Source organism: Pseudomonas entomophila, from assembly GCF_018417595.1.
In the GTDB taxonomy this organism is placed as follows: Bacteria; Pseudomonadota; Gammaproteobacteria; order Pseudomonadales; family Pseudomonadaceae; genus Aquipseudomonas; species Aquipseudomonas entomophila_C.
Window position 1 is genome coordinate 1,108,750 of the sequence record NZ_CP070982.1, and the last position, 113,059, is coordinate 1,221,808.

Annotated in this window: 108 protein-coding genes and 1 pseudogene (2 of these 109 running past the window's edge); 53 read left to right on the top strand and 56 right to left on the bottom strand. The window is 63.9% G+C overall.

All coding sequences use genetic code 11. The annotated features are described in order from the left end of the window. The 3 genes from JYG34_RS04855 to JYG34_RS04865 form a co-directional block, all read left to right on the top strand. Positions 1–134 carry the 3' portion of a hypothetical protein gene (locus JYG34_RS04855; RefSeq protein ID WP_213659703.1) on the top strand. Its footprint begins 397 nt before the window's first position, so the window shows 134 of its 531 coding nt (coding positions 398–531); the start codon falls outside the window, past its left edge; its stop codon occupies positions 132–134. A 91-nt stretch (positions 135–225) separates the two neighbouring features. Further along, the gene (locus JYG34_RS04860; protein WP_213659704.1) at positions 226–747 is read left to right on the top strand and encodes a hypothetical protein; all 522 of its coding nucleotides are present in this window, start codon (positions 226–228) and stop codon (positions 745–747) included. A 314-nt stretch (positions 748–1,061) separates the two neighbouring features. Continuing rightward, on the top strand, positions 1,062–1,601 hold the full coding sequence (locus JYG34_RS04865) for a hypothetical protein (protein WP_213659705.1): 540 nt from the start codon (positions 1,062–1,064) through the stop codon (positions 1,599–1,601). 88 nt (positions 1,602–1,689) lie between these two features. Here the strand turns inward: JYG34_RS04865 and JYG34_RS04870 are convergent, their stop codons facing one another. Next, complete coding sequence (locus JYG34_RS04870) at positions 1,690–2,853, bottom strand: type III PLP-dependent enzyme (protein ID WP_054887581.1); 1,164 nt, start codon at positions 2,851–2,853, stop codon at positions 1,690–1,692. Positions 2,854–3,455: 602 nt separating this feature from the next. Here JYG34_RS04870 and JYG34_RS04875 point away from each other — a divergent pair. From JYG34_RS04875 to JYG34_RS04885, 3 genes are all read left to right on the top strand, one after another. After that, complete coding sequence (locus JYG34_RS04875) at positions 3,456–3,956, top strand: sigma-70 family RNA polymerase sigma factor (RefSeq protein ID WP_213659706.1); 501 nt, start codon at positions 3,456–3,458, stop codon at positions 3,954–3,956. Positions 3,957–3,973: 17 nt separating this feature from the next. Then, positions 3,974–4,924 carry a FecR family protein gene (locus JYG34_RS04880; protein ID WP_213659707.1) on the top strand — a complete coding sequence of 317 codons (951 nt, stop codon included), beginning with the start codon at positions 3,974–3,976 and terminating at the stop codon, positions 4,922–4,924. Positions 4,925–5,032: 108 nt separating this feature from the next. Next, complete coding sequence (locus tag JYG34_RS04885; RefSeq protein WP_213659708.1) at positions 5,033–7,450, top strand: TonB-dependent siderophore receptor; 2,418 nt, start codon at positions 5,033–5,035, stop codon at positions 7,448–7,450. An 88-nt stretch (positions 7,451–7,538) separates the two neighbouring features. On the opposite strand, the gene JYG34_RS04890 is transcribed toward JYG34_RS04885, so the two are convergent. The 4 genes from JYG34_RS04890 to JYG34_RS04905 are packed head-to-tail and all read right to left on the bottom strand — an operon-like array spanning position 7,539 to position 10,981. Continuing rightward, positions 7,539–8,696 carry an osmoprotectant ABC transporter ATP-binding protein OsmV gene (locus tag JYG34_RS04890; protein ID WP_213659709.1) on the bottom strand — a complete coding sequence of 386 codons (1,158 nt, stop codon included), beginning with the start codon at positions 8,694–8,696 and terminating at the stop codon, positions 7,539–7,541. Further along, entirely contained in the window at positions 8,693–9,346 is a 654-nt protein-coding gene (locus JYG34_RS04895) for an ABC transporter permease (protein ID WP_213659710.1), read from the bottom strand. Before JYG34_RS04895 ends, JYG34_RS04890 begins: the two co-directional genes overlap by 4 nt. After that, a complete protein-coding gene (locus JYG34_RS04900; RefSeq protein ID WP_213659711.1) occupies positions 9,343–10,254 on the bottom strand; it encodes a glycine betaine ABC transporter substrate-binding protein in 912 nt (303 codons plus the stop codon). Before JYG34_RS04900 ends, JYG34_RS04895 begins: the two co-directional genes overlap by 4 nt. Before the next feature lie 13 nt (positions 10,255–10,267). After that, a complete protein-coding gene (locus JYG34_RS04905) occupies positions 10,268–10,981 on the bottom strand; it encodes an ABC transporter permease (RefSeq protein WP_213659712.1) in 714 nt (237 codons plus the stop codon). 516 nt (positions 10,982–11,497) lie between these two features. Here JYG34_RS04905 and JYG34_RS04910 point away from each other — a divergent pair. Next, on the top strand, positions 11,498–13,081 hold the full coding sequence (locus JYG34_RS04910) for a peptide chain release factor 3 (protein ID WP_011532371.1): 1,584 nt from the start codon (positions 11,498–11,500) through the stop codon (positions 13,079–13,081). Positions 13,082–13,155: 74 nt separating this feature from the next. On the opposite strand, the gene JYG34_RS04915 is transcribed toward JYG34_RS04910, so the two are convergent. From JYG34_RS04915 to JYG34_RS04975, 13 genes are all read right to left on the bottom strand, one after another. Then, complete coding sequence (locus tag JYG34_RS04915; protein ID WP_213659713.1) at positions 13,156–14,235, bottom strand: polyamine ABC transporter substrate-binding protein; 1,080 nt, start codon at positions 14,233–14,235, stop codon at positions 13,156–13,158. A gap of 52 nt (positions 14,236–14,287) precedes the next feature. Then, positions 14,288–14,629, bottom strand: a complete 342-nt coding sequence (locus tag JYG34_RS04920; RefSeq protein ID WP_213659714.1) for a cupin domain-containing protein — start codon at positions 14,627–14,629, stop codon at positions 14,288–14,290. A gap of 32 nt (positions 14,630–14,661) precedes the next feature. After that, a complete protein-coding gene (locus JYG34_RS04925; protein ID WP_213659715.1) occupies positions 14,662–16,068 on the bottom strand; it encodes an NAD(P)/FAD-dependent oxidoreductase in 1,407 nt (468 codons plus the stop codon). 65 nt (positions 16,069–16,133) lie between these two features. Next, complete coding sequence (locus JYG34_RS04930) at positions 16,134–16,943, bottom strand: helix-turn-helix domain-containing protein (protein WP_213659716.1); 810 nt, start codon at positions 16,941–16,943, stop codon at positions 16,134–16,136. A 372-nt stretch (positions 16,944–17,315) separates the two neighbouring features. Beyond that, positions 17,316–18,284, bottom strand: coding sequence for a peptide ABC transporter ATP-binding protein (locus JYG34_RS04935; protein WP_213659717.1), 969 nt, complete (start codon positions 18,282–18,284; stop codon positions 17,316–17,318). Further along, positions 18,284–19,252, bottom strand: a complete 969-nt coding sequence (locus JYG34_RS04940; RefSeq protein ID WP_213659718.1) for an ABC transporter ATP-binding protein — start codon at positions 19,250–19,252, stop codon at positions 18,284–18,286. The genes JYG34_RS04935 and JYG34_RS04940 overlap by 1 nt, the downstream gene beginning before the upstream one ends. Before the next feature lie 10 nt (positions 19,253–19,262). After that, positions 19,263–20,189, bottom strand: coding sequence for an ABC transporter permease subunit (locus JYG34_RS04945; RefSeq protein WP_011532378.1), 927 nt, complete (start codon positions 20,187–20,189; stop codon positions 19,263–19,265). 10 nt (positions 20,190–20,199) lie between these two features. Then, positions 20,200–21,210 (bottom strand): ABC transporter permease subunit, encoded by a 1,011-nt coding sequence (locus tag JYG34_RS04950; RefSeq protein ID WP_011532379.1) that lies wholly within the window; start codon positions 21,208–21,210, stop codon positions 20,200–20,202. A 76-nt stretch (positions 21,211–21,286) separates the two neighbouring features. Further along, on the bottom strand, positions 21,287–22,882 hold the full coding sequence (locus tag JYG34_RS04955) for an ABC transporter substrate-binding protein (RefSeq protein ID WP_213659719.1): 1,596 nt from the start codon (positions 22,880–22,882) through the stop codon (positions 21,287–21,289). Positions 22,883–22,954: 72 nt separating this feature from the next. Beyond that, positions 22,955–24,334, bottom strand: a complete 1,380-nt coding sequence (locus tag JYG34_RS04960; protein WP_213659720.1) for an OprD family porin — start codon at positions 24,332–24,334, stop codon at positions 22,955–22,957. Between the two features lie 162 nt (positions 24,335–24,496). After that, entirely contained in the window at positions 24,497–26,089 is a 1,593-nt protein-coding gene (locus JYG34_RS04965) for an ABC transporter substrate-binding protein (RefSeq protein WP_213659721.1), read from the bottom strand. Positions 26,090–26,300: 211 nt separating this feature from the next. Next, positions 26,301–27,926 carry an ABC transporter substrate-binding protein gene (locus JYG34_RS04970; protein WP_213659722.1) on the bottom strand — a complete coding sequence of 542 codons (1,626 nt, stop codon included), beginning with the start codon at positions 27,924–27,926 and terminating at the stop codon, positions 26,301–26,303. A 312-nt stretch (positions 27,927–28,238) separates the two neighbouring features. Beyond that, positions 28,239–28,958 (bottom strand): SIMPL domain-containing protein, encoded by a 720-nt coding sequence (locus JYG34_RS04975; protein WP_213659723.1) that lies wholly within the window; start codon positions 28,956–28,958, stop codon positions 28,239–28,241. A gap of 201 nt (positions 28,959–29,159) precedes the next feature. Here JYG34_RS04975 and JYG34_RS04980 point away from each other — a divergent pair, with 201 nt between their 5' ends. Further along, entirely contained in the window at positions 29,160–30,416 is a 1,257-nt protein-coding gene (locus JYG34_RS04980; protein ID WP_011532385.1) for an ATP-binding protein, read from the top strand. Beyond that, complete coding sequence (locus JYG34_RS04985; RefSeq protein ID WP_194789012.1) at positions 30,416–30,976, top strand: response regulator transcription factor; 561 nt, start codon at positions 30,416–30,418, stop codon at positions 30,974–30,976. Before JYG34_RS04980 ends, JYG34_RS04985 begins: the two co-directional genes overlap by 1 nt. Before the next feature lie 75 nt (positions 30,977–31,051). Here JYG34_RS04985 and JYG34_RS04990 read toward each other — a convergent pair whose 3' ends face one another. Together JYG34_RS04990 and JYG34_RS04995 are read right to left on the bottom strand one after the other, a co-directional pair. Then, on the bottom strand, positions 31,052–31,240 hold the full coding sequence (locus tag JYG34_RS04990; RefSeq protein WP_213659724.1) for a hypothetical protein: 189 nt from the start codon (positions 31,238–31,240) through the stop codon (positions 31,052–31,054). A 14-nt stretch (positions 31,241–31,254) separates the two neighbouring features. Next, positions 31,255–32,886: a phospholipase gene (locus tag JYG34_RS04995; RefSeq protein WP_213659725.1), complete on the bottom strand. Its 1,632-nt coding sequence runs from the start codon at positions 32,884–32,886 to the stop codon at positions 31,255–31,257. A 188-nt stretch (positions 32,887–33,074) separates the two neighbouring features. Between JYG34_RS04995 and JYG34_RS05000 the strand changes: the two genes are divergently transcribed. Both JYG34_RS05000 and JYG34_RS05005 read left to right on the top strand, forming a co-directional pair. Then, positions 33,075–34,016, top strand: a complete 942-nt coding sequence (locus tag JYG34_RS05000; protein ID WP_011532389.1) for an AEC family transporter — start codon at positions 33,075–33,077, stop codon at positions 34,014–34,016. A 51-nt stretch (positions 34,017–34,067) separates the two neighbouring features. Continuing rightward, on the top strand, positions 34,068–35,426 hold the full coding sequence (locus JYG34_RS05005) for an amino acid permease (RefSeq protein ID WP_213659726.1): 1,359 nt from the start codon (positions 34,068–34,070) through the stop codon (positions 35,424–35,426). A 285-nt stretch (positions 35,427–35,711) separates the two neighbouring features. Here JYG34_RS05005 and JYG34_RS05010 read toward each other — a convergent pair whose 3' ends face one another. The 6 genes from JYG34_RS05010 to gatC all read right to left on the bottom strand — a co-directional run bounded on the left by JYG34_RS05010 (position 35,712) and on the right by gatC (position 40,915). Then, entirely contained in the window at positions 35,712–36,086 is a 375-nt protein-coding gene (locus tag JYG34_RS05010; protein WP_213659727.1) for a carboxymuconolactone decarboxylase family protein, read from the bottom strand. A 10-nt stretch (positions 36,087–36,096) separates the two neighbouring features. Further along, entirely contained in the window at positions 36,097–37,140 is a 1,044-nt protein-coding gene (locus tag JYG34_RS05015) for a calcium/sodium antiporter (protein WP_213661115.1), read from the bottom strand. Positions 37,141–37,201: 61 nt separating this feature from the next. Then, positions 37,202–37,576, bottom strand: a complete 375-nt coding sequence (locus tag JYG34_RS05020; RefSeq protein WP_213659728.1) for a septal ring lytic transglycosylase RlpA family protein — start codon at positions 37,574–37,576, stop codon at positions 37,202–37,204. A 127-nt stretch (positions 37,577–37,703) separates the two neighbouring features. Further along, entirely contained in the window at positions 37,704–39,149 is a 1,446-nt protein-coding gene (gatB, locus tag JYG34_RS05025; protein WP_213659729.1) for an Asp-tRNA(Asn)/Glu-tRNA(Gln) amidotransferase subunit GatB, read from the bottom strand. Between the two features lie 11 nt (positions 39,150–39,160). After that, positions 39,161–40,612, bottom strand: coding sequence for an Asp-tRNA(Asn)/Glu-tRNA(Gln) amidotransferase subunit GatA (gene gatA, locus JYG34_RS05030; RefSeq protein WP_213659730.1), 1,452 nt, complete (start codon positions 40,610–40,612; stop codon positions 39,161–39,163). Between the two features lie 15 nt (positions 40,613–40,627). After that, positions 40,628–40,915, bottom strand: a complete 288-nt coding sequence (gatC, locus tag JYG34_RS05035) for an Asp-tRNA(Asn)/Glu-tRNA(Gln) amidotransferase subunit GatC (RefSeq protein WP_213659731.1) — start codon at positions 40,913–40,915, stop codon at positions 40,628–40,630. A gap of 203 nt (positions 40,916–41,118) precedes the next feature. Between gatC and mreB the strand changes: the two genes are divergently transcribed. The 8 genes from mreB to tldD all read left to right on the top strand — a co-directional run bounded on the left by mreB (position 41,119) and on the right by tldD (position 52,183). Further along, entirely contained in the window at positions 41,119–42,156 is a 1,038-nt protein-coding gene (mreB, locus tag JYG34_RS05040) for a rod shape-determining protein MreB (protein WP_011532397.1), read from the top strand. 168 nt (positions 42,157–42,324) lie between these two features. Next, entirely contained in the window at positions 42,325–43,341 is a 1,017-nt protein-coding gene (gene mreC, locus JYG34_RS05045; protein ID WP_434011678.1) for a rod shape-determining protein MreC, read from the top strand. Continuing rightward, positions 43,342–43,830, top strand: coding sequence for a rod shape-determining protein MreD (gene mreD, locus JYG34_RS05050; protein ID WP_213659732.1), 489 nt, complete (start codon positions 43,342–43,344; stop codon positions 43,828–43,830). Positions 43,831–43,861: 31 nt separating this feature from the next. Then, positions 43,862–44,461, top strand: a complete 600-nt coding sequence (locus tag JYG34_RS05055; protein WP_213659733.1) for a Maf family protein — start codon at positions 43,862–43,864, stop codon at positions 44,459–44,461. A 55-nt stretch (positions 44,462–44,516) separates the two neighbouring features. Next, positions 44,517–45,974, top strand: a complete 1,458-nt coding sequence (gene rng / locus JYG34_RS05060) for a ribonuclease G (protein ID WP_011532401.1) — start codon at positions 44,517–44,519, stop codon at positions 45,972–45,974. 88 nt (positions 45,975–46,062) lie between these two features. Continuing rightward, complete coding sequence (locus JYG34_RS05065) at positions 46,063–49,875, top strand: YhdP family protein (protein ID WP_213659734.1); 3,813 nt, start codon at positions 46,063–46,065, stop codon at positions 49,873–49,875. A 14-nt stretch (positions 49,876–49,889) separates the two neighbouring features. Next, positions 49,890–50,741, top strand: coding sequence for a carbon-nitrogen hydrolase family protein (locus tag JYG34_RS05070; RefSeq protein WP_213659735.1), 852 nt, complete (start codon positions 49,890–49,892; stop codon positions 50,739–50,741). A 2-nt stretch (positions 50,742–50,743) separates the two neighbouring features. Then, positions 50,744–52,183 (top strand): metalloprotease TldD, encoded by a 1,440-nt coding sequence (tldD, locus tag JYG34_RS05075; protein ID WP_213659736.1) that lies wholly within the window; start codon positions 50,744–50,746, stop codon positions 52,181–52,183. Between the two features lie 113 nt (positions 52,184–52,296). Here tldD and yjgA read toward each other — a convergent pair whose 3' ends face one another. Beyond that, complete coding sequence (gene yjgA, locus JYG34_RS05080; RefSeq protein ID WP_011532405.1) at positions 52,297–52,818, bottom strand: ribosome biogenesis factor YjgA; 522 nt, start codon at positions 52,816–52,818, stop codon at positions 52,297–52,299. A gap of 109 nt (positions 52,819–52,927) precedes the next feature. Between yjgA and pmbA the strand changes: the two genes are divergently transcribed. From pmbA to JYG34_RS05110, 6 genes are all read left to right on the top strand, one after another. After that, on the top strand, positions 52,928–54,274 hold the full coding sequence (gene pmbA, locus JYG34_RS05085; RefSeq protein ID WP_213659737.1) for a metalloprotease PmbA: 1,347 nt from the start codon (positions 52,928–52,930) through the stop codon (positions 54,272–54,274). A 204-nt stretch (positions 54,275–54,478) separates the two neighbouring features. Then, positions 54,479–54,880 carry a FagA protein gene (locus JYG34_RS05090; protein ID WP_213659738.1) on the top strand — a complete coding sequence of 134 codons (402 nt, stop codon included), beginning with the start codon at positions 54,479–54,481 and terminating at the stop codon, positions 54,878–54,880. Further along, complete coding sequence (locus JYG34_RS05095) at positions 54,873–56,249, top strand: class II fumarate hydratase (RefSeq protein WP_213659739.1); 1,377 nt, start codon at positions 54,873–54,875, stop codon at positions 56,247–56,249. Before JYG34_RS05090 ends, JYG34_RS05095 begins: the two co-directional genes overlap by 8 nt. Before the next feature lie 16 nt (positions 56,250–56,265). Then, positions 56,266–56,727 (top strand): DUF2753 domain-containing protein, encoded by a 462-nt coding sequence (locus JYG34_RS05100; RefSeq protein ID WP_213659740.1) that lies wholly within the window; start codon positions 56,266–56,268, stop codon positions 56,725–56,727. Between the two features lies 1 nt (position 56,728). Then, positions 56,729–57,340, top strand: a complete 612-nt coding sequence (locus tag JYG34_RS05105) for a superoxide dismutase (protein WP_213659741.1) — start codon at positions 56,729–56,731, stop codon at positions 57,338–57,340. A gap of 11 nt (positions 57,341–57,351) precedes the next feature. After that, positions 57,352–58,245, top strand: coding sequence for a ZIP family metal transporter (locus tag JYG34_RS05110; protein WP_213659742.1), 894 nt, complete (start codon positions 57,352–57,354; stop codon positions 58,243–58,245). A gap of 130 nt (positions 58,246–58,375) precedes the next feature. On the opposite strand, the gene JYG34_RS05115 is transcribed toward JYG34_RS05110, so the two are convergent. The 10 genes from JYG34_RS05115 to JYG34_RS05160 form a co-directional block, all read right to left on the bottom strand. Beyond that, complete coding sequence (locus JYG34_RS05115) at positions 58,376–58,648, bottom strand: HPr family phosphocarrier protein (protein ID WP_011532412.1); 273 nt, start codon at positions 58,646–58,648, stop codon at positions 58,376–58,378. Positions 58,649–58,668: 20 nt separating this feature from the next. Next, entirely contained in the window at positions 58,669–59,523 is an 855-nt protein-coding gene (gene rapZ / locus JYG34_RS05120) for an RNase adapter RapZ (RefSeq protein ID WP_011532413.1), read from the bottom strand. A gap of 2 nt (positions 59,524–59,525) precedes the next feature. Beyond that, positions 59,526–59,990, bottom strand: coding sequence for a PTS IIA-like nitrogen regulatory protein PtsN (gene ptsN / locus JYG34_RS05125; RefSeq protein WP_011532414.1), 465 nt, complete (start codon positions 59,988–59,990; stop codon positions 59,526–59,528). Between the two features lie 12 nt (positions 59,991–60,002). Continuing rightward, positions 60,003–60,311, bottom strand: coding sequence for a ribosome hibernation-promoting factor, HPF/YfiA family (gene hpf / locus JYG34_RS05130; protein WP_011532415.1), 309 nt, complete (start codon positions 60,309–60,311; stop codon positions 60,003–60,005). 78 nt (positions 60,312–60,389) lie between these two features. Next, entirely contained in the window at positions 60,390–61,886 is a 1,497-nt protein-coding gene (locus tag JYG34_RS05135) for an RNA polymerase factor sigma-54 (protein ID WP_213659743.1), read from the bottom strand. A 172-nt stretch (positions 61,887–62,058) separates the two neighbouring features. Then, positions 62,059–62,784, bottom strand: a complete 726-nt coding sequence (lptB, locus tag JYG34_RS05140) for an LPS export ABC transporter ATP-binding protein (protein WP_011532417.1) — start codon at positions 62,782–62,784, stop codon at positions 62,059–62,061. Then, on the bottom strand, positions 62,785–63,309 hold the full coding sequence (gene lptA, locus JYG34_RS05145; protein ID WP_011532418.1) for a lipopolysaccharide transport periplasmic protein LptA: 525 nt from the start codon (positions 63,307–63,309) through the stop codon (positions 62,785–62,787). Further along, a complete protein-coding gene (gene lptC / locus JYG34_RS05150; RefSeq protein WP_213659744.1) occupies positions 63,296–63,868 on the bottom strand; it encodes an LPS export ABC transporter periplasmic protein LptC in 573 nt (190 codons plus the stop codon). Before lptC ends, lptA begins: the two co-directional genes overlap by 14 nt. 8 nt (positions 63,869–63,876) lie before the next feature. Then, entirely contained in the window at positions 63,877–64,401 is a 525-nt protein-coding gene (locus JYG34_RS05155; RefSeq protein WP_213659745.1) for a KdsC family phosphatase, read from the bottom strand. Beyond that, positions 64,402–65,376 carry a KpsF/GutQ family sugar-phosphate isomerase gene (locus tag JYG34_RS05160; RefSeq protein WP_011532421.1) on the bottom strand — a complete coding sequence of 325 codons (975 nt, stop codon included), beginning with the start codon at positions 65,374–65,376 and terminating at the stop codon, positions 64,402–64,404. Positions 65,377–65,611: 235 nt separating this feature from the next. Here JYG34_RS05160 and JYG34_RS05165 point away from each other — a divergent pair, with 235 nt between their 5' ends. The 10 genes from JYG34_RS05165 to hisC all read left to right on the top strand — a co-directional run bounded on the left by JYG34_RS05165 (position 65,612) and on the right by hisC (position 73,538). Further along, on the top strand, positions 65,612–66,421 hold the full coding sequence (locus tag JYG34_RS05165; RefSeq protein ID WP_011532422.1) for an ATP-binding cassette domain-containing protein: 810 nt from the start codon (positions 65,612–65,614) through the stop codon (positions 66,419–66,421). Further along, positions 66,421–67,218, top strand: coding sequence for a lipid asymmetry maintenance ABC transporter permease subunit MlaE (gene mlaE / locus JYG34_RS05170; protein ID WP_213659746.1), 798 nt, complete (start codon positions 66,421–66,423; stop codon positions 67,216–67,218). The genes JYG34_RS05165 and mlaE overlap by 1 nt, the downstream gene beginning before the upstream one ends. After that, positions 67,218–67,703: an outer membrane lipid asymmetry maintenance protein MlaD gene (gene mlaD, locus JYG34_RS05175; protein ID WP_011532424.1), complete on the top strand. Its 486-nt coding sequence runs from the start codon at positions 67,218–67,220 to the stop codon at positions 67,701–67,703. The genes mlaE and mlaD overlap by 1 nt, the downstream gene beginning before the upstream one ends. A gap of 9 nt (positions 67,704–67,712) precedes the next feature. Then, the gene (locus tag JYG34_RS05180; RefSeq protein ID WP_213659747.1) at positions 67,713–68,366 is read left to right on the top strand and encodes an MlaC/ttg2D family ABC transporter substrate-binding protein; all 654 of its coding nucleotides are present in this window, start codon (positions 67,713–67,715) and stop codon (positions 68,364–68,366) included. After that, positions 68,363–68,665: an STAS domain-containing protein gene (locus tag JYG34_RS05185; protein ID WP_213659748.1), complete on the top strand. Its 303-nt coding sequence runs from the start codon at positions 68,363–68,365 to the stop codon at positions 68,663–68,665. The genes JYG34_RS05180 and JYG34_RS05185 overlap by 4 nt, the downstream gene beginning before the upstream one ends. 118 nt (positions 68,666–68,783) lie before the next feature. Further along, positions 68,784–69,023 carry a BolA family protein gene (locus JYG34_RS05190; protein ID WP_213659749.1) on the top strand — a complete coding sequence of 80 codons (240 nt, stop codon included), beginning with the start codon at positions 68,784–68,786 and terminating at the stop codon, positions 69,021–69,023. A 23-nt stretch (positions 69,024–69,046) separates the two neighbouring features. After that, positions 69,047–70,312, top strand: coding sequence for a UDP-N-acetylglucosamine 1-carboxyvinyltransferase (murA, locus tag JYG34_RS05195; RefSeq protein ID WP_011532428.1), 1,266 nt, complete (start codon positions 69,047–69,049; stop codon positions 70,310–70,312). 92 nt (positions 70,313–70,404) lie between these two features. Then, positions 70,405–71,040 carry an ATP phosphoribosyltransferase gene (hisG, locus tag JYG34_RS05200; protein ID WP_011532429.1) on the top strand — a complete coding sequence of 212 codons (636 nt, stop codon included), beginning with the start codon at positions 70,405–70,407 and terminating at the stop codon, positions 71,038–71,040. A 126-nt stretch (positions 71,041–71,166) separates the two neighbouring features. Then, entirely contained in the window at positions 71,167–72,489 is a 1,323-nt protein-coding gene (hisD, locus tag JYG34_RS05205; RefSeq protein ID WP_213659750.1) for a histidinol dehydrogenase, read from the top strand. A 2-nt stretch (positions 72,490–72,491) separates the two neighbouring features. Further along, positions 72,492–73,538, top strand: coding sequence for a histidinol-phosphate transaminase (gene hisC, locus JYG34_RS05210; RefSeq protein ID WP_213659751.1), 1,047 nt, complete (start codon positions 72,492–72,494; stop codon positions 73,536–73,538). Positions 73,539–73,675: 137 nt separating this feature from the next. Here hisC and JYG34_RS05215 read toward each other — a convergent pair whose 3' ends face one another. The 10 genes from JYG34_RS05215 to JYG34_RS05260 form a co-directional block, all read right to left on the bottom strand. Continuing rightward, positions 73,676–74,923 (bottom strand): IS256 family transposase, encoded by a 1,248-nt coding sequence (locus tag JYG34_RS05215; protein WP_213659752.1) that lies wholly within the window; start codon positions 74,921–74,923, stop codon positions 73,676–73,678. Positions 74,924–75,159: 236 nt separating this feature from the next. Next, positions 75,160–78,195: a multidrug efflux RND transporter permease subunit gene (locus JYG34_RS05220; protein WP_213659753.1), complete on the bottom strand. Its 3,036-nt coding sequence runs from the start codon at positions 78,193–78,195 to the stop codon at positions 75,160–75,162. Between the two features lie 11 nt (positions 78,196–78,206). Beyond that, positions 78,207–79,340 carry an efflux RND transporter periplasmic adaptor subunit gene (locus tag JYG34_RS05225; RefSeq protein WP_213659754.1) on the bottom strand — a complete coding sequence of 378 codons (1,134 nt, stop codon included), beginning with the start codon at positions 79,338–79,340 and terminating at the stop codon, positions 78,207–78,209. A gap of 177 nt (positions 79,341–79,517) precedes the next feature. Next, a complete protein-coding gene (locus JYG34_RS05230; protein WP_213659755.1) occupies positions 79,518–80,615 on the bottom strand; it encodes a DUF1513 domain-containing protein in 1,098 nt (365 codons plus the stop codon). Positions 80,616–80,617: 2 nt separating this feature from the next. Continuing rightward, on the bottom strand, positions 80,618–81,682 hold the full coding sequence (locus JYG34_RS05235) for an imelysin family protein (RefSeq protein ID WP_213659756.1): 1,065 nt from the start codon (positions 81,680–81,682) through the stop codon (positions 80,618–80,620). An 18-nt stretch (positions 81,683–81,700) separates the two neighbouring features. Further along, the gene (locus JYG34_RS05240; protein ID WP_213659757.1) at positions 81,701–83,128 is read right to left on the bottom strand and encodes a di-heme oxidoredictase family protein; all 1,428 of its coding nucleotides are present in this window, start codon (positions 83,126–83,128) and stop codon (positions 81,701–81,703) included. 263 nt (positions 83,129–83,391) lie between these two features. Beyond that, on the bottom strand, positions 83,392–84,729 hold the full coding sequence (locus JYG34_RS05245) for an imelysin family protein (protein WP_213659758.1): 1,338 nt from the start codon (positions 84,727–84,729) through the stop codon (positions 83,392–83,394). A 148-nt stretch (positions 84,730–84,877) separates the two neighbouring features. Further along, positions 84,878–86,929, bottom strand: a complete 2,052-nt coding sequence (locus JYG34_RS05250; protein WP_213659759.1) for a putative bifunctional diguanylate cyclase/phosphodiesterase — start codon at positions 86,927–86,929, stop codon at positions 84,878–84,880. A gap of 365 nt (positions 86,930–87,294) precedes the next feature. Then, positions 87,295–87,891, bottom strand: coding sequence for a superoxide dismutase (locus JYG34_RS05255; protein ID WP_011532441.1), 597 nt, complete (start codon positions 87,889–87,891; stop codon positions 87,295–87,297). A 229-nt stretch (positions 87,892–88,120) separates the two neighbouring features. Further along, complete coding sequence (locus JYG34_RS05260; protein ID WP_213659760.1) at positions 88,121–88,720, bottom strand: LysE/ArgO family amino acid transporter; 600 nt, start codon at positions 88,718–88,720, stop codon at positions 88,121–88,123. A gap of 124 nt (positions 88,721–88,844) precedes the next feature. Here JYG34_RS05260 and JYG34_RS05265 point away from each other — a divergent pair, with 124 nt between their 5' ends. The 3 genes from JYG34_RS05265 (at position 88,845) to JYG34_RS05275 (ending at position 91,692) form a co-directional block, all read left to right on the top strand. Then, a complete protein-coding gene (locus JYG34_RS05265; protein ID WP_213659761.1) occupies positions 88,845–89,735 on the top strand; it encodes a LysR family transcriptional regulator ArgP in 891 nt (296 codons plus the stop codon). 49 nt (positions 89,736–89,784) lie between these two features. Continuing rightward, positions 89,785–90,780: an NAD-dependent epimerase/dehydratase family protein gene (locus JYG34_RS05270; protein ID WP_213659762.1), complete on the top strand. Its 996-nt coding sequence runs from the start codon at positions 89,785–89,787 to the stop codon at positions 90,778–90,780. 87 nt (positions 90,781–90,867) lie between these two features. After that, positions 90,868–91,692 (top strand): ATPase, encoded by an 825-nt coding sequence (locus JYG34_RS05275; protein WP_213659763.1) that lies wholly within the window; start codon positions 90,868–90,870, stop codon positions 91,690–91,692. A 74-nt stretch (positions 91,693–91,766) separates the two neighbouring features. On the opposite strand, the gene JYG34_RS05280 is transcribed toward JYG34_RS05275, so the two are convergent. Both JYG34_RS05280 and JYG34_RS05285 read right to left on the bottom strand, forming a co-directional pair. Further along, positions 91,767–92,816 carry an alkene reductase gene (locus tag JYG34_RS05280; RefSeq protein ID WP_011532446.1) on the bottom strand — a complete coding sequence of 350 codons (1,050 nt, stop codon included), beginning with the start codon at positions 92,814–92,816 and terminating at the stop codon, positions 91,767–91,769. 47 nt (positions 92,817–92,863) lie between these two features. Further along, positions 92,864–93,166: an ArsR/SmtB family transcription factor gene (locus tag JYG34_RS05285; protein ID WP_011532447.1), complete on the bottom strand. Its 303-nt coding sequence runs from the start codon at positions 93,164–93,166 to the stop codon at positions 92,864–92,866. Positions 93,167–93,319: 153 nt separating this feature from the next. Here JYG34_RS05285 and JYG34_RS05290 point away from each other — a divergent pair, with 153 nt between their 5' ends. Beyond that, positions 93,320–93,913 carry an ACP phosphodiesterase gene (locus tag JYG34_RS05290; RefSeq protein ID WP_213659764.1) on the top strand — a complete coding sequence of 198 codons (594 nt, stop codon included), beginning with the start codon at positions 93,320–93,322 and terminating at the stop codon, positions 93,911–93,913. Positions 93,914–94,145: 232 nt separating this feature from the next. On the opposite strand, the gene JYG34_RS05295 is transcribed toward JYG34_RS05290, so the two are convergent. Together JYG34_RS05295 and olsB are read right to left on the bottom strand one after the other, a co-directional pair. Further along, a complete protein-coding gene (locus JYG34_RS05295; protein WP_213659765.1) occupies positions 94,146–94,928 on the bottom strand; it encodes a lysophospholipid acyltransferase family protein in 783 nt (260 codons plus the stop codon). After that, on the bottom strand, positions 94,928–95,683 hold the full coding sequence (olsB, locus tag JYG34_RS05300) for an L-ornithine N(alpha)-acyltransferase (RefSeq protein ID WP_213659766.1): 756 nt from the start codon (positions 95,681–95,683) through the stop codon (positions 94,928–94,930). Before olsB ends, JYG34_RS05295 begins: the two co-directional genes overlap by 1 nt. Positions 95,684–95,827: 144 nt before the next feature. Between olsB and JYG34_RS05305 the strand changes: the two genes are divergently transcribed. From JYG34_RS05305 to JYG34_RS05335, 7 genes are all read left to right on the top strand, one after another. Then, the gene (locus JYG34_RS05305; RefSeq protein ID WP_213659767.1) at positions 95,828–96,715 is read left to right on the top strand and encodes an acyl-CoA dehydrogenase; all 888 of its coding nucleotides are present in this window, start codon (positions 95,828–95,830) and stop codon (positions 96,713–96,715) included. A 146-nt stretch (positions 96,716–96,861) separates the two neighbouring features. Next, positions 96,862–97,938 carry a serine hydrolase domain-containing protein gene (locus JYG34_RS05310; RefSeq protein WP_213659768.1) on the top strand — a complete coding sequence of 359 codons (1,077 nt, stop codon included), beginning with the start codon at positions 96,862–96,864 and terminating at the stop codon, positions 97,936–97,938. Continuing rightward, complete coding sequence (locus JYG34_RS05315) at positions 97,935–98,231, top strand: amidase (protein ID WP_213659769.1); 297 nt, start codon at positions 97,935–97,937, stop codon at positions 98,229–98,231. The genes JYG34_RS05310 and JYG34_RS05315 overlap by 4 nt, the downstream gene beginning before the upstream one ends. A gap of 44 nt (positions 98,232–98,275) precedes the next feature. Continuing rightward, positions 98,276–98,857 carry a YceI family protein gene (locus tag JYG34_RS05320; protein WP_213659770.1) on the top strand — a complete coding sequence of 194 codons (582 nt, stop codon included), beginning with the start codon at positions 98,276–98,278 and terminating at the stop codon, positions 98,855–98,857. Position 98,858: 1 nt separating this feature from the next. Next, positions 98,859–100,016, top strand: a complete 1,158-nt coding sequence (locus JYG34_RS05325; RefSeq protein ID WP_213659771.1) for a phospholipase D-like domain-containing protein — start codon at positions 98,859–98,861, stop codon at positions 100,014–100,016. Between the two features lie 81 nt (positions 100,017–100,097). Further along, complete coding sequence (locus JYG34_RS05330; RefSeq protein WP_213659772.1) at positions 100,098–100,676, top strand: DJ-1/PfpI family protein; 579 nt, start codon at positions 100,098–100,100, stop codon at positions 100,674–100,676. 169 nt (positions 100,677–100,845) lie between these two features. Next, positions 100,846–101,436, top strand: coding sequence for a GNAT family acetyltransferase (locus JYG34_RS05335; RefSeq protein WP_213659773.1), 591 nt, complete (start codon positions 100,846–100,848; stop codon positions 101,434–101,436). A gap of 76 nt (positions 101,437–101,512) precedes the next feature. Here the strand turns inward: JYG34_RS05335 and JYG34_RS05340 are convergent, their stop codons facing one another. Next, on the bottom strand, positions 101,513–103,036 hold the full coding sequence (locus tag JYG34_RS05340) for a fumarate hydratase (protein ID WP_011532463.1): 1,524 nt from the start codon (positions 103,034–103,036) through the stop codon (positions 101,513–101,515). Between the two features lie 289 nt (positions 103,037–103,325). On the opposite strand from JYG34_RS05340, the gene JYG34_RS05345 reads away from it, so the two are divergent. After that, a complete protein-coding gene (locus JYG34_RS05345; protein WP_213659774.1) occupies positions 103,326–104,246 on the top strand; it encodes an iron-sulfur-binding ferredoxin reductase in 921 nt (306 codons plus the stop codon). 108 nt (positions 104,247–104,354) lie between these two features. On the opposite strand, the gene pyk is transcribed toward JYG34_RS05345, so the two are convergent. Beyond that, complete coding sequence (pyk, locus tag JYG34_RS05350; RefSeq protein ID WP_011532465.1) at positions 104,355–105,809, bottom strand: pyruvate kinase; 1,455 nt, start codon at positions 105,807–105,809, stop codon at positions 104,355–104,357. Positions 105,810–105,989: 180 nt separating this feature from the next. Here pyk and JYG34_RS05355 point away from each other — a divergent pair, with 180 nt between their 5' ends. The 3 genes from JYG34_RS05355 to sbcB all read left to right on the top strand — a co-directional run bounded on the left by JYG34_RS05355 (position 105,990) and on the right by sbcB (position 108,353). Further along, positions 105,990–106,376 (top strand): hypothetical protein, encoded by a 387-nt coding sequence (locus JYG34_RS05355; RefSeq protein ID WP_011532466.1) that lies wholly within the window; start codon positions 105,990–105,992, stop codon positions 106,374–106,376. A 124-nt stretch (positions 106,377–106,500) separates the two neighbouring features. Further along, complete coding sequence (locus JYG34_RS05360; RefSeq protein ID WP_213659775.1) at positions 106,501–106,860, top strand: PilZ domain-containing protein; 360 nt, start codon at positions 106,501–106,503, stop codon at positions 106,858–106,860. 62 nt (positions 106,861–106,922) lie between these two features. Then, on the top strand, positions 106,923–108,353 hold the full coding sequence (gene sbcB, locus JYG34_RS05365; RefSeq protein WP_213659776.1) for an exodeoxyribonuclease I: 1,431 nt from the start codon (positions 106,923–106,925) through the stop codon (positions 108,351–108,353). 71 nt (positions 108,354–108,424) lie between these two features. Here sbcB and mvaT read toward each other — a convergent pair whose 3' ends face one another. Further along, complete coding sequence (gene mvaT, locus JYG34_RS05370) at positions 108,425–108,802, bottom strand: histone-like nucleoid-structuring protein MvaT (RefSeq protein WP_213659777.1); 378 nt, start codon at positions 108,800–108,802, stop codon at positions 108,425–108,427. 298 nt (positions 108,803–109,100) lie between these two features. Here mvaT and purU point away from each other — a divergent pair, with 298 nt between their 5' ends. Together purU and JYG34_RS05380 are read left to right on the top strand one after the other, a co-directional pair. Next, a complete protein-coding gene (gene purU / locus JYG34_RS05375; RefSeq protein WP_011532470.1) occupies positions 109,101–109,952 on the top strand; it encodes a formyltetrahydrofolate deformylase in 852 nt (283 codons plus the stop codon). Between the two features lie 15 nt (positions 109,953–109,967). Beyond that, complete coding sequence (locus JYG34_RS05380) at positions 109,968–110,159, top strand: hypothetical protein (RefSeq protein WP_213659778.1); 192 nt, start codon at positions 109,968–109,970, stop codon at positions 110,157–110,159. A gap of 141 nt (positions 110,160–110,300) precedes the next feature. On the opposite strand, the gene JYG34_RS26585 is transcribed toward JYG34_RS05380, so the two are convergent. Next, complete coding sequence (locus JYG34_RS26585) at positions 110,301–111,065, bottom strand: methyl-accepting chemotaxis protein (RefSeq protein ID WP_373694313.1); 765 nt, start codon at positions 111,063–111,065, stop codon at positions 110,301–110,303. Between the two features lie 93 nt (positions 111,066–111,158). After that, positions 111,159–112,175, bottom strand: a pseudogene (locus JYG34_RS26590) (HAMP domain-containing protein); the annotation flags it as partial. 172 nt (positions 112,176–112,347) lie between these two features. Here JYG34_RS26590 and JYG34_RS05390 point away from each other — a divergent pair. Further along, positions 112,348–113,059, top strand: partial view of a helicase HerA-like domain-containing protein gene (locus JYG34_RS05390; protein WP_213659780.1) — the start only. It continues 764 nt past the right edge of the window; only the first 712 of its 1,476 coding nucleotides appear in the window; the start codon lies at positions 112,348–112,350; the stop codon falls past the right edge of the window.

Genomic DNA, 113,059 nt, shown 5'->3' on the forward strand with positions numbered 1-113,059 from the left:
GTGTGGCGAACAGGCCGGCCTGGGACGACCATTATGTCGGGGTGAACAAGCCAAACCCGCTGATATTCAAGATGGATGTGCTGCAAGTGAATGTGGCGGTGTTCGATCATCCTGCGAAGTTCAGGCAACGTTAAGTGGGATATCGGTGTCATGAGGGGCGGATTACCCGCTTAGCACCCGTGGGCACGCAGAGCATGCTGCGGTGACTTTTCACGGAGACACCTCATGGTAACCACTTATCTTACCGAACAATCCTTTATCGCCCGTCTGAATGTGAGTAACACTCAGTATCCAGGGCCGGTGGGCTACTGGGAGTTCAGTGCCGGCTACAACCACAGGACGGCCTGGCACTCCAGCGATTGGCTCACGACTTCACGCCCGGACCGCAGAGGGGTGGCATTGTGGTTCGGTGCCGTGGCGCGTGCGGGGCAGCCACCCGCTTACGATATCCGGCTGTGCACGGGCAGTCTCGCATCCCCGAGTGCCAGCAAGCGCGTTGATATCAGTACCAACGGTTATCTCGGCTTCTATGGCCTGAGTTCGAGCGTCGGGCCGCTTTGGCGCCTTGAGCCTGCCAGTGCATCGCGCAAATACCTCAAGACACTTGATGGAAAAGGTGTCGGTATTCAAAGGGACGTGGCGTTCTGGACGTCCGGGCGCAAGGGACATTACCTCTGTGTCGGAGTGGCGCCGAGTGCTGAATTCGAAGTCGAGATTATTCGAATGGCCGTAGCACCGCCGCTCTAAATATTGAAGATGTGATGAAGACGGGGCCGTAAGGCCCCGTTTCTATTAGTGCCGCGAAACGCAACATGGCGTGGCAGATGGTTATCGAATAGATACGACCTATGACTCCACCTGGCATGAGGTGCAGGCCAGGTCTGTTGTTGCATCACGGATGTGCAGTGCTACAGGCTTTTCGAATTTGGGGCCGGTCGCGTAGGGAAATTCTTCAGCATTCAATGGGCGGCTCCACATTCGCATACTGTGTATGCACTTTTGCCTACATGCAATGATGATCAGGGTGTAGGTTTTATGAATTCAAGTTGTGGAGCGTGATGATGTTTGAAGAAAGTTTTTTGAAGTCCTTTGTTTCAGAGATTCATTGTGTTGATAAAGGGTTTAAACCGCTGAGAATAATTTCTTCTAGCCCGGCCTTTGCTTTCGGCGAAACGGGACGGTTCGTCCTGGAGGACGCGTTTTCTGTATCATGGAAAGTGAGGAGGATTAAAATGAAGTTCCACATTGCGCCTACCCTGACTACGAATCCGATCTTCCGTGTGAGCTGTGTCACTGACATTGATGGGCTTCTGTATGATGTGCTCCACGGCGATGTGGATGGCGATTTCTGGTTGGCCAATGACTTTTGGCGTAACCCAGAGGACTTCGGTCTCGACGCTGCTTGGGAGGGGTATGCAACAGGTGAGACTGTGCAGTTCAAAGGAAAGGAGCGTAGGGTATTTACAATGGAAAATATCATGTGGAGAAAATGGGTGGTGCTTGAGAAGCCAGGAAGTCATTATACTTACGCGCGTCTGAGCAAAGAAAAGAGCCCAGCTCGCTTTGTATTCGGCGACATCAGCGAGGTGGAATATCACTGATAATAACAGTTATGCAGTAGCCAGATCTGCCAGTTGCTGAACAGGTGGCCACCAGACGCAGGAGGGAACTCCCGCGCCTGGCTTCGTATTACAGATAATATGCTTTGAGCGGCGGGAAACCATTGAACTCCACCGCGCTATAGCTGGTGGTATAGGCACCGGTGGACAGCCAGTACAGGCGGTCGCCGATCGCCAGGTTCAGCGGCAGGCCGTACTTGTAGTTCTCGTACATGATGTCGGCGCTGTCGCAGGTGGGGCCGGCAATCACCACTTCTTCCGCTTCACCTTTCTTTTCAGTCCAGATCGGGAACTTGATGGCTTCATCCATGGTTTCGATCAGGCCGGAGAACTTGCCCACGTCGGTGTAGATCCAGCGCTCGACCGCGGTACGCGACTTGCGCGCCACCAGCACCACTTCACTGACCAGGATGCCGGCGTTGGCGATCAGCGAGCGGCCAGGCTCGAGGATGATTTCCGGCAGGTCGTCGCCGAAGTCTTCCTTGAGGAAACGAATGATCTCTTCGGCGTAGGTCTCGAGGCTGTTGGTACGGGTGATGTAGTTGGCTGGGAAGCCACCCCCCATGTTGATCAGCTTCAGCTCGATGCCGTCTTCTTCCTTCAGGCGCTCGAAGATCACCTTGACCTTGGCGATGGCCGCGTCCCACACGCTGATGTCGCGCTGTTGCGAACCCACGTGGAAGGAGATGCCGTAAGGCACCAGGCCCAGGTCGCGGGCGAGGATCAGCAGGTCCATGGCCATGTCGGTCTGGCAGCCGAACTTTCGCGACAACGGCCAGTCGGCAGTGGTGGAGCCTTCGGTGAGGATGCGCACATAGACTTTCGAGCCCGGCGCGGCCTTGGCGATGTTGCGCAGGTCGGCTTCGGAGTCGGTGGCGTACAGGCGCACGCCCTTCTCGTAGAAGTAGCGGATATCCTTGGATTTCTTGATGGTGTTGCCGTAGCTGATGCGGTCGGCGCTGACGCCACGGCCCATTACCTTGTCCAGCTCGTAGATCGAGGCGATGTCGAAGCTCGAGCCTTTCTCCTTCAGCAGGTCGATGATCTCGACCGCCGGGTTGGCCTTGACCGCGTAGTACACCTTGGCGAACTCGAAACCGGCGCGCAGGTCGTCATAGGCCTGGCTGATCATCTGGGTGTCGATGAGTACGAACGGGGTTTCCTGCTTGTCGGCGAACGCCTTCATTTTCTGGAAGGTGTCGCGTGCGAAATAGTCTTCGACCTGGATCGACATGCTCAAGGGCTCCATGGGCAAACTGAAAAGATAAGTGGCAGCAAACTGAACGCCCTCCGTATCCCCACTTTGGTTCGCCTACTTCCCAAGGCATGTCGCCGAAAGCAAAAAGGTCAACCGTGCCAGGGAAGGGCGGCGGGTGACCTTGCTGTCTCGTCGTCAGTACTTGAGCCGGATGGATCGTTTCCAGCATGGACGTTCGGCGCGCACTTTAGGGCGTGAAAACCGCAAGATCAACAGGCAAACCCGGTGGTTTCGCCGTGGATCGATGAGCTGTCACCTGAATAACCGACCCATATGACCGGCATATGTTCCCAGGCCTTGTGCAAGCGTAAAAAATAGTGGAATGGACCGTGTTGACCCCATCGCGGGTAAACCCGCTCCTACAGGGGGCCAGCGCTTTTCTGTAGGAGCGGGTTTACCCGCGATGGGGCCAGCAGTGTTCATATTTATGGCCACGAAACGCGCGCCTCCCTCGAGCATGAAATCAGCAAAAAAAATTGTCATCGCACTCGCCGCCAGCCCTTGGTCGGCCCGACCATGCAGTGATTGCCGTTGCTGATGAGAAACATTACTATTCGCGACCTCGCCCTGCCTCCCTGATGAACACACCCGTGTCCGGACACAAAGGCTTCCTCGACCACTACCAAGAGCTGATCGGCACCTGGACGCGCAAGCTGCGCAGTCGTCAGCAGGCCGAGGACCTCACCCATGACGCTTTCGTGCGGGTTCTGGAGAACCCGAACGAGCAGGTCGAGCAGCCGCGCGCTTACCTGCACCAGACCGCCCGCAACATCGCCGTCGATGGTTTCCGTCGCGAGGACCGTCGCCAGGCCCTTGAGCTGGAGGCATTCGACGGGGGATCGACGGGGCATGACGACCCGGAGGCCTATGTACATGCCTTGGAGCTGGCGGATTCTGTGGAGCGGGCCCTTTCAGAGCTGCCGCTAAACTGTCGCCGGGTGTTCGTCTGGCAGAAACTCGAGGGCCTGACCCAGGCCGAGATCGCCGAGCGCATGGGCTTGAGCAGGAACATGGTCGAAAAGTATATGATCCGCACGCTCCGACATCTGCGTGAGCACCTGGATGTGTCGGCCAGATGAGTCAGGAGACCCCATTGATGAAACAGCACGTGCGCGAGCAGGCGGCCGAATGGTTCGCCCGGCTTCAGGACGCGCCGCGCGACGGCGAGCTGCAGGCTGGTTTTGGCCAGTGGCTGGCACAGCATCCGCAGCACCGCGAGGAGTACGAGCGGCTGGCGCAACTGTGGCGCGCCACCGACTTCATCCCACGCCAGCGCCTCGAGGCACTTTGCGAGCCCGAGCCTGTACACCGTTTGCCGCGCCGTCGTGTGCTGCGCCAGGCATTGGCCGCCAGCGTGGCGGTCGCGGCCCTCGGTCTGGGCTGGGCGGGTTGGCAGTACCAGCAACTGAACCATCAGGACACCCTGCAAACCGCTTTGGGCGAGCGCCGCCAGGTCGAGCTGCCCGACGGTTCGCGGCTGGAGCTCAACAGCGCCACCCGGCTACAGGTCGACTTTTCTTCCGGCCGTCGTCACGTGCGGTTGAGCCAGGGCGAAGCGATGTTCTTCGTCGCCCATGACAGTGATCGGCCATTTGTGGTGAGCACCGCCCAGGGGGATGTGACCGTGACGGGCACGCGTTTCGATGTGCGTCAGGACCGGGACAGCACGCGTGTCGCGGTCGAGCAGGGGTCGGTACGGGTCCGGGGCGCGGGCGAGTCGCTGGCGCTGCTCGGGGCCGGCCAGGGTTCGCGCATCGACCCGCACGGCCAGGTCGCCGCGCCCTATGCCATCGATGCCAGTGCACTGACGGCCTGGCGCCAGGGCAAGCTGGTGTTCGACAACGCACCACTGAGCGAAGTGGTCGCCGAAGTCTCGCGTTATCGCGCCCACCCCCTGCGTGTCGCGCCAGGCAAAGTGGCGAACCTGCGCCTGTCCAGCACCTTCAGCAGCGACGACCCCGATGCGTTGCTGCGTGCCTTGCCGAACATCCTGCCGGTGGCGATCAAGCAGCACGCGGATGGTTCCAGCGAAATTATTTCGAGATAGATTCAGGTTTTTTTCCGCTCGTTCGTCTTCCCCGCCAGCTGCAACTGCCAAGCATTTCCATTTGCATGCGGTTGGCGTTTATCCCGACTTTCAGGACCCATCGAAGACGTGAACAACAATAAGCCCCTTCTCCAGCTGCGCCGCCTGGCGCTGGCCCTGGCGGTCAGCGCCGCCGCTGGCAACAGCTATGCCGACACTATCCAGATCCAGGCGCAGCCTTTGGGTGCCGCCCTCAAGCAACTCGGTCAACAGACCCAGCTGCAGCTGTTCTTCAGCCCCGAACTGGTGGCCGGCAAGCAGGCCCCGGCCGTGTCGGGCAACCTGGCGCCGGAGCAGGCGCTGGAGCAGCTGTTGCAGGGCAGTGGGCTGACCTATGAGCAGTCCGCCGACACTGTGGTGGTCAAGCCGGCCCAGGCAGTCGGCACCCTCACCACCGGCAGCCTCGAGCTGGCGCCCACCGACGTCAAGGTGGTCGGCGACTGGCTGGGCGATGCCCAGCAGAGTGTGGTGCAGAACCACCCCGGCGCGCGGACTGTGGTGCGTCGCGAGGCAATGGTGGAGCAGGGCGCGATGAACGTGCGCGATGTGCTGCGCGGTATCCCCGGCGTGCAGGTGCAAGACTCCAACGGTACCGGCGGCAGCGACCTGTCGCTCAACGTCGGTGTACGCGGCCTGACCTCGCGCCTGTCGCCACGCTCGACCGTGCTGATCGATGGCATTCCGGCCGCCTTCGCCCCCTACGGTCAACCGCAGCTGTCGATGGCGCCGATCTCCTCGGGCAACCTCGACAGCATCGATGTGGTGCGCGGCGCTGGTTCTGTGCGCTACGGCCCACAGAACGTCGGTGGGGTGATCAACTTCGTGACCCGGGCGATCCCCGAGAAAGCCTCGGCGGAACTCTCCACCACCCTGGAAACCTCCCAGCATGGCGGTTGGAAGCACACCGAGTCGGCGTTCGCAGGTGGCACCGCTGACAACGGCATGGGCGTGGCTCTGCTGTACACCGGGGTGAATGGCAATGGCTACCGCGAAAGCAACAACGGCAACGATATCGATGACGTCATGCTCAAGACCCACTGGGCACCCACCGACGTCGACGAGTTCTGGCTCAACTTCCACTACTACGACGGCCGCGCCGACATGCCCGGTGGCCTGACCCAGGCGCAGTACGACAGCAACCCGTACCAGTCGCTGCGTGATTACGACTACTTCGCCGGCCGGCGCAAGGACGTGTCGTTCAAATGGCAGCGCCAGCTCGACGACGCCACCCAGTTCGAAGTGCTGACCTACTACACCGACAGCTTCCGCGGCAGTGCCATCGCCGCGCGCGACATGAAGACCCTGTCGTCGTACCCGCGCAACTACCACACCTTCGCCATCGAGCCGCGGGTGTCGCGGATCTTCTTCGCCGGCCCGACCACCCAGGAAGTCAGTGTCGGTTACCGCTACCTGAAAGAAGCGATGCGTGAGCAATCGACGCGCCTGGCGCTGATCGACAACGTGCCGACCGTCACCCCGACCTCCGACGGCCATGTGTTCCAGGACCGCAGCGGCGGCACCGAGGCCAGCGCCTACTATATCGACGACAAGATCGATATCGGCAACTGGACCATCACGCCTGGCATTCGCTTCGAGCACATCAACACCGACTGGCGCGACCGCCCGGTGCTGGATGCCAACAACCGGCCGGTAGCGGAGAAGAACCGCAGCATCACCAGCAACGAGCCGCTGCCGGCGCTGAGCGTGATGTACCACCTCTCCGATGCCTGGAAAGTGTTCGCCAACTACGAGACGTCGTTCGGCAGCCTGCAGTACTTCCAGCTGGGCCAGGGCGGTACCGGCAACAACACGGCCAATGGCCTGGAGCCGGAGAAGGCCAAGACCTACGAAGTGGGCACGCGCTATGACAACGGCGGTTTCGCCGGCGAGTTGACTGCGTTCTACATCGACTTCGACGACGAACTGCAGTACATCAGCAACGACATCGGCTGGACCAACCTGGGGGCCACCAAACACCAGGGGATCGAGGCTTCGGTGCGCTATGACCTGGCGGGGCTCGATCCGCGCCTGGAAGGTTTGTCGGTCAACGGCGGCTACACCTACACCCGCGCCACCTACGAAGGCGAGATTCCTGGCTTCAAGGGCCGCGACCTGCCGTTCTACTCGCGCACGGTGGCCACCGCCGGCCTGCGCTACGAGGTCAACCACTGGACCTGGAACCTGGATGCCTACGCCCAGTCCAAGCAGCGCGCGCCGGGCACCGGCATGAATGCCGATGGCAGTTTCAATGGCAACTACATCACCGAGCCGAGTGCCGATGGGCAGTATGGCGACATCCCGGGTTACGTGACCTGGCATGCGCGCGGTGGTTATGCGTTCGGGCCGCAGCTGTCGAACCTGAAGCTGGCGGCGGGGGTGAAGAACCTCTTCGACAAGCAGTACTTCACCCGTTCCAGCGACAACAACGCCGGGCTCTATGTGGGTGAGCCGCGCACGTTCTACGTGCAGGCCAGTGTAGGGTTCTGATAGCGCGTCGCCTTTATCGCGGATGAATCCGCTCCTACAGGGCGTGCGCCAATCCTGCAGGAGCGGATTCATCCGCGATTAGGCCGGCTCAGGAAACCGCTGCCTCGGCCGGCGACACGATACTGGTCTTGCCGCCCCGTGACCTGCCCGAGCTCAGATAAGCCGCAATCGATTCCTGCGTCACCTCTCCCAAAAACATCTGCTCGGCATCCAACACCGGCAACCACGCCCGATTGAACTCGTACATCCGCGACAACAGGATGCGCAGGTGCTCGTCATGGGCCGCGGTGGCATTGAACGCTCTCAAAAAGTCCGCGCACGCCCCTTGCTGGCGATGCATGTCGCGCCTGCGCACATACCCCAGTGCCTTGTTCTGCCCGTCGGTGACCACCACATAACGCCGGTCATGCTCATCCAGCAGTTCCAGCGCATCGCTCACCGGTGTTTCCGGGCTCACCGATGGCGCGTTGTCCGCCGCATCTTCCGCCCGCACCAGCAGCAGGCGCTTGAGCGTGCTGTCCTGGCCGACGAAGTTGCTGACGAAATCATCCACCGGATGGGCCAGCAGCGTGTCCGGATGGTCCAGTTGCAACAGCTTGCCGGCGCGGAAGATGGCGATCTTGTCGCCCAGCTTGATCGCCTCGTCGATGTCATGGCTGACCATGATCACAGTCTTGTTCAGCGCCCGTTGCATCTCGAAGAACTCGTGCTGGATCAGCTCGCGGTTGATCGGGTCGACCGCGCCGAACGGCTCGTCCATCAGCAGTACCGGGGCCTCGGCGGCCAGGGCGCGGATCACGCCGATACGCTGCTGCTGGCCACCGGACAGCTCACGGGGGTAGCGCTGCAGGTACTGCTTGGGCTCGAGCTTGATCATGTGCATCAGCTCGCGGGCGCGGTCGTGGCATTTCTGCTTGTCCCAGCCGAGCAGACGCGGAACCACGGTGATGTTCTCCTCGATGGTCATGTTGGGGAACAGGCCGATCTGCTGGATCACGTAGCCGATATGGCGGCGCAGGGTGACTTCGTCCAGGGCGCTGGTGTCTTCGCCATTGATGAACACTTGGCCGGAGGTCGGGGTGATCAGGCGGTTGATCATCTTCAACGTGGTGCTCTTGCCGCAGCCCGAGGGGCCGAGGAACACGCAGATCTCGCCCTCGTTGACGGTGAGGCTTACCGCGTCGACGGCTTTGACGTCCTTGCCGTTGGCGTTGAAGGTCTTGCTGAGGTTGTTCAGTTCGATCATGGGCGCAGTCCTTCCGGAGTCAGGGCACGTTGCAGGGTTTGCAGGAGCAGGTCGGCGATGATCGCCAGCAGGCTGACGAGCACGGCGCCGACCAGCAGCATCGACATGTCGCTGCGGCTGATGGCGGTGAGGATGAGCACACCCAGGCCGCCGGCACCGATGGTGGCGGCGATGGTCATCACGCCGATGTTCATCACCACGGCGGTGCGCACGCCGGCGAGGATCACCGGCACGGCGATGGGCAGCTCGACCATGCGCAGGCGCTGGCCGAAGGTCATGCCGATGCCGCGCGCGGCTTCACGGATGCCGGGCTCGACGTTGGTCAGGGCCAGGTAGGTGTTGCGCAGGATCGGCAGCAGCGAATAGAGGAACACGGCGGTGATCGCCGGCAACGGGCCGAGGCCCTGGCCGAACTTCGAGTAGAACGGCAGCAGCAGGCCGAACAGGGCGATGGAGGGGATGGTCAGCAGCACCGTGGCGCTGGCTTGCAGCGGGCCGGCGAACGCTGGGAAGCGAGTCATCAGGATGCCCAACGGCACGCCGACGACGATGGCCAGCCCCACGGCGATGCCGACCAGGGTGACATGCTGCCCGGTCAGTTGCAGGACCTGGGCCCAGTCGAGGTGGGCAAAGGTATCGAGCAGGTTCATGGTTGTACCTCGCCGAGTGAATGCTCACGCAGGAATGCCGCAGCGACCACGGTCGGGCTCTGGTGCTCGACGTCGACCTGGGCGTTGAGCCGGCGCATGGTCTCGTCGTCCAGCTGCTCGGCCAGTGGCTTGAGCAGAGCGGCCAGTTGCGGGTGGGCGTCCAGCACTGCTTTGCGCAACACCGGCGCCGCCGTGTAGTCGGGGAAATAGTGCTTGTCGTCTGCCAGCAACTTGAGGTCGAAGGCGTTCAGGCGCCCGTCGGTGGTGTAGACCAGCCCGGCGAACACCTGGTTGTTGCGCATCGCGGTGTACACCAGGCCGCCATCCATCTGGCGGATGTTGCGGCGGTCCAGGGGCAGGTCGTACACCTCGCGCAGGCCGACCAGGCCATCGGGACGGTTGGCGAACTCGGTGTCCAGGGCTACCAGGTGGTTGCGGGTGCGCTCGGCGTGCAGCACCTGGTTGAGATCGCTGATGGTATTGACCTGTGGATAGGCTTCGGCCACCTGCTTGGGCAGGCCCAGGGCATAGGTGTTGCTGAATTTCGACGGGGTCAGCCAGACCAGGCCCTTGTTCGCATCGAGTGCCTTCACTCGGGTGTAGGTGGCTTCGGCGTTAGGCATGCGTTCGTCGATATGGTTGTAGGACACCAGCGAGACCCCGGTGTATTCCCACATCAGGTCGAGTTGCCCGGTTTCCTGGGCCTGGCGAGCGATGTTGCTGCCAAGGCCAGAGGTGACCCGCACATCGAAGCCGTTGGCGCGCAGGTACTGGGCGGTGATCTCGGCGAGCACGGTCTGTTCGGTGAACACCCGGGCGCCGATGCGGATCAGCGGTTTGTCCGCCGCCTGGGCAAAGCCTGCGCATAGCAGGGCCAGGCCCAGAAGCAAGGCGATTGTCTTCTTCATGGTTTTCCTCTTGTTATCGAGCCAGGCCAGGTTCCAGCCAGCGCTTGCTGGAGAAACTCACCAGCGCGTCGAGCACCAGGGCCAGCAGCGCCGTGCAGGCGGCGCCGAGCAACAGCTGCGGCTGGTTGTTCAGGGCGATGCCGGGGAAGATCAGGCTGCCCAGGCTGTTGGCGCCGATCAGGAACGCCAGCGGTGCGGTGCCCACGTTCAACGCCAGGGCCACACGCACCCCGCCGACGATGATCGGCACGGCGTTGGGCAGCTCCACCTGCCACAACTGCTGGCGCGGGGTCATGCCGATACCGGTGGCGGCTTCCTTGAGCGAGGCGGGGACGTTTTTCAGGCCCTCGTAGGTGTTGCGCACGATGGGCAGGAGGGACGCGAGGAACAGCGCGAAGATCGCAGGACCGGCGCCGATGCCCAGGAAACTAAGGGCAATGGCCAGGACGGCCAGGGGAGGGATGGTGTTGCCAACATTGAAAAACTGCATGAAGCGTTCGGCTTTGTCGACCCGCTGCGGTCGACTCAAGGCAATGCCGGCGGGGATGCCCACGGCCAGTGCCGCCGCCATCGAAGCCAGCACCAAGACCAGGTGCGCTTGCAGGTAGAACCCAAGATCGTCGCGGTAGCGGGCGATCGTGTCGATGCCGATCCAGTGGACCAGCAGGGCCAGGATGACGAGCACGGCGGCCCATCCCAACAGCCCTTTTCCGTAGCGTGCAGCCACAGGCGGACTCCTTTTTTGTAGTCGGCGATCACACCCCCGTGCGGCCGGCCATTCCTGGCGGCGGGCAGCGTGGTCGCGAGTAGCAGCCCGATGCGCGGCATCAGGCCATGAGCCGAACCCCGTCGGGCTCGTGAAGCGGGTGAAACCAGCCCTGAACCGAGGCGGGTTGCAGGGGAGTGGACGTCTCCGTGAAGGGAAAGGTTCCCATCCGAGGCGGCATTTGGCCAGTGTTAATCACTGGAAAGCTGGAAATTTATCGAGATTAAATTGCGGATTAATGCGCTCTAGACATTGAAAACACTGCTTTGTAGGCATTTGTCGTGACCGGGCTGATGCTTGAGCGATCACTGGCCCTTTCGCGGGTAAACCCGCTCCTACAGGATTCCCACAGTTGTAGGAGCGGGTTTACCCGCGAAGAGGCCGGAACGAGCGCCTCTGGTTCAGCAGATTTTGGCCAGAGCCCCGACTTCAGGTATGATATCGCCCCTTTTTGAATCCCCAGTCAGGCGATTTCCCATGACCAACCAGGCCGCCGAAGTCGCGAAGCGCCGCACTTTCGCCATCATTTCCCACCCCGACGCCGGTAAGACCACCATCACCGAGAAGCTCCTGCTGATGGGCAAGGCGATCTCCGTCGCGGGTACCGTGAAGTCGCGCAAGTCCGACCGCCATGCCACCTCCGACTGGATGGAAATGGAGAAGCAGCGCGGCATCTCCATCACCACCTCGGTGATGCAGTTCCCCTACCGCGAGCACATGATCAACCTGCTCGACACCCCCGGCCACGAGGACTTCTCGGAAGACACCTACCGCACCCTGACCGCGGTGGACTCGGCGCTGATGGTGCTCGACGGCGGTAAGGGCGTCGAGCCGCGCACCATTGCCCTGATGGACGTCTGCCGCCTGCGCGACACGCCCATCGTCAGCTTCATCAACAAACTCGACCGTGACATCCGCGACCCGATCGAACTGCTCGACGAAATCGAGGCGGTACTGAAGATCAAGGCCGCGCCGATCACCTGGCCGATCGGCTGCTATCGCGACTTCAAGGGCGTGTACCACCTCACCGGCGACTACATCATCGTCTACACCCCGGGCCACGGCCACGAGCGCACCGAGGCCAAGATCATCCAGAAGCTGGACTCGGACGAGGCCCGTGCCCACCTGGGTGACCAGTACGATTCGTTCGTCGACCAGCTGGAGCTGGTGCAGGGCGCCTGCCATGAGTTCAACCAGGACGAGTTCATCAACGGCCAGCTGACCCCGGTGTTCTTCGGTACCGCGCTGGGCAACTTCGGTGTCGACCATGTGCTCGACGCGGTCGTCGACTGGGCGCCACGCCCGCTGGGCCGTGTCGCCCACGAGCGTACCGTCGAGCCTGTCGAGGAGAAATTCACCGGCTTCGTGTTCAAGATCCAGGCGAACATGGACCCGAAACACCGCGACCGCATCGCCTTCATGCGCATCTGCTCGGGCAAGTACGAGAAGGGCATGAAGATGCGTCACGTGCGGCTGAACAAGGACCTGCGTATCGGCGATGCGCTGACCTTCTTCTCGTCCGAGCGTGAGCAACTGGAAGAGGCGTTTGCCGGCGACATCATCGGCCTGCACAACCACGGCACCATCCAGATCGGCGACACCTTCACCGAAGGCGAGGCGCTGGGCTTCACCGGTATCCCGCACTTCGCCCCGGAGCTGTTCCGCCGCGTGCGCCTGAAAGACCCGCTGAAATCCAAACAGCTGCGCCAGGGCCTGCAGCAACTGGCCGAAGAGGGCGCCACCCAGGTGTTCTTCCCCGAGCGCAGCAACGACATCATCCTCGGTGCGGTCGGTGTGCTGCAGTTCGACGTGGTCGCCAGCCGCCTGAAGGAAGAGTACAAGGTCGAGTGCGCCTACGAGCCGATCACCGTCTGGTCGGCGCGCTGGATCAGCTGCGATGACAAGAAGAAGCTGGAAGAATTCCAGAACAAGGCCATGGAGAACCTGGCCATCGACGGTGGCGGTCACCTCACTTATCTGGCCCCGACCCGGGTCAACCTGTCGCTGATGGAAGAGCGCTGGCCGGACATCAAGTTCCGCGCGACCCGCGAGCATCACTGATCGTACAGGTCTTCACCTGCCCCTGTAGGAGCGGCCTTGAGCCGCTCCTACAGGGGCAGGCGTAAACCCCGCAGTCAATTGCCTGCTTTTATGCTGGTCCAGATCCGCGTACGAATGCGGTCGATCTTCGCCGGCATCGCCTCCAGGGCATACAGCTTGCCCATCACATCCTCGCTCGGGTAGATCATCGTGTTGCCCTTCATCGCCGGGTCCACCAGCGCGTCAGCCTGCTGGTTGCCATTGGCGTACTGCACGAAGTTGCTGATGTTCGCCATCACTTCAGGCTGCAGCAGGTAGTTCATGTAGGCATAACCCGCCTTCTCGTCGGGCGCATCGGCCGGCATGGCTACCATGTCGAACCACATCGGCGCGCCCTCCTTCGGGATCGAGTAACCCACCTTCACCCCGTTCTTCGCTTCTTCGGCGCGGTTCTTCGCCTGCAGCACATCGCCCGAGAAACCCACCACCAGGCACACATCGCCATTGGCCAGGTCGCCGGTGTACTTCGACGAATGGAAGTAGCTGATGTAAGGGCGCACTTTCATCAACAGCGCCTTGGCCTTGTCGTAGTCGGCCGGGTTCTGGCTGTGGTGTGGCAACCCTAGATAGTGCAGGGCAATTGGCAGCAGCTCGGGGCCGTTGTCCAGCACTGCCACGCCGCAGCTCTTGAGCTTGGAGAGGTATTCGGGCTTGAAGAACAGGTCCCAGGAATCGATGGGCGCGTTGTCGCCAAGCACCGCCTTGACCTTGTCGATGTTGTAGCCGATGCCGGTGCTGCCCCACAGGTACGGGAAACCGTACTGGTTGCCCGGGTCGTTCACTTCCAGCGCCTTGAGCAGCACTGGGTTGAGGTTCTTCCAGTTCGGTAGCTGCGACTTGTCCAGCTTCTTCAGGGCCTTGCCCTGAATCTGCCGGGCCATGAAGTGGTTGGAGGGGAACACCACGTCATAGCCGGAATTGCCGGTCATCAGCTTGCCGTCGAGAGTCTCGTTGCTGTCGAACACATCGTAGGTCGGCGCGATGCCGCTGGCCTGCTGGAAGCTCTTCAGGGTGTCCGGGGCAATGTAGCTCGACCAGTTGTAGATCTTCACCGAGTCGGCGGCGCTGGCAACGCTTACGGCCAGCATCAGGGGTGCGAGAAGGAGGGTGCGCATGTCGGGGTTACCTTGCTTTGTCTGTTGTTATCGAAGGCAGGCGATCAGCGGATCAGAAAATCAATACGTAGGTCTTGCGCACGGTCTCCTGGATATCCCAGGTGCCGAGGCTGTTGGCCGGTAGCATCAGAGCGTCTCCGGCTTCTATGACAAGGGGCTCGCCACCGTCGGGGGTGAAGGTGCAGCGCCCCTTGATGAAATGGCAGAACTCCTGCTGCACGATCTGCCGCCGCCAGCGGCCCGGGGTGCACTCCCAGATGCCGGTCTCGACACCATCGCTGCGCTCGACGCAGGTGACCGAGGTGACCGCGACCGGCTCGCCGAGGGGGACGGCGACCGGGTTGGAACTGTCCAGGATGACGCTGTCGGTGTGCTTGAACTGGGTGATGCTCATGACCGGTGGATCCTGTGGATGATGAAGGGAAGTCAGTGCATGAAGTCTTCCATGAAGTCGGCCAACCCGCTGGCCAGGCGCCGCCGCCAGGGGGCGCTGGCCGGGTTGGCGAGGGTCCGGTCCTCGTGGACGAAGCTCTGGATGATCGCGTTGTAGCCCAGCCAGCGGCAGGGCTCGGGTGGCCAGCTGGCCAGGCTCGACAAGGGGCGGTTGTCGTGCACCCAGGGCTGGGCGGTGAGTGCGTTGTGCTGGCCGAGGATCAGCGCGGCCAGGGTGCGACCGCCCAGGTTGGTGGCGCCGACACCTTCGCCGCCATAGCCACCGGACAGGGCGATGCCGCGCTGGCGGTCGCACAGCATGTGCGGGCGGAAGCGTCGGGCCATGCCCAGGTTGCCGCCCCAGGAGTGGGTGATGCGCACATGCTTGAGCTGTGGGAACAGTTCACCGAACAGGTAGCGGCGCAGCTCGATTTCGTTGTCGGTGAGGGTGAATTCCTCGCGCAGGCGGCCACCGAAGCGGTAGCCGCCGCGGGCGCCGAACACCAGGCGGTTGTCGGCGCTGCGCTGGCCATAGGTGACCTGGCGGCTGCTTTCGCTGAAGGCCTGGCCCTGGCTCAGGCCGATCTGTTCCCAGGTCGCCTCCGGCAACGGCTCGGTGGCCACCAGCAGGCTCTGCACGGGCAGCTGGTGACGCCCGAGCGGTGGCAGGCTGGCGGCGTAGCCTTCCACGGCAGGCACCACCCAATGGCTGCGGATGCGTGCCAGCGGGGTGCGTACTTCGCCGGTCTGCCAGTCGATGGCCGGGGTGTTCTCGTAGATCGGCACGCCCATGGCCTCGACCGTACGCGCCAGACCGCGGACCAGTTTGGCCGGCTGGATCGTGGCGACATGCGGGCTGTAGATGGCGCCGTAGGGGTTGCTTATCTTCAGCTGGGCGTCCAGCTGTTCGGGGCGCAGCCAGCGGTAGTCGTCTTCGTTCATGCCCTGGCGGTAGAGGTCGTCGAGCCAGGCGCGCAGGCTGCGCTCTTGTTCCGGATACCGGGCGGCGCAGTAGAGTACGCCGCCCTTGCGGTAGTCGCAGTCAATACCCTCGCGCTGGAGCACGTCGTGGACTTCGTCGGGGATGCCATGCAGCAGGTCGATACTTTCACGACGCTGTTGTGGCGAGAGGGTGGCGAGCAGGCGGTCCTCGCCCAGCAGGTTGCCCATCAACCAGCCGCCGTTGCGCCCCGAGGCGCCGAAGCCTGCGATATTGGCCTCGATCACGGCGATATTGAGCTGGGGTGCCTGGCGCTTCAGGTAGTAGGCGGTCCACAGGCCGGTGTAGCCGGCGCCAATGATGCACACGTCGATGTCCAGATCGGTGCGCAGGGCCGGACGCGCACACAGCGGCTCGTCGAGCTGGTCCATCCACAGGCTGATCGTGCGCAGGGGTTGCATCGGGGCGGGCTCCACATCCGGTAAAGGTCTGTGGGCGATCCTAGTGAAGCGTGGGGAGGGCTGTCTTACGTGCGTGCACGCAGGGAAATTTGCTTGAGATAGGCCTTGGGCGAGAGTCCGGTGTGCTCGCGAAAGCACTTGTAGAAGGCCGACAGCGAGTTGAAACCGGCATTGAACGCCAGTTCGTCGATGGGGGTGCGTACGCTGCCGTCGCCGAGGCTGGCCATCAGGTGCTGCAGGCGGGCCTGGTTGACGTAGCGGTAGAAGCTCTGGCCGAGTACCTGGTTGAGCAGGTAGGAGATCTGGTTGCGGCTGTAGCCGCTTTCATCGGCGACCTGTTGCAGGTCCAGCTCCGGGTCGAGGTAGGGGCGCTGGCCCTGGAAATAGTGTTCCAGGTCCTGGGCCATGGTCGACAGTTGGCGTGGTGACAGGCCCAGCCTGCTGGTGGCTGGGCGTGGCCCGCCCGGATGGCTGGCGCTGCTTCCCTGGCGGACCAGGGTGGCGTACTCGTTGACCCGCCAGATCAGCCCGTCCTTGACCGTGATCGCCTCACTGGACTGGAACGCCGCCAGCCCGTCGCCACCTTGAACCGTGACCTGGTACTGGATGAACGCCGTGCAACCGTCGACGCGGATGCGGTCGCTGTGGACGATGTCCTCGCCGGCCTCATGGGGCAGGCAGGCGCGCACGTAGTCGCGCAAGTCGTCGTAGCCGAGCACGCGGTTCTGGAAGAAATCGTGGTACTGGATGTCAGGGTGGTAGAGCGCCATCACCCCGTCGAGGTCGCGATGCTTCCAGCACAGGTGGTAGCGCATGACGGTGTCGGCGGTGAGCGGGGTTTGCCCGGGGCCGTCGGGGAGAGGCGTGGCGGTCATGGGCCTGATAGTGCATTGCAGAAAACCCAGGCGCAAGGGCGTGGATCCGGCATTTTGCACGGCTTCGCCAAGTGGTTACCGGCTAAGGCTTTGATTCTTATGTATGTAATTTTTTGATACAGCTGGCATGTCCGCTGCATTTCTTTGTTTCAACACCGAACGAGGAGAGTAGCCATGCGCTCGATACTGCTGTGGATGATTGGGGTGCCGATTCCGGTGATCATCCTGATCTGGTTCTTCATGCATTGAGATCCTGGGGCCGCTGCGCGGCCCTTTCGCGGCACAAGGCCGCTCCTACAGGGCAACGCGATCCCCTGTAGGAGCGGCCTTGTGCCGCGAAAGGGCTGCGAAGCAGCCCCAGCTTTCTAAAGCCTAAAGAAATTGCTCGGCGTAGTGGCAAGCCACCTGCCGCGTACTCACCTGGCGCAACGCCGGCACTTCCTTGGCGCAGCGCTCGGTGGCATGCGGGCAGCGTTTGTGGAATGCGCAACCATCCGGCGGATTCAACGGGTTGGGCAGCTCGCCGGCAATGCGGATCTTCGGCTTCAGCGGATCCGGGTGGATCGCCGGGGTCGCCGACAACAGCGCTTGCGTGTAAGGGTGCAACGGCTTCTCGTAGATATCCTCCTTCGGCCCCATCTCCGCCGGCCGCCCCAGGTACATCACCAGCACATGGTCCGCCACGTGGCGCACCACCGCCAGGTTGTGGGAGATGAACACGTAGGCGGTGTTGAACTCTTTCTGCAGGTCCATGAACAGGTTCAGCACCTGGGCCTGGATCGACACGTCGAGGGCGGAAGTCGGTTCGTCCGCCACCAGTACCTTCGGTTGCAGCATCATCGCCCGGGCCAGGGCGATACGCTGGCGCTGACCACCGGAGAACATGTGCGGATAGCGCTGGTAGTGCTCGGGGCGCAGGCCCACCTGCTCCATCATCTTCTGCACTTTCTCGCGGCGCTCGGCTTTGCTCAGCGAGGTGTTGATCAGCAGCGGTTCGGCAAGCTGGTCACCGATCTTCTGCCGCGGGTTGAGTGAGGCGTAGGGGCTCTGGAACACCATCTGCACGTCGCGGCGCAGTTGCTTGCGCTGGTCCTTGCTGGCGCCCTTGACCTCGTGGCCGGCGATCTGCAGCGAGCCGGAGGAGGGTTCCTCGATCAGGGTCAGGGCCCGGGCCAGGGTGGACTTGCCGCAGCCGGACTCGCCGACCACGGCCAGGGTCTTGCCGGCTTCCAGTTCGAACGACACGCCATTGAGCGCGCGTACCAGCGCATGGCCCTTGAACAGGCCGCGGGAGACTTCGTAGTGGCGGGTCAGCTCACGGGCGGATAGAACGACGGTCATCACGCCACCTCCTGGTTCAGCGGATAGAAGCAACGCACCAGGCTGTGGGCCTGGGGATCGAGGGCCGGGCGCTGACGACGGCAATTTTCCTGCACGTACGGGCAGCGTGGCGACAGCAGGCAGCCTTGCGGGCGGTCATAACGCCCGGGGACGATGCCGGGCAGGGTGGCCAGGCGCTCGGCGCCGATGCTGTGCTCGGGGATGGCCGCCAGCAGCGCTTCGCTGTACGGGTGGGCGGGGATGTCGAACAGCTCGGGCACCTGGCCCACCTCGACGGCCTGGCCCGCGTACATCACGCACACACGCTTGGCGGTTTCGGCGACCACGGCCAGGTCGTGGGTGATGAGAATCAGCGCCATGTTGCGCTCTTTCTGCAGGTTGACCAGCAGCTCCATGATCTGCGCCTGGATGGTCACATCGAGGGCGGTGGTCGGTTCGTCGGCGATCAGCAGTTTCGGTTCGCCGGCGATGGCCATGGCGATCGCCACCCGTTGGCTCATGCCACCGGACAGCTGGTGCGGGTAGGCGTCCAGGCGGCTTTCGGCGGCCGGGATCTCGACTTTCTTCAGCAGCTCCAGGGCGCGCTGGCGTGCGGCCTTGCCCTTGAGGCCCAGGTGCTGGCGCAACACTTCCTCGATCTGGTAGCCCACGGTGTAGCTGGGGTTGAGCGCGGTCATCGGGTCCTGGAAGACCATGGCGATGTCCTTGCCCACCACCTTGCGCCGCTGGCGGCCGCTGAGCTTGAGCATGTCGATGCCGTCGAAGTTGAGCACATCGGCGGTGATGCGCCCGGGCGCGTCGATCAGGCCCATCAGGGCCATCATGGTGACTGACTTGCCGGAGCCGGACTCGCCGACGATGGCGAGGATCTCACCGGCTTCCACGGCCAGGTCGAGGCCGTCCACGACGGGGATGGCATTGGTGTCGCCGAAGCGCACGTTCAGGTTGTTGATCTGCAACAGTGACATGGCGTTCTCCTCAGGCGGCGTTCTTGAGTTTCGGGTCCAGCGCGTCGCGCAGGCCGTCGCCCATCAGGTTGATTGCCAGCACACTGAGCAAGATGGTCAGGCCGGGCAGGCTCACCACCCACCAGGCGCGCTCGATGTAGTCGCGGGCCGAGGCCAGCATCGTGCCCCACTCGGGGGTTGGCGGCTGCACGCCCAACCCCAGGAAGCCCAGGGCAGCGGCGTCGAGAATGGCCGAGGAGAAGCTCAGCGTGGCCTGCACGATCAGCGGTGCCATGCAGTTGGGCAGCACGGTGACGAACATCAGGCGCGGCAGGCCGGCACCGGCCAGGCGCGCGGCGGTAACGTAGTCACGGTTCAGCTCGCCCATCACGGCGGCGCGGGTCAGGCGCACATACGACGGCAGCGAGACGATGGCGATGGCGATCACGGTGTTGATCAGGCCAGGGCCGAGGATGGCGACGATGGCCACGGCCAGCAGCAGCGAGGGCAGGGCCAGCATCACGTCCATCAGGCGCATGATCGAAGGGCCGAGCAGGCGCGGGAAGAAGCCGGCGAACAGGCCGAGCAGGATCCCCGGGATCAGCGACATCACCACCGACGACAAGCCGATCAGCAGCGACAGGCGCGCGCCCTGGATCAGCCGCGAGAGCAGGTCGCGGCCCAGTTCGTCGGTACCCAGGATGAACTGCCAGGTGCCGCCTTCGAGCCACACCGGCGGGGTGAGCAGGAAGTCGCGGTATTGCTCGCTGGGGTTGTGCGGCGCCACCCAGGGAGCGAACAGGGCGCAGAACACCACCAGGATCATGAAGGCCAGGCCGGCCACCGCGCCTTTGTTGCGCGAGAAGGCCTGCCAGAATTCTTTGTAGGGCGAGGGATAGAGCAAGCTTTGGTCGACCGCGCTGGACGGGGTCACGGATTTCGGAATCGGGCTAGTCATGACGGGAGCCTCAGCGCTGATGACGGATGCGTGGGTTGACCAGGCCGTAGAGGATGTCCACGACGAAGTTGACCAGGATCACCAGGCAGGCGATCAACAGGATGCCGTTCTGGACCACGGGGTAGTCACGGGCGCCGATGGCTTCGATCAGCCATTTGCCGATGCCCGGCCAGGAGAAGATGGTTTCGGTGAGCACGGCACCGGCCAGCAGCGTGCCAACCTGCAGGCCGAACACGGTCAGCACCGGGATCAGCGCGTTGCGCAGGCCGTGGATGAACACCACGCGCGACGGCGACAGGCCTTTGGCGCGGGCGGTGCGGATGTAGTCCTCGCGCAGCACTTCGAGCATCGACGAGCGGGTCATGCGGGCGATCACCGCCAACGGGATGGTGCCCAGCACGATGGCCGGCAGGATCAGGTGCATCACCGCATCCTTGAACGCGCCCTCTTCGTCACTGAGCAGGGTGTCGATGAGCATGAAGCCGGTCTTGGGCTCGATGTCGTAGAGCAGGTCGATGCGCCCTGACACCGGCGTCCAGCCGAGGCTCACGGAGAAGAACATGATCAGGATCAGGCCCCACCAGAAGATCGGCATCGAATAGCCGGCCAGCGAGATGCCCATCACCCCATGGTCGAACAGCGAGCCGCGCTTGAGCGCGGCGATCACCCCGGCCAGCAGGCCGATGACGCCGGCGAACAGCAGGGCGGCCATGGCCAGCTCCAACGTTGCCGGGAACAGGGTGAGGAATTCGTTCCATACGCTCTCACGGGTGCGCAGGGATTCGCCCAGGTCGCCCTGGGCGAGCTTGCCGACGTAGTCCAGGTACTGGGCCGGCAGCGGCTTGTTCAGGCCCAGGCGCTCCATGGCCTGGGCGTGCATTTCGGGGTCGACCCGGCGTTCGCCCATCATCACTTCGACGGGGTCGCCGGGGATCAGGCGTATGAGCGCGAAGGTCAGCAGGGTGATACCGAAGAAGGTCGGGATCAGCAGACCCAGGCGTCGGGCAATAAAACTCAACATTGTCAGGGGTACCTCATCAGCCGGAACGGCGGTGCCGCCGGAGCCCCTTGCAGAGGGTCCGGCGGCTGTTGTTGTTCTACTTCACCTTGGTGGTGGCGAAGTTGTTGTTGGTCAGTGGGTTGATCACATAGCCTTCGACGTTCTCGCGCATGGCGGTGAACATTTTCGGGTGGGCCATGCTGATCCAGGGCTGTTCTTCATCGTACACCGCCAACGCCTCGTTATAGAGCTTGGCGCGCTCATCGTTGTCGATCACTTCGCGGGCCCGGGTGATCAGGTCCTGGAACTTCTGGTTGCACCAGCGTGCGTAGTTCTCGCCGCTCTTGACGGCGTCGCAGCTGAGCATGGGTGTGAGGAAGTTGTCCGGGTCGCCGTTGTCGCCGGCCCAGCCCGCCGAGACCAGGTCGGCTTCGCCTTTCTTGGCGCGGCGCAGCATTTCGGCCCATTCCATCACGCGGATGTCGAGCTTGATGCCGATCTTGGCCAGGTCGGACTGGAGCATTTCCGCGGACAGGCGCGGGTTGGGGTTGGTCGGGCCACCGCCGTTGCGGGTGAACAGGGTGATCACCGTGCCTTCAGGTACGCCGGCTTGCTTGAGCAGCTCGCGGGCCTTGTCCAGGTCGTGGGGCGGGTTCTTGTTGTCGGTGTTGTAGCCGATCATGGTCGGTGGGTACGGGTTGACGCCGGGCAGCGCGTTGCCCTTGCCGAACAGCTGGTCGACGTGGGTCTGGCGGTCAAAGGCCATGTTGATCGCCTTGCGCACGCGCACATCGCTCAGGTACTTGTGCTGGGTGTTCATCGAGATGTAGCCGGTGACCAGCGCCTCGATCTCGGCGACCTTGAGTTTCGGGTCGGTCTTGATGCCCGGCACGTCGTCAGGCTTGGGGTACAGGGCGACCTGGCATTCGTTGGCGCGCAGTTTCTGCAGGCGCACATTGCTGTCGGTGGCGATGGCGAAGATCAGCGCATCGGCCGGTGGCTTGCCGCGGAAGTAGTCCGGGTTGGCCTTGTAGCGAACCTGGGCATCCTTGTTGTAGCGCTGGAAGATGAACGGGCCGGTGCCGATTGGTTTGCTGTTGAGGTCGGCGGTCTTGCCGGCCTTGAGCAGCTGGTCACCGTACTCGGCGGAGTAGATCGAGGTGAAGGCCATGGCCATGTCGCGCAGGAACGGCGCTTCGGGGCGGGTGAGGGTGATCACCACGGTGTGATCGTCGGTTTTTTCCACCGACTTGAGCAGGTCCTTGAAGGCCATGCTCTCGAAATAGGGGAAGCCGATGCTGGTCTTGTCATGCCATGGGTGGTCGGGCCGCAGCTGGCGGTTCAGGCTCCACAGCACGTCGTCGGCGTTGAAGTCGCGGGTCGGGGTGAAGTAGTCGGTGGTGTGGAACTTGACACCTTCACGCAGGTGGAAGGTGTAGACCAGCCCGTCGGGGCTGACGTCCCAGCTCTTGGCCAGGGCCGGCTGGATCTCGGTGGTACCGGGCTTGAAGTCGACCAGGCGATTGAAGATGGCCTCGGCGGTGGCGTCGGCGGTGACGGCGGTGGTGTACTGGACGATGTCGAAGCCCTCGGGGCTCGCCTCGGTGCACACCACCAGCGGCTTGGCCGCCAGACTCGACGCCGCGCCCAGGATGACCGCTGCCAGGGCAGCGCGTAGCGGTAGCGATTTCATGGAACCTCCCTGCAGTCAATGTTCCAGCGTAGCCGCCACGGCCCGTTGTCAATCGGGCCGTGGCGCCAACGGTCAGAGGATGTTGAACGGAATGGTGGTGACCAGGCGGAACTCGTCCAGGCTGCCATCGCCCTGGGCCTTGCTGGCGCGGTGGGCGGTGTAGGTGGCGCGAATGGCGGTATCCTTCAGCGGGCCGCTCTGTATCGCGTAGCTGGTGCCGAAGCCCCACTCGTAGTGGGTTTCGCCGTCCAGGCCTTTGACGTCGTACATCGTGCCCTTGTAGTGGGTGCCATCGATGCCCCAGCCGCGGGCGTTGTACAGGTTGAACTTGAGGCCTGGCACACCGTACGGCGCCATGTTCAGCACGTAGCTGATCTGCAGGGATTTCTCGTTCGGGCCGTTGAAGTCCGACAGCAGGGAGTTGGCCAGGTAGATGCCGTTGGTTTCATGCAGGTAGTCGAAGTACTCGTTGCCGTTGACCTGCTGCCAGGAGGCGCTGAGCGTGTGGGCCTGGTGGGTCAGGCCGAACGACAGGCTGTAGGTGTCGTTGTCGATCTCGCCCATCTTCTTGCTGCCTTCGTCCACGGTCTTGTAGTAGTTCAGACCGGTGGTCAGGCTCAGCACCGCGCTGTCGCCCAGCACATGGTTGGCGCCGACGTAGTACTGGTTCCAGAAGTCCTCGACCTGGGTGGCGTAGAAGCTGGTGGTCAGGCTCTTGAGCGGCTGGTAGTTGACGCCGACGGTGCTGGCGCGGTCGGTTTCCACGCGCTTGTTCGTGTATTCGCTGCGGAACTTGCTCAGGCTCTGTTCGGTACGCGGCGAGACGCGGTCGAAGGTACCCAGGTCGAACGACAGGTTGTCGAACTCGGCGCTGTGCAGGAACGCACCCTGGAAGCTCGAGGGCAGGGCACGGTTGCCGATGTAGGCGATCATGGGCGTGTCGACCGACTGGCGACCGACGGTCAGGGTGGTGTTGGAGACGCGCGCCTTGACGTTGCCCAGGCCCATCTTGCTCCACTGGCCGATGACATCGCCGTCGCTGTGGGTGAGCGTGCGGTTGTTGGGGCCGGCCACGGCGGCGCGGCCGCGCTCGAGGGCGATGGCGTTGTAGGCGGCGGCCTCGACGGCGAAGCCCACGGTGCCTTCGGTGAAGCCCGAGCTGTAGTTGAGGATGGTGCCCTGCACCCAGTTGTTACGGCTGTGGGTGTCGTGTTGGGTGCCGTCGCCCTTGTAGTACTTCCACAGCGGCGCGCGGGTGGCGCGTTCGTGGGCATACCAGTTGCGGGTGCTGCCGGACAGGCTCTGGCCATCGATGAAGCCTTTGCTCTCGGCCTGCTCGCTGCTCGACTTGAGCGTGACCGGAACGAAGTCCTGGCTGGCGGGTTCGGCCAGGGCCAGGGCGCTGAAGGCACCAACGGACAAGGCTAATGCGGTGAGTGTGAAACGTCTCAAGATTAAAGCTCCCTTTATATTTTTTTAGTTATCACCCAGGCCTTGTGGGCCGGGCCTGCTGCGGTGCTGCGGTACTGCAATGTTTGCCTTGGGGTCACCAGGCAAATCCGGGCTGCACGCGGGCGCGGGAGTGGGTCTCACTCCTGGCCGCGCAGTGCAGGGTCAATCGATGCTGACGCCGGAAAATACGTTGCGTCCGAAGGGGCTGACCTTGAAATCTTTCACGCCGATGCTCAGTGGCTGGTTGACCGTGGAATGGGCCACCGGGGTGATCGGCACCTGTTGCTTGAGGCGTTGCTGGGCCTGCTGGTAGAGGGCGGTGCGCTGTTCACGGTCGGTGACCTGCTTGGCCTTGTTGACCAGCGCGTCGTACTGCGGGTCGCACCACAGCGAATAGTTGTTGCTGCCGATGGCGCCGCAGCTGTAAAGGGTGCCCAGCCAGTTGTCCGGGTCACCGTTGTCGCCGGTCCAGCCGATCAGGGCGATGTCGTGTTCGCCGTTTTTCATGCGCTTGAGGTACTCGCCCCACTCGTAGCTGACGATGCGGACCTTGAAGCCGAGCTTGCTCCAGTCCGATTGCAGCATCTCGGCCATGAGCTTGGCGTTGGGGTTGTAGGGGCGCTGTACCGGCATGGCCCACAGGGTGATCTCGGTGCCTTCCTTGACCCCGGCCTGCTTGAGCAGCTGTTTGGCTTTTTCCGGATCGTACTTGGCATCCTTGAGCGAGGAGTCGTAGGACCACTGCGTGGGGGGCATGGCATTGACCGCTGGTTGGCCGGCGTCCTGGTAGACCGCCTGGATGATCGCCTGCTTGTTCACCGCCATGTCCATGGCCTGGCGCACTTCGACGCGGTCGAACGGTGGGTGCTGGGTGTTGTAGGCGATGTAGCCGAGGTTGAAGCCCGGTTGTGTCATCACCTGCAGCTTGTCATCCTGCTTGAGCGCGGGCAGGTCGGCCGGGCGTGGGTGCAGGGTGATCTGGCACTCGTTGCGGCGCAGCTTCTGGATGCGCACCGAAGGGTCGACGTTGATGGAGAACACCAGGTTGTCGATTTTCACCAGGTCGGGGGCCCAGTAGTCCTTGTTGCCCTTGTAGCGGATCTGCGAGTCCTTTTGATAGCGCTGGAACACGAACGGGCCGGTGCCGATCGGTTTCTGGTTGATATCGCTGGCCTTGCCGCTGGCCAGCAGGTGCTCGGCGTACTCGGCGGAAAGGATCGAGGCGAAGGCCATGGCGATGTTCTGCAGGAACGCGGCGTCGACCTTGTTCAGGGTGAAGACCACGGTCAGCGGGGCGGTCTTCTCGACCTTGGCGATGTTCTTGTCCAGCCCCATGCTGATGAAGTAGGGGAACTCGGTGGGGTAGGCCTTGCGGAAGGGCTGGTCCTTGTCGAGCATGCGGTTGAAGGTGAACAGCACGTCGTCGGCGTTGAAGTCGCGGGTGGGCTTGAAGTCCTTGTTGGCGTGGAACTTCACACCCGGGCGCAGGTGGAAGGTGTACTTCAGGCCATCGTCCGAAATCTGCCAATCGGTGGCCAGGCCTGGCTGAACGGCAGTGCCGCCACGTTCGAACTCGACGAGGCGGTTGTAGATCGGTTCGGCGGCGTCGTTGTCGGTGGCCGCGGTGTACTGGGCGGTGTCGAAACCGGCCGGGCTGCCCTCTGAGCAGAACACCAGGTTGTTGGCCGCAACGAGCGGCGCCTGGCTCAGCAGGCCGAGGGCGAGCAGGGGGGAACTCAGTGCAGTGAGGCGCATGGCAGATCCTTTGTCCGTGTATTTCGGCCGCGACAGGCAAAACGCGGCTGCAGCATCCCGGTCCTGACGATAGAAGCGCCAGAATGCGGGAACCAGAGTCAGATACTGATAAGTGAGTGGGAGCTTTCCGGTGAGCGCCAGGGAATTGCCCTACGTATCACCCGGTCGTGTCGCCGCCCTGCCGAAAACGCCGGCAGGACGGCCACGGCCGTTAGTTGTCCACACTTACCCCGTAGAAGGAGTTCAGGCCGAAGGGGCTGATCTTGAAGTCCTTCACTTTCGTGCTCATGGGCTGATACACGGTGGAGTGGGCGATCGGGGTGATCGGCACCTGCTCCTTGAGGATGTGCTGCGCCTGCTTGTACAGCTCGGTGCGCTTGGCCTGGTCAGGGGTGGCCTTGGCTTGCTTGATCAGGTCGTCGTACGGCTTGTAGCACCACTTGGAGAAGTTGTTGCCGTCCATTGCGTCGCAGCCGTAGAGGGTGCCCAGCCAGTTGTCCGGGTCACCATTGTCGCCGCTCCAGCCGATCAGCATGGCGCCCTGCTCGCCGCCTTTGGAGCGCTTGATGTACTCGCCCCACTCGTAGCTGACGATCTTGGCCTTGATGCCGACCTTGGCCCAGTCCGATTGCAGCATCTCGGCCATCAGCTTGGCATTGGGGTTGTACGGGCGCTGCACCGGCATGGCCCACAGGGTGATCTCGGTGCCTTCCTTGATGCCGGCTTCCTTGAGCAGCTGTTTGGCTTTCTCAGGGTCGTACTTGGCGTCCTTGATCGTGGTGTCGTAGGACCATTGAGTGGGTGGCATGGCGTTGACCGCCAGCTGGCCGGCGCCTTGATAGACCGACTCGATGATCTGCGGCTTGTTCACCGCCATGTCCAGCGCTTCGCGCACCTTGAGTTGCGACAGCGGGTTGGGCTCGTTGCTGCCCTTGACCTTGTCCATCACGTTGTAGGCGATGTAGCCGAGGTTGAAGCCGGCCTGGTCAGGCATCTTCAGCTTAGGATCTTCTTTCAGCGGCTTGATGTCGGCAGGGCGCGGGAACAGGGTGACCTGGCACTCGTTCTTCTTGAGTTTCTGCATGCGCACCGAGGCGTCGGTGCTGATGGCGAAGATCAGGTTGTCGATCTTCACGTCCTCGGGCTTCCAGTAGTCCTTGTTGCCCTTGTAGCGGATCTGCGCGTCCTTCTGGTACTTGCTGAACACGAACGGGCCGGTGCCGATGGGCTTCTGGTTGATATCGGCGGCCTTGCCTTCCTTGAGCAACTGGTCGGCGTATTCGGCGGACTGGATGGAGGCGAAGCTCATGGCGAGGTTCTGGATGAACGCGGCGTCCACTTCGTTGAGGGCGAAACGCACGGTGTGGTCATCGACCTTCTCGACCTTGGCGATGTTCTTGTCCATGCCCATGTCGGTGAAGTAAGGGAACTCGGTGGGGTAGGCCTTGCGGAAGGGGTGGTTCTTGTCGAGCATGCGGTTGAAGGTGAACAGCACGTCGTCGGCGTTGAACTCACGGGTGGGCTTGAAGTACTCGGTGGTGTGGAACTTCACGCCGTCGCGCAGGTGGAAGGTGTAGGTCTTGCCGTCGTCGGACACTTCCCACTTGGTGGCCAGGCCCGGGATCACCGCGGTACCGCCGCGCTCGAATTGCGTCAGGCGGTTGAAAATGGTTTCGGCGGAGGCGTCAAAGTCGGTCCCAGTGGTGTACTGGCCAGGGTCGAAACCGGCCGGGCTGCCTTCTGAGCAGAACACCAGGTTGGTCGCGGCGAGGGCGGACGGAGCGCCGGCTAGCAAGCCTGCACTGACCAGGAACGGGAGGACTGCGTGTTTGAGCATGGTGGCCTCATTGTTGTCATTTTTCGAATTGAGGCGGCCTCGTGAGCCGACCTGCGGATACTTATGCAGGGGCCATTCCCAATGCAACACTCAGCAGGATGGTTGGCGGCAAAAATGTGGGACGGACGTACATGGATGTCGCATCCATATAACTTTGGCGAATGTTGATCGTTTGCGTGGTCGTTTTGAGCGAAAATTTCAAGATGTTTCGCGGCAAAAGTGACAAGCAGATGCACCCGATTGGGGCGTAGGAAAGGGCTGAAACTATTGTCCGAGACGGTCTTGTCCGCCTCGGACATCCAACTGGAGGGGTCAGGGCACCTGGACTTCGATCAGGCCATCGGCACTCATGCTGACTTCACTGGTGCCGGCTTCGATATCGGGGGCTGGCGCGGCTTCATCGGCGGCGCCCTTGGCCATCATCGCCATCGGTGCATTGCGCAGGTACGGGCGCGGGTAGCCGCTGCTGTTCAGGTTCAGGCTGACCACCTTGTAGCCTTTGCCACCCAGCGCCTCGGTGGCCAGCTGGGCGCGTGCCTTGAATGCCGCGACGGCATCCTTGAGCAGCTCGTCTTCATTGCTCTTGCGGGTGGCGGGGGCGATGGAGAAATCCATGCCGCCCATCTTCAGGTCCTGCAGCAGATCGCCGGTCAGCTTGGACAGGGCCGGGAAGTCGGCGCTCTCCAGGCGCAGCTCGGCGCGCTCGCGCCAGCCGGTGATCTTCTGGCCCTTGGTGTCGTAGATCGGGTAGCTGTTGCGGCTGCCCTGGCTGATCTTCACCTCCTTGACCTGGCGTGCCTGCTGTACCGCCTTGTTCATGGTCTCGGTGATCTCCTTGGCCAGCTTGCCCGGATCACTGTTTTGCGATTCGCTGTACAGCGTCACCACCATCAGGTCGCGTGCCACTTCCTTGCTGACTTCGGCGCGCAGCGAGACCTGGTTGTAGCGTGGCTCGTCGGCCGCCAGGGCAGGCAAGCTGGCAAGCATGCCGCAGGACAGGGCGAAGACTTTGCTGCGACGGGAAATGTGCATGTGGAACTCCTTGGCAATATATAAAGCGCGGAACGATCTTCATCCCACGCATGGCCGATCAGACCGGAGTGAGTGTAGTGGGTTCAAAAGTGCCATCATGATTCTGTGACAAAGTGTGGCGCTTTGCCGCATTGCTGCAGCGAGGCGCCTGGCTTCGGTATACTCCAGCCGATTTTCCTGGAGCACTCATCGGGAGAGCTCATGCTCGCCGCCGCACATCCGCTGTCCGCTACACGCCAGAACCTCTGGCGCCTGACTTTCATCCGCATCCTCGTCCTGGCGGCCCAGGCCGGCTCGGTGGGCGTGGCCTACTGGACCGAACTGCTGCCATTGCCGTGGTTCTCGCTGGCGGTGACCCTGGCCCTGTCGTCACTGCTGTGTGCCTTCACCGCCCTGCGCCTGCGCCTGTCGTTGCCGGTCACCGAGCTCGAGTATGCCCTGCAACTGGCCTGTGACCTGCTGATCCACAGTGCCCTGCTGTACTACTCGGGGGGGTCTACCAACCCCTTCGTCTCCTATTACCTGGTGCCGCTGGCGATTGCCGCGGTCACGCTGCCGTGGATCTACTCGCTGGTGCTGTCGGGGATCGCCCTGGTGGCCTACAGCCTGTTGCTGGTGCAGTACTACCCGCTGGAAACCCTGCCACTGGCGCGTGACACCATGCAGGTCTATGGCATGTGGCTGAGCATCGCCCTGGCCGCAGGGGTGATCACCTTCTTTGCCGCGCGCATGGCCGAGGAACTGCGCCAGCAGGAAAACCTGCGCGCCGAGCGGCGTGAAGAAAGCCTGCGCGACGAACAACTGTTGGCCGTGGCCACCCAGGCCGCCGGCGCCGCCCATGAACTGGGCACCCCGCTGGCGACCATGAGCGTGCTGCTCAACGAGATGCGCCAGGATCACGCCGACCCCCTGTTGCAGGAAGACCTGCAGATCCTTCAGGACCAGGTCAAGCTGTGCAAGGAAACCCTGCAGCAACTGGTGCGCGCCGCCGAGGCCAACCGGCGCCTGGCCATCGTCGAGCAGGACGTCACCGCCTGGCTCGATGAAGCGCTCAACCGCTGGCACCTGATGCGCCCGGAGGCCAGTTACCGCTTCCAGCGCCTGCGCGACGGCGTGGTGCCGCGCCTGACGCCGCCGCCGGACCTGACCCAGGCCCTGCTGAACCTGCTGAACAATGCCGCCGATGCCTGCCCCGACGATCTGGAGGTGCGCCTGGACTGGGACGCTCACGACATCGTCATCAGCATCCGCGACCACGGCCCGGGCGTACCGCCGGCCATCGCCGAAGCCATCGGCAAACCTTTCATTACCACCAAGGGCAAAGGCTTCGGCCTGGGCCTGTTCTTGAGCAAGGCCAGCGTGACGCGTGCGGGCGGTTCGGTGAAACTCTATAGTCATGAGCAGGGTGGCACCCTGACCGAATTGCGCCTGCCCCATGGCAAGCGAGGAGATGCATGATGAGCGAAGAAAACCAGGTTGAAGGCGAAGAGCTGCCGCACCTGCTGCTGGTGGATGACGACGCCACCTTTACCCGGGTGATGGCGCGGGCCATGGCCCGTCGCGGGTTCCGCGTGAGCACCGCAGGCTCCGCCGAAGAAGGCCTGAAGCTGGCCGAGCAGGACCTGCCGGACTACGCCACGCTGGACCTGAAGATGGAGGGGGACTCGGGCCTGGTGCTGCTGCCCAAGCTGCTGGAGCTGGACCCGGAGATGCGCGTGGTTATCCTGACCGGCTACTCGAGCATCGCCACGGCGGTCGAGGCGGTCAAGCGTGGTGCCTGCAACTACCTGTGCAAGCCGGCCGACGCCGACGACGTGCTGGCGGCATTGCTTTCGGAGCACACCGACCTGGACACCCTGGTGCCGGAAAACCCGATGTCGGTGGATCGCCTGCAGTGGGAACACATCCAGCGCGTGCTGGGTGAGCACGAAGGCAATATCTCCGCCACGGCGCGGGCGCTGGGGATGCACCGGCGCACCTTGCAGCGCAAGTTGCAGAAGCGCCCGGTTCGTCGCTGACGGGTTCGCCGGCAAGCCGGCTCCTGCACCGATCTGTAGGAGCCGGCTTGCCGGCGAATGGGGCCCCGCGTTCTATCAGGCTTTCACCCCCGATCGATCAACCCGCACCGCCAATTGCCCGGTGCCTGCCGGCGTCTCGAACGCCACCAGCCCTCCCGCCGGCACCTTGGCCCGGCCAATCACCTTGCCCGCCCGCAGCAGCTCCAGCGGCATGCCTTGCAACGACTGGCCAGAAGCCAGCTCCAGTTTGATCCTGATGTTCATCTGTGACCTCCTTGTCACGCGTTGCGGTCGATGTAGGTGGTTGCCTTGCCGTCGAGGCTGGCGATCAGTTCCGGCGAGCCGCCGCGGAACTGGCGGAACAGGTTGCGCCCTCGCTGTTTGCCGTCCACCGGCACCTGCACGGTCGGGTGGAACTGGTCGACCAGTTCGGCGTAGGCGCTCCACGGGCCGATGTAGGACTCGTTGAGCTGTTCGGTCACGCTGAAGGCATAGCGCACGGCATTGCCACGCTGCCAGTTGAGGCCGTCGGGCTCGCGGCGCTGCCAGGCATTGGCGATGATCGCCGGCGACCCGGTCGGTGCCTCGATGTAGCCGGTGGGCTTGTTCGGCTTGTAGTCCTTGAGCAGCAGGTAGGTGCTCCAACCCCACCAGTCGGCGGTGCGGTTGCGGTCATTGAGGTCGTTGACGTCCTTGCGCCGAAGCACGGCCTTGCCGTCATTGAAGTACAGCGGGGCGAAGTTGCCGGGCACCAGGTCCTGCTCGGCGGCGCGCAGGTCCGGTACCAGACGCAGGGCGGTGAAATCCTTGGCCGGCGGCACGCGGCCGTCGACGAAGGCCTGGAACACTTCGTCGGCCGAGCGCTGCACGGCGCGCCCGACCTGGCGACGGTTGGCCACATCGACGGTGTCGAAGTAGCGCTTGTCGCCATAGGCGCGCCATTGCTCGCCCTCGGCGTTGCGCACGGCCAGGCCGTACTTGCTGTCCTCGTCGTGCATGAAGCGCGCGATCAACGAGCCGACATCACTGGGGGTGACGGTGTCGGCCAGTGCCTTGCGCGGTACCCGCAGGTGGCCGGCAGAGAACAGGTCGGTGAGGAAATGGTCGGCAAAGGCGTTCATCGCATAGGCCAGTTGCAGGTCGCGCTCGTTGCCGCTGGCGCGTGCCTTCACGGCTTGCTGCAGGGCACTGGCGTGACCGGCCTGGTAGGCCAGCAGGGCCCAGGGGCCGAAATGGTCCCAGTTGCTGGCGGCCAGTTTCAGGTAGCGGCCCAGGGGGAACAGGTCGGAGGCGAAGCTGCCGCCGCCGGTGATGCGGTTCCAGCGCGCCGACAGTGTGTCGCCCAGCGCGTCGTAGGCTTCGTGGGGCTGGCGGCCATCCTTGATGGCCTGGTTGGCGGCGCTGATTTCTTCCTGCATGACGGCCAGGATCGATTCGGCCTCGCTTTTGGCCGCCGGCAGGCGGGCGAGGGCGTCGAATGCTTGGGTGAAGCGCTCGAGGCGTTCGGCTTCGTTGGCGCCATCGGCGATCGGCCGCTCGGGCACGCCATAGAAGTCACCGCCCAGGGCGATCACCTGGCCGTAGGTCAGGCTCAGGCCATTGGGCAACGGCAGCGGCGACTGGTGGGCGGGGATGCCCGCTTGCCCGGCCTCGAAGCGCAGCAGGGTGTTGTCACCGATGGCGGTGTGTTCCGCGCCTTCAAAGAACAGTTCCGGGCCACGTTTGGGTGGCGCGGGCGGTACGGCAAAACGGTGGTACTTGAGTGTGTGGTGCCCGTGCATCACCAGCACCAGGTGGCTGTCCGGGCCGGGGAGGGCGACGCCTTGCGTGTCGAATAGCTGGTCGAGGTCGGCGACCACCAAGCTGGCCTGGGCCTGAAGGGCCGCAGGCGGGGTTTGCATGCCTGACATGATTTGCTCCTTGCAATCTCGGGATTGTCCATTTTTATACTGTATGAATATACAGTGATTTTCACTATATGCTGGATTTCTCCTACGTCAAGGTCTGTTTGTGCGGCTAACCGGCACCTGCGGCGGGCGCAAGCCCCTGGCACTGACGTATGATTGCTCCCCTGACGATTACCTCAGGATCGCGCTGCATGCTCGCCCTTCTCATCCAGACACTGAACATCACGGCACCTGTGTTCGCCATGCTGTTCATGGGCGTGCTGCTCAAGCGCATCCGCTTGATCGACGACAACTTCAACAAGGTCGCTTCGACGCTGGTGTTCAACGTGTGCATGCCGGCGCTGCTGTTCCTCGGCATCTACCACGCCGACCTGGCAACGGCGGTCAAGCCCGGGGTGATCCTCTACTTCATCGCCGCCACGCTGGTGTGCTTCGGCCTGGCCTGGTGCCTGGCGATCTGGCGCTGCCCGCCGGCGGACCGGGGCATCTACACGCAAGGCGCGTTTCGCGGCAACAATGGCGTGATCGGCCTGGCACTGGCGGCCAGCCTGTATGGCGACTACGGTATATCCCTCGGCGCGGTACTGGCCGGGCTGGTGATCCTCATGTACAACTCGCTGTCGGCCGTGGTGCTGGCGGTGTACAGCCCGGACCTGAAGTCCGACCCGTGGAGCATCTGCAAGAGCATCCTCAGCAATCCGTTGATCATCAGCGTGCTGCTGGCCACGCCCATGGCTTATGGCCAGGTGCCGCTACCCAACTGGCTGCTGACCTCGGGCGACTACCTGGCGCAGATGACCCTGCCGCTGGCGCTGATCTGCATCGGCGGCACCTTGTCGATGGCGGCGCTGCGCGACAGTGGCCGGCTGGCGTTCGACGTCAGCCTGGTGAAAATGGTCTGGCTGCCACTGCTGGGGACGCTGGGCGCCTGGTTGTGCGGTTTTCGCGGCGCCGAACTGGGCATCCTGTTCCTCTACATCGGCAGCCCCACTGCGGCGGCCAGCTATGTGATGGCGCGGGCGGCCAATGGCAACCACGAACTGGCGGCGTCGATCATCGTGATCACCACCTTGATGGCGGCGATCACCACGAACATCGGTATCTTCTTCTTGCAATGGGGTGGATGGATCTAGCCCATGACAGCAAGCAACACTAACAATACGGCCTCATTGAAAGGACACTTCATGCAAGACCAGAGCAAGCCCGAGCAGTTGCAGCGCGGGCTGAAGAATCGCCATATCCAGCTGATCGCGCTGGGTGGCGCCATCGGCACCGGATTGTTCCTGGGCATCGCCCAGACCATCCAGCTGGCCGGCCCCTCGGTGCTGCTGGGCTATGCCGTCGCCGGCCTGATGGCTTTCCTGATCATGCGCCAGCTGGGCGAGATGGTGGTCGAGGAACCGGTCGCCGGCAGCTTCAGCCACTTTGCCCATCAGTACTGGAGCGAGTTCGCAGGCTTCGTTTCTGGCTGGAACTACTGGGTGGTGTACGTGCTGGTCGGGATGGCCGAGCTCACCGCGGTGGGGATCTACGTGCAGTACTGGTGGCCGGACTTCCCCACCTGGGCCACGGCGGCGATCTTCTTCGTGGTCATCAACGCCATCAACCTGACCCAGGTGAAGGTGTATGGTGAAATGGAGTTCTGGTTCGCCCTGGTCAAGGTGGTGGCCATCGTCAGCATGATCGGCTTCGGTGCCTGGCTGCTGACCAGCGGCCACGGTGGCCCGGATGCCAGCGTCGCCAACCTCTGGCAGTACGGTGGCTTCTTCCCCAACGGTGTGACGGGGCTGGTCATGGCCCTGGCGGTGATCATGTTCTCGTTCGGTGGCCTGGAACTGGTGGGCATCACCGCCGCGGAAGCCGCCAACCCGCGTGAAAGCATCCCCAAAGCCACCAACCAGGTGGTCTACCGCATCCTGATCTTCTACATCGGCGCGCTGGCGGTGCTGCTGTCGCTGTACCCATGGCAGAAGGTGGTGCAGGGCGGCAGCCCGTTCGTGATGATCTTCCACGAGCTGGACAGTGACCTGGTCGCGACCATCCTCAACATCGTGGTACTGACGGCGGCACTGTCGGTCTACAACAGTTGCGTGTACGCCAACAGCCGCATGCTGTTCGGCCTGGCTACGCAAGGTGATGCACCGCGTCAGTTGCTCAAGGTCAGCCGCCGTGGCGTGCCGCTTACCGCATTGGGCGTTTCGGCGTTCGCCACCGGGCTGTGCGTGGTGATCAACTACCTCATGCCGGGCGAGGCTTTCGGGCTGCTGATGGCGTTGGCGGTGTCGGCGCTGGTGATCAACTGGGCGAGCATCAGCATCACCCACCTGAAGTTCCGCAAAGCCAAGCTGGCGGCCGGCATCACGCCGTTCTACCGCAGCTGGGGGCACCCGCTGACCAACTACCTGTGCCTGGCGTTCATCGTGCTGATTCTGGTGGTGATGTACCTGACGCCGCCGATCCGCATCTCGGTGATGCTGATTCCGGCGTGGATCCTGGTGTTGTGGGTGGCGTTCCGGATGAAGAAGGCCCGTCAGGCCAAGTAGGCCGACAGTACCGGGCGGGGGGGGGGGGGGGGGGGGCCGGGGGGGGGGGGGGGTGGGTGGGGGGGGGGGGGGGGGGCGGGGGGGGCGGGGGGGGGGGGGGGGGGGGGGGGGGGGGGGGGGGGGGGGGGGGGGGGGGGGGGCCGACAGTACCGGCCTCTTCGCGGGCTTGCCCGCGAAGAGGCCGGCGAAGCCCCCCCCCCCCCCCCCCCGCCCCCCCCGCCCCCCCCCCCCCCCCCCCCCCCGCCCCCGCGGGGGGCCCCCCCCCCCCCCCCCCCCGGCGAAGTTTCAGCTCTGATAGCTGTCGATCACTTCCTGCGCGGCACGGAATGCATCGATCGCCGCCGGCACCCCGGCATACACCGCGCAATGCAGCAGCGCCTCGCGAATTTCCTCCACCGTGCAGCCATTGTTCAGCGCACCGCGCACATGCCCCTTGAGCTCCTGCGGGCATTTGAGCGCGGTCAGCGTGGCCAGGGTGATCAGGCTGCGGGTCTTCAGCGGCAGCCCCTCACGTGCCCAGACGCTGCCCCAGGCATGTTCGTTGACGAAGTCCTGCAGCGGTTGGGTGAATTCGGTCGCGTTGCCCAGGGCGCGGTCGACGAAGGCATCGCCCATCACCTGGCGACGGATCTTTTCCCCACTCTGTTGCGAATCAGCCATGTTGTTTTCCTTAGTGTTGGCGGCGCCAGGCTCGGGCCGTGGTGTATAGCAGCACGATCCCGAGCACAGGCATCACATAGAACAGCATCAGTCGTTCAAGGCGGCCGGCCAGCGGCATGCCGGTGGTGAAGGCCACCACATGCAGGCCATAGGCCAGGTAAAGGCAGAGGAACACCAGGCCTTCGGCACGGGTGACCCGGTAGCCGGAGTAGAAGACCGGCAGGCACAGTGCTGCCACGCCGAGCATCACGGGTAGGTCGAAGCCCAGCGCATTAGGTGAGATCGACAGCGGCTCGGGCGTGACAAGTGCCGTCAGCCCCAGTACCGCCAGCAGGTTGAACAGATTGCTGCCGATCACTGCGCCCACCGCGATTTCCCGCTCGCCGCGCAGGGCGGCAATCAGTGCGGCGGCGAGCTCTGGTAGTGATGTGCACACAGCGACCACGGTCAGGCCGATGATTCGCTCGGACAACCCCAGGTCGGTCGCCACTTCCACCGCAGCCTCCAGCAACAGGTGGCCGGCCAAGCTGAGCAAGCCGAGCCCCAATGCGATCTGCAGCAGTGCGCCGCTCCAGAATCGCACCGTGCTCGTGTGTGCCACGCACGGGGCGGGATAGGTGCGGGCATAGTGGCGTGATTGGTGCCAGAGCATGAGCAGGTAGCCCAGCAATCCGAGCAACAGCACCAACCCTTCGATACGCCCCAGCTGGCCGTTGCTGGCCAGCAAGTAGACCAGGCCGCTGGCGATGATCATCAGGGGAATGTCCAGGCGCACCAGTTGACGTGACACGCGCAGCGGGATGATCAGCGCCGCCAGGCCGAGGATCACCAGCACATTGAAGATGTTGCTGCCGATCACGCTGCCCACCGCGACGTCCGGGGCGCCTTGGTAGGCGGCTTGCAGGCTTACGGTCAATTGTGGCGCGGTACTGCCGAAGGCCACCAGGCTCAGGCCGATGATCAGCGGGCGCACATGCAGGCGGGTGGCCAGGCGCAGGGCCGCGCGCACCAGCAGTTCGGCGCCGATGATCAGCAGCACCAGGCCCAGGCCCAGTTGCAGGAGGCTGAAGGTGGGGAGGGTGGCCAGGTCGAAAATGGCGAGGGCTCCAGTCAGGTCAATCGCTCAGACCTTGTACCCGGACTCGCGCCGTTCCGCTACGGAGCATGCCGATTTTTTCCGCTGCCGCCCGTGAAAGGTCGATCAGTCGGCCACGGGTGTGGGGGCCTCGGTCGTTGATGCGGACCACGACGCTGCGCTGGTTGGCGAGGTTGGTGACCAGTACACGGCTGCCGAAAGGCAGGCTGCGGTGGGCGGCGGTGAGACCGTGCTGGTTGAAGGGTTCGCCGCTGGCGGTGCGTTTGCCGTGGTGGCGTGAGCCGTAGTAGGAGGCGGTGCCGGTTTCGTTGTACCCACGGGGGTCGATGTCGTGGCTGGCGCAGCCGGCCAGGAGGGAGAAGAGGGTGAGGGTGGCGAGGGATCGTTTTAGCAAGTCGGATGCTCCGGTTTTGCAATTGGGGCTGCTTTGCAGCCCATCGCGGATGAATCCGCTCCTACCGGTATGTGTAGGAACGGATTCATCCGCGATCGAGGGCGAAGCCCTCGCCGCTTTAATCAGATCACCCTTCGAGCTTGGCTTTGAGCAATTGGTTCACTTGCCCCGGGTTGGCCTTGCCCTTCGACGCCTTCATCGCTTGGCCGACGAAGAAGCCGAACATCTTGCCGCGCTTGGCTTCATCAGCCGCACGATACTGTTCGACTTGTTCAGTATTGGCGGCGAGCATCTCGTCGAGCATCTTGTCGATCGCACCGGTGTCGGTGACCTGCTTGAGGCCCTTGCTCTCGATGATGCTGTCGGCGTCGCCCTCTCCGGCGGCCATGGCTTCGAACACGGTCTTGGCGATCTTGCCGCTGATGGTGTTGTCGCGGATGCGCAGCAGCATGCCACCCAGTTGCTCCGCGCTGACCGGCGACTGGTCGATCTCGACGCCCAGCTTGTTCAGCAGGCTGCCCAGCTCCACCATCACCCAGTTGGCCGCAAGCTTGGCGTCGCCACCGATGCTGACCACCTGCTCGAAGTAGTCGGCCTGTTCGCGGCTGGAGGCCAGCACGTTGGCATCGTACGCAGAGAGGCCGTACTGGCTCTGGAAACGCTCGACCTTCTGTGTCGGTAGCTCCGGCAGGCCGGCGCGCACGCTGTCGAGGAAGCTTTGCTCGATGACCACCGGCAGCAGGTCCGGGTCGGGGAAGTAACGGTAGTCGTTGGCTTCCTCCTTGCTGCGCATGGAGCGGGTCTTGTCCTTGTTCGGGTCGTACAGGCGGGTTTCCTGCACCACCTTGCCGCCGTCTTCGATCAGGTCGATCTGGCGCTGGATCTCGCTGTTGATCGCGCGCTCGATGAAGCGGAACGAGTTGACGTTCTTGATCTCGCAGCGGGTGCCGAATTCGGTTTGACCCTTCGGACGCACCGAGACGTTGCAGTCGCAACGCAGCGAGCCTTCGGCCATGTTGCCGTCGCAGATACCCAGGTAGCGCACCAGGGCGTGGATCGCCTTGACGTAGGCCACGGCTTCCTTGGCGCTGCGCATGTCGGGTTCGGAGACGATTTCCAGCAGCGGGGTGCCGGCGCGGTTCAGGTCGATGCCGGTGGCGCCGTTGAAGTCTTCGTGCAGGCTCTTGCCGGCATCCTCTTCAAGGTGCGCGCGGGTCACGCCGATACGCTTGATGGTGCCGTCTTCCAGGGCGATGTCCAGGTGGCCCTTGCCGACGATCGGCAGGTCCATCTGGCTGATCTGGTAGCCCTTGGGCAGGTCGGGGTAGAAGTAGTTCTTGCGCGCGAACACGTTGCGCGGCCCGATTTCGGCATCGATCGCCAGGCCGAACATGCATGCCATGCGCACGGCTTCCTGGTTGAGCACCGGCAGCACGCCGGGCATGCCCAGGTCGACCAGGCTGGCCTGGGTGTTCGGCTCGGAGCCGAAGGTGGTGGCGCTGCCGGAGAAGATCTTCGACTGGGTGGCGAGCTGGGTGTGGATCTCCAGCCCGATAACAACTTCCCATTGCATGTGTGAATTCCTCAGAAGCCGTTAGGGGCGCGGGTGTGCCAGTCGGTGACTTGCTGGTAGCGGTGCGCGATGTTGAGCAGGCGGCCTTCCTGGAAATACGGGGCCAGCAGCTGCACGCCCACCGGCAGGCCATCGACGAAGCCGGCCGGCATCGACAGGCCCGGCAGGCCCGCCAGGTTGGCGGTGATGGTGTAGACGTCTTCCAGGTACGCGGCGACTGGGTCGGCGCTTTTTGCGCCGAGCTTCCAGGCCGGGTTGGGGGTGGTCGGGCCGAGGATCACGTCGACGTCGTTGAACGCAGCGACGAAGTCGTTCTTGATCAGGCGACGGATCTGCTGCGCCTTGACGTAGTAGGCGTCGTAGTAGCCGGCCGACAGGGCGTAGGTGCCGACCATGATGCGGCGCTGCACTTCAACGCCGAAGCCTTCGCCACGGGAGCGCTTGTACAGGTCGGTCAGGTCTTTCGGGTCGGCGCAACGGTGGCCGAAGCGCACGCCGTCGAAACGCGACAGGTTGGAGGAGGCCTCTGCGGGGGCGATCACGTAGTACGCCGGGATGGCGTGCTGCATGTTCGGCAGGCTGATTTCCTTGACCACCGCGCCGAGCTTTTCCAGCTCCTTGACGCTGGCCTGGACCAGTTCCGCGATGCGCGGGTCGAGACCTGCGCCGAAGTACTCTTTCGGCAGGCCGATGCGCAGGCCCTGCAACGAGGCGTTGAGGTCGGCGCTGAAGTTCGGTACCGGCTCGTCGACCGAGGTCGAGTCCTTGCTGTCGAAGCCGGCCATGCCTTGCAGCAGCAGGGCGCAGTCTTCGGCGGTACGAGCCAGCGGGCCACCCTGGTCGAGGCTCGAGGCGTAGGCGATCATGCCCCAGCGCGAAACGCGGCCGTAGGTCGGTTTCAGGCCGGTGAGGTTGGTCAGCGCGGCCGGCTGGCGGATCGAGCCGCCGGTGTCGGTGCCGGTGGTGGCCGGCAGCAGGCGCGCGGCCACGGCGGCGGCCGAGCCACCGGACGAGCCGCCTGGCACGTGCTCGAGGTTCCACGGGTTCTTCACCGCGCCGTAGTGGCTGGATTCGTTGGCCGAACCCATGGCGAATTCGTCCATGTTGGTCTTGCCCAGCGTCACCATGCCGGCTTCTGCCAGCTTGGTGACCACGGTGGCGTCGTACGGGGCGGTGAAGTTGTCGAGCATCTTCGAACCGCAGCTGGTGCGCACGCCCTGTGTGCAGAACAGGTCCTTGTGGGCGATCGGCGCGCCGAGCAGCGCACCCGCCTCGCCGGCGGCGCGGCGGGCGTCGGCGGCGCGGGCCTGGTGCAGGGCCTGCTCTTCGGTGACGGTGATGAAGCTGTTGAGCTGCGGGTCGAGCTGCTTGATGCGCGACAGCAGTGCGCCGGTCAGTTCTTCCGAGGAGAACGACTTGTCGGCGAGCCCGCGGGCGATCTCGGCCAGGGTCAATTGATGCATGGCAGGCGCTTTCCCTTAATCGATGACTTTCGGTACGAGATACAGGCCGTTCTCGGTCGACGGCGCGACGGCCTGGTAGCGGTCGCGCTGGTTGCTTTCGGTGACCTGGTCGGGACGCAGGCGCTGGGTGGTTTCCAGCGGGTGGGCCAAGGGCTCGATGCCGGTGGTGTCGACGGCTTGCATCTGGTCGACCAGCCCGAGAATACTGTTCAAGGCGTCGGTAATGCGTGGCAGTTCGCCTTCATTCAGGCCCAGGCGGGCCAGATGGGCGATCTTTTCCACGTCGGAGCGTTGAAGCGACATGGGGATCTCCAGGGAAACGAAATGCGGAATGGGTCCGCAAATGAGGAACATGTCAGGATTCTGGCGGTCAAAGGGCCGCGATCATCGGCAGGCATGCTCGGAAAAACAGCCAATTTAACATATTGGCTCCTTGCCCAAAATCCCTGCCATTGTTAGAGTTTGCCGCACTTTTTTACCCACGCTTTCCCCAGGGTCACTTTCCCATGTTCAAGAAACTGCGTGGCATGTTCTCCAGCGATCTGTCCATCGACCTGGGTACTGCCAACACCCTTATTTACGTGCGTGAGCGCGGTATCGTCCTGAATGAGCCCTCGGTGGTTGCCATCCGTACCCATGGCACCCAGAAAAGCGTCGTCGCAGTCGGGACCGAAGCCAAGCGCATGCTCGGCCGTACCCCAGGCAACATCGCTGCCATTCGTCCGATGAAGGACGGTGTGATCGCCGACTTCAGCGTCTGCGAAAAGATGCTGCAGTACTTCATCAACAAGGTGCACGAAAACAGCTTCCTGCAGCCCAGCCCCCGTGTGCTGATCTGCGTACCCTGCAAATCCACTCAGGTAGAACGCCGTGCCATTCGTGAATCGGCCCTCGGTGCCGGTGCCCGCGAAGTATTCCTGATCGAAGAGCCCATGGCCGCCGCCATCGGTGCCGGCCTGCCGGTTGAAGAAGCCCGTGGCTCGATGGTCGTCGATATCGGTGGCGGTACCACCGAAATCGCCCTGATCTCGCTGAACGGCGTGGTCTACGCCGAGTCCGTCCGCGTCGGCGGCGACCGCTTCGACGAAGCCATCGTCACCTACGTGCGCCGTAACTACGGCAGCCTGATCGGCGAATCCACCGCCGAGCGCATCAAGCAGGAAATCGGTACCGCTTATCCTGGCGGCGAAGTGCGTGAAGTCGACGTCCGTGGCCGCAACCTAGCCGAAGGCGTACCGCGCGCCTTCACCCTGAACTCCAACGAAGTGCTCGAAGCGCTGCAGGAATCGCTGGCGACCATCGTCCAGGCGGTCAAGAGCGCCCTCGAACAATCGCCGCCGGAGCTGGCCTCCGACATCGCCGAGCGCGGCCTGGTGCTGACCGGTGGCGGCGCGCTGCTGCGCGACCTGGACAAGCTGCTGGCCCAGGAAACCGGCCTGCCGGTGATCGTCGCCGAAGACCCGCTGACCTGCGTCGCCCGCGGTGGTGGCCGTGCGCTGGAGATGATGGACAAGCACGCCATGGACCTGCTCTCCAGCGAGTGATCGCAGGCGCTGCAGCAAGCATCCAGGTTTACAGGTAGCACACACAGTGCTACCTGTATGCGCTGTGCTGGCGTCCGTTCGGGCGCCGTTTCCGTCAATCCGCAAGCAGGCCGGTGCGTTGCCCCATGTCCCATGACCTCCTGAATCGTCGTCCACGAGGAACGGCCCATTAAACCGCTTTTCTCCAAGGGCCCCTCGCTGGGCGTACGCCTGCTCGTGCTGGTGGTGCTGTCGGTCGCGCTGATGGTGGTCGACTCGCGCTTCGACCTGCTCAAGCCTGTGCGCAGCCAGATGGGCCTGGTGTTGATGGAATCCTACTGGATCACCGACCTGCCCCAGCGTGCGTGGCAGGGCGTGGCGGGCCAGTTCGGCAGCCGCACCGAGCTGATCGCCGAAAACGAGAAGCTCAAGACCGAAGCCTTGCTGCTGCAAGGGCGGTTGCAGAAGCTGGCGGCCCTGACCGAGCAGAACGTGCGCCTGCGCGAGTTGCTCAACTCCTCGGCGCTGGTCAACGAGAAGGTCGAGGTCGCCGAGTTGATCGGCGTCGACCCCAACCCGTTCACTCACCGAATCCTGATCAACAAGGGCGAGCGCGACGGCGTGTTCCTCGGCCAGCCGGTGCTCGATGCCCGCGGCCTGATGGGCCAGGTGGTCGAGCTGATGCCCTACACCTCGCGCGTGCTGCTGCTGACCGACACCACCCACAGCATTCCGGTGCAGGTCAACCGCAACGGCCTGCGCGCCATCGCCAGCGGCACCGGCAATCCGGAACGCCTGGAGCTGCGCCACGTGGCTGACACGGCTGACGTCAAGGAAGGCGACCTGCTGGTGAGTTCCGGCATGGGCCAGCGCTTCCCGGCCGGTTACCCGGTGGCCACGGTCAACGAAGTGATCCACGATTCCGGCCAGCCATTCGCCATCGTCCGCGCCATCCCCACCGCCGCGCTCAACCGCAGCCGCTACATGCTGCTGGTGTTCAGCGACCGGCGTACGCCGGAAGAGCGTGCCACGGAAGCGGCGATCGCCCAGGAAGAAGCCGATCGCCAAGGGGGCAACCATGGCCAGGCGCCCGCCACCCCGGCGACGCCTGCTCCGGCCAGCCAGACCGTGCCTGCGGCACCCGCCACGACGCCCACCGCACCGGCCCACCCGCCCGTCGCGCCCGCTCAACCCCGGAGGCAATGAATGGCCAGCACGCGTAGCAGAAACGGCTGGGTCATCTGGGTGACGTTCGCCATCGGCCTGTTGCTCAGCGTTTCGCCCATGCCGCAGTTCATGGAAGTGTTCCGGCCCATGTGGCTGGCCTTGCTGCTGGCGTTCTGGACCCTGGCCGTGCCCAGCAAGGTCGGCATGACCACCGCTTTCGTGCTGGGCCTGGCCGAGGATGTGCTGTATGGCACCCTGCTGGGGCAGAATGCCCTGATTCTCACGCTCATCACCTTCCTCGTGCTGTCGTTGCAGCAGCGCTTGCGCATGTTCCCCATGTGGCAGCAGAGCCTGGTGATCCTGGTGATTTTCGGCATCGCCCAGCTGATCCAGCTGTGGCTCAGTGCCCTGACCGGCAATCGCCTGCCAACGCTGGCGCTCGTCTGGCCTGCGGTGATCAGCGCCTTGCTCTGGCCCTGGATCAGCTTTGCCTTGCGTGGCCTGCGCCTGCGCCTGCATATCCACTGACGGCCGTCGCCACTGACAAGGAGATGTCTACATGCCTCAGTTGTACCTGGCCTCCGGTTCGCCACGACGGCGTGAACTGCTGACCCAGATCGGCGTGCCGTTCGTTGTCGTCAGCGCGCCCGTCGATGAAACCCCGTTGCCCGACGAGACGCCGGCCGCCTACGTCGAACGCCTGGCGCAGGCCAAGGCTGTGGCGGGCTACAGCCAGACCGACGGCACCGGCGTGGTGTTGGGCGCCGACACTACGGTAGTGCTCGATGGCAACATTCTCGGCAAACCCGAAAACCGCGAGCAGGCACTGGCCATGCTCGGCGACTTGTCAAAACGCGAGCACCAGGTACTGACCGCCGTGGCGGTGACCGATGGCCAGCGCAGCCTGAGCTGCTGCGTTGCCACCACCGTGCGCTTTCGTACCATCTCCTTCGAGGAAGCCCTGCGCTACTGGGCCAGCGGCGAGCCGTTGGACAAGGCCGGCGGCTATGCCATCCAGGGCCTGGGCGCGGTGTTCGTCAGCGGCATCGAAGGCAGCTATTCATCAGTGGTCGGCCTGCCCCTGAGCGAGACGGCGGAACTGCTCGAGCAATTCGCCATCCCCTGCTGGCAACTGCAAGAGGATGCCGCCCAGCGCTAGCCAGTCTTCCTGCTGCGATCCATCATTACCCCCAGACCTTTGACGAGAGCGTGCCATGAGTGAAGAGATCCTGATCAACATCACCCCGATGGAATCACGCGTGGCGGTGGTGGAGAACGGCGTCCTGCAGGAAGTGCACGTGGAGCGGACCCAACGCCGCGGCATCGTCGGCAATATCTACAAGGGCAAGGTGGTGCGGGTGTTGCCGGGCATGCAGGCGGCCTTCGTCGACATCGGCCTGGAGCGCGCGGCGTTCATCCATGCCTCGGAGATCTCGCAGCGCGAAGGCTCGGCGGTGGAGACCATCACCGCGCTGGTCCACGAGGGCCAGGCGCTGGTGGTGCAGGTCACCAAGGACCCGATCGGCACCAAGGGCGCGCGCCTGACCACCCAGCTGTCGATCCCCTCGCGCTACCTGGTGTACATGCCACGCAGCAGCCATGTCGGGATTTCGCTGAAGATCGAGGAAGAAGCCGAGCGCGAACGCCTCAAGCAAGTGGTCAACGACTGCATGGCCCAGGAAGACATGAAGGATGCCGGTGGCTTTATCCTGCGCACCGCCGCCGAAGGCGCCCGCGCTGAAGACATTCTCCAGGACATCCGTTACCTGCGCCGCCTGTGGGAGCAGATCGGCGCGCAGATCAGCACCTGCGGCGCCCCCACCGTGATCTACGAGGACCTTGGCCTGGCGCTGCGCACGCTGCGCGACCTGGTCAACCCGAAGATCGAGAAGATTCGTATCGATTCGCGGGAAACCTTCCAGAAGACTACGCAATTCGTCGCCGAACTGATGCCCGAGATTGCAGATCGCCTCGAGCATTACCCCGGCGAGCGGCCGATCTTCGACCTGTACGGGGTCGAGGACGAGATCCAGCGTGCCCTGGAGCGCAAGGTGCCGCTCAAGTCCGGCGGTTATCTTGTGGTTGACCCGGCCGAGGCGATGACCACCATCGACGTCAACACCGGTGCGTTCGTCGGCCATCGCAATCTCGAAGAGACCATTTTCAAGACCAACCTCGAGGCGGCCACCGCCATCGCCCGGCAACTGCGCCTGCGCAACATCGGCGGGATCATCATCATCGACTTCATCGACATGGAGGACGAGGAGCACCAGCGCCAGGTCCTGCGTACCCTGGAGAAGCAACTCGAGCGCGACCACGCCAAGACCAACATCATCGGCATCACCGAGCTGGGCCTGGTGCAGATGACCCGCAAGCGCACCCGCGAAAGCCTCGAACAGGTGCTGTGCGAGCCGTGTGCCGCCTGCCAGGGGCGGGGCAAACTGAAGACCCCCGAGACAATCTGTTACGAAATCTTCCGTGAGATCCTGCGCGAGGCCCGTGCCTACCAGGCCGAGGGCTATCGGGTACTGGCCAACCAGAAGGTGGTCGACCGCCTGCTCGACGAAGAGTCGGGCAATGTCGCCGAACTGGAAGCGTTCATCGGGCGGACCATTCGCTTCCAGGTCGAGTCCATGTACTCCCAGGAACAATACGATGTGGTGCTGCTCTGACCCGTTCTGAAGGCCGTCGCCCCGTACCAGGGCTGGCAAAGCCCGATTCCCCGGCCATAGTTAAGGGACGACTCGGAGGGCCTTGGCCATGGAACGTCTGACCCGCGTTCTGGGCGCCTTGACCCGCTGGGGGCTGGGTATCTGTGCCCTGCTGGCGGTGCTGGTGGCGCTGTATGTCAGCCTTGGGCGACAACTGGTACCCCTGGTCGCCGAATACCGTGCGGATGCCGAGCTCAAGGCCGAACAGGCCTTGGGCATGCCTGTGCATGTCGGCGCGCTGGAAGGGCGCTGGAGTGGCCTGGCACCGGTGTTGCGGATGCGCGACCTGCAGTTGGGCGAGGGCGCCGCATCGCTGCGCCTGGATGACGTCAAGCTGGTACCGGACCTGTGGGCCAGCCTCAAGGCGCGTGAAGTGCGCCTGGCGCGTATCCAGCTTGCAGGCTTGCAGTTGATCCTGCGGGAAGACGAGCAAGGCTCTTGGGCGCTTGAAGGCCTGCCGCACAAGGACGACGCGCCGTTCGATCCGGCCGACGCGCTCAAACGCTTGCGCCAGTTGGGGCGCATCGACCTGTTCGACAGCCAGGTCACCTTGCACCCGTGGCAACGTGACCCGTTGACCCTGACCTATGTCAGCCTGGGGCTGCAGGCCGGTGCCTCGCGTCAGCGCCTGGATCTGCGGGCTACCTTGCCCGACGGCCAGCCGCTGGCCATGAGCCTGGACAGCCGGGCCAGCGCCAAGGCGTGGCGCGAGGGGCGACTGCAGGCCTACCTGAGCCTGCCGCAAAGCGACTGGGCTCGCTGGTTGCCGCCGCGCCTGCTGGGGCAGTGGCAAGCCAGTACGCTGCGTGCCGGCGGCGAATTCTGGATCGATTGGAACAAAGGGCAGCTGCAGCAGGCGACGGTTCGCCTCAATGCCCCACAACTCAAGGGTGCCTACACCGAGCGCAAGGCTGTCACCCTGGACAACCTGGCCTTGTCGGCCTGGTTCCAGCGCAAGGACCAGGGTTTCGACGTGGCCGTCGACTCCCTGGCCATGAGCCTTGGCCAGACCCGCTGGGAATCCCACCTGCAACTGGCACAGCGCCTGGGCCAGAACCCTGCCGACGAAACCTGGCAGGTCCAGGCCGACCGCCTCGACCTGACGCCGTTGACGCCGTTGATCGATGCCTTGGCGCCTCTGCCCGACAAACTCATGACCGTGGTCGACGCCCTCAAGGTGACCGGTACGTTGCGCAATGTACGCCTGGATATCCGCCCGAAAGCCGAGGGTGACCAGCGTCTGCAGTTCGCCGCCAACCTGGAGAAGGTCGGCTTCGACGCCTATCACGGCGCACCTGCCGCCGGTAATGTCACCGGGGCGATCAGCGGTGATCTCGGGCATGGCGAACTGCGCCTGGACACCCAAGCGTTCATGCTGCATCTGTACCCGATCTTCGGCAAACCCTGGCATTACCCCAAGGCCAACGCACGGCTGACCTGGACGCTGGACAAGCAAGCCTTCACCCTGGTCGCCCCCTATATCAAGGTGTTGGGCGACGAAGGCAAGATCGCCGCCGACTTCCTGATCCGCATCCATCTGGAGCCAGGCCATGAGGACTACATGGACCTGCGCGTCGGCCTCACCGAGGGCGATGGCCGCTACACCGCCAAGTACCTGCCCGAGGTGCTCAGCCCGGCCCTGGACGAGTGGCTGCGCAGCGCCATCGTCAAGGGCAATGTCGACGAAGGCTACTTCCAGTACCAGGGCTCGCTGAACCACGGTGCGCCACCCCATGCCCGCGATATCAGCCTGTTCTTCAAGGTGCACGACGCGGCCCTGGACTTCCAGCCGGGCTGGCCCCAGGTGCAGCAGGTCGAGGGTGACGTCTTCATCGAGGACACCGGGGTGCGGATCAAGGCCCGCCAAGGGCTGCTGCTCGACACCAAGGTCAGCGACGTGAGCGTCGACATTCCCCATGTCGAGGGCGACCAGCACAGCCACCTGTATCTTGATGGCGACTTCGATGGCAGCCTCGGCGATGGCCTGAAGATTCTCAAGGAAGCGCCCATCGGCACGGGTGAGATCTTCGCCGGTTGGGAGGGCGAAGGGCCGCTGCGGGGCAAGGTCAAGCTCGACATTCCCCTGGCCCACGGGCAGCGCCCCAAGGTACTGGTGGACTTCTCGACCGCCGACGCAACGCTCAAGGTTGCCCCCCCGAGCCTGGAACTGAACCGCCTGAAGGGCGATTTCACCTTCGACTTCGACAAGGGGCTCAGCGGCAAGGGCATCACCCTGCAGGCCTTTGGCAAGCCGGTCACCGCGCAGATCGCCGCCGAAGGGCAGGGCGGGCAGATCCAGACGCGAATCAGCGCCAGCGGCCAGGTCGGGCTCAAGGCCTTGACCGATTGGCTGAACTTCCAGCAAGCACTGCCGGCTTCGGGCGATCTGCCCTACCAGTTGCAGGTGATGCTCGGAAATCGTGACAACCGGATCACGGTCAATTCATCGCTCAAGGGCCTGGCCATCGATCTTCCAGCCCCCTTCGGCAAGGCCGCCGCGGACACCCGCGACAGCCGTTTCAGCCTCACCTTGCAAGGCCCCGAGCGGCGTATCGATGCCAGCTATGCCGACCTGGCCCGTTTCGCCTACGCCGCGCCTGCCGACAAACTGGCCCAGGGGCGCGGCGAACTGCTGTTGGGTGCCGGTGAAGCCAGCGTGCCGAGTGGCCAGGGCCTGCGCGTACGTGGGCGCCTGGAGGCCCTGGACCTGGCGCTCTGGCAACAGCAGATGGAGCGTTTCGCCGGGCAGGACCCAGGCGGCAGCGCCCGCCAGAACCTGCAAGGCGTCGACCTGAGCATCGGCCAGCTCAAGGCCTTCGGTATGGACCTCAACCAGGCGGTCGTGCGCCTGGCGCGTGGTGGCCAGGCCTGGGACCTGCGTCTGGACAGCAAGGAAGTCATCGGCAATGCGCGCATCCCCGATGCCAAGGCGACGCCGATGACCATTCGTCTGCAGACCTTGCGCCTGCCGCCCGCCAGCGCGACGACGGAAGAGCAGGCCGAGAATGCTCCAGATCCGCTGGCCGGTGTCGATCCGCGCAAGGTACCGCCGCTGGACTTGACCATCGACAAGATGTACCGCGGCGACGACCTGTTCGGCAGTGCGTCGGTGAAGTTGCGCCAGGCGTCGCGTGGCTTGTCGCTTGCGGACATCGATCTGGACCTCAAGGGGCTGCATATCGATGGCAGCGGCGGCTGGGAAGGCGAGCCCGGCAGTACCTCGAGCTGGTACAAGGGCCGCCTGGATGGCAAGAACCTGGCCGACGTGCTCAAGGCCTGGGGCTTTGCGCCGACCGTCACCAGTCGTGATTTCCGCATGGATGTCGATGGCCGCTGGCCGGGCTCGCCGGCCTGGGTCAGCCTCAACCGTTACTCCGGCAGCCTCGACGCCGCCTTGCGTACCGGTCAGTTCGTCGAGGTCGAGGGCAGCGCCCAGGCCCTGCGGGTGTTCGGGCTGCTCAACTTCAACTCCATCGGCCGCCGACTGCGCCTGGACTTCTCCGACTTGTTCAGCAAAGGCCTGGCCTACGACAGGGTCAAGGGTCTGCTGGTGGCCAGCGAGGGGGTCTACGTGACCCGCGAGCCGATTACCGTGACGGGGCCGTCGAGCAACTTCGAGCTCGACGGTACCCTGGACTTCGTCCGCGACCGGGTCGACGCCAACCTGCTGGTGACCCTGCCGGTGACCAACAACCTGCCGCTGGCTGCGCTGATCATCGGCGCGCCGGCCGTCGGTGGCGCGTTGTTCCTGGTCGACCGCCTGATCGGCGACCGTGTGGCCCGTTTCGCCAGCGTGCACTACCGCGTAGAAGGGCCGGTGAAAGAGCCTAAAATCACGTTTGTGAAACCATTCGACAAGTAATGGCAGGGGGGCGCATGACTTCAGCAGTGATCCAGATGGTCAGCCAGGACGATATCCTGGCCAACCTGCAACGCGCCCGGGCACTGCTCGAGCAGGCCGCGGCCGGTGGCGCGCGCCTGGCAGTGCTGCCGGAGAACTTCGCCGCCATGGGCCGCCGTGACGCCGCCGCCATCGGCCGCGCCGAGGCGCTGGGCGAAGGGCCGATCCTGCCGTGGTTGAAACAGGCGGCCCGCGACCTCAGGTTATGGATTGTCGCCGGTACCTTGCCCTTGCCGCCGGTCGGTAGGCCGGAGCACAAGGCCCACGCCTGTTCGCTGCTGGTCGACGAGCAGGGCGAGATCGTCGCACGCTACGACAAGCTGCATCTGTTCGATGTGGACGTTGCCGACAACCGTGGTCGTTATCGCGAGTCCGACGACTACGCCCACGGCGACCAGGTGGTGGTAGCGGATACACCGGTCGGGCGTCTTGGGTTGTCGGTGTGCTATGACCTGCGCTTCCCCGAGCTGTACAGCGCCTTGCGCGCCGCCGGGGCCGAGCTGATCAGCGCACCGGCGGCGTTCACCGCGGTAACCGGCGCGGCGCACTGGGAAGTGCTGATTCGCGCGCGGGCCATCGAAACCCAGTGCTATGTGCTGGCGGCCGCCCAGGGCGGTGTGCATCCGGGGCCGCGGGAAACCCACGGCCAGGCGGCGATCGTCGACCCCTGGGGGCGGATCGTCGCGCAAAAGGCGCGGGGAGAGGCAGTACTGCTGGCCACGCGCGACAGCGAAGAACAAGCGTCCATCCGGGCGCGCATGCCGGTGGTCAGCCACCGGCGCTTTTTCTCGCAGGACGCCTTGCGGCCTGCGCACACCTCGGAGTGACTATGAGCCAGATGTTATCCACCGTCAGCGAGCAGCTCCTGGCCCCGGGCGGCTTGACCCTCGACAGCCTGCAGACGGTGCTGGGCGAGTTGGCCGGCCCCGGCATCGACGCCGCCGACCTGTATTTCCAGGGCCAGATCTCGGAAACCTGGGCGCTGGAAGACGGCATCGTCAAGGAAGGCAGCTTCAACCTCGACCAGGGCGTGGGCGTGCGTGCCCAGTCCGGCGAGAAGACCGGTTTCGCCTACAGCAACGCGATCAACCTCGAAGCACTCACCTCGGCGGCCCGTGCCGCCCGTTCAATTTCGCGCGCCGGGCAGAACGGCAAGGTCCAGGCCTTCCGCAGCCAGGACGTGACCGCGCTGTATGCCGCCGACAACCCCCTCGCGGTGCTCAGCCGTGCGGAAAAGGTCGAGCTGCTCAAGCGCGTCGACGCCGCCACCCGCGCCCTCGACCCGCGCATCCAGCAGGTCAGCGTGAGCATGGCCGGGGTCTGGGAGCGCATCCTGGTGGCCGCCGCCGATGGCAGCCTGGCCGCCGACGTGCGCCCGCTGGTGCGCTTCAATGTCAGCGTGATCGTCGAGCAGAACGGTCGCCGCGAGCGCGGCGGGCAGGGCGGTGGCGGGCGTACCGACTATCGCTTCTTCACCGAGGAGCGGGTCATGGGCTACGCCCGTGAAGCGTTGCGCCAGGCACTGGTCAACCTCGAGGCGATTCCTGCGCCGGCCGGCACATTGCCTGTGGTGCTCGGCCCAGGCTGGTCTGGCGTGTTGCTGCATGAAGCGGTCGGTCATGGTCTGGAAGGCGACTTCAACCGCAAGGGCAGTTCGGCGTTCAGTGGGCGAATCGGCGAGCAAGTGGCCTCGAAGCTGTGCACCATCGTCGACGACGGCACCCTGGAAGGGCGTCGCGGCTCGCTCAGTGTCGATGACGAAGGCACGCCGACCGAGTGCACCACGTTGATCGAGAATGGTGTCCTCAAGGGCTACATGCAGGACAAGCTCAACGCTCGCTTGATGGGCATGGCAGTCACCGGCAACGGGCGCCGGGAGTCCTACGCCCACCTGCCGATGCCACGCATGACCAACACCTACATGCGCGCCGGTGACAGCGACCCGCAGGAAATCATCGCGTCGGTGAAGAAGGGCATCTATTGCGCCAACCTCGGCGGTGGCCAGGTGGACATCACCAGCGGCAAGTTCGTGTTTTCCACCAGCGAGGCGTACTTGATCGAGGACGGCAAGATCACCGCGCCGGTGAAGGGCGCGACGTTGATCGGCAATGGTCCGGAAGCGATGCGCGGCGTGTCGATGGTCGGTAACGACCTGGCGCTGGACAGCGGCGTGGGCACCTGCGGGAAGGATGGGCAGTCGGTGCCGGTGGGCGTTGGCCAGCCGACCCTGAAGCTGGATGCGATTACCGTGGGTGGTACAGGGGCTTGAGGGCCATGGGGACCGCTTTGCGGTCCTTTCGCGGCAGGCCACCCCTACACGCATTCCCTGTAGGAGCGGCCTTGAGCCGCGATGGGCTGCGCAGCAGCCCCCGAGCCCAGGCTTCAGCGCAAGCCGCGCTGAGTTTCGTCGAGGTCGCGGATGTACTTGAACACTTTGCGCGCGGCGGCAGGCGGTTTGTTCCGTGCCTTCTCGTGCTGGGCATGACGGATCAGCGAGCGCAGGTGCTGGCGGTCGGTGTCGGGGAACTCGTTGACGAAGCGTTCGAGGTCTTCGTCGTTACCGTCGATCAGCCGGTCGCGCCAGCGCTCGAGACCGTGGAAGCGCTCGTTGTACTGGCGGCTGGAGCTGTCGATCTGCTCGAGCACAGCGTGGATGGCGTCGAGATCCTGGACGCGCATCAGCTTGCCGACGAACGACATGTGGCGTTTGCGGGCGCCATGGGCGGTGTGCCGGGAGGCCTCGTCCAGCGCCTTGCGCAGCTCGTCGGTCAGCGGCAGGCGCGCCAGGGTGTCGGCCTTGAGGGTGGTGAGGCGCTCACCGAGTTCGACCAGCGCATGCAGCTCGCGCTTGATCTGGGTTTTGCTTTTTTCGCCATCGAAGGCGTCGTCGTAAGAATCAACCATGGGGGCAGTCCGCAGGAAATCGCCGCCATGATAACCAGTCGGGGGCCGCTTGTCCGGCCCGGTCGTAGAATGACCCTAGCCGTACGCAGAATTTTCAGTGGAGAGAACCATGAGTGCAGTCCAGAGCGTAGGCCCCAAGGACCTGCCGGCATTGCAGGAACAGGTCGAGGCGATCGTCGCCGAGGCGCGTCGCCAGGGGGCCAGTGCCTGCGAAGTGGCAGTTTCGCTGGAGCAGGGCCTGTCCACCACGGTGCGCCAGCGCGAGGTCGAGACCGTCGAGTTCAACCGCGACCAGGGCTTTGGCATCACCCTCTATGTCGGCCAGCGCAAAGGCTCTGCCAGCACCTCGGCCAGCGGCCCCGACGCTATCCGTGAAACGGTCGCGGCGGCGCTGGCGATCGCCAGGCATACCTCCGAGGATGAGTGCTCGGGCCTCGCCGATGCGGCACTGATGGCGCGTGACATTCCGGATCTCGACCTCTACCACGACTGGGACATCGAGCCTGAAAAGGCCATCGAGATGGCGCTGGCGTGCGAGGCGGCCGCCTTCGACGCCGACACGCGCATCCGCAACGCCGACGGTACCACCCTCAATACCCATCAGGGCGTGCGGGTTTACGGCAACAGCCACGGTTTCATCGGCGGTTATGCTTCCACACGCCACAGCCTGAGCTGCGTGATGATCGCCGAGAGCGACGGCCAGATGCAGCGTGACTACTGGTACGACGTCAATCGCCAGGGCCAACTGCTGGCCGACCCGCGCAGCATTGGCCAGCGCGCTGCTCAGCGGGCGGCCAGCCGCCTGGGCGCGCGTCCTGTGCCGACCTGCGAGGTGCCGGTGCTGTTCTCCGCGGAATTGGCTGGCGGCCTGTTCGGCAGCTTCCTCTCGGCGATTTCCGGCGGCAACCTGTACCGCAAGTCATCGTTCCTCGAAGGCACCCTTGGCCAGCGCCTGTTCCCCACCTGGCTGACCCTCGACGAACGCCCACACCTTGCGCGTGCGCTGGGTAGCGCGGCATTCGACGGCGATGGCCTGGCGACCTACGCCAAGCCGTTCGTCGACAAGGGCGAGCTGGTGTCGTACATCCTGGGCACCTATTCCGGGCGCAAGCTGAAGCTGCCCAGCACCGCGAACTCCGGTGGCGTGCACAACCTGTTCGTCACCCATGGGGTCGAGGACCAGGCCGCATTGATCCGCCGCATGGGGCGTGGCTTGTTGGTGACCGAGCTGATGGGGCATGGCCTGAACATGGTCACGGGGGATTACTCCCGTGGCGCGGCGGGCTTCTGGGTCGAGCATGGCGAGATCCAGTTCCCGGTTCAGGAAGTGACTATCGCCGGTAATATGAAGGATATGTTCCAGCAAATTGTGGCGATCGGCAGTGATATTGAAACCCGTAGCAATATCCATAGCGGTTCGGTGTTGATCGAGCGGATGACTGTCGCAGGCAGTTAACCGGCGGTGAATACAGTGGCGTGGGAGCGGGCTTGACCCGCGATGGGCCTGAAATGATCGCGGGGCAAGCCCGCTCCCGCGCCACTATCCAGCATGCCTTGCAAACGACCCGGCCATCGCGCCGGGCTTATTTCACCTATTGCTCAGCTTGAAGTGATTCTGATTATCATCTAATAATGAATATCATTACCCGGTAACCTGGCGATGACGTTCATGAAATCCGTTCTCCACGAACTGCCCTACCTGGAAAACTGGCGCTGGCTCAGCCGGCGCATCCGCTGCGCCCTCGAGCCTGACGAACCGCGCCTGATCGAGCACTACCTGGCCGAAGGCCGCTACCTGGTGTGCTGTACCGAAACCTCGCCCTGGACCGTGGCGCTGACCTCCTTCCGCCTGCTGCTGGATACCGCCTGCGACCGCATGCTGCCCTGGCATTGGCGCTGCCTGTGCCTGGACCAGGCCTGGCGCCCACTGCTCGACCTGCGCAACCTCGATCGCCGCGCGCACAACCAACACTGGCAACCCTACGCAATGCAGCTCGCCAACTGCGTGCTGCTGCCGTCGATCTCTCCCGAAGAACTGATGCAAGGACTTGAAGATGAGTGATACCCGTATCGAGCGCGACAGCATGGGTGAACTGCAGGTGCCGGCCCAGGCCCTGTATGGCGCCCAGACCCAGCGCGCGGTCGACAACTTCCCGATCAGCGGCCAGCCGATGCCGGCGCAGTTCATCCGCGCGCTGCTGCTGGCCAAGGCTGCGGCGGCCAAGGCCAATATCGAGCTGGGGCAACTGAGCGCGGGGCAGGGCGGTGCGATCGTCAAGGCGGTGGAGCAGCTGTTGGCCGAGGACTTCATTCGGCATTTCCCGGTGGATGTGTTCCAGACCGGCTCCGGTACCAGCTCGAACATGAACGCCAACGAAGTGATCGCCACCCTGGCCAGCCGTGTGCTGGGCGAACCGGTCAATGCCAACGACCACGTCAACTGCGGCCAGAGCAGCAACGACATCATCCCCACCACCATCCATGTCAGCGCCGCGCTGGCTTTGCACGAACAGTTGCTACCCGCCCTGCGTCATCTGGTCCAGGTGATCGACGCCAAAGCCGTCGAGGTTCATCAGTACGTGAAGACCGGCCGCACCCACCTGATGGACGCCATGCCAGTGCGCATGAGCCAGGTGCTCGGTGGCTGGGCTGCACAGATCAAGGGCGCCCAGGCGCATATCGAGTCCACCCTGCCGAGCCTGCAGGCCCTGGCCCAAGGTGGCACCGCAGTGGGGACCGGGATCAACGCGCACCCACAATTTGCGGCAGGCTTTGCCCGTCAGCTGAGCGGGTTGACCAAAGTCGAGTTCACGCCGGGCCAGAATCTGTTCGCCCTGATCGGTTCCCAGGACACTGCCGTGGCACTGTCGGGCCAGCTGAAGACCACTGCCGTGGCACTGATGAAGATCGCCAACGACCTGCGCTGGATGAATTCCGGCCCGCTGGCCGGCCTGGGCGAAATCGAGCTGCAGGGCTTGCAGCCCGGCTCTTCGATCATGCCTGGCAAGGTCAACCCGGTGATTCCCGAGGCTACTGCCATGGTCGCCGCGCAAGTCATCGGTAACGACGCCACCATCGCTGTGGCGGGGCAGTCGGGCAACTTCGAGCTGAACGTGATGTTGCCGGTGATCGCCCGCAACCTGCTGGAAAGCATCGAGCTCATGGCCAACGCCAGCCGCCTGCTGGCCGACAAGGCCATCGCCAGCTTCAAGGTCAACGAAGGCAAACTCAAGGAAGCGTTGTCGCGCAACCCGATCCTGGTCACCGCGCTGAACCCGATCATCGGCTACCTCAAGGCCGCCGAGATCGCCAAGACCGCCTACAAGCAGGGCCGCCCGATCATCGACGTGGCGCTGGAACATACCGACCTGTCGCGTGATCAGCTCGAAGCGCTGCTGGATCCGGAAAAACTCACCGCCGGCGGCATCTGAGCCCAGGAGGCACGTCATGCAGCACTGGAGACGCACCACGCAAATCGCCAACCACCTGTTCGAACGGGGTGAGCTGGTCGATGCCCGGGAACACTACCTGCAAGCGCTGGCGTTGGCCCAGGTGCTGTTCGAGCGCTGGCATGACGTCGACGAGGCGGTGGCCGCGCTGGTCATTGCCCACCACAACCTGGCCGACCTGCACCTGCATCTGAATCAGCCGCATGAAAGCGCCGACTACCTGTGCGCCGCCCACCAGCGGCTGCTCCAGGCCAGCCAGGAGCAACGCCTGTCCCGGACGCTGCGCGATGCCGCGCTGCGCCACAGTGGGCGGACCTACACCGAACTGCTGAGTTTCATCGCCGAGTACGGGCAGTACCCGCGCACCGAACGCCTGCTCCATCGCCAGGTACCGGTGGCCAGCGAGCTGGTCGCGCAAGCGGAAACCACTCACAGCACAACAGCCTATGGAATTCACTGATATGCCCCACACCTTGCCTGCATTGCCTTACGCCTACGATGCACTGGAACCGCACATCGATACCCAGACCATGGAGATCCACCACAGCAAGCACCACCAGACCTACATCAACAACCTCAATGCCGCCCTCGAGGGCAGCGAGTGGGCCGAATGGCCGGTTGAGCAACTGGTCGCAGCGGTCAGGCAATTGCCCGAGAAGCTGCGGGGCGCGGTGATCAACCAAGGCGGCGGTCATGCCAACCACAGCCTGTTCTGGGCGATCATGTCGCCCAAGGGCGGCGGACAGCCCCAAGGGCAGATAGCCAAGGCAATCGATGATCAGCTCGGTGGCTTTGCCGCGTTCAAGGAGGCGTTCACCAAGGCTGCGCTGACCCGTTTCGGCAGCGGTTGGGCCTGGCTCAGCGTCACGCCGCAGAACACGTTGGTGGTGGAGAGCAGCGGCAACCAGGACAGCCCGCTGATGCACGGCAATGCACCGATCCTCGGCCTGGATGTCTGGGAGCACGCCTATTACCTGAAATACCGGAACCGTCGCCCGGAATACATTGGTGCCTTCTATAACGTGGTCGACTGGTCCGAAGTGGAACGTCGCTACCTCGAAGCCTTGAAGTGAGTCGGGCCGGTATGCGCTCGCAGGTGTTGTCTGTCAGCAGTGTGCGCCTGTTCCGCCTGGCGCTGGGGACCTTGCTGTTGCTGGTCGGCGCGGCGTTGCTCGCGGCCCGTGGCATTGCCTGGTTGGAGCTGGAGCCACGCATGTTGCGCGCCCTGGAGGGTGGCGCACTGTGCGCGTTGGGGACAGCGCTGGGCGCGGTACCGGTGCTGGTCATTCGCAACATGCCGGTGGCATTGGCCGACACGCTACTGGGTTTTGGCGCGGGGGTGATGCTGGCGGCCACGGCGTTTTCCCTGATCATTCCCGGGTTGGACGCCGCTCAGGCGGTCGGTTTCAGCCCGTGGGGGGCGGGTGGTCTGATCAGCAGTGGCTTGCTGTTTGGGGCGCTGTGCCTGTTCCTGGTCGACCTGAAGGTTTCCGGTGCCTCGCCGGAGGCATTGGTTGGCACCGAGCAGCAGCCGGTGATTGCCGCACGGATCTGGCTGTTTGTCATCGCCATCATTGCCCACAACATTCCCGAGGGCATGGCCATCGGTGTTTCCGCTGGGGGCGGCATGCCCGATGCCGACAGCCTGGCCATGGGCATTGCGCTGCAGGATGTACCGGAAGGGTTGGTGATCGCCCTGGTGTTGGCGGGTGCGGGCATGTCGCGCTTCAAGGCCTTTCTGATCGGAGCCGCGTCCGGGTTGGTCGAGCCGCTGGCCGCGGTGATCTGCGCCTGGCTGGTGAATGTCGCCGAGTTGCTGTTGCCGCTGGGGCTGGCCTGTGCGGCAGGGGCGATGTTGCTGGTGGTGACCCAGGAAATCATCCCGGAGTCGCGCAGCAACGGGCATCACCGGTTGGCGAGCCTGGGGTTGTGCGTGGGGTTCTGCCTGATGATGGTGATGGATACGGCGATGTCGTGAAGCATCCGCCCCACTGATTTGGCACGCCCCCTGTAGGAGCGGCTTTAGCCGCGATCACCCGCGAAGCGGGTGCCAGATACCGCGTTGCCTGCATCGCGGCTAAAGCCGCTTCTACAGAGGGCAGGGCTTTTCACTCACCTTCGTCGAAGAAGTTGTTGATAAGCGCCACCAGCGCGTCCATGGCGTCGTTGTCCTGTTCGCCTTCGGTGGCCAGGTGCACCTGGGTGCCCTTGCCGGCTGCCAACATCATCACGGCCATGATGCTCTTGCCATCCACCAGCTTGTCTGGTGCGCGCCCGACGCGCACCTGGCAGGGGAAGCGCCCGGCCACGCCGACGAACTTGGCGGCCGCCCGGGCGTGCAGGCCCAGCTTGTTGATGATGGTGATTTCGCGGGCGGGCATCGTGGTGCGGATCCTGTGGGCTAGAGGTCGCGGTGGCGGACCTGGACGTTTTTCAGGGATTGCTGGAGCAACTGGCCCAGCCGTTCGGTGATGTACACCGAGCGATGGTGGCCACCAGTGCAGCCGATGGCAATGGTGACATAGGCGCGGTTGCTGGCGGCGAAGCGCGGCAACCATTTGAGCAGGTAGGTGGAGATGTCCTGGAACATTTCTTCGACATCCGGCTGCGCGGCCAGATAGTCGATTACCGGCTGTTCGAGCCCGGAATGCTCGCGAAGTTCCGGTTTCCAGTAAGGGTTGGGCAGGCAGCGCACGTCGAACACCAGGTCGGCATCAACGGGCATGCCGCGCTTGAAACCGAACGACTCGACGAGGAATGCGGTACCAGGTTCCGGCTGATTGAGCAGGCGCAGCTTGATCGAGTCGCGCAACTGGTAAAGATTCAGGCTGGTGGTATCGATCTTGAGGTCGGCGAGGTCCGCGATGGGCCCGAGCAGCTCGCTCTCCACCCGGATCGCCTCGGCCAGCGAGCGATTGGCGTTGGTCAGTGGATGGCGACGGCGGGTTTCGGAAAAGCGCTTGAGCAGCGTGTCTTCGTCAGCGTCCAGATAAAGCACATCGCACTGAATGTGCCGGGTACGCGCTTCCTCCAGCAGCTCTGGAAAGCGGGTCAGATGGCTGGGCAGGTTACGCGCATCGATCGAGACAGCCACCTTGGGTTGCTGCAGCTCGGTGTTGATCAGTGCGTTTTCCGCCAACTGCGGCAGCAACCCGGCGGGCAGGTTGTCGATGCAGTAGTAACCGTTGTCTTCCAGTACGTCGAGGGCGGTGCTCTTGCCGGAGCCGGAGCGGCCGCTGACGATGATCAGGCGCATGGTCAGGCCTCGTTCTGCACGTCCAGGACTACCTGGTACAGAGCCTCGTTGCTGGCGGCACCGCGCAAGCGATCGCGAACCTCCTTGCGATCGAGCATGCTGGCGATCTGGCGCAGCAGTTCAAGGTGCGCATCGGTGGCAGCTTCCGGGACCAGCAGGACGAACAGCAGGTCGACAGGGGCGCCGTCGATGGCGTCGTAATCGATGGGGGCGTCCAGATGCAGCAGGGCGCTGACGGGCGCGGTGCAGCCTTCGAGCCGGCAGTGGGGGATGGCGATGCCATTGCCGAAGCCGGTGGAGCCCAGTTTTTCACGAGCGACGAGTTTTTCGAAGACGTCTTGCATCTCCAGCTCGGGTACTTGCTCGGCGATCAGGTTGGCGACCTTTTCCAGGGCGCGCTTTTTACTGCCACCCGGCACGTTCACGAGGGAACGGCCGGGGGTCAGGATGGTTTCAAGTCGGATCATGGATGAGGGGGATCAGCGGGCGGCTGCACCTTGCAGCAGGCTTTGCTGTTTTTCCTTGTGTTTTTTCAGTTGGCGGTCGAGCTTGTCAGCCAGGGCGTCGATCGCTGCATACATGTCTTGGTGCTCGGCATTAGCGACCACTTCGCCACCGGGTATCTGGAGTGTGGCTTCAACCTTCTGCTGTAGCTTCTCGACTTTCATGATCACCGTTGCGTTGGTGATCTTGTCGAAATGACCCTCCACCCGGGCGAGCTTTTCAAGCACGTAATCGCGCAGTGGTTGGGTGACTTCTACATGCTGTCCACTGATGTTGACTTGCATACAGCTTCTCCTTTGTTGCCCGTGCATAAAGAGGCAGGTATTGCACCTGCCACTGAAACGCTGTGGCACATCCGGGGGCTACATCAGTCGCTTGCGCTCGCTCGACGGGGCAATTCCCAACGACTCGCGGTACTTGGCGACGGTGCGACGGGCTACCTGGATGCCTTGTGCCTCCAGTAAACCAGCGATCTTGCTGTCACTCAATGGCTTTTTCTGATTTTCCGCCGCTACCAGTTTCTTGATGATCGCGCGGATCGCCGTGGACGAGCATTCGCCGCCCTCGGCGGTGCTCACGTGGCTCGAGAAAAAGTATTTCAGTTCGTAGATGCCACGCGGCGTGTGCATGTATTTCTGCGTGGTGACCCGGGAAATGGTCGACTCGTGCATGCCCACGGCTTCGGCGATGTCATGCAGCACCAGGGGTTTCATGGCTTCGTCGCCATGGTCGAGGAAGCCACGCTGGTGCTCGACGATCTGCGTCGCCACCTTCATGAGCGTCTCGTTGCGGCTCTGCAGGCTCTTGATGAACCAGCGAGCCTCTTGCAACTGGTTGCGCATGAAGGTGTTGTCGGCGCTGGTGTCGGCGCGGCGGACGAACCCGGCATACTGCGGGTTGACGCGCAGGCGCGGGATGGCCTCCTGGTTCAGCTCGACCAGCCAGCGCTCGCTGTCCTTGCGCACGATGACGTCCGGGACCACGTACTCCGGCTCGCTGGACTCGATCTGCGAGCCCGGGCGCGGGTTGAGTGTCTGCACCAGTTCGATGACCTGGCGCAGTTCGTCTTCCTTGAGCTTCATGCGGCGCATCAGCTGGCTGTAGTCACGGCTGCCGAGCAGGTCGATGAAGTCGGTGACCAGGCGCTGTGCTTCGCTCATCCAGGGTGTCGAGGCCGGCAGCTGGCGCAATTGCAGCAGCAGGCACTCACCCAGCGAGCGGGCGCCGATGCCGGCGGGTTCGAACTGCTGGATGCGGTGCAGTACCGCCTCGACCTCGTCCAGCTCGATATCGAGCTCTGGGTCGAAGCCGGCGCAGATCTCGTCGAGCGAGTCTTCCAGATAGCCTTGCTCGTTGATGCTGTCGATCAGGGTGACGGCGATCAGGCGGTCGGTGTCGGACATTGGTGCCAGGTTCAGTTGCCACAACAAGTGGCTCTGCAGGCTCTCGCCGACCGAGGTACGGGTGGTGAAGTCCCACTCGTCGTCGTCATTGCTGGGGAGGCTGCTGGCGCTGGTCTGGTAGATGTCTTCCCAGGCCGTGTCGACCGGCAGCTCGTTGGGGATTCGTTCGGCCCACTCGCCATCCTCCAGGGTTTCCGCGCTGCTGCTGGTGGTTTCCTGGAAACTGTTGTCCTGGACTTCGGCGACCGGCTTGTTCTCGGCGTTGTCCGCCATCGGGTCGCTGTTGTCGAAGTCGTCGCCGTCTTCCTGACGTTCGAGCATCGGGTTGGATTCCAGCGCTTCCTGGATTTCCTGCTGAAGGTCCAGGGTGGAGAGCTGAAGCAGACGGATGGCCTGTTGCAACTGCGGGGTCATCGTCAGTTGCTGGCCCATTTTTAGGACGAGCGATGGTTTCATGGCAGGGGCTTAATACCTTGTTCGCCGGCGCACATGCGCCATCCACTACGTAGGGCGCTTGGGCGCCGATTTTAAGCAAGTTATATGCCTGAAATTGCAGCGTTTGCCTAGAGCACTGTTACACTTAAGCCCGTCCCGGGCGTGTTTGCCAGTGCTCCGGGCAGGCCCTGGATCAGAGGCGGAACTCGTGGCCCAGGTAGACTTCCTTGACCAGCTGGTTGGCCAGGATGGTCTCGGCATCGCCTTCGGCGATCAGTTGGCCGTCGTTGACGATGTAGGCGGTCTCGCAGATGTCCAGCGTTTCGCGAACGTTGTGGTCGGTGATCAGTACGCCGATGCCCTTGTTCTTGAGGTGGTGGATGATCTGCTTGATGTCGCCCACGGAGATCGGGTCGACGCCGGCAAAGGGTTCGTCCAGCAGGATGAACTTGGGCGCGGTGGCCAGGGCGCGGGCGATTTCGACACGGCGGCGTTCGCCACCGGAGAGGCTCATGCCCAGGTTGTCGCGGATGTGGCTGATGTGGAATTCCTGCAGCAGGCTTTCCAGCTCCTTGCGCCGGCCGTCGCGGTCGAGGTCCTTGCGGGTCTCGAGGATGGCCATGATGTTGTCGGCCACCGACAGCTTGCGGAAGATCGAGGCTTCCTGCGGCAAGTAGCCGATACCCGCTTGCGCGCGGCCATGCATGGGCTGGTGGCTGACGTCGAGGCTGTCGATCAGGACCCGGCCCTGATCCGCCTGGACCAGACCCACGATCATGTAGAAGCAGGTGGTCTTGCCGGCGCCGTTGGGGCCGAGCAAGCCGACGATCTGGCCGCTGTCGATGGACAGGCTGACGTCGCGAACGACCTGCCTGCCCTTGTAGCTCTTGGCCAGGTGCTGGGCTTTGAGGGTTGCCATTTACTCGGCCTTTTTCTTCGGTTGAATGACCATGTCGATGCGCTGACGTGGTGCAGTCACGTTGCCACCGCGACCGGCGGTCGCCACCTGAGTTTTGGTGTTGTAGACGATCTTCTCGCCTTCGGTGGTGTTGCCTTCGTTCTCGACCTTGGCGCGGTCGGTGAGAATCACCATGTCTTTCTGCGCCTGGTACTGGATGGTCACGGCCCAGCCTTTCATCTTGTCGGGCTTGGCGGCGCTCTGCTGCTGCTCGAAGTAGGCCAGGTTGCCCACCGAGGTGACCACGTCGATGTCGCCGGAAGCGGCGCGGGTCATGGTCACGGTGTTGCCTTTGATCATCATCGAACCTTGAGTGATGATCACGTCGCCGGTGTAGGTGGCCACGCCTTGCTTGTCGTCCAGGTGGGCGTTGTCCGCCTGGATGCGGATCGGCTGGTCACGGTCGTTCGGCAGGGCGAAGGCGCTCGCGCTTCCCAGTGCTACGCCCAGGCTGAGCAGAAGGGGGATGGTTTTAACGAGCCTCATACTGTCCTCTTACGTTAGAGAGCAGGTCCATCCTGCCTTCTTTCAAATACGCTTTCATTCCTTTGCCCGTAGTCGTGCCACCGGCGCCGTCGATTCTAACGGCTTGCTCGGTCTGCGCATATTGCTTCTGCGGGAACACGGTCATGCGGGTGCTGGTAATGATGGTTTCGCGTTGCTTTTCGTCGGTACGCGCCACGCGCACATCATCGATCAGTTCGACCTCGGTGCCGTCCGGGTTGACCTCGGCGCGTTTGCTCTGCACGTGCCACGGGTATTCGGTGCCGCGGTACATGTGCAGGTCGGGCGTGGTCACCAGGGTGACTTCGCTGGCCTTGAGGTGTTCGACCTTGTCGGCGGTCATCTCGTACTGCAGCTTGCCGTCGGGCAGGAACTGCAGGCTGTGGGCATTGATCGCGTAGTAGTCGATGGCGCTTTCGTCGACCTGGGCGGTGGGCTGCTCGAGGAAGCTCTCCGGGCTGACGTTCCAGTAGCCGACGGCGGCCAGCAGGGCGGCAATCACGCCGAACAGCGCAAAATTACGAAGTTTCTTGCTGAACATGGGTGGCCTTACAGGTAATTTTCATTGGCAGCGTCCAGGGTGCCCTGGGCCTGCATGATCAGTTCGCAGAACTCGCGGGCGGCGCCTTCACCGCCGCGTGCCTGGGTCACGCCGTGGGCGTGCTGGCGAACGAACGGCGCGGCATTGGCCACCGCCATGCCCAGGCCCACGCGGCGGATCACCGGCAGGTCGGGCAGGTCGTCGCCCAGATAGGCGACCTGTTCATAGCTTAGGTTGAGTTCGGCGAGCAGGCCGTCGAGCACCACCTGTTTGTCCTCGCGGCCCTGGAACAGGTGCGGGATGCCCAGGTTCTTCGCCCGGCGCTCGACCACGGGGGTCTTGCGCCCGCTGATGATCGCGGTGGTCACGCCCGAGGCCATGAGCATCTTGATGCCCTGGCCGTCGAGGGTGTTGAAGGTCTTGAACTCGCTGCCGTCCTCGAGGAAGTACAGGCGGCCGTCGGTGAGCACGCCATCGACGTCGAACACCGCCAGCTTGATGGCCTTTGCGCGTTGCATGAGGTCCTGGTTCATTTACATCACTCCGGCACGCAGCAGGTCGTGCATGTTCAGGGCGCCGGTCGGGCGGTCGTCCCGGTCGACCACCACGAGCGCGCTGATCTTGTGGTCTTCCATGATCTTGAGCGCTTCGGCGGCGAGCATCTCGGCGCGGGCGGTCTTGCCATGGACGGTCATGACCTCGTCGATGAGGGTCTTGTGGATATCGATGCTGCGGTCGAGGCTGCGGCGCAGGTCGCCGTCGGTGAAGACGCCGGCGAGCTTGCCGTCGCTTTCCAGGACCACGGTCATGCCCAGGCCCTTGCGGGACATCTCGAGCAATGCATCCTTGAGCAGCGTGCCGCGTTGCACCTTTGGCAGTTCCTCGCCCGAATGCATCACGTTCTCGACCTTCAGCAGCAGGCGTCGGCCCAGCGCGCCGCCCGGGTGCGAGAAGGCGAAGTCCTCGGCGGTGAAGCCGCGGGCTTCCAGCAGGGCGATGGCCAGGGCGTCGCCCAGCACCAGCGCGGCGGTGGTGGACGAGGTGGGGGCCAGGTTGAGCGGGCAGGCTTCCTGGGCCACGCGGGCGTCGAGGTTGACCTCGGCCGCTTGCGCCAGGGGCGAGTCCGGGTTGCCGGTAAGGCTGATCATCTGGATCCCCAGGCGCTTGATCAGCGGCAGCAGGGTGACGATCTCGGCGGTGCTGCCGGAGTTGGACAGGGCAAGAATGACATCGTCACGGGTGATCATGCCCATGTCACCGTGGCTGGCCTCGGCCGGGTGCACGAAGAACGAAGGGGTGCCGGTGCTGGCGAGGGTGGCGGCGATCTTGTTGCCGATGTGCCCCGACTTGCCCATGCCGACCACCACGACGCGGCCCTTGCTGGCCAGGATCAGCTCACAAGCCTTGACGAAGTTGCCGTCGATACGGGCCAGCAGGCCCTCTACGGCCTCGAGTTCCAGGCGCAGGGTGCGCTGGGCGGAGTGGATCAGCTCGCTGGATTGGCTCATGTCGAAAACGCAATGCCTGATGAAAAGGCGGCGATTATAGCCGCAATGTGTGAAACGCTCATCCTTCGAATGTCACATATAGCTGTCAGTGCCCTGAATGGAACGTTTGACGCCCTTGGGAAGGGCCTGCCAGCGGTGCTATAGTTCGCCGCTATTCGGCCTGCCAGGGGCGCGTGTGCCTTCACGATGAAGGTGAACGTCCATTAGTGCGAGGCTGCACTAGCAAGGAGTCTAGATGAGTGTGGATAGCGCCTACGCGGTCGAGTTGAAGGGTGTCACCTTCAAGCGCGGTTCGCGCAGCATTTTCAGCAACGTGGACATACGTATTCCCCGCGGCAAGGTCACTGGCATCATGGGGCCTTCGGGGTGCGGCAAGACCACCTTGCTGCGCCTGATGGGCGCGCAGTTGCGCCCCACAGGCGGCGAAGTCTGGGTCAACGGGCAGAACCTGCCCGCGTTGTCGCGCAGCGACCTGTTCGACGCGCGCAAGCACATGGGCGTGCTGTTCCAGAGCGGCGCGCTGTTCACCGACCTCGACGTGTTCGAGAACGTCGCCTTTCCGCTGCGCGTGCACACGCAGCTGTCGGACGAGATGATCCGCGACATCGTCCTGATGAAACTGCAGGCGGTGGGGTTGCGTGGCGCGATCGACCTGATGCCCGACGAATTGTCCGGCGGCATGAAGCGCCGTGTGGCGTTGGCGCGCGCGATCGCCCTCGATCCGCAGATCCTCATGTATGACGAACCGTTCGTCGGCCAGGATCCGATTGCCATGGGGGTGCTGGTCCGTCTCATCCGTCTGCTCAACGACGCCCTGGGGATCACCAGCATCGTGGTTTCCCACGACCTGGCGGAAACCGCCAGCATCGCCGACTACATCTATGTGGTGGGTGATGGCCAGGTACTGGGGCAGGGCACGCCGGACGAGCTGATGGGGTCGGACAACCCGCGTATCCGCCAGTTCATGAAGGGTGACCCGGACGGGCCGGTGCCATTCCATTTTCCCGCGCCTGACTATCGCGCCGATCTGCTGGGGGCGCGTTGATGCGCAGAAAATCCTTACTCGAACGTATCCGTCTGTTCGGCCGTTCGGCCATCGACGTGCTCGCGGTGCTGGGGCGCTCGTGCCTGTTCCTGGGGCATGCGCTCAGTGGCCGTGGCGGCATCGGCGGTGGCTTCCAGCTGCTGGTCAAGCAGCTCTATTCGGTTGGCGTGCTGTCGCTGGCGATCATCGTCGTGTCCGGCGTGTTCATCGGCATGGTACTGGCGCTGCAGGGCTACAGCATCCTCACCAAGTACGGCTCGGAGCAGGCCGTGGGGCAGATGGTCGCCCTGACGCTGCTGCGTGAGCTGGGGCCGGTGGTGACCGCCTTGCTGTTCGCCGGGCGCGCGGGTTCCGCGCTGACCGCCGAGATCGGCAACATGAAGTCCACCGAGCAGCTGTCGAGCCTGGAGATGATCGGTGTCGACCCGCTCAAGTACATCGTTGCCCCGCGCCTGTGGGCCGGTTTCATTTCGCTGCCGTTGCTGGCGCTGATCTTCAGTGTGGTCGGCATCTGGGGCGGTTCGTGGGTCGCCGTCGACTGGCTGGGCGTCTACGACGGTTCGTTCTGGGGCAACATGCAGAACAGCGTTTCTTTCAGCGACGACGTGATCAACGGGCTGATCAAGAGCCTGGTGTTCGCCTTCGTCGTTACCTGGATCGCCGTATTCCAGGGGTACGACTGCGAGCCCACTTCAGAAGGGATCAGCCGTGCCACCACCAAGACCGTGGTTTATGCCTCATTGGCAGTCCTGGGTCTGGACTTTATTCTGACCGCCTTGATGTTTGGAGATTTCTGATGCAAAACCGCACCCTGGAAATCGGTGTCGGCCTGTTCCTCCTGGCCGGGATCCTGGCGCTGCTGCTGCTGGCCCTGCGTGTCAGCGGGCTGTCGGCCAGCCCGAGCAGTGACACGTACAAAGTTTATGCGTATTTCGACAATATCGCCGGTTTGACGGTCAGAGCCAAAGTGACCATGGCCGGTGTGACCATCGGCAAGGTCACGGCCATCGATCTGGACCGTGATTCGTATACCGGTCGCGTCACCTTGCAGTTGGACAAGCAGGTCGACAACCTGCCGACCGACTCCACGGCCTCGATCCTGACCGCAGGCCTCTTGGGCGAGAAGTACATCGGTATCAGCGTTGGTGGCGAAGAAGCGGTTCTCAAGGATGGCAGCACCATTCACGACACCCAGTCGGCGCTGGTGCTGGAAGATCTGATCGGCAAGTTCCTGCTCAATTCCGTGGGCAAGGAACCGAAAGAAGCTCAACCGGCTAATTAAGGAGTTCCCATGATTTCGATCCTGCGACGTGGCCTGCTGGTGCTGTTGGCGGCCTTCCCCCTGCTGAGCATGGCAGCGCCAGGGCAGTCTGCCCGCGACGTCATCCAGGGCACCACCACTCAACTGCTGAGTGACCTGAAAGCCAACAAAGAGCAGTACAAGGCCAACCCCGAGGCGTTCTACAAGGCGCTCAACGACAACCTCGGCCCTGTGGTCGATGCCGACGGCATCTCCAAGAGCATCATGACGGTCAAGTACTCGCGCAAGGCCACGCCCGAGCAGATGCAGCGCTTCCAGGAGAACTTCAAGCGCAGCCTGATGCAGTTCTACGGCAACGCCCTGCTGGAGTACAACAACCAGGGCATCGTCGTAGACCCAGCCAAGGCCGAGGATGGCGACCGCACCAGCGTCGGCATGAAGATCACCGGCACCAACGGCGCGGTCTACCCGGTGCAGTACACCATGGAGAAGATCGGCGGCGACTGGAAGGTGCGTAACGTCATCGTCAACGGCATCAACATCGGCAAGCTGTTCCGTGACCAGTTCCAGGACGCCATGCAGCGTAACGGCAACAACCTCGACAAGACCATCGACGGCTGGGCCGGTGAAGTGGCCAAGGCCAAGCAGACCGCCGACAACTCGCCGGACAAGGAAGTCAAATGAGCGATGCCGCAGTGAGCATGACCGAGCCTGGCGTCCTGCGCCTGGCCGGCGTGCTGGACTACCGCAGCGGCCCGTCCCTGCGCAAGCAGGGCAAGGCGCTGATCGCCGCCAGCGGCGAGGCCCGCCTGGTACTGGACTGCACCGCCGTGGTGAAGTCCAGCAGTGTCGGCCTGTCGCTGCTGCTGGCCTTCATGCGTGACGCCCAGGCGGCCGGCAAGGCCTGCGAACTGCGCGGCATGCCTGACGACATGCGCGAAATCGCCGAGGTTTACGACCTCGATGAGGTACTGGCGGGCTGATGGCCTGTTGCAAGGTGAAAGCCCCTCGGTCAGTGCGCCCCGTCTTGGGCTTCGCAGGCGAGGGGCTTTTTTGTATGATGGCCGACCCGCGCGCGTTGGGCGCCGATCGAGGTTGAGCATGCAGGCCGTAGAAGTCAAAAGCTTTCTGGAAGAGAAAATGCCGGGAACCCGGGTCGAAGTTGAAGGCGAAGGCTGCAACTTCCAGTTGAACGTGATCAGCGACGAGCTGGCCGGCCTGAGCCCGGTCAAGCGTCAGCAGGCGATCTATGCTCACCTCAATCCGTGGATCTCGAACGGCAGCATTCACGCGGTAACCATGAAATTCTTCAGCAGCGCAGCCTGGGCTGAGCGCACCTGAGCCAACTTGGCGGCGAGAGACGTATGGACAAACTGATTATCACTGGCGGCCCGCGCCTCGACGGCGAAATCCGCATTTCCGGCGCGAAGAACGCCGCATTGCCAATCCTGGCGGCGACCCTGTTGGCCGACGGTCCGGTCACCGTGGGCAACCTGCCACACCTGCACGACATCACCACCATGATCGAGCTGTTCGGTCGCATGGGTATCGAACCTGTGATCGATGAGAAGCTCGCGGTGGAGATCGACCCGCGCACCATCAAGACCCTGGTAGCACCCTACGAGCTGGTCAAGACCATGCGCGCCTCGATCCTGGTGCTGGGCCCTATGGTCGCCCGTTTCGGTGAGGCTGAAGTGGCCCTGCCAGGCGGTTGCGCCATTGGCTCGCGTCCGGTCGACCTGCACATCCGTGGCCTGGAAGCCATGGGCGCGAAGATCGAGGTCGAGGGTGGCTACATCAAGGCCAAGGCCCCGGAAGGCGGCCTGCGTGGCGCGCACTTCTTCTTCGATACCGTGAGTGTGACCGGTACCGAGAACATCATGATGGCCGCCGCGCTGGCCAAGGGTCGCAGCGTACTGCAGAACGCCGCGCGCGAGCCGGAAGTGGTCGACCTGGCCAACTTCATCAATGCCATGGGCGGCAAGGTTCAGGGCGCCGGTACCGACACCATCACCATCGATGGCGTCGAACGCCTGGCCTCGGCAACCTACCGCGTCATGCCTGACCGTATCGAGACCGGCACCTACCTGGTTGCCGCTGCCGTGACCGGCGGCCGGGTCAAGGTCAAGGATACCGATCCGACCATTCTCGAAGCCGTGTTGGAGAAGCTGAAGGAAGCTGGCGCCGACATCACCACGGGTGAAGACTGGATCGAGCTGGACATGCACGGCAAGCGGCCCAAGGCCGTCAACCTGCGTACCGCGCCGTACCCGGCGTTCCCCACCGACATGCAGGCGCAGTTCATCTCGCTCAACGCCATCGCCGAAGGCACTGGCGCGGTGATCGAGACCATCTTCGAGAACCGCTTCATGCACGTGTACGAGATGCACCGCATGGGCGCGCAGATCCAGGTCGAGGGCAACACCGCCATCGTCACTGGCGTCAAGGCGCTCAAGGGCGCTCCAGTGATGGCCACCGACCTGCGCGCTTCCGCCAGCCTGGTGCTGTCGGCCCTGGTCGCCGAAGGCGACACGCTCATCGATCGCATCTACCACATCGACCGTGGTTACGAGTGCATCGAGGAAAAACTGCAGATGCTCGGCGCCAAGATCCGCCGCGTACCGGGCTAGTCTGTGACCGGCGCAGGGACGCGCCAGCCGAATCGTATGCGGTCGGGCCCATGGCCCGGCCGGCTATAGCTGCTTAAGGACCGACGTTTCCCATGTTGACCATCGCGCTATCAAAAGGCCGCATTCTCGACGACACCCTGCCGTTGCTGGCCGAAGCCGGCATCGTTCCCACCGAGAACCCGGACAAGAGCCGCAAGCTGATCATCCCCACCACACAGGACGATGTGCGCTTGCTCATCGTGCGTGCCACTGACGTACCGACCTACGTCGAGCATGGCGCCGCCGACCTCGGGGTGGCCGGCAAGGACGTGCTGATGGAATACGGCGGCCAGGGGCTGTACGAGCCGCTGGACTTGCAGATCGCCCAGTGCAAGCTGATGACCGCAGGCGTGACCGGCGCGCCCGAGCCCAAGGGCCGTCTGCGCGTGGCCACCAAGTTCGTCAACGTAGCCAAGCGTTACTACGCCGAACAGGGTCGCCAGGTCGACATCATCAAACTGTACGGCTCCATGGAGCTGGCACCGCTGATCAACCTCGCCGACAAGATCATCGACGTGGTCGACACCGGCAACACCCTGCGTGCCAACGGCCTCGAGCCACAAGAACTGATCGCCACGATCAGCTCGCGCCTGGTGGTCAACAAGGCCTCCATGAAGATGCAGCACGCCCGTATCCAGAGCCTGATCGACACCCTGCGCAACGCCGTCGAATCACGACACCGCGGCTGACCTCTGCGCGCGACCTCTGCTGTCGCGCCCGTCTATCCGCGTCATAGCCTTCTTTCTCAGGTGCCCGCGCGGATGGAGTGGTAGCTTTAGGGCGCCTGAACATCCGCTAATAACGAGGCCCTCGCCATGACCGTGTCCACTGCAATTGCCCGTCTCAACGCCGCTGACCAGGATTTCGCCCGACATCTGGATCATCTGCTGAGCTGGGAAAGCGTGTCCGATGACGCGGTCAACCAGCGCGTGCTCGACATCATCAAGGCCGTGCGCGAGCGCGGCGATGCGGCGCTGGTGGAGTTCACCCAGCGTTTCGACGGTGTCGATGCCAAATCCATCGACGACCTGATCCTTGACCGCGCTCGCCTGGAGCTGGCCCTGACCCGCATCACCCCGGTTCAGCGTGAAGCCCTGGAAAAAGCTGCCAACCGTGTGCGCATCTATCACGAGCGGCAGAAGCAGGATTCCTGGCAGTACACCGAAGCCGACGGCACCGTGCTGGGCCAGAAGGTCACGCCGTTGGACCGTGCCGGTCTATATGTGCCGGGCGGCAAGGCGTCGTACCCGTCGTCGGTGCTGATGAATGCCATTCCGGCGAAGGTTGCCGGGGTGTCCGAAGTGGTGATGGTAGTGCCGACACCGCGTGGCGAGGTCAATGAGCTGGTGCTGGCTGCGGCCTGCATCGCCGGGGTCGACCGGGTCTTCACCGTCGGTGGCGCGCAGGCTGTTGCGGCCCTCGCCTATGGCACCGAGAGCGTGCCGCAGGTAGACAAGATCGTTGGCCCGGGCAACATCTACGTCGCCACTGCCAAGCGTCATGTGTTCGGCCAGGTCGGTATCGACATGATTGCCGGTCCGTCGGAGATTCTTGTCGTGTGTGATGGCCAGACCGATCCGGACTGGATCGCCATGGACCTGTTCTCCCAGGCCGAGCACGACGAGGACGCCCAGGCGATCCTGGTCAGCCCGGATGCCGCCTTCCTCGACCGGGTTGCCGCCAGCATCGAGAAGCTGCTCCCCACCATGGAGCGTGCCGAGATCATCGAGAAGTCGATCAATGGCCGTGGCGCGCTGATCCAGGTGCGCGACATGCAACAGGCGATCGAGGTGGCCAACCGCATCGCCCCCGAGCACCTTGAGCTGTCGGTGGCCGACCCGCAGGCCTGGCTGCCGCAGATCCGCCACGCCGGTGCGATCTTCATGGGCCGCCACACCAGCGAGGCGCTGGGCGACTACTGCGCCGGCCCCAACCACGTGCTGCCGACCTCCGGCACCGCGCGGTTCTCTTCGCCGCTGGGGGTGTACGACTTCCAGAAGCGTTCGTCGATCATCTTCTGCTCCGAGCAAGGGGCTTCCGAGCTGGGCCACACCGCGTCGGTACTGGCCCGTGGCGAATCGCTGACCGCCCACGCGCGCAGCGCCGAATACCGCATCCTCAACGAGAAGGGGAACTGAGCATGAGTCGTTTCTGGAGTCCCTTCGTCAAGGACCTCGTCCCTTACGTGCCCGGCGAGCAGCCCAAGCTGGCGCGCCTGGTCAAGCTCAACACCAACGAGAACCCTTATGGCCCGTCGCCCAAGGCGCTGGAGGCCATGAAGGGCGAGTTGAACGACAACCTGCGCCTGTACCCGGATCCGAACAGTGACCGGCTCAAGCAGGCGGTCGCCGAGTACTACGGTGTAACGCCTGCGCAGGTGTTCGTTGGCAACGGTTCGGATGAGGTGCTGGCACACATTTTCCACGGTCTGTTCCAGCACGACCGGGGGCCGCTGTTGTTCCCGGACGTCAGTTACAGTTTCTATCCGGTGTATTGCGGCCTGTACGGCATTGCTTTCGAGCAGGTGGCGCTGGATGAGCAGTTCCAGATTCAGGTCTCGGACTACAGCAAGCCCAATGCCGGGATCATTTTCCCCAACCCCAACGCCCCGACCGGGTGCCTGCTGCCGCTGCAGGCGGTGGAGCAGTTGTTGCAGGCGAATCGTGATTCGGTGGTCGTGGTCGATGAGGCCTACATCGATTTCGGTGGCGAGACGGCCATCAGCCTGGTGGATCGTTACGACAACCTGCTGGTGACCCAGACCCTGTCCAAGTCGCGCTCGCTCGCGGGCCTGCGGGTGGGGTTGGCGGTGGGGCATCCGGACCTGATCGAGGCGCTGGAGCGGATCAAGAACAGCTTCAACTCCTACCCGCTGGATCGCATGGCGATCGTTGGCGCGGCGGTGGCGTTCGAGGACCGTGCGTATTTCGACGAGACATGCCGCAAGGTGATCGAAAGCCGGGAGGTGTTGGTCGCTGAGTTGGTGGCTCGTGGGTTCGAGGTGCTGCCTTCGGCGGCGAACTTCATCTTTGCTCGTCATCCTTCGCAGGATGCGGCGGGGATCGCGGCGCGGCTGCGGGAGCAGGGGGTGATTGTGCGGCATTTCAAGCAGGAGCGGATTGCGCAGTTCCTGCGGATTACCATTGGGACGCCGGAGATGAACCAGGCTTTGCTTGATGCGCTTTAAGTTGCGGTTGGTTTGAGCGTTTGACTGAAGGGTGAGTTGGGGCGTAGTTGGTTACGTTTCAATTCGCCCTTGTTGTGGGAGTGTCAGTTTTTTTGTGTGCGGGCCGGTAACGGCCTGCCGCCAGGCAGGCCTTGATTTCACCAGGTCGGCCTGATGAACCGATCTCCGTACAGAATCGCAAATTGATTCATCGCGCTTTTCCAATCATGGGCCGGTTTTCCCCAATTGGCTGTTATGTTGCGCAATCCCAGCCAAATCAGTTTGGTCGCTGCGTCATCATTCGGGAAATGCCCGCGAGTCTTGATGACCTTGCGTAGCTGGGCGTTGATGCTCTCGATGGCGTTGGTGGTGTAAATCACCTTTCTGATGGCCGGTGGGAAGACGAAAAATGGAATCACTCGATCCCAGGCGCGTCTCCAGGCAGCCACCACCGTTGGATATTTCTCGCCCCACGGCCCGTTCTCAAACTCATCGAGTGCTTGCTCAGCCGCTTCAGCATTAATGGCTTGGTAAATCGGCTTCAGCTCCTTGGCCAGAGCCCGCCGCTTGTCCCAGGCCGCGAAGTCGAGGCTGTTGCGGATCAGGTGCACGATGCACGTTTGCAACGTCGTCTCTGGAAACACGGCACTGAGAGCCTCTGGCATACCTTTGAGGCCATCGGTCACGGCAATCAGCACATCTTCGACACCGCGCGTCTTGAGATCGTTAAAGACCTTCATCCAAAACTTCGCGCCCTCGGTGTTCTCGATCCAGATGCCCAGGATATCCCGCGTCCCGTCGGGGAGGACGCCCAGGGCCAGGTAAATGGCCTTGTTGCGCACCAGGCCCTCTTCGCGGATCTTCACCCGCAGTGCATCGAAGAAAATGACCGGGTACATCGGCTCCAGTGGCCGCTGTTGCCACGCGCCAATCTCGTCCATGACCTCGTCTGTCACAGAGCTGATGAAGTCGGGTGAGACCTCTGTTCCATACTGCTCGGACAAAAAGGCTCGGATCTCTCTGACCGTCATTCCACGGGCGTACATGGCGATGATCTTGTCATCGAAACCGGTGTACCGCCGCTCGTGCTTGGGGATCAGAATGGGCGAAAAACTGCCGTCTCGATCGCGAGGAATTTCCAGCCGCAGCGGGCCATCCCCCGTTAAAACCGTCTTGCCACTCTTGCCGTTACGCTGGTTGGTTTCATCCTCTGGGCGCTGCGCGCCTGGCGGATAGCCCAGGTGGTGGCCAAGCTCGGCATGCAGAGCGCGTTCGATCAGGGCCTTCTTGAACGCCGCGGAGGCATCCTCGATAGCTTCTGCAGTCATCAGGCCCTCACCGAACTGCTCCAGCAGCTCTTTGGGGATTGTGGGCAGGTCACGCAAGGGTTTCTTTTTGGTTGGCATACATGCACCTCTTACTCATGTTATGCCCGAACACAAAATTTCTGACACCCTCCTTGTTGTTGCTGCTGGTTTTTCAAGTCGTGAGCATATCCGTTTGCTATGTAGACGCTGATTCACCTTTCCGCCAATGGATATGCTCACAACACCCCAAACCCACACTCTGAAAGCCGAAGCCGAAGCCGAAGCCGAAGCCGAAGCCGAAGCCGAAGCCGAAGCCGAAGCCGAAGCCGAAGCGATCACGCCACCTCCCGCCCACCCCGATGCGCCAACACCGTATAAATACAAGGCAACACAAACAACGTGAACAACGTCCCAACCGACATCCCCGTGGCAATCACGGTCCCGATATCGAACCGGCTCACCGCCCCCGCCCCGGTGGCCAGAATCAACGGCACCATGCCGAACACCATGGCCGCCGTGGTCATCAGCACCGGCCGCAACCGAATCGCCGCCGCCTCTTCGATCGCCTCCCGAACCCCAAGCCCCTTTTCTTCACGCAGTTGGTTGGCAAACTCGACGATCAAGATCCCATGCTTGGTAATCAACCCGATCAAGGTCACCAACCCCACCTGCGTATAGATGTTCATGCTGGAAACCCCAAGGAATAGCGGTACCAGCGCCCCGCAGATGGACAACGGCACGGTCACCAGGATCACCAGCGGGTCACGGAAGCTTTCGAACTGCGCCGCCAGCACCAGGAAGATCATCGCCAGCGCCAAGCCGAAGGTCACCCACAATGCGCTGCCCTCCTGGACGAACTGCCGTGCCGTACCCGCATAGTCCACCGCAAAGCCTTCCGGCGCCTCCTCGCGGGCGATCGTGCGCACGGTGTCCAGCGCTTCGCCCATGCTCACCAGCGGCACCCCCTGGATGATCGCCGAGTTCAATTGCTGGAACTGATTGAGCTGGCGCGGCCGGGCACGGTCGCTGAGGGTGATGAGCGTCGACAGGGGCAACAGCTGACCCTGTTCGTTCTTCACGTAATAGTTGTTCAACCAACCCGGCGTGGCGCGATAGGCGCGTTCGACCTGGGCGATCACCTTGTAGCTACGGCCTTCCAGGGTGAAACGGTTGATCTCCGCCTCGCCCAGCAATGTCGCCAGGGTCCCGCCGAGGGTGTCCATCGACACGCCCATCTGCGCGGCCTTGGCGCGGTCGATGTCGATCATCACTTCGGGCTTGTCAAACGCCAGGTCGATGTCGAGGAAGGCGAACTTGCCGGAGGCCTGCGCACGCTCCTTGACCCGCTGGGCCACCTCCAGCAACGCGGTGTAGTCCCCGGCGGTATTGATCACGAACTGGAACGGCAACCCCTCCCCGGTGCCAGGCAGTGACGGCAGGTTGAAACCGAAGATCTGCAGGCCGCCGACCTCCTCAAGCTTGGCCTGGACCAACGGCAGCAGTTCCATCTGGGTACGATGCCGCTCGCTCCACGGCTTGAGCAGAAAACCACCGATGCCGCTCTGCACGCCATTGAAACCGTTGATCTGGAACGACGAATAGTACTCGGGGAAGGTCTTGAACAGCGGTGTGAATTCGTCGGTGTAAGCGTTCAGGTAGTCCAGGTTGGCGGTCTGCGGCGAGTTGCTCATCATGAAGATCACACCCTGGTCTTCATTGGGCGCCAGTTCGCTCTGGGTGAACTTGAGCAGCACCGGGATCAGGCACAGGATGATCACCGCGAACACCAGTACTACCGGCCGGCTGTTCAAGGTGCCGTGCAACAGGCGCTGGTAGCGCACCTTCAGTTGTTCGAAGAGCACGTCCAGGCGGTGGGCCAGGCCGCTGGGGTTCTGCTCGTGGCGCAGCAGCAGGGCGCACATCATCGGCGACAGGGTCAGGGCCACGACGCCCGAAATGATCACCGCTCCCGCCAATGTCAGCGCGAACTCCTTGAACAACGCGCCGGTCAGCCCGGTGAGAAAGCCGATGGGAGCATACACTGCAGCCAGGGTGATGGTCATCGACACCACCGGCAGGGCGATCTCGCGGGCGCCTTCCAGCGCCGCGTCGCGGGGTGTCTTGCCTTCTTCGATATGGCGGTGGATGTTCTCCACCACGACGATGGCGTCGTCCACCACCAGGCCGATGGCCAGCACCATGGCCAGCAAGGTCAGCAGGTTCAGCGAATAGCCCATCATCTGCATGAAGAACAGCACGCCGATCATCGACAGCGGGATGGTCACCACCGGGATCAGCACCGAGCGCAAGGCGCCGAGAAACAGGAACACCACCACGATGACGATCAGCACCGCCTCGCCGAGGGTCTTGATCACTTCGTTGATGGAGGCCTGAATGAACAGGGTGGCGTCGTAGGCGATGGACACCTTGAGGCCCGACGGCAACTGTTCTTCGAGTTGCGGCATGATCCGCCGCACCTCCTTGATCACCTGCAGCGGGTTGGCGGCCGGGGTGGCCTTGATGCCGATGTACACCGACGGCGTGCCGTCGAACGAGCTGACTGTGTCGTAGTTCTCCGCGCCCATCTCGATGCGTGCCACGTCGCCCAATAGCACCCGGCTGTCGCCAGCGGTCTTGACCGGCAGGGCGGCGAAGGCCTCGGCGGACTTGAGCTCGGTGGTGGCATTGACGCTGGTGACCACGTATTCGCCTTTCACTTCGCCGGCCGCGGCGAGGAAGTTGTAGTGGCGCACGGCGTTGGTCACATCTACCGCCGACAGGCCGAAACCGGCCAGTTTCACCGGGTCGATCCAGATGCGCATGGCGAACAGCTGGTTGCCGAGGATCTGCGCCTCGGCCATGCCTGGCAGCGTCGCCAGCTTGGGCTGGATCACCCGCGACAGGTAGTCGGTGATCTGCGGGTTGCTCATCTCGTCGCTGTAGAAACTGATGTACATCAGCGCCGAGGCGTCGGCCGCCTCCTTGCTCAGCACCGGGTCCTCGGAATCCTGCGGCAGCTTGTTGCGCACCTCGTTGGCCTTGGCCAACAGTTGGGTGAACAACCGGTCGGTGTCGGCGCCGATGCGTGCGTAGACCGAGATCACCGAGAAGTTCTGCCGGCTCACCGAGGTCATGTAGTCGATGCCGTCGGCGCTGGCCAGGCTCTGCTGCAGCGGCTGGGTGATGTAGCCCTGGATGGTTTCGGCGTTGGCACCGGGGTAGGCGGTGGTCACCGTGATCAGGGCGTTTTCCATCTGCGGGTACTGACGGATCTGCAGCTTGTTCCAGGCCTGTGCGCCCAGCAGCAGGATCAGCAGGCTGACCACGCAGGCCAGCACCGGGCGGCGGATGAACGGGTCGGTGAACGCCATGCCTGCCTCCTTCAGTGGGTGCCCGGCTTGAGCGCTTGCTCACTGCTGATGCGAATCGCCGCGCCGGGCGCCAGCTTGAGCTGGCCGGCGGTGACCACCTGGTCGCCGGCCTGCAACCCTTTGCTGATCACCACCCAGCCGTCGCGGCGCTCCCCGGTCTGCACAGTGCGCTGTTCGGCGATCAACTGGGGCTGGCCCTCATTGTCGTCCAGCGGCTTGCCATCCTCGCCTTTCTTGCGGCTGACCAGGTACACCGAATTGCCGTACAGGGTGTAGGTGATGGCGTTTTCCGGCACCACCACCTGCGGTTGCGGATCGGGCAGCAGCAGCTGGAGGCTGGCGAACATGCCGGGCAGCAGCTTGCCGTCGGGGTTGGCCAGGGTGGCGCGGACCAGCAGGTTTCGGGTGCTTTCCTCCACTTTCGGGTTGATCGCGCTGAGGCTGGCGGGGAAGGTCTGGCCCGGGTACGCGGCGACCTGCACCAGCACTTGCTGGCCGAGGCTCAAGTGGGGCAGGGCCTGTTCGGGCACGTTGAAATCGACATACAGACTCGACAGGTCCTGCAGGGTGGCGATCACCGTGCCGCTGGCAAGGTATGCACCGACGTCCACCTGGCGAATGCCGATGGTGCCGCTGAACGGGGCGCTGATGCTCTTCTTCGCCAGCGACGCCTTGAGCTGGTCAACCACTGCCTGGTTGCGTCGGTATTGGGTGGTCAGCCGATCGAACTCGCCCCGGGAGATGGCCGAATCGCCGACCAGCTGACTACCGCGACCGAAGTCCACCTTTGCCAGGTTCAGATCGGCCTGGGCGGTGCCCAGCAGGGCGGTTTCCTGTTCGCTGTCCAGCTGCAACAGCAGTTGCCCAGCCTTTACCTGCTGGCCGGATTCGAAATGCAGGGATTTCACAGTGCCGGCCACTTCCAGGCTCAACTCGACGCCCTGGTAGGCCTTCAAGCTGCCGACGGCCGGCAGGCGCTCCTGCCATTGGCGCAGCTCGGCCTGGGCCGCGGCGACGCTGACCGGTGGCTTGGGGGCCGAGAACATCTGTACCTGCTTGTAGATGGAAAAGGCCTTGAAGCCCCCCAGGATCAGTACGATCAGCAGGACGACGGCCAACATGATCAGCATGCGGCGGCGCAGCATAGGTCCGGTTCCCTGGATGCGAGGTGGTTGTTCGTCGCGCACGACCACGGGCGATCCGGCCCACGTGCGATGGGGGAAAGTATTGTCGGTTTTTGTGAAAAGGGGAGGTGGGATGGTTCGCTGGCAAGCCGGCTCCTACAGGGTGGTGCAGGAGCCGGCTTGCCGGCGAACAAGGCATCAGGCCAGGTGCAGGTGGTTGTCCCAGAACCCGGACGGCAGGTTCATCGGCTGCCCGATCAGCTCCGGCTTGCGGCAATCGTAGAACCGGCAACGCCCCTGCCCTGAAGTAACGACGAAGCCATCCTTCAGTGCCCCCACTCCCGCGCAGTCGGGCATTGGTGCATCGAGCTTCACCGCGCCGCTGTCGAGGTCCCAGATGAACAGCCGGTTGGCCCGCGGCGCGGTCAGCGCCACCAGGCGCAGGTCGCTGTGGATGGCGACGCTGGCGGTGTACTGGGCCATCGACTGCAACTGCCGCTCGGGCACCGGGAAGGCCTTGAACGGTTCGCCCGGACGCTTGATCGCCAGCAGCTCGGCGGTCTCGTCGGAGGCCCCCATGAACTGCTGGCAAGCGGCGATGGTGCCGTCCGTGCCCACCGCCAGGTGGCGCACGCTGTTCATCTGCTGGGCGAGCGTCTCCTTGCTCAGCAGGGTACCGTCACGCTGCATCAGCACCAGGCTCGGCTCCATGGCGTCGAGGTTCATCTCCACCCGGCTTTCGGCCTCGGTACGGATACCGCCGTTGGCCACCACCAGGGTTTCGCCGTCGGGCAGCCAGGCCAGTTCGTGGGGGCCGATGCCATGGGTCGGGAGCTCGCCGCTGTGCACCAGGCGCTCGCCTTCGAAGCGGTAGACACCGAGCACGCCACGACCTGGATCAGTGGTGTCGTTTTCGGTGGTGTACAACCATTGCCCACTTTTGTGGATCACGGCATGGCCGTAGAAGTGCCGGTTCGGTTGCGAGGTGATGGTCTGCAGCAGGCGCCCGTCGCGCAGGTCGACCAGGTAGCTTTCGGTACCGGGGCGGCGGGCGACGAACAGGGCGATGGGCTGTTCGGGGTGGTTGATGATCGCGTGGCAACGCTGGGCCACCTGGGTGCTGAACACCTCGGTGCCGTCCAGGCGAAAGCCGACGGCATAATGCCTGCCGTCGCCATCGTCGCGCGCCGAGAGCAGCAAAGGTTCGCTGCCTTTGTTGCGAAACAGGCTCCAGCCGCCCAGGGTGAGGGCGCTGAGCACTACGCTACCGAGTTTCAGGGCCTGGCGTCGCAGCATGATCAGTCACCGTCGTTGGCGTTGAAGCCCAGCTGGATGTTCAGCGCCTTGGCCAGGTCGCCTTCGTGCAGGCGGTGGACGGCGTTGAGGTTGTCGTAGATCTGGTTGAGGGTCTGTTGGCCGGCGTCGTCGGCCAGCAGCTCGCCCAGGGTCTTGGGGTTGTCGGCCAGTGACTTGAGCGCCGTTGCGTAGGCGTCGTCGATCTTCTGTGCCAGCGGCGCCTGGTCCTTGCCCAGCAGGCCACGCAGGCCCTGGTTGTCGACCCCGACCCAGACAGTCTGGGCGGCCTTGAGCGAGGCTTCCAGGCTCTTGAGCGAGGAGTGGCTGCGCCAGGCTTCGGCCTGCAGCGGCTGCGGGATACCCTTGCTCTGGCGGCCCATCGGCGCACCGAGCTTCTTCTTCAGGGTGTCCAGGGCGGTGACCTGGGCGCGCAGCAGGTCGGCGATCGCTTCGTGGGAGTCGGCGTAGCGCTGGTTGGGGAACTTGGTCATCTGCGACAGCATGCCGTCGGTGCTGTTCCAGCTCTTGAGAATTTCCTCGGCCAGGACCTTCTGGTGTTCGCCGATGGCGACCAGCAGCGGGCAGTAGCGGGCCTTCTGTTCAGCGCTGGCGACATCCGGCTTGCTGTCGAAGAGGATGTACTCGTAGGCCGACAGGCCGCGCACCACGACGCTGGCCTTGCCCAGCGACTCGGCGTCGACCGGCTTGTCGCCGTTGACCAGTTGCTCGACCTGGCGACCGACCAGGTTCTTCTTGTCCGGCCAGAACTGCACCTGCCAGGCGCGGTTGCCTTCGGCCAGCGGGCCGACCAGCAGCGGTTGCAGCTCGGCCCAGGCCTTCTGCGCGTTGAGGAAGTCGGCGCGGGCGGTCTCCAGCGAGCTTTTGCCCTCGCAATAAGCCAGGGCGCTGGCGGCCAGGGCGCGGTCGGCTTCGACCCAGCGGCTGTAGGTCGGCAGGATCACCTGCTTGGCGATGGCGGCCGAGGTCACGGCCTGCGGGTCCTGGGGCGAGCAGGCACCCAGGGCGAGTGCGGCGAGGCTGGTGAACAACAGTTTGGGTCGGAACATGCCCGGCTCCTTGCGCGTTTAAAGTGAGTTCAGGAAGGCCAGCAGCGCGGCACGCTGCTCGGCGTTGAAGGTCAATACCTGGTCGCGTGCCGCCTGGGCCTCGCCGCCATGCCAGAGCACGGCTTCGAGCAGGTTGCGGGCGCGGCCGTCATGCAGGAACTGGGTGTGGCCGCTGACCGTCTCGGTCAGGCCGATGCCCCACAACGGTGGGGTGCGCCAGTCCTGGCCGTTGGCGGCGAATTCGGTGCGCTCGTCGGCCAGGCCAGGGCCCATGTCGTGCAGCAGCAGGTCGCTGTACGGGCGGATCAGCTGGTTGGCCAGTTCCGGCTCGTGGGCATCTGCGGCAGTGGTGAATTGCGGGGTGTGGCAGCCCTGGCAGCCGGCCTGGAAGAACAGGTTCTTGCCGGCCAGCACCTGGGGCGCGTCGACACCGCGTCGGGCTGGCACGCCGAGGTTGCGGGTGTAGAAGGTGACCAGGCGCAGGATGTTGTCGCTGACTTCCTTCTCGCCATTGGTGCCATCGCCGTTGGGTGCGGCCAGGCAGTCGGTCTGCGCCGGGGTGCAGTCGTCGTTCGGCTTGAGTGTGCTGGTCAGCCCCATGTCGCCGGCGAACGCGTGCACATTCTGCTGATTGATGTTGGGCTGCCCGGCCTTCCAACCGAAGCGGCCGATCACCGTCTTGCCCAGGGCGTCGTCCCAGACGCGGTTGGCCCGGCCACGGATGCCGTCGCGGTTACGGTCGTCCGGGTCTTCGTTGGCCAGGATGTCGGCCTCGGGAATAGCCTCGAGCAAACCCAGGCCGATCATCGGTGGCGCCACCCGGGCAGAGAAGCGGGTGTCGGGGTGCATCGAGCCGTAGCCGAGTTGGGTGATTTGCAGCGTGGGGCGGCGCAGTTCGATCTGATGACCATCCTTGAACGCCACGGTGCGTTTTTCATAGCTCACGCGCACCTTGCCCTCCGGCGCCACGCCGGGGATGGCCATATCCTGCAGTTGGGTGCCGTAGACCGGCTCGGGGACCACGCCCAGGCGCTCGATCTCCCGGGCCAGGTACGGTTGGTCGGGGATCGACAGGCGCACCAGCATCGACACCGCGTTGCTGTCGCCGGGTTCGGGCGGGTGGCCGCGGCCGTCGCGTACGTGGCAATTCTGGCAGGCGTTGGTGTTGAACAACGGGCCGAGGCCGTCACGGGCGGTGGTGGTGGAGGGGGCGATCACCCACGGGCTGCGGAAGAAACTGTTACCCACGGCGAAGTCCAGGCGCCGCTCGGGCGAGAGGTTGGCCGAGGGCAGCGAGAAGGCGTTGCGGTCGTTGCGCTGCACCGTCGCCTTGCCGCCGGAGAGGGCTTCACCGGGCTCGGCCTGGGTGAAACGCGGGGCGTCGTCACAGGCGGCGAGGGTGAGGGCCAGTAGCAGGGGGCTTAGGCGGAGCAAGGACATCGACAATCCTGGGCATGGGCGAAAAACCGGCGTGCAAGCTTATCAGGCCGGCCGTTGTTGAATAAGAGCAATTTGCAATTACTCGGATGAAAAGAATGTGAAATGCGCAACCTTTGTAGGAGCGGCTTTAGCCGCGATGCGGGCGGCGCGGTGTCTGGCACCCGCTTAGCGGGTGATCGCGGCTGAAGCCGCTCCTACAGAGGCCATGTTTCCCGGCGAATAGTAAAAAGGCGGCCCGAAGGCCGCCTCTTGTGTACCGCGGACGCCGATCAGAACTCGTGATCAGCGGTGTCCGGGTTCAGGTTGTCGATCCCCAGCTTGCCGGCGGCCTGCTCGATCGCGCCGGTCTGCTTGACCAGCGAGGCGATGGCGTCGCGCACGATCTGGTTGCCGGCAGCGTTGTCGGCGGCGATCAGCTGGTCGTAGTGCTCGCCTTTGAGCGCGTGGTCGACCATCACCTGGATCTTCGCCTCGGTGGCTTCCAGGTCGGCCTTGAGCGTGGCGTCGGTGGCCGGGTCGACCTTGGCCACCAGCGACGACAGGCTCGGGCCGGTCAGCTTGCTGCCGTCGGCACGGGTGTACTCGCCCAGGTAGACGTTGCGGATGCCCTTGGCGTCGTAGAAGTGCGAGTAGTGGGTGTTGTCGCTGAAGCAGTCCTGCTCGTCTTCCGGCGAGTTGGCTTCCAGCGAGACCTTCATGCGCTCGCCCGCCAGTTCGCCCAGCGACAGGCTGCCCATGCCAAACAGCATCTTGCGCAGGCCATCGTTGACCGGGCCGTTCTCGAGGGTGGCGCGGTAGTTGTCGGCGACGTTCGGCGCCCAGTTGCCGACCATCTCTTCGAGGTCCTTGACCAGCAGCTGGGTGACCGCTTTCAGGTAGGCACGGCGGCGGTCGTTGTGCCCGCCAGTGGCGCCTTTGCCTTCCAGGTAGTCGGAGGCCGGGCGGTTGCCCGCGCCTGGGCCGGTGCCGTTGAGGTCCTGGCCCCAGAGCAGGAATTCGATGGCGTGGTAGCCGGTGGCGACGTTGGCCTCGGAACCGCCCAGCTCGTTCAGGCTGGCCAGTTTCTCGGGGGTGATGTCCTTGACGTCGACTTTGTCTTCGCCGACCTGGATCTGGGTGTTGGCAATGATGTTGGCGCTGGCCGCCGGGTTGCCCAGAGCGTGCTCGTAGCTCTTGTCGACGTAGTCGATCAGGCCTTCGTCCAGGGGCCAGGCGTTCACCTGGCCTTCCCAGTCGTCGATGATGGTGTTGCCGAAGCGGAACGCCTCGCTCTGCAGGTAAGGAACGCGGGAAGCGGCCCAGGCGTCCTTGGCGGCTTTCAGGGTCTGGTCGTTGGGGTTGGCCAGGAAGGCGTCGACGGCGGCCTGCAGCTGCTGGGCGGTGCTCAGCGCGTCGCTGTACACGGCGTGGACCATCTCGGCGTAATGCTTGACCACGGCCTTGCCGGCCGCCTCATCGACAGCCCCCGGTGCCGCGGCGGTGGTGCTGGCGGCGGCAGGTGCCTGGGCTTGCGGAGCGGCGGCTTTGCCGTCCTTGCCTTCGCCGCAACCGGCGAGGGCGATGGCGATGGCCAGCAGACTGGCGGAGGCCAGAGGCATTCGAATCATTGTTGGTTTCCTGCGTCGTGTGGTTGGACCGTGCGCCGAGGCACGCGAAACCGTCACATCATGCGAAAGATTTGCATTTGCTGTAAAGGGGCGGGCGCGCATTTCATGCAAACGCCCGTTTGTGGTGCAGGGCCAATATCGACGGGGGTTACAGCACCGAGACCTGGTTACGCTGGGCCTGCTTGAGGAAGGCGGTCAGCTCGCGCGCCGACAGCGGTTTGCTGTAGTGGTAGCCCTGACCTTCGTGGCAGCCCTGGGCGATGATGTAGCTCTCTTGCTCCGCGGTTTCCACACCTTCGGCGATGACCTGCATGCCCAGGCTCTTGCCCAGCTGGATGATGGCGCGAACGATGGTGGCGTCGTCATCGTCGTCGAGCAGGTCCTGGACGAAGCTCTTGTCGATCTTGATCTTGTCCAGCGGCAGCGATTTCAGGTAGCTGAGTGAAGAGTAACCGGTGCCGAAGTCGTCGATGGCGATCAAGGCGCCTGAACGGCGCAGGCTGAGCAGGTGCTGGGCGGCGGTGCTGATGTCTTCCATCAGGCCGGTCTCGGTGACCTCCAGCTCCAGGCTGCGCGGCGGCAGGCGGTAGGCTTGCAGCAGGTTGTTGACCACCCGTGGCAGCTCGTTGTGGTGCAACTGCACGGTGGACAGGTTTACCGCCATGCGCAGCTCGCCGAAGCCCAGGTCGTGCCATTCGCGCAACTGACGGCAGGCCTGGTCGAGCACCCACTCGCCGATACTGATGATATTGCCGTTCTGTTCGGCCAGCGGGATGAACTGGTCCGGCGGCACCATGCCCAGCTCTGGGTGCTGCCAGCGCAACAGCGCCTCGACCCCGACCACACGGTGGTCGCGGTAGCTGATCTGCGGTTGGTAGACGAGATACAGCTGGTTGCGTGGCAGGGCTTCGCGCAGGTCCTTTTCCAGCTCGCGGCGGCGGCGCATCTCGCTGTCGACGCTGGCGATGTAGAACTGGTAGCGGTTGCGCGAGCGGGCCTTGGCCAGGGTCATGGTCTGTTCGGCCTTCTGCAGCAGCTTCTCGGTGCTGTCGCCGTCTTCGGGGAACAGGGTGATGCCGATGGTGGCGCGCAGGCGGATCTGCTGGTGGTCGAGGTCGAAGGGCGCCTCGAGGTCGTCGAGGATGCTCTGGGCCAGCTCGGCGGCTTCGTAGGGCTGCTCGATATTGGCCTGGACCAGGGCGAACTGGTCGCCGCCCAAACGTGCCAGGGCACCCAGGCGGCCGCTGTGGGCGCGCAGGCGATCGGCCAGGGCCAGCAGCAACTGGTCACCCACCTGGTAGCTGAACTGTTCGTTGATGCCCTTGAAGTCGTCCAGCCCCACGCAGAGCACCGCCACCCGGCGTTGCAGGCGGCCACCGTCGACAAGAATTTTGTCCAATTGTTGCTGTAGTTGCTGGCGGTTGGGCAGGCCGGTGAGGAAGTCGTACTGGGCCATGCGCTGCAGGCTGTTCTCGGCCTCATGACGCAGGTGGGTGTTGCGTTCGATCGAGGCCAGCAACTGGTTGGCGGTGTTGACCCAGAGGCCCAGCTCGTTGCGTTCGTGGCCCTTGAGCTGCGGGATCTGATGTTGGCTGGGGCGGTCGGGGTTTATCTGGGTCAGGTGGTCGATGATCTTCGACAGCGGCTTGGTCAGCAGCCAGTGGTACACCAGGTACAGCACCAGGCCCATGGCCAGCGCCCTGAGCACGCCGGAGACGAAGATGATCACGGCGTTGATCAGGAAGTCTTCGCCGTATGACGAAGTGTCGAGGGTGATGCTCAGGTCGCCGTAGTACTCGCTGTAGGGACCGCGGCCAACCAACTGCGTGGTGTAGGTGCGTTCCTGGCCGAGGATCAGGTCGGTCAGCCAGCGCATGGACATGTCTTGCAGCGGCCTGGATTTTTCCGCCAGCATGGTTTCGTTGGGGTGGCCGATGGCGGCCATGCGCACCGACTCGTCCTGGAACAGGCCTTCCATCACCTGCATGCCCATTTCCCGGTCGAGGCTGTACACCGCTTGCGTCGACGGGTCGCGGAACATGTCGAGGATGCGCTGGGCGTCGTTGTTCACGGCCTGGCGGGTCTTGTAGGCGTCATAGACGATCTGCGCGCAGCTGAGGACGACACCGACCGCCAACGCCGAGAGCAGCACCACCCTGAGCAACTTGACCGATAAGCTGTTCCGAAATTCCAGCTTCAATGGGGTTTCCTTAATCCATGCGCATGCCATTATTTTGCCATTAGTCGTGGCGACAGACTATCGACCGATTGCCAATCGCAGGCCGCGCGCCGGTAGATGGAGCTGCCCTTGGCTCTGTATCGGTTGAGGAGGCATGCGACTTGAGTGCGCTGCATCAACTTTCCAGACGTTTGATGTTAGCGCGCTCTGCGTCTTGAGCAAGAGCACGGCGATTTCTGTCGCGGCCCATCTGCAGGAGCCAGCCTTGCTGGCGATGCAAGGCACAGCCTTGCCCGTGGGCCAGTTCGCCAGCAAGGCTGGCGCCTACAGGGGCGCAATAAAAAACCCGGCGCGAGGCCGGGTCTTTTTATTCAAGGCTGAGTCGATCAGGCCTTGAAGGTCTTGCCTTCGAACTGCTCGGCAACGAACTTCCAGTTGACCAGGTTCCAGAACGCCTCGACGTACTTCGGACGCAGGTTGCGGTAGTCGATGTAGTAGGCGTGCTCCCAGACGTCGCAGGTCAGCAGCGGGGTGTCGCCGCTGGTCAGCGGGCAGCCGGCGCCGATGGTGCTGGCCAGGGCCAGGGAACCGTCGGCTTTCTTCACCAGCCAGCCCCAGCCGGAGCCGAAGGTGCCGACCGAAGTCTTGGTGAACTCTTCCTTGAACTTGTCGAAGGAACCGAAGGCGGCGGTGATGGCGTCAGCCAGGGCGCCGGTTGGTTGGCCGCCGGCGTTCGGTGCCAGGCAGTTCCAGTAGAAGGTGTGGTTCCAGACTTGAGCGGCGTTGTTGAAGATGCCGCCCGAAGAGCTCTTGACGATCTCTTCCAGGGTCTTGCCTTCGAATTCGGTGCCTGGGACCAGGTTGTTCAGGTTCACGACATAGGTGTTGTGGTGCTTGTCGTGGTGATACTCCAGGGTTTCCTTGGAGATGTGCGGCTGCAGGGCATCGTGGGCGTACGGCAGCGGCGGCAATTCAAAAGCCATGGTGGATCTCCTGATTCAGGTCTGTTTGCGGTTTGCGCAAGGCCGGTCACGGGCGGCCCGATGAGCGTCGGCGAGTTTGTACTCTTTGCGACGCAAGGGCTGGATCATAGCACCGGCCCCGGTGCATAACCACGCAACATCTATAGGGAATAGAGGTTCCAGAGCGGTTGGCCGGGGGCGACAGGCGGCGCAGCATGTGCTCTTCAGGGCGTGCGCGCCTCTCTGATCCTCAGTTGAAGATCAATTGCGCCGCCACTGCGAACATCATCACCGCCACCATCAGGTCGAGCATCCGCCAGGTGGCCGGGCGTGCCAGCCAGGGCGCCAGCCAGGCCGCGCCGATCGCCAAGGTCGAGAACCACACCAGCGACGCGCTGGCGGCCCCCGCCACATAAGCGCCGGGCACGGTCTGCTGGGCGCCGAGCGAGCCGATCAGCAACACGGTGTCCAGGTACACATGGGGGTTGAGCAAGGTCACCGCCAGGGCGCTGAGCAGCACCGCCCGGCGCGAGCGCGTGCCTTGGCCTTCCTGATGTTGCAGGCTCTGCTTGGCGCATGCGCTGCGCAGTGCCTTGGCGCCGTACCAGACCAGGAACACCGCGCCGCCCCAGCGGGCGATAGCCAGCAAGGTAGGGTTGTGCGCCAGCACCGTGGCCAGGCCGAACACGCCGGCGGCCACCAGGATGGCGTCGCAGACGACGCACAACGCCGCCACGGGCAGGTGATGCTCGCGGCGCAGGCTCTGCGCCAGGACAAAGGCGTTCTGCGCGCCGATGGCCATGATCAGCCCGAAAGCCACCAGCATGCCGTTCACATAGCTTTGCCACATAGCGGGAACACTCCACTGGCACCGACGAAGCGCCGGCGCTGATTAACTAGAAAGATGTGGCTATTGTGGCGCGTACGGTTGTATAAGAAAAACCAATAAAGCTCATCCATCATTAGGGAAATCGATGTTCGACTACAAGCTGCTCGCCGCGCTTGCCGCAGTGATCGAACAAGGTGGCTTCGAGCGCGCCGCCCAGGTACTGGGATTGTCGCAGTCGGCCATCTCGCAGCGCATCAAACTGCTCGAAGCGCGGGTTGGGCAGCCGGTGCTGGTGCGCGCGACGCCACCGAGCCCCACCGAGGTCGGCCGACAGTTGCTCAACCATGTGCAGCAGGTGCGACTGCTCGAGCGCGACCTGCAGCGCCAGGTGCCAGCGCTGGACGAGGAGGGGATGCCCGAGCGCCTGCGCATCGCCCTCAATGCCGACAGCCTGGCGACCTGGTGGGCGGGCGCGGTGGGGGCTTTCTGCGCCGGGCAGCAGGTGCTGCTCGACCTGGTGGTCGAAGACCAGGATGTCGGCCTCAAGCGCATGCGCGCCGGCGAGGTAGCGGCCTGCCTGTGCGGCAGCGAGCGACCGGTGGCCGGTGCGCGTAGCCTGCCTTTGGGAGCGATGCGCTACCGTGCCCTGGCCAGCCCGGCATTCATGGCGCGCTATTTCCCCAACGGTTTCGATGCCGGGCGCCTGGCCCGCACGCCTGCGATCGTGTTTGGCCCGGATGATTTCCTGCAGCATCGCTACCTGGCGTCGCTCGGCATCCAGGACGGTTTCCTGCACCACCTGTGCCCATCGTCCGAAGGCTTCCTGCGCATGACCGAGGCGGGTCTGGGCTGGGGCCTGGTGCCAGAGCGCCAGGTGGCCGAGCAACTGGCGCGGGGGGAACTGGTGGAAATTTGCAGCGATACTCCCATCGATGTGCCGTTGTACTGGCATCATTGGCGCAATGGCGGGCAACTGCTCGCTCAACTGACCGAACACCTGCGCCAGTCTGCGCGCAATTGGCTGGTGCCCTTGTAGGCACAGCTGGCGTCAACTGCATCTGAAATCTGGCAAGGCGGAGTCTTACATGCGAATTCTGGTCACCGGCGCGAGCGGCTTCATCGGCGGGCGCTTTGCGCGTTTCGCCCTGGAGCAGGGCCTGGAGGTACGGGTCAACGGTCGGCGGGCGGAGGGCGTGGAGCATCTGGTCAAGCGTGGGGCGCAGTTCATCCCCGGCGACCTGGGTGATGCCGAACTGGCCCGACGTTTGTGCCAGGGGGTCGACGCGGTGGTGCACTGTGCGGGCGCCGTGGGCACCTGGGGGCGCTACCAGGACTTCCACCAGGGCAACGTGGTGCTCACCGAGAACGTGGTCGAAGGCTGCATCAAGGAGCATGTGCGCCGGCTGGTGCACCTGTCGTCGCCGTCGATCTACTTCAATGGCCGTTCACGCCTGGATATCCGTGAGGACCAGGTACCGCGACGTTTCCACGACCATTACGCACTGACCAAGCATCTTGCCGAGCAGAAGGTGTTCGGCGCCCAGGAGTTCGGCCTGGAGGTACTGGCGCTGCGCCCGCGTTTTGTCACCGGGGCCGGGGACGCGAGCATTTTCCCGCGGCTGATGCGCATGCAGCGCAAGGGGCGGGTGTCGATCATCGGCAATGGTTTGAACAAGGTCGACTTCACCAGCGTGCACAACCTCAACGAAGCGCTGCTCAGCGCGCTGTTCGCCGGGGATGAAGCGCTTGGCCAGGCCTACAACATCAGCAACGGTCACCCGCTGCCGCTGTGGGACGTGGTGAACTACGTGATGCGCCAGATGCAACTGCCCCAGGTTACCCGCTACCGCTCCTACGGCATGGCCTACAGCCTGGCTGCGCTCAACGAGGCGGCCTGCCTGCTCTGGCCCGGGCGTCCGCAGCCGACCCTGACGCGCACTGCGATGCAGGTGATGAGCACGGATTTCACCCTCGACATCAGCCGTGCCCGCCAGTACCTCGACTACCGGCCGAAGGCGACGATCTGGGCCGCGCTGGATGAATTCTGCACCTGGTGGAAGGCGCAACCGGGCAATCAGTGAACCTGACGCCGGGTTGATGGTCATCAGTGCGCCGCCCTGGCGGTTTATACTCATGCCTCTTTGCTACTACTGCGGTTGAATGCCCCTATGCGTAATGACGCCCACGACGATTTCGACGATGTGCCCGCCCTGCGCGCCGGCACCCCCGATGACGATGAACTGCTGCCCGCCCACGTGGCGCGCAGCCGCCAGAAGGCCGCGCAACCGCGCAGCAATGGCCCCTTGTGGGCGCTGCTGGGAGCATCGTTCATCGCCCTGGCGGGGTTGGGCTGGTGGAGCTTCCAGCAGATCTCGCTGATGGAGCAGCAACTGGTGGCCACCCAGGAAAGCTTCGCCCGCATCAGCGAGGAAGCGGCGGGGCGCTTGCAAGTGATCAGCGGCAAGGTCGATGCCAGTGAGTCGAGCAGCACCACCGGCAGCGAGGCGCTGAAGCTGCAGATCCGCCAGTTGCAGGCCAGCCTGGCCGAGCAGGGCAAGCAGCAGCAAGGCGTCGCTGGGCAGACGGGCGACCTGGGCAAGCGCCTGGAGCAGGTGCTGGCCGATACCCGCGAGCAGCAGAAGGCGGTGACCGAACTGCAAGGTCAGTTGCAGGCGCAGTTGAAGGCGGTCAATGCGGAATTGGCGGCGCTCAAGTCGGGCCAGGTCGACGGTGGCAAGCTGGACGATCAGCTCAAGAACTTGAACAGTGAAGTGGCGGCGCTGAGGAAGCAGGGCAACCCAAGCGCGGCCATCGCCAGCCTGGAGCAGGATGTGCTGGTGCTCAAGAGCCAGGTCGACAACCGCCCGGCGCAGGCATCCGGTGGTGCCTCGGTGCAGGAGTTCGATGCCTTCCGCGGGCAGGTGACCCGCAACATCAACACCCTGCAGAGCCAGATCCAGAACCTGCAGCAGCAGATCAACGCCCGGCCCTGACCGTGCAATCATCGCGGGGCAAGCCCGCTCCCACGACACACGGTGGGAGCGGGCTTGCCCCGCGATCGTTTCATTCACATCCGCGGATAATCGATGTACCCCACCGGCCCCTTGCCATAGAAGGTTTCCGGATGCGGTGCGTTCAACGGTGCATCGGCAGCCAGGCGCGCCGGCAGATCAGGGTTGGCGATGAACGGGATGCCAAAGGCCACGGCATCGGCCTTGCCGGCGGCGAGTGCGGCATTGGCGCTGCTCTTGTCGAAGCGCTCATTGACGATGTACGGGCCACCGAAGGCCTGCTTGATCAGCGAGCCGATGCTGTCGTCAGCCTCTTTCTCCCGCGAGCAGATGAAGGCGATGCCGCGCTTGCCCAGTTCACGGGCCACATAGGTAAACGTTTCGGCGCGGTCCGCGTCGCCCATGTCATGGGCGTCGGCGCGTGGCGCCAGGTGCACCCCCACACGGCCAGGGCCCCATACTTCGACCACGGCGTCGGTCACTTCCAGCAACAACCGGGCACGGTTCTCCAGTGAACCACCATAGCGGTCGCTGCGCTGGTTGGTGCTGCTTTGCAGGAACTGGTCGAGCAGGTAGCCGTTGGCGCCATGGATCTCGACACCGTCGAAGCCTGCGGCCTTGGCGTTCTCGGCGCCGCTGCGGTAGGCCTCGACGATATCGGCGATCTCCTCGGTCTCCAGGGCCCGCGGGGTCGGGTAGTCGCTGAGCGGCCGCACCAGGCTCACATGGCCTTTTGGCTGGATCGCGCTGGGCGCCACCGGCAGCTCGCCGTTCAAGTAGGACGGGTGGGAAATCCGCCCGACATGCCACAACTGCAGGAAGATCCGCCCGCCAGCGCCGTGAACGGCTTTGGTGACGTTGTGCCAGCCGCGCACCTGCTCGTCGTTCCAGATGCCAGGCGTGTCGGGGTAGCCGACGCCCATGGCGGTGACCGAGGTCGCCTCGCTGAGGATCAGCCCGGCGCTGGCGCGTTGCACGTAGTACTCGGCCATCAGCGCGTTGGGCACGCGGCCCTCGTCGGCGCGGCAGCGGGTCAGCGGGGCCATGATGATGCGATTGGGCAGTTCGAGGTCGCCCAGGGTGATCGGGTCGAAGAGCGTAGTCATGTGCAAAGCCTCGCTTGAGTCAGTGGGATGCGGCGGCGTCGCCGCTATCAGAGCTCTTGGCTCATCTGCTTGAGGAACGCCTGGATGGTGGCCTCGTTGCGTTTGAAGAAATGCCATTGGCCGACTTTCTGGCTGCTGATCAAGCCAGCGCGCTGCAGGGTGGCCAGGTGCGCGGAGACGGTCGACTGCGACAGGCCGCAGCGTTGGTCGATCTGCCCGGCGCAGACACCGTTATCGGTGCTGTGCTGCTGGTCGGGGAACTGCACTGCCGGGTCCTTCAGCCAGGCGAGGATTTCGCGCCGGACCGGGTGGGACAGGGCTTTTATGATTTCGTCGAGATCGATCGGCATGGCGGGGTCTCAGGCTGTGTAACGGTATATCGCGATGAGGCGAAATATAAATCGGTAGTTCGCGATATACAAATATGAAAGTGTTCTGAGCTGAGCTGCAATCGCTATATCGGGTCATGACGATGTGGGCCGGGCCAGTGCTAGACTGCCGCCATGAACTACCTCGCACACCTGCACCTTGGCGGCGACGCGCCGCAACAACTGCTCGGCAGCCTGTATGGCGATTTCGTCAAAGGTGCGCTTGAGGGGCGTTTTCCCCCTGTGCTGGAGGCGGCGATCCGGCTGCACCGGCAAATCGACAGCTACACCGACAGCCATCCGCTGGTGTTGGCGGCGCTGGCGCGTTTCCCCCGGGAGCGGCGGCGTTTTGCCGGGATCGTGCTGGACGTGTTTTTCGACCATTGCCTGGCGCGGCATTGGGGCGAGTACGCCGAGCGGCCGTTGGCGCAGTTCACCGGCGACTTCTACAAGGTGCTGCTGGCCGAACCGGAGCTGCCGGGCCGGCTGGCGCGGATCGCGCCGTTCATGGCGGCGGACGACTGGCTGGGGGCCTACGGCGACTTCGCCATGCTGGAGCAGGTGTTCCAGGGCATCGCCCGGCGCCTGTCGCGGCCGGAAGGGATGACCGGGATGATGGACGAGGTGGAGCGGTTGTATACGCCGTTGCTGGCGGATTTTCGCGAGTTCTATCCGCAGTTGCAGGCCTTCGCCGCGGCCAAGCGCTCCGAATCTCTGGCCAGCTTGTAGGAGCAACTGTCTTGCTCAACTGCTAAAGCTAGCGCGATCCCTGTGGGAGCGGGCTTGCCCCGCGAACACGGGCGAAGCCCGTGCCACCCTGCGCGTGTTGCTCGAATCGGCGTTGATCCAGGTGCAGATGCCGGCGCAGCCACAGGTAATGCACTAGGCCCTGGCCGGCCCTGTTCGCCGGCATGGGACTGCGGTGTGGCCTTCGCCAGCAAGGCTGGCTTCTACATGATGCTCAGGCGGCCTTGGCCTGGCGGCGTGGCTCGATCTCCTCGACGCCGAACAACGCCACCTGGATCGCTTGCTGCGCCTGGAACGCCAGTGCCGCGCGTTCCTTGCCCGCGCTGCCGATCGGCGGCATCAGGTGGATCACCACTTCGCCCCGGTCATGCCCGAACAGGCGCATCAGGTGCGACACCAGGTCGTCTTCGCCAATGAACGGCGCGATCGGGTCGGGCTCGCCCGCGCGCAGGTACTGGATCGCCACCGGCTGCACCGGCGCGCCCTGGTCGATGGCCCCGGCCAGCAACCGACCATGGAAGGTGCGCAGGCTGCGGCCATCGGTGGTGGTGCCTTCGGGGAAGATCAGCAGCGGGTGAGCCTGCCCCAGCTGGCCGGCGATCTGCTCGCGCAGGCGCTGGGCGTCGCCGCCGCCGCGGCGGATGAACAGCGTCCCGGCTTTCTCGGCCAGCCAGCCGGCCACCGGCCAGTGGCGCACCTCGGCCTTGGACAGGAACGACAACGGGGTGAGCATGCCGAGCAGGGGGATGTCGGTCCACGACACGTGGTTGCACACCCACAGCATCGGCCGTTGCGGCAGGGCGCCGACCACGCGTACGTCGAAGGGCAGGGCGGCGACCAGGCGCCCCATGAACAGGCGGGTCCAGCGTTGACGACGTTCGATGGAGGCTTTAAGCCCCAGGCGCTCGCCCAGGGCGATGACGCTGGCCATGGCCAGGCCCAGCACCAGCACCAGGCACAGCCGCAGCAGGCGGGCACTGGCCCGCAGCCGCCGCATCAGACCGCCGCCTTGAAGTGGCGGGCGTAGCGCGGGCAGAGGTCGTCGCGCTTGAGCAGGATGAACACGTCGGCGACCTGGAAGTCCTCGTCCCAGCACGGCTCGCCGCAGATCTTCGCGCCCAGGCGCATGTAGGCCTTGAGCAGTGGCGGCAGCTCGGCGATGACGTTGTTCGGCAGGGCCAGGGTCGGCAGCGGGTTCTTCGGCTCGGCGCGCAGGTGCTCGGTGCACAGGTAGCGCTCGCGCAGGCGCTGCATGATCGCGTGGGCCTGCACGCCGCCGTCCTGCATGGGGATGCTGGCGCAGCCCATCAGGTAGCTGTAGCGGCCTTCGTTGAGCACTTCGGCCAGTTCCCCCCAGAGCACGGCGATGGTGCCGCCGTTGCGGTAGGCCGGGTCGACGCAGGTGCGGCCCAGTTCGAGGATCGGGCCCTGCAATTGCAGCAGGCCGTGCAGGCTGAACTCTTCTTCGCTGTAGAAGCGCCCCAGGCTGCTGGCGGCCTGGTGGTCGAGCAGGCGGGTGGTGGCGACCAGCTGGCCGGTGGCCAGGTCGCGCACGCCGATGTGGCGGCAGTGGATGTCGTAGTCGTCCATGTCCAGGCCGTGTTCGGCGCCCTTGAGCTTGGCCTTGAATTCGCCGCTGAACACCTTGAAGCGCAGGGCCTGTGCTTCCTGCAGGGCCGCGGCGCCGACCAGGCGTTCGGCTTGCAGACGGCGTTCAGTGCTGTTGTCGCCAGAGCGAGCGATCCGAGTCATTGCGAGTCTCCATAAGCCAGCCAAAGGGTTGCGGCCGGTCGGCTTTGTTGTGCAAAGTCAGCCTAGGTACGCGTGGTGTCACCCCTGTGAATCTTTGGTGATGCTTGCGTGACACCCCCTCCGCCAGCCCACAAGGAGCGCCCGATGGCCTGGTTGCAACGACTCAATGACCCCCTGCGCCTGCCTTTGGCGGCGACGTTGGGCGAAACCTACACGGCCGTGCTCGAACGCCTCGGCGTGGTCGCGCCCTTCGAACTGGCAGTGCTTGGCGGGCGCTCGATGGCCACCCCGGGGCTGGCCTTCCTGCTGGGTTACCAGGCCGCGCTGCGGGTGCTCTGGCCCAGCGCGCCGGCCAGCCTGGGCGCGCTGTGCGCCACCGAGCGGCGCAGCGTGCGCCCGGCCGACATGCACACCCGGCTCGACGGGCTGCGCCTGACCGGCAGCAAGGATTTCGTCACGGCGGGCCTGGAAGCCGAATGGTTGCTGGTGGCGGCGCGCAATGAAGGGCAGGGCGAGGCGCCGAGGCTGCAACTGGCGGTGGTCTATCCGGGCGAGCCCGGCGTCACCCTTGATGCTTTACCGATGCTGCCGTTGATGCCTGAGGTCGGACATGGGCGGTTGTTGCTCAAGGAGGCGGCGTGTGAATTGCTGGCCGGTGATGGTTGGGATGCCTATGTCAAACCCTTCCGCTCGCTTGAGGACCTCTATGTGCTCGCTGCCCTGGTGGGCTGGTTGCATGGCGTTGCGCAGGAATGTGCGTGGCCGCAGGATTTGCGCCTGCGCCTGGTGGGCCTGCTGGCCGGCTGTGCCGAGGGCAGTCGGCAATGCCCCGACAGCGTTGCCTGCCATCTGTTGCTGGGTGGATTGTTCGCTCAGTTTCAGAGCCTGCGCGGCGAAATCGACAAGGCCTTGGCGGCTGGCCCCGGGCACTGGGCGCAGTTGTGGCAGCGTGACCAGGGTGTGCTGGCCCTGGCCGCTGCGGCCCGCGACAAGCGCCTGGCCAAAGCCTGGACTGCCGCAGGATTGTCATGAATGCCTGAGAGGCTGGGGGATCCATTGAACCGGGGCCGCTGTGCGGCCCATCGCGGCTGAAGCCGCTCCTACAGGTTTTGCGCGGTCCTTGTAGGAGCGGCTTCAGCCGCGATGGGCTGCAAAGCAGCCCCATGCAGGCGCTCCCCATGAAGGCACTGTTGTTTGCCCTGGCCGTGGCTGTTGGCCCCGCCTGGGCCGAAGACTGGCCCACGCCACAATGGCCGGTCGATGAGGCCCACTTCGACTGGCAGCCTGTCGACACTTACGCCTTCGCACCTCGCGATGCCGAGCGTGGCGGCATTCGTACCGACGCGCTGCTGATCATCCGCGATGGCCGTATCCTCCATGAGCGTTATGCGGCGCCGACCAGCGCCGACACCCCACACCTGACCTGGTCGGTGAGCAAGAGCGTGCTGGCCACGCTCATGGGCGTGGCCTATGGCGAAGGACGCTTCCACCTCGACGACCCTGCGGCCCGCTACTATCCGGCCTTGCAGTCACACCCCGGGCTGCGCATCGCCGACCTGCTGCACTGGGCCAGCGGCCTGGCCTGGCAGGAAGACTACGAATACGCGCCGCTGAAGTCGTCGGTCGTGGCCATGCTCTACACCCGAGGCCGTGGTGACATGGCGGGCTACACCGCAGCGATGCCCGCCGACGCCCCGCCAGGCAAGCGCTTCCTCTATTCCAGCGGTGACTCCAACCTGCTGGCCGCCACCCTGCGCGGCATGCTCGAAGCGGGTCGTTATGCCGACTACCCCTGGCAAGCCCTGTTCAAGCCGCTGGGCATCACCAGCGCCGTGTGGGAGCGCGATGGGGCTGGCACCTACGTCGGCTCTTCCTACCTTTACCTGAGTGCCCGTGACTTGGCGCGCATCGGTTTGTTGCTGCAGCGCGACGGGCGCTGGGGCGAGCACCGTTTATTGCCGGTGGACTGGGTGGCGTTCAACCGAACCCTGTTCACACAGGCCGAGCCGCGCCCCGGCGAGGCCAATCCTGGCGGGCACTGGTGGTTGAACCAGCCGTTGCCTGGCAATCCTGCGCCTTGGCCGGATGTGCCGGTCGATACCTTCGCCGCCCTGGGCCACTGGGGCCAGGCACTGTATGTGCTACCGGCACAGAAGCTGGTGATCGTGCGCTACGCCGATGATCGCGACGCCAGCTTCAGCCACAACGAACTGCTCAAGCGCGTGCTGGCGGTCTTGGCCGGGGAGGGCGTATGAGGAGGGCTTTCATGGTGCTGCTGCTCGCACTGTTGGGCTGGGCCTGGTACGAGCGTCAGGCACTGATGGACTTTCCCGGGATCCTCTCGGCGTATTCGGCCAAAGAGTACTGCTCCTGCCGCTTCGTCATGGGCTTCGACCAGGCGTACTGCCAAGGCTACGTGAAGCAGTACCTGCCACTGGGCCTGCTCGAAGAGGATGCCGTCCGGCGCCAGGTGACCGCCGAGGGCCTGGGCCGGCGCAACCAGGCGGCCTGGCAGGGCGCGCGCGAGGGTTGCCGCTTGCTGCCTTGAAACCGGGCGGGTAAGGTTGACGGCCTTGATTCACAGGATTTCACATGTTCAAAGCGTCCCGTCTGCTGCCCGCACTGCTGCTCGCCCTGTGCCTGCCCGCCCACGCCAACTGGCACCTGGACGGCGAGTCCTCGCGACTGTCCTTCGTCACCGGCAAGAACGGCAATATCGCCGAGGTCAGCCGCTTTCTGGTGCTGCACGGCAAGGTCGACCGCAAGGGCGGCGCCGAGGTGACCATCGAGATGGACTCGATCAGCAGCGGTATTCCGCTGCGCGATGAGCGCATGCGCGATGGCCTGTTCGAGGTCGAGCAATTCGCCGAAGGCAAGGTGCAGGCGCAGATCGACCTGCGCCCGATCAACGACCTGGCCAACGGCGCCCAGCTGGAATTACGGTTGCCGGTGAGTGTCACCCTGCACGGCCAGACCCACGACTACAACACCCTGCTGCTGGCCACCCGCCTGGACGAACGACGCTTCCAGGTGGTCACGCTGGAGCCGCTGATCCTGCGCGCCGCCGATTTCGGGCTGTTGCCGGGCCTGGAAAACCTGCGCAAGCTGGCCGGGCTCAAGTCGATCAACCCGTCGGTGCCGGTGAGCGCGGTACTGATCTTCACCGCCCGCTGACATGCCGGGGCCGGTCTTCCCCTGGCGCGATGGCAACCAGTTCGAGCTGCTGGTCGACGGCCCCGAGTTCTTTCCGCGCATGCTCCTGGCGATCGTGCGCGCCGAATTCCAGGTCGACCTGGAGTTGTACCTGGTAGAAGGCGGGGCTTGCGCCGAGGCGGTGGTCGAAGCCTTGGAGCAAGCCGCGCGGCGCGGTGTAAGAGTACGCTGCCTGTTCGACGATTATGGTTCCCTGGCGTTCCCGACCGCACTGCGCGAGCGTCTGCTGGCCGCGGGCGTGTACCTGCGCTGGTACAACCGCCTGCGCTGGCGCCGAGGGCTGCGCAACCTCTACCGGGATCATCGCAAGCTGCTGTTGGTGGACGAGCGTTGGGCGGCGGTGGGCGGCACGGGTGTCACCGACGAATTCTGGACACCGGGCGAGGCCAGCAGCGAGTGGCACGAAGTGATGGTGCGCATGGAAGGGCCGGTGGTCTCCGACTGGCAATTGCTGTTCGACCGCCAGTGGCATGCCAACCAGCGCCGCACCGCCTGGCGCCCGCCGGAGGGCTTCGGCCTGCCGCGCCTGCCCCAGGTGCCGGCCCAGGGCCAGGGCATGGGCCGGGTGGCCTATGCCGATGCGCGCCAGCACAAGGATATCCTGCACGCCCTGGTGCGCGCGCTGAACAGCGGGCAGCGGCGTATCTGGCTGGCCACCCCGTATTTCCTCCCCACGTTCAGCGTGCGCCGGTCCTTGCGCCGCGCCGCGCAGAAAGGCGTGGACGTGCGCCTGCTGCTCACCGGGCCGCGCACCGACCACCCGGCCGTGCGCTATGCCGGTCACCGTTATTACCCGCGCTTGCTGCGTGCCGGGGTGCGGATCTTCGAATACCAGCCATGCTTCCTGCACCTGAAAATGGCGGTGGTGGATGACTGGGTCAGCGTCGGCTCGTGCAACTTCGATCACTGGAACCTGCGCTTCAACCTCGAAGCCAACGTCGAAGTGCTCGATCCGTCGCTGACCGCCGCCGTGACGGCCAGCTTCGAACGCGACTTCGCCCTCAGCCAGGAGGTCGACCTGGCCCGCTGGCACGCCCGGCCCTTGTGGCGCCGTGTTCAGCAGCGCCTGTGGGGGTGGCTCGACCGGGTGGTGGCCAACTGGCTGGATCGACGCGACTAGCGACTTGCGGCGTATATCGCTTGTCGGCAAAGCGGACTATCGTGCTGGGATTGTTCCCATGCAACGGAAGGAGTGGATGCGATGACGGCGAAGAAGATTCTCATGCTGGTGGGCGACTACGTCGAGGACTACGAAGCGATGGTGCCGTTCCAGGCCTTGCGCATGGTGGGCCACACCGTGCACGCAGTATGCCCGGAGAAAGTCGCGGGGCAGACCGTGCGCACCGCGATCCACGATTTCGAGGGCGAGCAAACCTACAGCGAGAAGCCCGGCCACAACTTCGCCCTGAACTTCGATTTTGTCCAAGTGCGGGCTGAAAGTTACGACGCGTTGCTGATCCCGGGCGGACGTGCACCGGAGTACCTGCGCCTGGACGAGCGAGTGCTGACGTTGGTCCGGGCGTTCGACAAGGCGGACAAGCCGATCGCGGCGGTCTGCCACGGTGCGCAACTATTGGCTGCAGCCGGGGTGCTGGAGGGACGTGAATGCAGCGCCTATCCAGCCTGCGCCCCCGAGGTTCGCCTGGCGGGTGGGCGCTTCATCGATATCGCCGTGGATCAGGCCCATGTGGACGGTAATCTGGTCACCGCGCCGGCCTGGCCTGCGCATCCAGAATGGTTGGCTGCGTTTCTGAAGGTACTGGGGAAGATTCCTCGATGACCGTAAAGGGGAGGCGCTGACCTCCCTGTTTCGGGCGAGATGATAGCGGTGATGGAGAAATACCTGTCGCGCAGGGAAAAGGGCGTGGCCTGGAGCGGATGTTAGGGTCATGACTCAGGCCCGGCCCGACCGAGCGCAACCTCCACATCGATCGAAAAGACCGCCCCGAATGGAAATCCGCCTGCTCCACGGCGCCGCCATCGCGCCTTACCTCGATGACCTTGCTCGGTTGCGCCTGACGGCGTTTCGAGAGTTCCCTTACCTGTACGACGGCGTTGCGCAGGACGAAGCTGACGCCCTGTCTTCCTACGCAGAGTCCGGACGCAGCCTGGTGGTGTTGGCGCTCGACGCAGGCCAGGTGGTGGGCGCGTCCTGTGGCCAGCCATTGGTCGACGCCGCTGCCGAGCTCCAGCAACCGTTCCTGGCCCAGGGGCGCGACCCGAATTCAATCTACTTCTTTGGCGAGTCGGTGTTGATGCCGGCCTATCGAGGCCGGGGCCTGGGCGTGCGGTTTTTCATCGAGCGCGAGTCCTACGCCCACAAGCTTGCCGAGTTCGACTATTGCGCGTTTTGTACCGTCGAGCGCCCGGCCGGGCACCCGCGCCGCCCAGTGGACTACAGGCCGTTGCATGGCTTCTGGCGAAACCGGGGCTTCCTGCATGAGCCGTCGTTGCGCACGTCCCAGCGTTGGCGGGATCTGGACGATGAGGAACAGTCCACCAAGATCCTGTCCTTCTGGCTCAAGGCGCTTCCGGTGTAAGGCGCACCTGGGCTGCAGATCGCGAGCAAAAAAAACCGCCCCATGACGGAGCGGTTCTTTTAGCGGGAAGGCGCTGTTACTTCACTTCCACCGCCAGGCTTTCGGCGATCTTGCTCTGCCACAGCGCAGGGCCGGTGATGTGCACCGACTCACCCTTGCTGTCCACCGCGACGGTGACCGGCATGTCCTTCACTTCGAACTCGTAGATCGCTTCCATGCCCAGCTCGGCGAAGGCCAGGACCTTCGACTTGCGGATGGCCTGGGCCACCAGGTAGGCGGCGCCGCCGACGGCCATCAGGTACACGGCCTTGTTGTCCTTGATCGCCTCGATGGCGGTCGGGCCACGCTCGGACTTGCCGATCATGCCCAGCAGGCCGGTTTGCTCGAGGATCTGGCGGGTGAACTTGTCCATGCGGGTGGCGGTGGTCGGGCCGGCAGGGCCTACCACTTCGTCACCGACCGGGTCGACCGGGCCGACGTAATAGATGAAGCGGCCTTTGAGGTCGACCGGCAGCTCTTCGCCACGGTTGAGCATCTCGACCATGCGCTTGTGCGCGGCGTCACGGCCGGTGAGCATCTTGCCGTTGAGCAGGATGGTCTCGCCCGGTTTCCAGCTGGCGACTTCTTCCGGAGTGATGTCGTCCAGGTTGACGCGGCGGGCGCTCGGGCCGGCTTCCCAGACGATTTCCGGGTAGGCGTCCAGCGAAGGCGCTTCCAGTTCGGCCGGGCCGGAGCCATCGAGCACGAAGTGGGCGTGACGGGTGGCGGCGCAGTTGGGGATCATGCACACCGGCAGCGAGGCGGCGTGGGTCGGGTAGTCCATGATCTTGACGTCGAGCACGGTGGTCAGGCCGCCCAGGCCCTGGGCGCCGATACCCAGCTGGTTGACCTTGTCGAACAGCTCCAGGCGGATCTCTTCGAGGCGGTTCTGTGGACCACGGGCTTTCAGCTCATGGATGTCGATGGACTCCATCAGCACTTCCTTGGCCATCACCGCGGCTTTCTCGGCGGTGCCGCCGATGCCGATGCCCAGCATGCCAGGCGGGCACCAGCCGGCGCCCATGGTCGGGACGGTCTTGAGCACCCAGTCGACGATCGAGTCGGACGGGTTGAGCATGGCCATCTTCGACTTGTTCTCGGAGCCACCGCCTTTGGCGGCCACGTCGACTTCGACCTTGTCGCCTGGGACGATCGAGTAGTGGATCACCGCCGGGGTGTTGTCCTTGGTGTTCTTGCGGGCACCGGCCGGGTCGGCCAGGATCGAGGCGCGCAGGACGTTTTCAGGCAGGTTGTAGGCGCGGCGCACACCTTCGTTGATCATGTCGTCGACGCTCAGGGTGGCGCCGTCCCAGCGCACGTCCATGCCGACGCGGATGAACACGGTGACGATACCGGTGTCCTGGCAGATCGGGCGGTGGCCGGTGGCGCACATGCGCGAGTTGATCAGGATCTGGGCGATGGAGTCGCGCGCGGCGGGCGACTCTTCACGCAGGTAGGCCTCGTGCATCGCCTGGATGAAGTCGACGGGGTGGTAGTACGAAATGAATTGCAGGGCGTCGGCGACGCTCTGAATCAGGTCGTCTTGCTTGATCACGGTCATGCAGCGCGCTCCTCTTAAAGACGGGAACATTCGAAAAGGCATTCCGACAGTGCACACCTGTATGTCAGGAACGCCTGGCAAGGCGCCGGCTGGTCGGGCCGGCACAAAAAAGGCGCGGCAGTATACCGTGCCCCGCCGTGGGAAACACCTGCACGTGGTCTGGACCAAGGTCGGCAGGGGGCGGGCATCCTTCTTGCTGGCGCCGTAGAATGGGCAAAGAGCGACCCCAACCTCGTAGGAGCCGGCTTGCCGGCGAACCGCTCTCGAATCCGCCCCCACTGGAGAACACATGCCTGAACTATGCGTGGGCGAACACCGTTGGACAGTACCAACCGCCAGCAACCTGCTCGACGCGCTCAACGACGCGGGCTGTGCTGTGCCCTACAGCTGCCGTGCCGGCAGTTGCCATGCCTGCCTGGTGCGTTGCCTGGATGGGCAGCCCGACGACGCCAAGCCCGAGGCGCTGGCGGCGGACAAGCGCGAGCAAGGCTGGCGGCTGGCCTGCCAGTGTTCGGTCAGCGGCGACTTGCGGGTGGCATTGTTCGATCCGCAGCGCGACGGGTTGCCCGCATGGGTGCGTGAGTTGGCCTGGTTCGGCGATGTGCTGTGCCTGCGCCTGCAACCTGAAAGGCCACTGCGCTACCAGGCCGGACAGCACCTGGTGCTGTGGTGTGCTGATGCCGCACGGCCCTATTCATTGGCGAGCCTGCCCGGGGAGGAGGATTTCCTGGAGTTCCACATCGATTGCAGTCGTCCTGGCGCATTCTGCGACCGTGCCAGGCAACTAAAGGTGGGCGACGCAATGAGGCTTGGCGAGTTGCGCGGTGGTGCATTGCACTATGACCCGGACTGGCACGGGCGCCCACTCTGGCTGCTGGCGGCCGGTACAGGGCTTGCACCCTTGTGGGGCATTTTGCGCGAGGCATTGCGCCAGGGGCATCAAGGGGAGATCAGGGTGATGCATGTGGCACGCGATCAGGCAGGGCATTACCTGGCCGAGCCGTTGTCGCGAATGGCAGGTGTGACTGTCGAGCTGGTCTTGGCGGATCAGTTGGAGGAGGCGTTGGCGAGGTTGCGGCCGTCTTCGCGGCAGACGATGGCGCTGGTGTGCGGGGCGCCGGGGAGTGTCGAGCGGTTTGCGCGGCGGCTGTTCATTGCCGGGGTGCCGCGCAATCAGGTCTTGGCGGATGTGTTCACCGAGCATGCCTGACGTGTTGCCGTAGCTTGTACGGGCCCCTTCGCGGGCAAGCCCGCTCCCACAGAGGAAAAACATGGTCCCTGTGGGAGCGGGCTTGCAAGGAGACCCGCTTGAAGCAGATCAGCCGACCAGCGGATCACCCACGTGCAGGATCTTCATGCCGTTGGTGCCACCGATGGTGTGGTAGCTGTCGCCCTTGGTCAGGATCACCCAGTCACCTTGCTCCACCAGCCCACGCTTGAGCAGCTCGTCGACCGCCGCCTGGCTCACCTTGTCGGCCGGCAGCGAAGCCGGGTCGAAGGCGATCGGGTAGACGCCGCGGAACATCGACGCGCGCGCTTGCGTTGCGCGGTGCGGCGACAGGGCGAAGATCGGCACGTGCGAACGCAGGCGCGACATGATCAGCGGGGTGTAGCCACTTTCGGTGAGGGCGATGATCGCCTTGACGCCCGGGAAGTGGTTGGCGGTGTACATGGCCGCCAGGGCGATGCTCTCGTCGCAGCGCTCGAAGGTGGTGTGCAGGCGGTGGCTGGACTTCTGGTTGGTCGGGTGCTTTTCAGCGCCCATGCAGATGCGCGCCATGGCCTGGACGGCTTCGATCGGGTAGGCACCGGCGGCGCTTTCGGCCGACAGCATCACCGCGTCGGTGTTGTCGAGCACGGCGTTGGCCACGTCGGACACTTCGGCGCGGGTCGGCATCGGGTTCTGGATCATCGACTCCATCATCTGGGTTGCCACGATCACCGCCTTGTTGTTGCGGCGGGCGTGCTGGATGATCTTTTTCTGGATACCGATCAGCTCGGCGTCGCCGATTTCCACACCCAGGTCGCCACGGGCCACCATCACGGCGTCGGAGGCGGCGATCAGGCCGTCCAGCGTCTCGTCGTCGGCCACGGCTTCGGCGCGTTCGATCTTGGCCACCAGCCAGGCGCTGCCGCCAGCTTCGTCACGCAGCTTGCGGGCGTATTCCATGTCCTTGGCGTCACGCGGGAACGACACGGCCAGGTAGTCCAGGTCCATTTCCGCGGCCAGCTTGATGTCGGCCTTGTCTTTTTCGGTCAGGGCCGGGGCGGTCAGGCCGCCGCCTTTGCGGTTGATACCTTTGTGGTCGGACAGCGGGCCGCCGACGATCACCACGCAGCGCAGGGCGTCCGCTGTGGCGGTCTCGACGCGCATGACCACGCGGCCATCGTCGAGCAGCAGCTCGTCACCGACGCCGCAGTCCTTGACCAGATCGGGGTAGTCGATGCCGACGATATCCTGGTTGCCTTCGGTCAGCGGGTGGGCGGTGGAGAAGGTGAAGGTGTCACCGACTTTCAGTTCGATGCGCTTGTTGGCGAACTTGGCGATACGGATCTTCGGACCTTGCAGGTCGCCCAGCAGCGCGACGTGACGGCCGTTCTTGGCGGCGATGTCGCGGATCAGGCGGGCGCGGGCCTTGTGCTCGTCCGGCGTGCCGTGGGAGAAGTTCAGACGTGCCACGTCCAGGCCGGCGAGGATCAGCTGTTCGATCACTTCCGGCGAGTTGCTGGCGGGGCCAAGGGTGGCGACGATTTTGGTGCGGCGGATGGACATGCACAGACTCCTATAGTGAAGCGCAGCGAAAGGCTACTCCTGAATCTCGCTGTAGTCATTGTTCCGTTGCACTACCTGTGCACGCGCGTGGGTGGCATGTGAACGGTCGAGGTATGCTTGCAAATGCCTGTGAAGATTTGTCGAAAAAGGCCGATACACTGCCATCAAAGGAGAATTCCCATGCGCACCCTGATCGTTTTGACCATGGCGGCCAGTGTCGTCGGCTGCACCCGCTGGTCCATGGACCATCACCTGAACAACGCCTACCGCGCCTACGACCGCGGTGATTGCTCGAAAGTGATGCTGGAGCTGTCGCAGGTCGACCGCACCAGCCGTGCCCGCCCGTTCATCCACCCGGAAGTGTCGTTGCTGCGTGGCCAGTGCCTGGAGCGCCAGAAGCTCTTCGTCGATGCCGCGCAGACTTATCAGTACCTGATCCAGCAGTACCCGCGCAACGAATACGCCTACCGTGCCCAGGCCCGTCTGCAGACGCTGGAGAAGCTGGGCCACCTGCGTGGCACGGAAGCGGCGGTGGCCAATCCGGTGAACACTACACCTTGGCGTTAATGCCAAGGTTTCCATGATTTCATGTAGAGGCTGCCGCCGACTGGGCTAATCTGTTAAACATGTTGTATCGATTATCGCCAGTACCTTGTCTTCCTGGCTCCAGGTACAGGAACGCGCTGCGACCATGTTCATCGAACGCCATATCCAACGCCATCAGCTCCCCTGCGTGCTCAAGGTTTTCAACCGCTTCACCGACCAGCAGATCGGTTACCTGGGCAACGCATCCGAAGATGGCCTGATGCTGATCAGCCAGTTGCCGATCCTGGCAGGGCCGGACTTCGAGCTGCAACTGCGCGTGCCGCTGGCCGGCGGCGGGCTGCAGTTCATCAACCTCACTGCCAGTTGCCTGTGGTGCCGTGAAGACGAGACGCCGGGGCACTACGATGCTGGCTTCATGCTGCTGCAGGCCCCCCAGGAATACGATGAGTTCGTTCGCTCTCTGCGTGCCTTCTTCAGCTTCCGCCCCGTGAATGCTTCTGCCTGAGCACTGGCCCAGGCCCGGTACAGCCCGCTAGACTCTGGTCGACCTTGTTACAGGAAGACCCCGTGAGCTCCAGCATCTTCTGGCACGACTACGAAACCACCGGTATCAATCCGCGTTGCGACCGCCCGCTGCAGATGGCCGGTGTGCGCACTGACCTCGACCTCAACGAGATCGAGGAACCGATCAACCTCTACTGCCGCCCCTCGGACGATATCCTCCCGCACCCTGCCGCTTGCCTGGTGACCGGCATCACGCCGCAGCAGCTGGCCAGCCAGGGGCTGTGCGAGGCCGAGTTCATGACGCGCGTGCACACCGAACTGGCGCGCCCAGGTACCTGTGGGGCCGGCTACAACACATTGCGCTTCGATGACGAAGTTACCCGTTACAGCCTCTATCGCAACTTCTTCGACCCCTACGCCCGCGAGTGGCAGGGCGGCAACAGCCGCTGGGACCTGATCGACGTGGTGCGTACCGCCTACGCCTTGCGCCCCGAGGGGATTGTCTGGCCGCAGCAGGACGGGCGCACCAGTCTGCGCCTGGAGTTGCTCAGCAAGGCCAATGGCATTGACCACGGCCATGCCCACGAAGCACTTTCCGACGTGCGGGCAACCATCGCCCTGGCCCGCTTGATTCGTGATCGACAACCGAAGTTGTATGACTGGCTGTTCCAGTTGCGCAGCAAACATAAAGTGATGGAGCAGATCCGCCTGTTGCAGCCTTTAGTGCATGTCTCCGGTCGTTTTTCGGCGGAGCGCAACTATATCGGCGTGGTGTTGCCGCTGGCCTGGCACCCGCGCAATCGCAACGCGTTGATAGTGTGTGACCTGGGCCAGGACAGCGCGCCGTTGCTGAAGGAAAGTGCGCAAGTGTTGCGTCAGCGTTTGTACACGCGCCGTGAAGATATGGCCGAAGGTGAACTACCGGTGCCGTTGAAGTTGGTGCATATCAATCGTTGCCCAGTCGTGGCGCCGTTATCGGTAATACGTGCGCAAGATCAGCAGCGGCTGGGGATCGAGATGTCGACGTTGCAGTCGCATGCTGACCATCTGGCCAATCAGCAGGCAACCTGGCGCGACAAGCTGGATATTATCTTTGAAGAAGAGGCGTTTGCCCCGACGGAGGATCCGGAACAACAGCTGTATGACGGTTTCCTCGGGGATCGCGATCGGCGCTTGTGCGAGCAAGTGCGCGGCGTGGATCCAGCTCAACTGGGTCAAGGGCACTGGATGTTCGATGATCCGCGCTTGCCGGAGTTGCTGTTCCGCTACCGTGCGCGCAACTTTGCCGACACGCTTGATGAGCAGGAGCTCGCGCGTTGGCATGGGTTCTGTCAGCAACGTCTGAGCGATCCGAAGTGGGGAGCACCCAATACACTCGGTGACTTCGAGATGGCATGCCAGAGCAGTCTGGTTAATGCTGACGAGGCCGGGCGGAAGGTGCTGGAGGCTTGGCAGGCCCATGCCGGGCAACTGAAAGCGCACTTCCAGATCTGAAGGGAATGGACAAACAAAAACGCCGGCAAGTGCCGGCGTTTTCATGTTGGAACTGAAGCGCGGTGCGCAAATCAGTCCAGCAGGGTGGCCCAGCTTTCGACGACGTCGCCGCCCCACTTGGCTTTCCACTCTTTCAGGGTTTTGTGGTTACCGCCCTTGGTTTCAATAACCTCGCCATTGTGCGGGTTCTTGTACTGCTTGACCTTGCGCGCACGCTTGGTAGTGGTGGTTTTGGCGGTGCCGCGTGGCGCTTTGCTCAGTTTGCTTTCCGGATCGAGCAGGGCGATCACGTCACGCAGGGACTTGGAGTATTCGCCCATCAGGGTGCGCAGTTTGCCTTCGAACTCCAGCTCTTTCTTCAGTTTGTCGTCTTGCGACAGGTTGGCCAGGCGAGCTTGAAGTTCCTTGATGGCTTCTTCGGTAGCGCGGTATTCGTTGATCAGGGACATGGAGTGTTCCTAAATTCATGTGGAAGGGGACAGTGAGGGCAATAATAGACAGGCGATACTCGCAAGTAAACAATAAAAAAAATTGAATCAATTAATGATGGCGAGTGATAGCGTCACTGTTAGGTTAAGAAAAATTTACATATTCATGCGGGGCAGGGTCATTTTCCCGTCGAAACAAGGGGGATGTCCTGCGTCGACCGTGGAGTATGGCTGGCCCGCGCAGTGTGTCGATCAATACTGCGTTTTTCCCGGCGGCCCGCTAGAATGGGCCCTTTGCGAAGTTCTTGGAGTCTTTCTCATGCGCACCTACCGACTGGTGATTGCTTGCCCCGACCGCGTCGGCATCGTGGCAAAAGTCAGTAATTTCCTGGCCCTCTACAACGGCTGGATCAACGAGGCCAGCCACCACTCCGACGAACAGAGCGGTTGGTTCTTCATGCGCCATGAGATCCGCGCCGAATCCCTGCCGTTCGGTATCGAGGCTTTCCGCGAGGCCTTCGCGCCGATCGCCGAAGAGTTCTCCATGACCTGGCGTATCACCGATTCGGCGCAGAAGAAGCGCGTGGTGTTGATGGCCAGCCGCGAGTCGCACTGCCTGGCCGACTTGTTGCACCGCTGGCACACCAACGAACTGGACTGCGAGATCCCCTGCGTGATCTCCAACCACAACGACCTGCGCAGCATGGTCGAATGGCACGGTATTCCGTTCCACCATGTCCCGGTCGACCCGAAAGACAAGCAGCCGGCATTCGCCGAGGTTTCGCGCCTGGTTCAGGAATACGCGGCCGACGCCGTGGTACTGGCGCGCTACATGCAGATTCTGCCGCCGCAGCTGTGCCAGGAGTACGCGGAGAAGGTCATCAACATCCACCACAGCTTCCTGCCCTCGTTCGTCGGTGCCAAGCCTTATCACCAGGCGGCCCTGCGTGGCGTGAAACTGATCGGCGCGACGTGCCACTACGTCACCGAGGAGCTGGATGCCGGCCCGATCATCGAGCAGGATGTTGTGCGCGTGAGCCACGCTGACAGCATCGAGGACATGGTCCGCTTCGGCCGTGACGTGGAGAAGATGGTCCTGGCCCGTGGCCTGCGTTATCACCTGGAAGACCGCGTGCTGGTCCACGGCAACAAGACTGTCGTGTTCAACTGAGGCGAGCATTGGCCTATGGCAGACCCACGTGACAAGGCCGGTGCCGTGGCGCCGCCCACCTTGGGCGAGGGTTGCCTGGCCCGTTTCGATCCCGATGCGATGAGCGATGAAGACGGCACCGAGTTCCCCGGTGCCGCCGAGCTTTGGGATGCACTTAATGCGTCTGGCGAGCCCAGCGCTGAGCCGGTTGCCAAACTACGGCGGTGACTTGATCAGGGCGTGCCAGTGCGGGGCATGGAGCCCTTCCAAAGGGGCCCCTGTGCCCTATCAAGACCGGCCTGCATAAGAAGGCGGTTGCCCCCACAGCGAACACTGTTCACCATGGGAGCGCCCGCAGGCGGCTCCAGGTCAGATGCGGAAGCTACCGACCAGCTGCTTCAGGCGCCCGGCCTGCTGCTCCAGGTCCGAGCACGCGCGCAGGGTGGCCTGCAGGTTCTCGACCCCTTCCTGGTTGAGCATGTTGATCTCGTTGATGTCCATGTTGATCGAGTCGACCACGGCGGTCTGTTCCTCGGTGGCGGTGGCCACCGACTGGTTCATGCCGTCGATCTCGCCGATGCGCTGGGTGACGCTGCCCAGGCGTTCACCGGCCTGGTTGGCGATGTCCATGCTGTCCTGGCTGTGGCGCTGGCTCTGGCCCATGGTGTCGACCGATTCACGGGCGCCGACCTGCAGTTCCTCGATCATCTTCTGCACCTGTTGCGCCGACTCCTGGGTGCGGTGGGCAAGGTTGCGCACTTCGTCCGCCACCACGGCGAAACCACGCCCGGCTTCGCCGGCGCGGGCGGCCTCGATCGCGGCATTCAGTGCCAGCAGGTTGGTCTGCTGGGAGATGCTGGTGATCACTTCGAGGATCTGGCCGATGTTGACGGTCTTGTTGTTGAGCGTCTCGATATGCTCGCTCGAGGTGACGATCAGGTCCGACAGGCGGTTCATCGCATCGATGTTGCGCTGCACCACTTGCTGGCCTTCCTCAGCCAGCAGGCGGGCGGAACTGGCATGTTGCGAGGCCTGGGCGGCGTTGCCGGCAATTTCCTGGGCGGCGGCACCGAGCTGGTTGATGGCGGCGGCGACGCTGTTGGTGCGGTTGGACTGTTCGTCGGAGTTGCTCATCGACGAGTTGGAGGCGCTGATCACTCGCAGGGCCACTTCGTTGACCTGCTCGGTGGCCGACGACACTTCGCGAATCGAGCCGTGGATACGCTCGACGAAGCGGTTGAAGGCGGTGCCGAGGATACCGAACTCGTCGTGGTTGTGGATTTCCAGGCGACGGGTCAGGTCGCCTTCGCCCTCGGCGATGTTCGCCATGGCGCGGGTCATGGTGTGCAGCGGTTGCATCAGCACGTTGATCAGCAGGCCCAGCAGGGCAATGATGATCACCACCGCCACCAGGGTGGCGATCACCGCCGAGGTGCGGAAGGTGCTGAGCATCGAGAAGGCCTTATCCTTGTCCACCGACAGGCCGATGTACCAGTTGGCCGAAGGCAGGCCCTTGACCGGGGTGAAGGTGAGCAGGCGGGTCTGGCCATTGAGCTCGACCTCGGTCAGGTCACCGGACAGGCGCGGGGTGTTCTGCGGGAACAGGTCCGACAGCGACTTCATCACCAGGTTCTTGTCCGGGTGCACCAGGATCTTGCCCTGGTCGTTGACCAGGAAGGCGTAGCCCATGCCGCCGAAGTTCAGCGCGTTGATGATCTCCACCAGGCCGTCCAGGGCCAGGTCGCCACCGACCACGCCGACCGAGCGCGAGGCAGTGTCGACGATCGAGATGACCATCTTGTTGGTGGCCATGTCGATATAGGGCTCGGTGAGCATCGGCCCATTGGCGTTCAGGCCATCCTTGTACCAGGGGCGTACGCGCGGGTCGTAGCCGTCGGGCATCTTGGTGTCGGGGCGCACGGTGAAGGTGCCGTCGGGCTGGCCCAGGTAGATGGTCAGGAAGCTTGAGGTCAGGGCGTTCTGGCCGAGCAGGGCGCCGGCGTTCTGTGGTGATTGGGCGAGGTTCTGGGCGACGTTCTCGACCAGTTTGATACGCCCTTCGAACAGGTTGCGAATGTTCGTGGACGTCGATTCGCCCATTTCAGCCAGGTAGTTCTCCAGGTTGGCGCGAATGGCATTACGCTGGAGATAGTCGTTGTAGAGGGTGAACAGGCTGAAGGCGAGGATCACGATCAGTGATGCCGCCAGAAGAATCTTGTGGCTGAAACGAAGGCTTTTATTCATGACGTGATGCGTCCGCTAAGGTTTTGTTATCGGGTCGTTCGCACAAAGCACGGCTGGAAAACAGTGCAACAATTCCCGTGAGTCCTTTTCGGGTTGTTACTGTCTTTCTGGGAAGAATCATTTTGAAATATCGGCAGTCAGGTGGCAGAACTTGAGTAGGGGATGAAGCAAGATGTCAGATTCTTCGCAAATGGTTGTAGGTGCTGGCCCTGATGGCCAGCCCGTGTCACAGGCCATGCGCCTGGCCAATCGCCATGGTTTGGTGGCGGGGGCGACCGGTACCGGCAAGACCGTCACCTTGCAGCACTTGGCCGAGCTGTTCAGCGATGCGGGTGTCGCGGTGTTCGCCGCGGATGTGAAGGGTGACCTGTGTGGCCTGGGCGCCAGCGGTGCGCCCCAAGGCAAGGTGGCCGAGCGAATCGCCGGGATGCCCTGGTTGAACCACAGGCCACAGGCTTATCCGGTCACCTTGTGGGATGTCGCCGGGCAATCCGGGCATCCCTTGCGCACCACCTTGAGCGACATGGGGCCTTTGCTGCTGGGAAATCTGCTTGAACTGACCGACAGTCAGCAGGCCGCGCTGTACGCAGCCTTCAAGGTGGCCGACCGCGAAGGGCTGCTGTTGCTCGACCTGAAAGACCTCAAGGCCCTGCTCGCGCACCTGAAGGATAACCCCCAACTGCTGGGCGAGGACAGCGCGCTGATGACCAGCGCCTCCACTCAAGCCCTGCTGCGTCGATTGGCGACCCTCGAGCAACAAGGGGCCGAGGCGCTGTTCGGCGAGCCGGCCCTGCAGCTGGAAGACTTGCTGCGGGTCGACGGCGATGGTCGCGGACGCATCCACCTGCTCGACGCCAGCCGGTTGGTGCATGACGCCCCCAAGG

Bases quoted from the DNA above. Each gene is read 5' to 3' on its own strand.
- JYG34_RS05275 (WP_213659763.1), top strand. From the start codon at position 90,868: ATGCGTAATGACGCCCACGACGATTTCGACGATGTGCCCGCCCTGCGC.
- JYG34_RS05180 (WP_213659747.1), top strand. From the start codon at position 67,713: ATGATTTCGATCCTGCGACGTGGCCTGCTGGTGCTGTTGGCGGCCTTC.
- JYG34_RS04890 (WP_213659709.1), bottom strand. From the start codon at position 8,696: ATGATCGAACTGAACAACCTCAGCAAGACCTTCAACGCCAACGGCAAG.
- JYG34_RS04995 (WP_213659725.1), bottom strand. From the start codon at position 32,886: ATGTCAGGCATGCAAACCCCGCCTGCGGCCCTTCAGGCCCAGGCCAGC.
- mvaT (WP_213659777.1), bottom strand. From the start codon at position 108,802: ATGTCCCTGATCAACGAATACCGCGCTACCGAAGAAGCCATCAAGGAA.
- yjgA (WP_011532405.1), bottom strand. From the start codon at position 52,818: ATGGTTGATTCTTACGACGACGCCTTCGATGGCGAAAAAAGCAAAACC.
- pmbA (WP_213659737.1), top strand. From the start codon at position 52,928: ATGAGTGCAGTCCAGAGCGTAGGCCCCAAGGACCTGCCGGCATTGCAG.
- JYG34_RS05280 (WP_011532446.1), bottom strand. From the start codon at position 92,816: ATGACTACGCTCTTCGACCCGATCACCCTGGGCGACCTCGAACTGCCC.
- mreB (WP_011532397.1), top strand. From the start codon at position 41,119: ATGTTCAAGAAACTGCGTGGCATGTTCTCCAGCGATCTGTCCATCGAC.
- rng (WP_011532401.1), top strand. From the start codon at position 44,517: ATGAGTGAAGAGATCCTGATCAACATCACCCCGATGGAATCACGCGTG.
- JYG34_RS04925 (WP_213659715.1), bottom strand. From the start codon at position 16,068: ATGCAACCCCTGCGCACGATCAGCCTGTGGATGGACCAGCTCGACGAG.
- JYG34_RS05010 (WP_213659727.1), bottom strand. From the start codon at position 36,086: ATGGCTGATTCGCAACAGAGTGGGGAAAAGATCCGTCGCCAGGTGATG.
- JYG34_RS05135 (WP_213659743.1), bottom strand. From the start codon at position 61,886: ATGAAACCATCGCTCGTCCTAAAAATGGGCCAGCAACTGACGATGACC.
- JYG34_RS05270 (WP_213659762.1), top strand. From the start codon at position 89,785: ATGCGAATTCTGGTCACCGGCGCGAGCGGCTTCATCGGCGGGCGCTTT.
- JYG34_RS05070 (WP_213659735.1), top strand. From the start codon at position 49,890: ATGACTTCAGCAGTGATCCAGATGGTCAGCCAGGACGATATCCTGGCC.
- lptA (WP_011532418.1), bottom strand. From the start codon at position 63,309: ATGAGGCTCGTTAAAACCATCCCCCTTCTGCTCAGCCTGGGCGTAGCA.
- JYG34_RS05285 (WP_011532447.1), bottom strand. From the start codon at position 93,166: ATGCCGATCGATCTCGACGAAATCATAAAAGCCCTGTCCCACCCGGTC.
- JYG34_RS05000 (WP_011532389.1), top strand. From the start codon at position 33,075: ATGCTCGCCCTTCTCATCCAGACACTGAACATCACGGCACCTGTGTTC.
- JYG34_RS04980 (WP_011532385.1), top strand. From the start codon at position 29,160: ATGCTCGCCGCCGCACATCCGCTGTCCGCTACACGCCAGAACCTCTGG.
- JYG34_RS05215 (WP_213659752.1), bottom strand. From the start codon at position 74,923: ATGCCAACCAAAAAGAAACCCTTGCGTGACCTGCCCACAATCCCCAAA.
- JYG34_RS05345 (WP_213659774.1), top strand. From the start codon at position 103,326: ATGCCTGAACTATGCGTGGGCGAACACCGTTGGACAGTACCAACCGCC.
- rapZ (WP_011532413.1), bottom strand. From the start codon at position 59,523: ATGCGCCTGATCATCGTCAGCGGCCGCTCCGGCTCCGGCAAGAGCACC.
- JYG34_RS05260 (WP_213659760.1), bottom strand. From the start codon at position 88,720: ATGTGGCAAAGCTATGTGAACGGCATGCTGGTGGCTTTCGGGCTGATC.
- JYG34_RS04945 (WP_011532378.1), bottom strand. From the start codon at position 20,189: ATGACTAGCCCGATTCCGAAATCCGTGACCCCGTCCAGCGCGGTCGAC.
- JYG34_RS04940 (WP_213659718.1), bottom strand. From the start codon at position 19,252: ATGTCACTGTTGCAGATCAACAACCTGAACGTGCGCTTCGGCGACACC.
- JYG34_RS05155 (WP_213659745.1), bottom strand. From the start codon at position 64,401: ATGAACCAGGACCTCATGCAACGCGCAAAGGCCATCAAGCTGGCGGTG.
- JYG34_RS05295 (WP_213659765.1), bottom strand. From the start codon at position 94,928: ATGCGGCGGCTGCGGGCCAGTGCCCGCCTGCTGCGGCTGTGCCTGGTG.
- JYG34_RS05245 (WP_213659758.1), bottom strand. From the start codon at position 84,729: ATGATTCGAATGCCTCTGGCCTCCGCCAGTCTGCTGGCCATCGCCATC.
- JYG34_RS05265 (WP_213659761.1), top strand. From the start codon at position 88,845: ATGTTCGACTACAAGCTGCTCGCCGCGCTTGCCGCAGTGATCGAACAA.
- murA (WP_011532428.1), top strand. From the start codon at position 69,047: ATGGACAAACTGATTATCACTGGCGGCCCGCGCCTCGACGGCGAAATC.
- JYG34_RS05110 (WP_213659742.1), top strand. From the start codon at position 57,352: ATGCGCTCGCAGGTGTTGTCTGTCAGCAGTGTGCGCCTGTTCCGCCTG.
- JYG34_RS05190 (WP_213659749.1), top strand. From the start codon at position 68,784: ATGCAGGCCGTAGAAGTCAAAAGCTTTCTGGAAGAGAAAATGCCGGGA.
- purU (WP_011532470.1), top strand. From the start codon at position 109,101: ATGCGCACCTACCGACTGGTGATTGCTTGCCCCGACCGCGTCGGCATC.
- mlaD (WP_011532424.1), top strand. From the start codon at position 67,218: ATGCAAAACCGCACCCTGGAAATCGGTGTCGGCCTGTTCCTCCTGGCC.
- hisG (WP_011532429.1), top strand. From the start codon at position 70,405: ATGTTGACCATCGCGCTATCAAAAGGCCGCATTCTCGACGACACCCTG.
- JYG34_RS04915 (WP_213659713.1), bottom strand. From the start codon at position 14,235: ATGCGCACCCTCCTTCTCGCACCCCTGATGCTGGCCGTAAGCGTTGCC.
- JYG34_RS05290 (WP_213659764.1), top strand. From the start codon at position 93,320: ATGAACTACCTCGCACACCTGCACCTTGGCGGCGACGCGCCGCAACAA.
- JYG34_RS04870 (WP_054887581.1), bottom strand. From the start codon at position 2,853: ATGTCGATCCAGGTCGAAGACTATTTCGCACGCGACACCTTCCAGAAA.
- pyk (WP_011532465.1), bottom strand. From the start codon at position 105,809: ATGTCCATCCGCCGCACCAAAATCGTCGCCACCCTTGGCCCCGCCAGC.
- hpf (WP_011532415.1), bottom strand. From the start codon at position 60,311: ATGCAAGTCAACATCAGTGGACAGCATGTAGAAGTCACCCAACCACTG.
- JYG34_RS04985 (WP_194789012.1), top strand. From the start codon at position 30,416: ATGAGCGAAGAAAACCAGGTTGAAGGCGAAGAGCTGCCGCACCTGCTG.
- JYG34_RS05235 (WP_213659756.1), bottom strand. From the start codon at position 81,682: ATGTTCCGACCCAAACTGTTGTTCACCAGCCTCGCCGCACTCGCCCTG.
- ptsN (WP_011532414.1), bottom strand. From the start codon at position 59,990: ATGATCCGACTTGAAACCATCCTGACCCCCGGCCGTTCCCTCGTGAAC.
- JYG34_RS04895 (WP_213659710.1), bottom strand. From the start codon at position 9,346: ATGAACCTGCTCGATACCTTTGCCCACCTCGACTGGGCCCAGGTCCTG.
- JYG34_RS04990 (WP_213659724.1), bottom strand. From the start codon at position 31,240: ATGAACATCAGGATCAAACTGGAGCTGGCTTCTGGCCAGTCGTTGCAA.
- JYG34_RS05095 (WP_213659739.1), top strand. From the start codon at position 54,873: ATGAGTGATACCCGTATCGAGCGCGACAGCATGGGTGAACTGCAGGTG.
- gatA (WP_213659730.1), bottom strand. From the start codon at position 40,612: ATGCATCAATTGACCCTGGCCGAGATCGCCCGCGGGCTCGCCGACAAG.
- tldD (WP_213659736.1), top strand. From the start codon at position 50,744: ATGAGCCAGATGTTATCCACCGTCAGCGAGCAGCTCCTGGCCCCGGGC.
- JYG34_RS05230 (WP_213659755.1), bottom strand. From the start codon at position 80,615: ATGCTGCGACGCCAGGCCCTGAAACTCGGTAGCGTAGTGCTCAGCGCC.
- JYG34_RS04975 (WP_213659723.1), bottom strand. From the start codon at position 28,958: ATGCACATTTCCCGTCGCAGCAAAGTCTTCGCCCTGTCCTGCGGCATG.
- JYG34_RS05005 (WP_213659726.1), top strand. From the start codon at position 34,068: ATGCAAGACCAGAGCAAGCCCGAGCAGTTGCAGCGCGGGCTGAAGAAT.
- JYG34_RS04875 (WP_213659706.1), top strand. From the start codon at position 3,456: ATGAACACACCCGTGTCCGGACACAAAGGCTTCCTCGACCACTACCAA.
- JYG34_RS05330 (WP_213659772.1), top strand. From the start codon at position 100,098: ATGACGGCGAAGAAGATTCTCATGCTGGTGGGCGACTACGTCGAGGAC.
- JYG34_RS05360 (WP_213659775.1), top strand. From the start codon at position 106,501: ATGTTCATCGAACGCCATATCCAACGCCATCAGCTCCCCTGCGTGCTC.
- JYG34_RS05115 (WP_011532412.1), bottom strand. From the start codon at position 58,648: ATGCCCGCCCGCGAAATCACCATCATCAACAAGCTGGGCCTGCACGCC.
- mreD (WP_213659732.1), top strand. From the start codon at position 43,342: ATGGCCAGCACGCGTAGCAGAAACGGCTGGGTCATCTGGGTGACGTTC.
- JYG34_RS05255 (WP_011532441.1), bottom strand. From the start codon at position 87,891: ATGGCTTTTGAATTGCCGCCGCTGCCGTACGCCCACGATGCCCTGCAG.
- lptC (WP_213659744.1), bottom strand. From the start codon at position 63,868: ATGTTCAGCAAGAAACTTCGTAATTTTGCGCTGTTCGGCGTGATTGCC.
- JYG34_RS04930 (WP_213659716.1), bottom strand. From the start codon at position 16,943: ATGACCGCCACGCCTCTCCCCGACGGCCCCGGGCAAACCCCGCTCACC.
- lptB (WP_011532417.1), bottom strand. From the start codon at position 62,784: ATGGCAACCCTCAAAGCCCAGCACCTGGCCAAGAGCTACAAGGGCAGG.
- JYG34_RS05055 (WP_213659733.1), top strand. From the start codon at position 43,862: ATGCCTCAGTTGTACCTGGCCTCCGGTTCGCCACGACGGCGTGAACTG.
- JYG34_RS05165 (WP_011532422.1), top strand. From the start codon at position 65,612: ATGAGTGTGGATAGCGCCTACGCGGTCGAGTTGAAGGGTGTCACCTTC.
- JYG34_RS05160 (WP_011532421.1), bottom strand. From the start codon at position 65,376: ATGAGCCAATCCAGCGAGCTGATCCACTCCGCCCAGCGCACCCTGCGC.
- JYG34_RS05340 (WP_011532463.1), bottom strand. From the start codon at position 103,036: ATGACCGTGATCAAGCAAGACGACCTGATTCAGAGCGTCGCCGACGCC.
- JYG34_RS05305 (WP_213659767.1), top strand. From the start codon at position 95,828: ATGGCCTGGTTGCAACGACTCAATGACCCCCTGCGCCTGCCTTTGGCG.
- JYG34_RS05220 (WP_213659753.1), bottom strand. From the start codon at position 78,195: ATGGCGTTCACCGACCCGTTCATCCGCCGCCCGGTGCTGGCCTGCGTG.
- JYG34_RS26585 (WP_373694313.1), bottom strand. From the start codon at position 111,065: ATGAGCAACTCCGACGAACAGTCCAACCGCACCAACAGCGTCGCCGCC.
- JYG34_RS05090 (WP_213659738.1), top strand. From the start codon at position 54,479: ATGACGTTCATGAAATCCGTTCTCCACGAACTGCCCTACCTGGAAAAC.
- JYG34_RS05325 (WP_213659771.1), top strand. From the start codon at position 98,859: ATGCCGGGGCCGGTCTTCCCCTGGCGCGATGGCAACCAGTTCGAGCTG.
- JYG34_RS05100 (WP_213659740.1), top strand. From the start codon at position 56,266: ATGCAGCACTGGAGACGCACCACGCAAATCGCCAACCACCTGTTCGAA.
- JYG34_RS05335 (WP_213659773.1), top strand. From the start codon at position 100,846: ATGGAAATCCGCCTGCTCCACGGCGCCGCCATCGCGCCTTACCTCGAT.
- JYG34_RS04970 (WP_213659722.1), bottom strand. From the start codon at position 27,926: ATGCTCAAACACGCAGTCCTCCCGTTCCTGGTCAGTGCAGGCTTGCTA.
- mlaE (WP_213659746.1), top strand. From the start codon at position 66,421: ATGCGCAGAAAATCCTTACTCGAACGTATCCGTCTGTTCGGCCGTTCG.
- JYG34_RS04955 (WP_213659719.1), bottom strand. From the start codon at position 22,882: ATGAAATCGCTACCGCTACGCGCTGCCCTGGCAGCGGTCATCCTGGGC.
- JYG34_RS04910 (WP_011532371.1), top strand. From the start codon at position 11,498: ATGACCAACCAGGCCGCCGAAGTCGCGAAGCGCCGCACTTTCGCCATC.
- JYG34_RS04920 (WP_213659714.1), bottom strand. From the start codon at position 14,629: ATGAGCATCACCCAGTTCAAGCACACCGACAGCGTCATCCTGGACAGT.
- JYG34_RS04935 (WP_213659717.1), bottom strand. From the start codon at position 18,284: ATGACCGTCGTTCTATCCGCCCGTGAGCTGACCCGCCACTACGAAGTC.
- gatB (WP_213659729.1), bottom strand. From the start codon at position 39,149: ATGCAATGGGAAGTTGTTATCGGGCTGGAGATCCACACCCAGCTCGCC.
- JYG34_RS05320 (WP_213659770.1), top strand. From the start codon at position 98,276: ATGTTCAAAGCGTCCCGTCTGCTGCCCGCACTGCTGCTCGCCCTGTGC.
- gatC (WP_213659731.1), bottom strand. From the start codon at position 40,915: ATGTCGCTTCAACGCTCCGACGTGGAAAAGATCGCCCATCTGGCCCGC.
- olsB (WP_213659766.1), bottom strand. From the start codon at position 95,683: ATGACTCGGATCGCTCGCTCTGGCGACAACAGCACTGAACGCCGTCTG.
- JYG34_RS04865 (WP_213659705.1), top strand. From the start codon at position 1,062: ATGTTTGAAGAAAGTTTTTTGAAGTCCTTTGTTTCAGAGATTCATTGT.
- JYG34_RS05380 (WP_213659778.1), top strand. From the start codon at position 109,968: ATGGCAGACCCACGTGACAAGGCCGGTGCCGTGGCGCCGCCCACCTTG.
- JYG34_RS04965 (WP_213659721.1), bottom strand. From the start codon at position 26,089: ATGCGCCTCACTGCACTGAGTTCCCCCCTGCTCGCCCTCGGCCTGCTG.
- JYG34_RS05225 (WP_213659754.1), bottom strand. From the start codon at position 79,340: ATGCTGCGCCGCCGCATGCTGATCATGTTGGCCGTCGTCCTGCTGATC.
- JYG34_RS05355 (WP_011532466.1), top strand. From the start codon at position 105,990: ATGCGCACCCTGATCGTTTTGACCATGGCGGCCAGTGTCGTCGGCTGC.
- JYG34_RS04860 (WP_213659704.1), top strand. From the start codon at position 226: ATGGTAACCACTTATCTTACCGAACAATCCTTTATCGCCCGTCTGAAT.
- JYG34_RS05185 (WP_213659748.1), top strand. From the start codon at position 68,363: ATGAGCGATGCCGCAGTGAGCATGACCGAGCCTGGCGTCCTGCGCCTG.
- JYG34_RS05065 (WP_213659734.1), top strand. From the start codon at position 46,063: ATGGAACGTCTGACCCGCGTTCTGGGCGCCTTGACCCGCTGGGGGCTG.
- JYG34_RS05310 (WP_213659768.1), top strand. From the start codon at position 96,862: ATGAAGGCACTGTTGTTTGCCCTGGCCGTGGCTGTTGGCCCCGCCTGG.
- JYG34_RS04900 (WP_213659711.1), bottom strand. From the start codon at position 10,254: ATGAAGAAGACAATCGCCTTGCTTCTGGGCCTGGCCCTGCTATGCGCA.
- JYG34_RS04950 (WP_011532379.1), bottom strand. From the start codon at position 21,210: ATGTTGAGTTTTATTGCCCGACGCCTGGGTCTGCTGATCCCGACCTTC.
- JYG34_RS05105 (WP_213659741.1), top strand. From the start codon at position 56,729: ATGCCCCACACCTTGCCTGCATTGCCTTACGCCTACGATGCACTGGAA.
- hisC (WP_213659751.1), top strand. From the start codon at position 72,492: ATGAGTCGTTTCTGGAGTCCCTTCGTCAAGGACCTCGTCCCTTACGTG.
- JYG34_RS05315 (WP_213659769.1), top strand. From the start codon at position 97,935: ATGAGGAGGGCTTTCATGGTGCTGCTGCTCGCACTGTTGGGCTGGGCC.
- hisD (WP_213659750.1), top strand. From the start codon at position 71,167: ATGACCGTGTCCACTGCAATTGCCCGTCTCAACGCCGCTGACCAGGAT.
- JYG34_RS04880 (WP_213659707.1), top strand. From the start codon at position 3,974: ATGAAACAGCACGTGCGCGAGCAGGCGGCCGAATGGTTCGCCCGGCTT.